This is a genomic window from Pseudomonas sp. GW821-FHT09A09, from assembly GCF_059418405.1.
Genome location: NZ_JBWKPU010000012.1, coordinates 14,650 through 129,992 on the forward strand (window position 1 = coordinate 14,650; position 115,343 = coordinate 129,992).

102 protein-coding genes and 1 pseudogene (1 of these 103 running past the window's edge) are annotated in these 115,343 nt (G+C 60.9%); 51 read left to right on the forward strand and 52 right to left on the reverse strand.

Annotated features, from left to right (window positions below):
• Positions 1–136 precede the first annotated feature (136 nt).
• Positions 137–1,069 carry a LysR family transcriptional regulator gene (locus tag AC07OV_RS12630; protein WP_176996450.1) on the reverse strand — a complete coding sequence of 311 codons (933 nt, stop codon included), beginning with the start codon at positions 1,067–1,069 and terminating at the stop codon, positions 137–139.
• A gap of 89 nt (positions 1,070–1,158) precedes the next feature.
• Between AC07OV_RS12630 and AC07OV_RS12635 the strand changes: the two genes are divergently transcribed.
• Positions 1,159–1,800, forward strand: coding sequence for an alanyl-tRNA editing protein (locus AC07OV_RS12635; protein WP_495092332.1), 642 nt, complete (start codon positions 1,159–1,161; stop codon positions 1,798–1,800).
• 58 nt (positions 1,801–1,858) lie between these two features.
• On the opposite strand, the gene AC07OV_RS12640 is transcribed toward AC07OV_RS12635, so the two are convergent.
• The 5 genes from AC07OV_RS12640 to AC07OV_RS12660 all read right to left on the reverse strand — a co-directional run bounded on the left by AC07OV_RS12640 (position 1,859) and on the right by AC07OV_RS12660 (position 8,002).
• Positions 1,859–4,495: a TonB-dependent receptor domain-containing protein gene (locus AC07OV_RS12640; protein WP_495092333.1), complete on the reverse strand. Its 2,637-nt coding sequence runs from the start codon at positions 4,493–4,495 to the stop codon at positions 1,859–1,861.
• 223 nt (positions 4,496–4,718) lie between these two features.
• On the reverse strand, positions 4,719–5,657 hold the full coding sequence (locus tag AC07OV_RS12645; RefSeq protein ID WP_495092334.1) for a FecR domain-containing protein: 939 nt from the start codon (positions 5,655–5,657) through the stop codon (positions 4,719–4,721).
• The gene (locus AC07OV_RS12650) at positions 5,654–6,163 is read right to left on the reverse strand and encodes a sigma-70 family RNA polymerase sigma factor (protein ID WP_495092335.1); all 510 of its coding nucleotides are present in this window, start codon (positions 6,161–6,163) and stop codon (positions 5,654–5,656) included. The genes AC07OV_RS12645 and AC07OV_RS12650 overlap by 4 nt, the downstream gene beginning before the upstream one ends.
• A gap of 108 nt (positions 6,164–6,271) precedes the next feature.
• Positions 6,272–7,063, reverse strand: coding sequence for a phosphate/phosphite/phosphonate ABC transporter substrate-binding protein (locus AC07OV_RS12655; protein ID WP_495092336.1), 792 nt, complete (start codon positions 7,061–7,063; stop codon positions 6,272–6,274).
• A 9-nt stretch (positions 7,064–7,072) separates the two neighbouring features.
• A complete protein-coding gene (locus AC07OV_RS12660; protein WP_495092337.1) occupies positions 7,073–8,002 on the reverse strand; it encodes a fatty acid desaturase in 930 nt (309 codons plus the stop codon).
• Positions 8,003–8,304: 302 nt separating this feature from the next.
• Between AC07OV_RS12660 and AC07OV_RS12665 the strand changes: the two genes are divergently transcribed.
• Positions 8,305–8,742: a GNAT family N-acetyltransferase gene (locus AC07OV_RS12665; RefSeq protein ID WP_495092338.1), complete on the forward strand. Its 438-nt coding sequence runs from the start codon at positions 8,305–8,307 to the stop codon at positions 8,740–8,742.
• A 59-nt stretch (positions 8,743–8,801) separates the two neighbouring features.
• Complete coding sequence (locus AC07OV_RS12670) at positions 8,802–9,620, forward strand: class I SAM-dependent methyltransferase (protein WP_495092339.1); 819 nt, start codon at positions 8,802–8,804, stop codon at positions 9,618–9,620.
• A 75-nt stretch (positions 9,621–9,695) separates the two neighbouring features.
• Here the strand turns inward: AC07OV_RS12670 and def are convergent, their stop codons facing one another.
• The 3 genes from def to AC07OV_RS12685 all read right to left on the reverse strand — a co-directional run bounded on the left by def (position 9,696) and on the right by AC07OV_RS12685 (position 11,546).
• Positions 9,696–10,235 (reverse strand): peptide deformylase, encoded by a 540-nt coding sequence (gene def, locus AC07OV_RS12675; protein ID WP_226456213.1) that lies wholly within the window; start codon positions 10,233–10,235, stop codon positions 9,696–9,698.
• A gap of 3 nt (positions 10,236–10,238) precedes the next feature.
• Positions 10,239–11,189, reverse strand: a complete 951-nt coding sequence (locus AC07OV_RS12680) for a YihY/virulence factor BrkB family protein (RefSeq protein ID WP_495092340.1) — start codon at positions 11,187–11,189, stop codon at positions 10,239–10,241.
• A 171-nt stretch (positions 11,190–11,360) separates the two neighbouring features.
• Positions 11,361–11,546, reverse strand: coding sequence for a CsbD family protein (locus AC07OV_RS12685; RefSeq protein WP_176994235.1), 186 nt, complete (start codon positions 11,544–11,546; stop codon positions 11,361–11,363).
• A 199-nt stretch (positions 11,547–11,745) separates the two neighbouring features.
• On the opposite strand from AC07OV_RS12685, the gene AC07OV_RS12690 reads away from it, so the two are divergent.
• A complete protein-coding gene (locus AC07OV_RS12690; protein WP_176994236.1) occupies positions 11,746–12,123 on the forward strand; it encodes a hypothetical protein in 378 nt (125 codons plus the stop codon).
• 176 nt (positions 12,124–12,299) lie between these two features.
• Here the strand turns inward: AC07OV_RS12690 and fadD1 are convergent, their stop codons facing one another.
• Entirely contained in the window at positions 12,300–13,991 is a 1,692-nt protein-coding gene (gene fadD1, locus AC07OV_RS12695; RefSeq protein ID WP_494997179.1) for a long-chain-fatty-acid--CoA ligase FadD1, read from the reverse strand.
• Between the two features lie 383 nt (positions 13,992–14,374).
• Positions 14,375–16,063, reverse strand: a complete 1,689-nt coding sequence (gene fadD2, locus AC07OV_RS12700) for a long-chain-fatty-acid--CoA ligase FadD2 (RefSeq protein ID WP_176994238.1) — start codon at positions 16,061–16,063, stop codon at positions 14,375–14,377.
• Between the two features lie 221 nt (positions 16,064–16,284).
• On the opposite strand from fadD2, the gene AC07OV_RS12705 reads away from it, so the two are divergent.
• Positions 16,285–17,229, forward strand: coding sequence for an alpha/beta hydrolase (locus tag AC07OV_RS12705; protein ID WP_176994239.1), 945 nt, complete (start codon positions 16,285–16,287; stop codon positions 17,227–17,229).
• Positions 17,230–17,283: 54 nt separating this feature from the next.
• Positions 17,284–17,754, forward strand: a complete 471-nt coding sequence (locus tag AC07OV_RS12710) for a MaoC family dehydratase (RefSeq protein WP_176994240.1) — start codon at positions 17,284–17,286, stop codon at positions 17,752–17,754.
• A 146-nt stretch (positions 17,755–17,900) separates the two neighbouring features.
• On the opposite strand, the gene AC07OV_RS12715 is transcribed toward AC07OV_RS12710, so the two are convergent.
• Both AC07OV_RS12715 and AC07OV_RS12720 read right to left on the reverse strand, forming a co-directional pair.
• Entirely contained in the window at positions 17,901–18,368 is a 468-nt protein-coding gene (locus tag AC07OV_RS12715; protein ID WP_025858443.1) for a ferritin-like domain-containing protein, read from the reverse strand.
• Positions 18,365–18,547 carry a hypothetical protein gene (locus AC07OV_RS12720; protein WP_495092341.1) on the reverse strand — a complete coding sequence of 61 codons (183 nt, stop codon included), beginning with the start codon at positions 18,545–18,547 and terminating at the stop codon, positions 18,365–18,367. Before AC07OV_RS12720 ends, AC07OV_RS12715 begins: the two co-directional genes overlap by 4 nt.
• 27 nt (positions 18,548–18,574) lie before the next feature.
• Here AC07OV_RS12720 and AC07OV_RS12725 point away from each other — a divergent pair, with 27 nt between their 5' ends.
• On the forward strand, positions 18,575–18,811 hold the full coding sequence (locus tag AC07OV_RS12725; RefSeq protein ID WP_176994242.1) for a DUF3820 family protein: 237 nt from the start codon (positions 18,575–18,577) through the stop codon (positions 18,809–18,811).
• A 10-nt stretch (positions 18,812–18,821) separates the two neighbouring features.
• Entirely contained in the window at positions 18,822–19,997 is a 1,176-nt protein-coding gene (locus AC07OV_RS12730; protein WP_495092342.1) for an aminotransferase class V-fold PLP-dependent enzyme, read from the forward strand.
• 202 nt (positions 19,998–20,199) lie between these two features.
• On the opposite strand, the gene AC07OV_RS12735 is transcribed toward AC07OV_RS12730, so the two are convergent.
• The 3 genes from AC07OV_RS12735 to zwf are packed head-to-tail and all read right to left on the reverse strand — an operon-like array spanning position 20,200 to position 23,049.
• Entirely contained in the window at positions 20,200–20,865 is a 666-nt protein-coding gene (locus tag AC07OV_RS12735) for a bifunctional 4-hydroxy-2-oxoglutarate aldolase/2-dehydro-3-deoxy-phosphogluconate aldolase (protein ID WP_176994244.1), read from the reverse strand.
• A gap of 17 nt (positions 20,866–20,882) precedes the next feature.
• Positions 20,883–21,596: a 6-phosphogluconolactonase gene (pgl, locus tag AC07OV_RS12740; protein ID WP_495092343.1), complete on the reverse strand. Its 714-nt coding sequence runs from the start codon at positions 21,594–21,596 to the stop codon at positions 20,883–20,885.
• Positions 21,583–23,049 carry a glucose-6-phosphate dehydrogenase gene (gene zwf / locus AC07OV_RS12745; protein WP_176994246.1) on the reverse strand — a complete coding sequence of 489 codons (1,467 nt, stop codon included), beginning with the start codon at positions 23,047–23,049 and terminating at the stop codon, positions 21,583–21,585. The genes pgl and zwf overlap by 14 nt, the downstream gene beginning before the upstream one ends.
• A 219-nt stretch (positions 23,050–23,268) precedes the next feature.
• Here zwf and AC07OV_RS12750 point away from each other — a divergent pair, with 219 nt between their 5' ends.
• Positions 23,269–24,129: a MurR/RpiR family transcriptional regulator gene (locus AC07OV_RS12750; RefSeq protein ID WP_174554056.1), complete on the forward strand. Its 861-nt coding sequence runs from the start codon at positions 23,269–23,271 to the stop codon at positions 24,127–24,129.
• A gap of 113 nt (positions 24,130–24,242) precedes the next feature.
• On the opposite strand, the gene AC07OV_RS12755 is transcribed toward AC07OV_RS12750, so the two are convergent.
• From AC07OV_RS12755 to AC07OV_RS12800, 10 genes are all read right to left on the reverse strand, one after another.
• Entirely contained in the window at positions 24,243–25,088 is an 846-nt protein-coding gene (locus AC07OV_RS12755) for a D-hexose-6-phosphate mutarotase (RefSeq protein ID WP_176994247.1), read from the reverse strand.
• A gap of 214 nt (positions 25,089–25,302) precedes the next feature.
• On the reverse strand, positions 25,303–26,649 hold the full coding sequence (locus AC07OV_RS12760) for a carbohydrate porin (protein WP_178925096.1): 1,347 nt from the start codon (positions 26,647–26,649) through the stop codon (positions 25,303–25,305).
• A gap of 85 nt (positions 26,650–26,734) precedes the next feature.
• Positions 26,735–27,895, reverse strand: a complete 1,161-nt coding sequence (locus tag AC07OV_RS12765; RefSeq protein ID WP_176994249.1) for an ABC transporter ATP-binding protein — start codon at positions 27,893–27,895, stop codon at positions 26,735–26,737.
• Positions 27,896–27,897: 2 nt separating this feature from the next.
• Positions 27,898–28,743 (reverse strand): carbohydrate ABC transporter permease, encoded by an 846-nt coding sequence (locus AC07OV_RS12770; RefSeq protein WP_495092344.1) that lies wholly within the window; start codon positions 28,741–28,743, stop codon positions 27,898–27,900.
• On the reverse strand, positions 28,736–29,644 hold the full coding sequence (locus tag AC07OV_RS12775; protein WP_017253695.1) for a carbohydrate ABC transporter permease: 909 nt from the start codon (positions 29,642–29,644) through the stop codon (positions 28,736–28,738). Before AC07OV_RS12775 ends, AC07OV_RS12770 begins: the two co-directional genes overlap by 8 nt.
• A gap of 153 nt (positions 29,645–29,797) precedes the next feature.
• The gene (locus AC07OV_RS12780; RefSeq protein WP_495092345.1) at positions 29,798–31,084 is read right to left on the reverse strand and encodes an ABC transporter substrate-binding protein; all 1,287 of its coding nucleotides are present in this window, start codon (positions 31,082–31,084) and stop codon (positions 29,798–29,800) included.
• Positions 31,085–31,188: 104 nt separating this feature from the next.
• Positions 31,189–32,448 (reverse strand): D-mannose isomerase, encoded by a 1,260-nt coding sequence (locus AC07OV_RS12785; RefSeq protein WP_494997173.1) that lies wholly within the window; start codon positions 32,446–32,448, stop codon positions 31,189–31,191.
• Positions 32,449–32,692: 244 nt separating this feature from the next.
• Complete coding sequence (locus AC07OV_RS12790; protein ID WP_495092346.1) at positions 32,693–33,538, reverse strand: ATPase; 846 nt, start codon at positions 33,536–33,538, stop codon at positions 32,693–32,695.
• Positions 33,539–33,665: 127 nt separating this feature from the next.
• On the reverse strand, positions 33,666–34,664 hold the full coding sequence (locus AC07OV_RS12795) for an NAD-dependent epimerase/dehydratase family protein (protein WP_176994254.1): 999 nt from the start codon (positions 34,662–34,664) through the stop codon (positions 33,666–33,668).
• A 52-nt stretch (positions 34,665–34,716) separates the two neighbouring features.
• Positions 34,717–35,610 carry a LysR family transcriptional regulator ArgP gene (locus AC07OV_RS12800; protein ID WP_176994255.1) on the reverse strand — a complete coding sequence of 298 codons (894 nt, stop codon included), beginning with the start codon at positions 35,608–35,610 and terminating at the stop codon, positions 34,717–34,719.
• A 99-nt stretch (positions 35,611–35,709) separates the two neighbouring features.
• On the opposite strand from AC07OV_RS12800, the gene AC07OV_RS12805 reads away from it, so the two are divergent.
• The 7 genes from AC07OV_RS12805 to AC07OV_RS12835 all read left to right on the forward strand — a co-directional run bounded on the left by AC07OV_RS12805 (position 35,710) and on the right by AC07OV_RS12835 (position 43,299).
• Positions 35,710–36,111, forward strand: a complete 402-nt coding sequence (locus tag AC07OV_RS12805) for an ACT domain-containing protein (protein WP_176994256.1) — start codon at positions 35,710–35,712, stop codon at positions 36,109–36,111.
• Between the two features lie 6 nt (positions 36,112–36,117).
• Positions 36,118–36,717: a LysE/ArgO family amino acid transporter gene (locus AC07OV_RS12810; protein ID WP_495092347.1), complete on the forward strand. Its 600-nt coding sequence runs from the start codon at positions 36,118–36,120 to the stop codon at positions 36,715–36,717.
• 178 nt (positions 36,718–36,895) lie between these two features.
• Complete coding sequence (locus tag AC07OV_RS12815; protein WP_003212997.1) at positions 36,896–37,492, forward strand: superoxide dismutase; 597 nt, start codon at positions 36,896–36,898, stop codon at positions 37,490–37,492.
• Positions 37,493–37,620: 128 nt separating this feature from the next.
• Positions 37,621–37,866 carry a hypothetical protein gene (locus AC07OV_RS12820; RefSeq protein ID WP_176994258.1) on the forward strand — a complete coding sequence of 82 codons (246 nt, stop codon included), beginning with the start codon at positions 37,621–37,623 and terminating at the stop codon, positions 37,864–37,866.
• A gap of 205 nt (positions 37,867–38,071) precedes the next feature.
• On the forward strand, positions 38,072–40,123 hold the full coding sequence (locus tag AC07OV_RS12825) for a putative bifunctional diguanylate cyclase/phosphodiesterase (protein WP_176994259.1): 2,052 nt from the start codon (positions 38,072–38,074) through the stop codon (positions 40,121–40,123).
• A gap of 127 nt (positions 40,124–40,250) precedes the next feature.
• A complete protein-coding gene (locus tag AC07OV_RS12830) occupies positions 40,251–41,594 on the forward strand; it encodes an imelysin family protein (protein ID WP_494997171.1) in 1,344 nt (447 codons plus the stop codon).
• Between the two features lie 250 nt (positions 41,595–41,844).
• Positions 41,845–43,299 (forward strand): TrkH family potassium uptake protein, encoded by a 1,455-nt coding sequence (locus tag AC07OV_RS12835; protein ID WP_176994261.1) that lies wholly within the window; start codon positions 41,845–41,847, stop codon positions 43,297–43,299.
• Here the strand turns inward: AC07OV_RS12835 and AC07OV_RS12840 are convergent.
• Positions 43,256–44,314, reverse strand: coding sequence for an AraC family transcriptional regulator (locus tag AC07OV_RS12840; RefSeq protein WP_494997170.1), 1,059 nt, complete (start codon positions 44,312–44,314; stop codon positions 43,256–43,258). The genes AC07OV_RS12835 and AC07OV_RS12840 overlap by 44 nt on opposite strands.
• A gap of 160 nt (positions 44,315–44,474) precedes the next feature.
• Here AC07OV_RS12840 and AC07OV_RS12845 point away from each other — a divergent pair, with 160 nt between their 5' ends.
• From AC07OV_RS12845 to AC07OV_RS12855, 3 genes are all read left to right on the forward strand, one after another.
• Positions 44,475–44,786 carry an Mpo1-like protein gene (locus AC07OV_RS12845; RefSeq protein ID WP_176994263.1) on the forward strand — a complete coding sequence of 104 codons (312 nt, stop codon included), beginning with the start codon at positions 44,475–44,477 and terminating at the stop codon, positions 44,784–44,786.
• Between the two features lie 348 nt (positions 44,787–45,134).
• Entirely contained in the window at positions 45,135–45,317 is a 183-nt protein-coding gene (locus AC07OV_RS12850) for a hypothetical protein (RefSeq protein WP_495092348.1), read from the forward strand.
• A 104-nt stretch (positions 45,318–45,421) separates the two neighbouring features.
• A complete protein-coding gene (locus AC07OV_RS12855; RefSeq protein WP_495092349.1) occupies positions 45,422–46,618 on the forward strand; it encodes an MFS transporter in 1,197 nt (398 codons plus the stop codon).
• On the opposite strand, the gene arfB is transcribed toward AC07OV_RS12855, so the two are convergent.
• Together arfB and AC07OV_RS12865 are read right to left on the reverse strand one after the other, a co-directional pair.
• Complete coding sequence (gene arfB, locus AC07OV_RS12860) at positions 46,615–47,028, reverse strand: alternative ribosome rescue aminoacyl-tRNA hydrolase ArfB (RefSeq protein ID WP_176994266.1); 414 nt, start codon at positions 47,026–47,028, stop codon at positions 46,615–46,617. The genes AC07OV_RS12855 and arfB overlap by 4 nt on opposite strands.
• A 12-nt stretch (positions 47,029–47,040) precedes the next feature.
• Positions 47,041–47,724 carry a pentapeptide repeat-containing protein gene (locus tag AC07OV_RS12865; RefSeq protein WP_495092350.1) on the reverse strand — a complete coding sequence of 228 codons (684 nt, stop codon included), beginning with the start codon at positions 47,722–47,724 and terminating at the stop codon, positions 47,041–47,043.
• Positions 47,725–47,856: 132 nt separating this feature from the next.
• Here AC07OV_RS12865 and AC07OV_RS12870 point away from each other — a divergent pair, with 132 nt between their 5' ends.
• Both AC07OV_RS12870 and AC07OV_RS12875 read left to right on the forward strand, forming a co-directional pair.
• On the forward strand, positions 47,857–49,113 hold the full coding sequence (locus AC07OV_RS12870; RefSeq protein WP_495092351.1) for an AAA family ATPase: 1,257 nt from the start codon (positions 47,857–47,859) through the stop codon (positions 49,111–49,113).
• A 2-nt stretch (positions 49,114–49,115) separates the two neighbouring features.
• Positions 49,116–49,742, forward strand: a complete 627-nt coding sequence (locus AC07OV_RS12875; protein ID WP_495092352.1) for an RloB family protein — start codon at positions 49,116–49,118, stop codon at positions 49,740–49,742.
• 59 nt (positions 49,743–49,801) lie between these two features.
• On the opposite strand, the gene AC07OV_RS12880 is transcribed toward AC07OV_RS12875, so the two are convergent.
• Entirely contained in the window at positions 49,802–51,223 is a 1,422-nt protein-coding gene (locus tag AC07OV_RS12880; RefSeq protein WP_495092353.1) for an amino acid permease, read from the reverse strand.
• 639 nt (positions 51,224–51,862) lie between these two features.
• Here AC07OV_RS12880 and AC07OV_RS12885 point away from each other — a divergent pair.
• Both AC07OV_RS12885 and AC07OV_RS12890 read left to right on the forward strand, forming a co-directional pair.
• Positions 51,863–52,000 carry a hypothetical protein gene (locus tag AC07OV_RS12885; protein WP_003175756.1) on the forward strand — a complete coding sequence of 46 codons (138 nt, stop codon included), beginning with the start codon at positions 51,863–51,865 and terminating at the stop codon, positions 51,998–52,000.
• 72 nt (positions 52,001–52,072) lie between these two features.
• Positions 52,073–53,032 (forward strand): CgnE/CgnB domain-containing protein, encoded by a 960-nt coding sequence (locus AC07OV_RS12890; RefSeq protein WP_495092354.1) that lies wholly within the window; start codon positions 52,073–52,075, stop codon positions 53,030–53,032.
• A gap of 181 nt (positions 53,033–53,213) precedes the next feature.
• Here AC07OV_RS12890 and rluB read toward each other — a convergent pair whose 3' ends face one another.
• From rluB to AC07OV_RS12915, 5 genes are all read right to left on the reverse strand, one after another.
• Positions 53,214–54,425: a 23S rRNA pseudouridine(2605) synthase RluB gene (gene rluB, locus AC07OV_RS12895; protein WP_495092355.1), complete on the reverse strand. Its 1,212-nt coding sequence runs from the start codon at positions 54,423–54,425 to the stop codon at positions 53,214–53,216.
• A 283-nt stretch (positions 54,426–54,708) separates the two neighbouring features.
• A complete protein-coding gene (gene scpB, locus AC07OV_RS12900; RefSeq protein WP_495092356.1) occupies positions 54,709–55,635 on the reverse strand; it encodes an SMC-Scp complex subunit ScpB in 927 nt (308 codons plus the stop codon).
• A 12-nt stretch (positions 55,636–55,647) separates the two neighbouring features.
• Entirely contained in the window at positions 55,648–56,466 is an 819-nt protein-coding gene (locus AC07OV_RS12905; RefSeq protein WP_065887637.1) for a segregation and condensation protein A, read from the reverse strand.
• Positions 56,467–57,096, reverse strand: a complete 630-nt coding sequence (locus AC07OV_RS12910; RefSeq protein WP_176994410.1) for an L-threonylcarbamoyladenylate synthase — start codon at positions 57,094–57,096, stop codon at positions 56,467–56,469.
• A gap of 13 nt (positions 57,097–57,109) precedes the next feature.
• Positions 57,110–57,973 (reverse strand): PHP domain-containing protein, encoded by an 864-nt coding sequence (locus AC07OV_RS12915; protein WP_495092357.1) that lies wholly within the window; start codon positions 57,971–57,973, stop codon positions 57,110–57,112.
• A gap of 87 nt (positions 57,974–58,060) precedes the next feature.
• On the opposite strand from AC07OV_RS12915, the gene AC07OV_RS12920 reads away from it, so the two are divergent.
• From AC07OV_RS12920 to AC07OV_RS12950, 7 genes are all read left to right on the forward strand, one after another.
• The gene (locus AC07OV_RS12920; protein ID WP_495092358.1) at positions 58,061–58,657 is read left to right on the forward strand and encodes a septation protein A; all 597 of its coding nucleotides are present in this window, start codon (positions 58,061–58,063) and stop codon (positions 58,655–58,657) included.
• Between the two features lies 1 nt (position 58,658).
• Positions 58,659–58,958, forward strand: a complete 300-nt coding sequence (locus tag AC07OV_RS12925; protein WP_495092359.1) for a YciI family protein — start codon at positions 58,659–58,661, stop codon at positions 58,956–58,958.
• Between the two features lie 106 nt (positions 58,959–59,064).
• Entirely contained in the window at positions 59,065–59,472 is a 408-nt protein-coding gene (locus AC07OV_RS12930; protein WP_176994277.1) for an SH3 domain-containing protein, read from the forward strand.
• A 7-nt stretch (positions 59,473–59,479) separates the two neighbouring features.
• Positions 59,480–60,157 (forward strand): response regulator transcription factor, encoded by a 678-nt coding sequence (locus tag AC07OV_RS12935; protein ID WP_176994278.1) that lies wholly within the window; start codon positions 59,480–59,482, stop codon positions 60,155–60,157.
• A 252-nt stretch (positions 60,158–60,409) separates the two neighbouring features.
• A complete protein-coding gene (locus AC07OV_RS12940) occupies positions 60,410–60,874 on the forward strand; it encodes an LTXXQ domain protein (RefSeq protein WP_176994279.1) in 465 nt (154 codons plus the stop codon).
• Positions 60,875–60,940: 66 nt separating this feature from the next.
• The gene (locus AC07OV_RS12945; protein ID WP_494997159.1) at positions 60,941–62,284 is read left to right on the forward strand and encodes a sensor histidine kinase; all 1,344 of its coding nucleotides are present in this window, start codon (positions 60,941–60,943) and stop codon (positions 62,282–62,284) included.
• A gap of 40 nt (positions 62,285–62,324) precedes the next feature.
• On the forward strand, positions 62,325–63,674 hold the full coding sequence (locus AC07OV_RS12950; protein WP_494997158.1) for a CoA transferase: 1,350 nt from the start codon (positions 62,325–62,327) through the stop codon (positions 63,672–63,674).
• 97 nt (positions 63,675–63,771) lie between these two features.
• On the opposite strand, the gene AC07OV_RS12955 is transcribed toward AC07OV_RS12950, so the two are convergent.
• Entirely contained in the window at positions 63,772–64,635 is an 864-nt protein-coding gene (locus AC07OV_RS12955) for a DNA-3-methyladenine glycosylase family protein (protein ID WP_495092360.1), read from the reverse strand.
• Positions 64,632–66,059: an arginine-ornithine antiporter gene (arcD, locus tag AC07OV_RS12960; RefSeq protein WP_494997156.1), complete on the reverse strand. Its 1,428-nt coding sequence runs from the start codon at positions 66,057–66,059 to the stop codon at positions 64,632–64,634. The genes AC07OV_RS12955 and arcD (AC07OV_RS12960) overlap by 4 nt, the downstream gene beginning before the upstream one ends.
• 448 nt (positions 66,060–66,507) lie before the next feature.
• Between arcD (AC07OV_RS12960) and arcD (AC07OV_RS12965) the strand changes: the two genes are divergently transcribed.
• The 12 genes from arcD (AC07OV_RS12965) (at position 66,508) to AC07OV_RS13020 (ending at position 81,124) form a co-directional block, all read left to right on the forward strand.
• Complete coding sequence (arcD, locus tag AC07OV_RS12965) at positions 66,508–67,935, forward strand: arginine-ornithine antiporter (protein WP_494997155.1); 1,428 nt, start codon at positions 66,508–66,510, stop codon at positions 67,933–67,935.
• Positions 67,936–67,959: 24 nt separating this feature from the next.
• Entirely contained in the window at positions 67,960–69,216 is a 1,257-nt protein-coding gene (arcA, locus tag AC07OV_RS12970; protein ID WP_176994285.1) for an arginine deiminase, read from the forward strand.
• A gap of 68 nt (positions 69,217–69,284) precedes the next feature.
• A complete protein-coding gene (locus tag AC07OV_RS12975; RefSeq protein WP_176994286.1) occupies positions 69,285–70,295 on the forward strand; it encodes an ornithine carbamoyltransferase in 1,011 nt (336 codons plus the stop codon).
• Between the two features lie 197 nt (positions 70,296–70,492).
• The gene (arcC, locus tag AC07OV_RS12980) at positions 70,493–71,422 is read left to right on the forward strand and encodes a carbamate kinase (protein ID WP_176994287.1); all 930 of its coding nucleotides are present in this window, start codon (positions 70,493–70,495) and stop codon (positions 71,420–71,422) included.
• Between the two features lie 18 nt (positions 71,423–71,440).
• On the forward strand, positions 71,441–71,803 hold the full coding sequence (locus AC07OV_RS12985) for a DUF5064 family protein (protein ID WP_176994288.1): 363 nt from the start codon (positions 71,441–71,443) through the stop codon (positions 71,801–71,803).
• A gap of 186 nt (positions 71,804–71,989) precedes the next feature.
• Positions 71,990–73,501: a transcriptional regulator GcsR gene (gene gcsR, locus AC07OV_RS12990; RefSeq protein ID WP_176994289.1), complete on the forward strand. Its 1,512-nt coding sequence runs from the start codon at positions 71,990–71,992 to the stop codon at positions 73,499–73,501.
• 457 nt (positions 73,502–73,958) lie between these two features.
• On the forward strand, positions 73,959–74,342 hold the full coding sequence (gene gcvH / locus AC07OV_RS12995) for a glycine cleavage system protein GcvH (RefSeq protein WP_494997153.1): 384 nt from the start codon (positions 73,959–73,961) through the stop codon (positions 74,340–74,342).
• 9 nt (positions 74,343–74,351) lie between these two features.
• Positions 74,352–77,204, forward strand: coding sequence for an aminomethyl-transferring glycine dehydrogenase (gene gcvP / locus AC07OV_RS13000; protein WP_495092361.1), 2,853 nt, complete (start codon positions 74,352–74,354; stop codon positions 77,202–77,204).
• Between the two features lie 188 nt (positions 77,205–77,392).
• Positions 77,393–78,769, forward strand: coding sequence for an L-serine ammonia-lyase (locus tag AC07OV_RS13005; protein WP_457408817.1), 1,377 nt, complete (start codon positions 77,393–77,395; stop codon positions 78,767–78,769).
• A gap of 39 nt (positions 78,770–78,808) precedes the next feature.
• Complete coding sequence (gene gcvT / locus AC07OV_RS13010; protein ID WP_494997151.1) at positions 78,809–79,933, forward strand: glycine cleavage system aminomethyltransferase GcvT; 1,125 nt, start codon at positions 78,809–78,811, stop codon at positions 79,931–79,933.
• A 394-nt stretch (positions 79,934–80,327) separates the two neighbouring features.
• Complete coding sequence (locus AC07OV_RS13015) at positions 80,328–80,540, forward strand: cold-shock protein (protein WP_034109143.1); 213 nt, start codon at positions 80,328–80,330, stop codon at positions 80,538–80,540.
• 95 nt (positions 80,541–80,635) lie between these two features.
• The gene (locus tag AC07OV_RS13020; RefSeq protein WP_176994294.1) at positions 80,636–81,124 is read left to right on the forward strand and encodes an RDD family protein; all 489 of its coding nucleotides are present in this window, start codon (positions 80,636–80,638) and stop codon (positions 81,122–81,124) included.
• A gap of 120 nt (positions 81,125–81,244) precedes the next feature.
• Here AC07OV_RS13020 and nadA read toward each other — a convergent pair whose 3' ends face one another.
• Positions 81,245–82,303 (reverse strand): quinolinate synthase NadA, encoded by a 1,059-nt coding sequence (gene nadA / locus AC07OV_RS13025; protein WP_495092362.1) that lies wholly within the window; start codon positions 82,301–82,303, stop codon positions 81,245–81,247.
• A 414-nt stretch (positions 82,304–82,717) separates the two neighbouring features.
• Here nadA and AC07OV_RS13030 point away from each other — a divergent pair, with 414 nt between their 5' ends.
• Together AC07OV_RS13030 and AC07OV_RS13035 are read left to right on the forward strand one after the other, a co-directional pair.
• The gene (locus tag AC07OV_RS13030; RefSeq protein WP_494997150.1) at positions 82,718–83,362 is read left to right on the forward strand and encodes a response regulator; all 645 of its coding nucleotides are present in this window, start codon (positions 82,718–82,720) and stop codon (positions 83,360–83,362) included.
• A gap of 136 nt (positions 83,363–83,498) precedes the next feature.
• Positions 83,499–83,873: a cell wall hydrolase gene (locus AC07OV_RS13035; RefSeq protein WP_494997149.1), complete on the forward strand. Its 375-nt coding sequence runs from the start codon at positions 83,499–83,501 to the stop codon at positions 83,871–83,873.
• Positions 83,874–83,894: 21 nt separating this feature from the next.
• Here AC07OV_RS13035 and AC07OV_RS13040 read toward each other — a convergent pair whose 3' ends face one another.
• Positions 83,895–84,587 (reverse strand): response regulator, encoded by a 693-nt coding sequence (locus AC07OV_RS13040; protein WP_494997148.1) that lies wholly within the window; start codon positions 84,585–84,587, stop codon positions 83,895–83,897.
• 462 nt (positions 84,588–85,049) lie between these two features.
• Between AC07OV_RS13040 and AC07OV_RS13045 the strand changes: the two genes are divergently transcribed.
• Positions 85,050–88,670 carry a transporter substrate-binding domain-containing protein gene (locus AC07OV_RS13045; protein ID WP_495092363.1) on the forward strand — a complete coding sequence of 1,207 codons (3,621 nt, stop codon included), beginning with the start codon at positions 85,050–85,052 and terminating at the stop codon, positions 88,668–88,670.
• Positions 88,671–88,687: 17 nt separating this feature from the next.
• Here the strand turns inward: AC07OV_RS13045 and AC07OV_RS13050 are convergent, their stop codons facing one another.
• The 8 genes from AC07OV_RS13050 to AC07OV_RS13085 all read right to left on the reverse strand — a co-directional run bounded on the left by AC07OV_RS13050 (position 88,688) and on the right by AC07OV_RS13085 (position 104,094).
• The gene (locus AC07OV_RS13050; protein WP_494997145.1) at positions 88,688–89,947 is read right to left on the reverse strand and encodes a hypothetical protein; all 1,260 of its coding nucleotides are present in this window, start codon (positions 89,945–89,947) and stop codon (positions 88,688–88,690) included.
• Positions 89,944–91,995, reverse strand: a complete 2,052-nt coding sequence (locus AC07OV_RS13055; protein ID WP_495092364.1) for a TolC family protein — start codon at positions 91,993–91,995, stop codon at positions 89,944–89,946. Before AC07OV_RS13055 ends, AC07OV_RS13050 begins: the two co-directional genes overlap by 4 nt.
• 2 nt (positions 91,996–91,997) lie before the next feature.
• Positions 91,998–93,176 (reverse strand): HlyD family type I secretion periplasmic adaptor subunit, encoded by a 1,179-nt coding sequence (locus tag AC07OV_RS13060; RefSeq protein WP_495092365.1) that lies wholly within the window; start codon positions 93,174–93,176, stop codon positions 91,998–92,000.
• 59 nt (positions 93,177–93,235) lie between these two features.
• Entirely contained in the window at positions 93,236–95,644 is a 2,409-nt protein-coding gene (locus AC07OV_RS13065) for a type I secretion system permease/ATPase (RefSeq protein ID WP_494997142.1), read from the reverse strand.
• Positions 95,645–95,811: 167 nt separating this feature from the next.
• Positions 95,812–96,732, reverse strand: a complete 921-nt coding sequence (locus AC07OV_RS13070) for an OmpA family protein (protein WP_494997141.1) — start codon at positions 96,730–96,732, stop codon at positions 95,812–95,814.
• A 135-nt stretch (positions 96,733–96,867) separates the two neighbouring features.
• Positions 96,868–97,791: an OmpA family protein gene (locus AC07OV_RS13075; RefSeq protein ID WP_494997140.1), complete on the reverse strand. Its 924-nt coding sequence runs from the start codon at positions 97,789–97,791 to the stop codon at positions 96,868–96,870.
• 135 nt (positions 97,792–97,926) lie between these two features.
• Positions 97,927–103,143 carry an Ig-like domain-containing protein gene (locus tag AC07OV_RS13080; RefSeq protein WP_495092366.1) on the reverse strand — a complete coding sequence of 1,739 codons (5,217 nt, stop codon included), beginning with the start codon at positions 103,141–103,143 and terminating at the stop codon, positions 97,927–97,929.
• 279 nt (positions 103,144–103,422) lie between these two features.
• Positions 103,423–104,094, reverse strand: coding sequence for a LuxR C-terminal-related transcriptional regulator (locus AC07OV_RS13085; protein WP_495092367.1), 672 nt, complete (start codon positions 104,092–104,094; stop codon positions 103,423–103,425).
• Between the two features lie 486 nt (positions 104,095–104,580).
• Between AC07OV_RS13085 and AC07OV_RS13090 the strand changes: the two are divergent.
• Both AC07OV_RS13090 and AC07OV_RS13095 read left to right on the forward strand, forming a co-directional pair.
• Positions 104,581–106,029: pseudogene (locus AC07OV_RS13090) on the forward strand (catalase); the annotation flags it as partial.
• Positions 106,030–106,114: 85 nt separating this feature from the next.
• Positions 106,115–106,939 carry a mechanosensitive ion channel family protein gene (locus AC07OV_RS13095; RefSeq protein ID WP_494997137.1) on the forward strand — a complete coding sequence of 275 codons (825 nt, stop codon included), beginning with the start codon at positions 106,115–106,117 and terminating at the stop codon, positions 106,937–106,939.
• Between the two features lie 66 nt (positions 106,940–107,005).
• On the opposite strand, the gene AC07OV_RS13100 is transcribed toward AC07OV_RS13095, so the two are convergent.
• From AC07OV_RS13100 to AC07OV_RS13120, 5 genes are all read right to left on the reverse strand, one after another.
• Positions 107,006–107,422, reverse strand: a complete 417-nt coding sequence (locus tag AC07OV_RS13100; RefSeq protein ID WP_259174633.1) for a C40 family peptidase — start codon at positions 107,420–107,422, stop codon at positions 107,006–107,008.
• Positions 107,423–107,664: 242 nt separating this feature from the next.
• Positions 107,665–109,104 (reverse strand): lactate dehydrogenase, encoded by a 1,440-nt coding sequence (locus AC07OV_RS13105; RefSeq protein ID WP_495092381.1) that lies wholly within the window; start codon positions 109,102–109,104, stop codon positions 107,665–107,667.
• Positions 109,105–109,371: 267 nt separating this feature from the next.
• A complete protein-coding gene (locus AC07OV_RS13110; RefSeq protein ID WP_495092368.1) occupies positions 109,372–110,658 on the reverse strand; it encodes an OmpP1/FadL family transporter in 1,287 nt (428 codons plus the stop codon).
• Between the two features lie 247 nt (positions 110,659–110,905).
• Complete coding sequence (locus tag AC07OV_RS13115; RefSeq protein WP_016973255.1) at positions 110,906–111,136, reverse strand: hexameric tyrosine-coordinated heme protein; 231 nt, start codon at positions 111,134–111,136, stop codon at positions 110,906–110,908.
• Between the two features lie 35 nt (positions 111,137–111,171).
• Positions 111,172–112,161, reverse strand: a complete 990-nt coding sequence (locus AC07OV_RS13120) for a catalase family peroxidase (protein WP_495092369.1) — start codon at positions 112,159–112,161, stop codon at positions 111,172–111,174.
• Positions 112,162–112,317: 156 nt separating this feature from the next.
• On the opposite strand from AC07OV_RS13120, the gene AC07OV_RS13125 reads away from it, so the two are divergent.
• The 4 genes from AC07OV_RS13125 to pstA all read left to right on the forward strand — a co-directional run.
• Complete coding sequence (locus tag AC07OV_RS13125; RefSeq protein ID WP_176994299.1) at positions 112,318–112,938, forward strand: helix-turn-helix transcriptional regulator; 621 nt, start codon at positions 112,318–112,320, stop codon at positions 112,936–112,938.
• 148 nt (positions 112,939–113,086) lie between these two features.
• Positions 113,087–114,103 carry a phosphate ABC transporter substrate-binding protein PstS gene (gene pstS, locus AC07OV_RS13130; protein ID WP_495092370.1) on the forward strand — a complete coding sequence of 339 codons (1,017 nt, stop codon included), beginning with the start codon at positions 113,087–113,089 and terminating at the stop codon, positions 114,101–114,103.
• Positions 114,104–114,167: 64 nt separating this feature from the next.
• A complete protein-coding gene (gene pstC / locus AC07OV_RS13135) occupies positions 114,168–115,163 on the forward strand; it encodes a phosphate ABC transporter permease subunit PstC (RefSeq protein ID WP_176994412.1) in 996 nt (331 codons plus the stop codon).
• A protein-coding gene (pstA, locus tag AC07OV_RS13140; protein ID WP_176994301.1) for a phosphate ABC transporter permease PstA crosses the window boundary here: on the forward strand, positions 115,160–115,343 show its start. It continues 689 nt past the right edge of the window; 184 of the gene's 873 nt are visible here — the first part of the coding sequence; it begins with the start codon at positions 115,160–115,162; its stop codon lies beyond the right edge, outside the window. The genes pstC and pstA overlap by 4 nt, the downstream gene beginning before the upstream one ends.

Below are 115,343 nucleotides of genomic sequence, written 5' to 3' on the forward strand. Positions count from 1 at the left end.
CCTCCCCCTCCCCCCCCCCCCCCCCCCCCCCCCCCCCCCCCCCCCCCCCCCCCCCCCCCCCCCCCCCCCCCCCCCCCCCCCCCCCCCCCCCCCCCCCCCCCCCCCCCCCCCCGCTCCTACAGGTTCAATCGCATGCCTACCTTCGGCGCAGTGTGGGTTCGCGCGCCATGCACTCCACCAGATAATCAATAAACACCCGCAGCTTTGGCGGCAGGTACCGCGTGGGCGAATGCAGCAGCCAGGCCTCGCCATGGTACGAGGCGATGAAGTCCCACGCCGGCAGCACCTGCACCAGGCTCCCCTCCTCCAGCGCATGGCGCGCAGTGAAGTACGGCAAGCTGCCAATCCCCACATGCTGCAACACCGCATCCAGCCGCACGCCCGTGTGGTTCGCCGCGTATCGCCCGCGGACACCCACCGTTACCGCCTTACCGCCTTGGCGAAACTTCCAGCGTGAATCCCCCGGTGTCTCTCCCAGGTAGATACAACTGTGTTCAAGCAGATCATGGGGGTGACTCGGTGTGCCGTGCTTGGCCAAGTAATGCGGCGTGGCGCACAGCAAATGCTCGATGGGCAGCAACTGCCGCCCCACCAACCCCGGTGGCGGGCTGTCGGTGATGCGGATGCTCAAGTCGACGTTGTCATCAATCAGGTCCACCTGACGGTCTTCAAGGATCAACTGCACATCCACCTTGGGGTAGCGCCGCAGGAACTCCGGCATATGCGGGTGCACCACGAACCGCCCCACCGCCTTGGGCACGCTGACCCGCACCAGGCCTTCGGCTTCATGGGTAAATTGGCCGCTGATCTCCATCACCGAGCGGGCCGCGTTGACCATCTCCTGGCAGCGCTTGAACACCTCTTCACCGCCTTCGCTCAAGCGTAATTTGCGCGTGGTGCGCTGCAGCAGGCGCGTGGCCAGCGCCTTCTCCAGCCGCGAGATACTACGGCTCACCGCCGATGGAGAAACGCTGAGTTGTCGCGCCGCTTCGGAGAAGCTGCCGGTTTCCACCACCTTGACGAAAATCGCCATCTCGCCCAACAGTGGCAAAGGAAGATTGATGCTCATGACGCACAGGTCCATTGATAATTGAACGGATTATCACCCATCTGCGCACTATTTATACTGCCCGCAGAACCCTGATGCGGATGTAGACGATGACCGAGCGCCTGTTTTTTACCCACGACCACCTGACCGCCGAGCTGGAGGTGCTGAGCTGCACGCCCCACGAGGATCAGTTTGCGGTCACCCTGCAGTCGACGATTTTTCACCCCCAGGGTGGCGGGCAGCCGTTCGACACCGGCTGGCTCGGCGACAGCCAGGTGCTGCGCGTCACTCAGGAAGCCGATCGCGTGGTGCATTACGTGGATCAACCTGTACAGCCCGGCCCGATCACGGCGCGGGTCGATCCACAACGTCGCGCCCTGCACACGCGCCTGCATTCAGCCGGGCATTTGATTGGCAATGCCGGTGAACGCCTGGGCTGGATGCCGATCAAGGCGCACCACTGGCCTGGCGAAGGCAAGATCACCTTCATCCGTGGGGAAGCAGCACAGGCCATGGACGCCGAGGCCCTTCAGCGCCAGGTGGATCAATGGATCGCCGCGGATTACCCACGCCACATGGCCCTGGAAGACGGCACCCGCGAAGTCGGTTTCGGCGAATTGCCCGCCTATGCCTGTGGCGGCACCCATGTGCAGGCGCTGAGCGAACTGGGCCACGTGACCATCCTGGCCCTGTCCGAGAAAAAGGGCGCGCTGTCGGTGCGTTACAGCATCAACGACAACACTGCCGTTTGATCGCCCCAATCCTGTAGGAGCCGGCTTGCCGGCGATGGCCTCGACTCGATCTCAACCCTTAAAAGTCATAACTGAGCCGCGTGTAGTAAAACGCCCCCTCCGGCGCGGTTGGCGACAGGTAGCTGTATTGCTGACCGGGCGTCTGGCGCAGGCGGGTGTTGAAGTCGTCGGGTTTGCTGTCGAACAGGTTGTTCACGCCCACCGAGACGCGCAGTTGCTTGGTGAACGCGTAGTTCACGTCCAGGTCGGTGGTCCATTGCGCACTGAAGGTCTGGTCGTATTGGGCGTTGGCTTCGGCAGCCGCGTATTTGCGGTATTTGCCGTAGCGGGTTTCGTTGAGGGCAATGGTCCACTGGCTGATCTTGTGCACCGCACCGAACACCAGCTTGTCCTCGGGGTAGCCATGCTCGATAAAGCCACGGGCTTCGCGGGTCAGCACTTCGAAGCCGTTGGGGTTTTCGTGGACCTTCTCGATGGTGGTGCGGGCCTTGGTGTAGCCGGCCGACAGGTTCAGGTCACCGAACTGCGCAAGGTCAATGTTGTACTTGCCGACGATGTCGACACCCCGGGTGCGGGTGTCGGCGGCGTTGGTCATGAACTGCGCCCAGGAGTACTGGCCGTAGCCGGCATTGGTGAGGATCTGCTCGGCCAAGGGCCCGGAAATACCGCCGCTGAACAACAGCCGGTCGCGGATCGAGATCTGGTAGGCATCGACGGTCAGGGATGCGTGTTCGGTCGGTCGCAGCACCAGGCCCAACGAGTAGTTGGTGGATTTTTCTGGCTTGAGCGCCTGGGCGCCGAGGGCACGGGCGGCCGGGTTGTCGGCCGGCAGCATGCGAGTCAGCACCGGGTTGCCGTTGACGTCCAGGTTGGTGGTGGTGGTCCACGACGTGCCGATCTGCCCCAGGCTCGGCGCGTGGTACGCGTTGTTGACCGTCGCGCGCACGCCCACTTGCGGGGTGAAGTCATAGCGCGCCGACAGCTTGCCCGTGGTGGCCGAGCCGAAGTCCGAGTAGTGCTCGGTGCGCCCGGCCACGCCCACTTGCAGCTTGTCGGTGACCTGGTTTTCCAGGCCGAAATACACCCCGCCCACGTCGCGCTTGAAGGTGCCGGCGTCATCCGGCGTCAGGCCCGAAGCCTGCACCGCGCCCACTTGCACGTTGTCGATACCGCCATAGGAGTAGGAATCGTAGTCACCCGCCTCCAGGCGATATTGCTCATGCCGGTAGGCCACGCCGGCCGAAACGGTCAGCGGGTGGCTGGACCAGTTCACGTCCAGGTCCTTGGCGTAGTCGAGGGTGATGTTGGTCTGATCGTTGATCAGGGTGGCGACGTTGAATTTGGTCGGGCTGTTGGCGCCATAGCTGGGGTTGACGGTATTGAAGGCCAGTTCATCGTGCTCGTCGCGACCGTAGGTGGCGCTCAGGTCGAAGCGGCCGATGCTGTCGTCTTCGTAGCGGGTGCCCACGGTGATGGCGCCGTCTTCATAGCGATAACGGTATTTGGGGATCGTGCCGTTGGGGTAGATCGCCGCCACGTTATTCGGGCTGCTGGCCAGCAAAGGCGGCGTGTTGTTCACCGACGTGTCCTGGCCAAAAGTGGCGAAGCTGTAGAGGCGCCATTGATCGTTCAGGCCGATCTCGGCGTTGGCCGCCAGGTTGTATTTGTCACGCCCGGCACCGCCCCAGCGCGGGTCTTGCACCTGGCCGTCGGCCACGTACTTGTCGCCGATGTCGTCGGGTTTGTTGTTCAGGGTGTTGAAGCTCAGGGTCAGGAACCCATCGCCCGGCAGGCCGATGCCGTACCAGCCGTCGGTGGTCTTGCTGAAGCCGTCGCCCTGGGCGTACTTGCCCAGTTGCGTGTTGATACCGCCGCCGCTGTCGCGCTCCTTGAGCACGATGTTGACCACGCCGGCCACTGCGTCGGAACCGTACTGCGCCGAGGCGCCATCACGCAGCACTTCGACGTGGTCGATGGCGCTGATGGGGATCATGTCCAGGTCGACCGGCTGGGCACCAATGAACGGCACGCCCCCGGAAATATTCACCACCGCCGAGGTGTGCCGGCGCTTGCCGTTGATCAGCACCAGGGTCTGATCCGGCGACAGGCCGCGCAGTGACGCGCCCTTCGGGTCCTGGCCACGGGTGGCGCTGTTGTTCTGCGGAAAGTTGAACGAGGGCAGCAACTGGAACAGCGCCTGGTTGAGGCTGGTGGCGCCGGTCTGCTTGAGTTCTTCGGCGTTGATCACGTCCACCGGGGCGCTGCTGGTCAGGGCGGTGGCGTCACTGCGACGGGTGCCGATGGCGACCACGCGGTCCAGGGTCGGCGCCTGCGCGGCGCTGGTCTGGGCCTTGACGCTGCTGGTGGCGTTTTTGCTCGCGCCTTCCTTGATGATGAAGGCGCCTTCCGGGCTGACCTGCACTTGCAGGCCGGTGCCCTTGAGCGCGGCGTCGACGGCCTGATGGGCCGACAGTGAACCGTCCACGCTGGCCGAGGAATACTGGCCCAGTTGCGGGGTGAAGGAGATCACCTGGCCGCTCTGGCGGCTGATGTTCAGCAGTACTTCATCCAACGGGCCAGGGGCGATGTGGTAAACCTGGCGCGCCTCTTCGGCACTGGCGGCAAACGACAAAAACAGGCTGGCCAACGGCACCAGGGCAAAGGTTCGAAGCGGCACACGGTTGAACTGACTCACTTTGGCTCCCCCCAAGGAAACTCGAGAACGCTGCTCCCCGCAGCGCTTACGGGAGTGATGTGGGACAGCCGGGGGAAAACTTGCAGATCGTTTGGTTATGTCCTTAGAACCCCCACCAAACAACCGCCCCTCTGTAGGAGCTGGCTTGCCAGCGATGCAGGCGCCTCGGTCTTTGTTTAGGACCGGGTTGATGCCATCGCCGGCAAGCCGGCTCCTACAGAGGTCAGGCCGCACTGACGGTCACCCACAAGCCGGTCCGGCGCGTGATGTGGATCGGCAAGGTGCGCGCCAGGGTGTCGAGGATTTGCTGGGGATTGTCGAGGCGGTACAGGCCGCTGACGCGCAGGCCGGCGACGCCGGGGTCCAGGCGCAGCACGCCGTTGTGATACGGGCGCAACGCCTCGATGACGTCGGCCAGCGGGCGGTCGCGCACCTGCAGGAAGCCATCGACCCACGCGGTCGCGGCGGAAGAACTGGCTTCAACAGGACCAAAACCCGTGGGGTCGTAGTGCACTTCATGGCCGGCCGCCAGTTGCAGGCGCTCGCCGTCCTGGCGGTCGATCTGCACCGCGCCGTTGAGCGCGACGACCTGGCCCTGCCCTTCCCGCTCACGCACCAAAAAGCGATTGCCATAGGCGTGCAGGCGCGCGTGGTCAGTCTGGATCAGAAACGGTCGATTGCGGTCGCTGGCAACCTTGGCGAGTAACTCGCCTTCGCGCAGGCGCACCAGGCGCCGTTGCGAATCAAACTGGATATCCGCCGCGCTTTGCGCGTTCAACAGTAATTCGCTGCCATCGGCCAGGGTGACGGTGCGGCGCTCGCCGGTGCCGGTGCGGACATCGGCGGTCAGCTCCGACAAGCCCATGGGCTTGGCCAGCAGCGCTGCGCCGATAGCCACGCCTGCGCCGGCCAACGCGACCTGCAACACCTGGCGCCGACTGGAAGGCGCGTCCAACGCCTGCTGCAACACTTTGCCGCTCACCCTCTGGGCCTGGGGAATCTGAAACACCCCCAGACGTGTCTCCAGTTGCTGGCACAGCGCTTCGTGGCGCGGGTCACTGGCGCGCCACTGGTGATAACGCTGCCAATCCGCCGCCGTGGCCTGACCCGAACGCAACAGCACGTACCAGTGCGTGGCACTGTCGATCAGTTCGTCGTTCATTCCAGGCACAGCCGCAGGCAACGGTTGAGGGCGCTGGCCATGTAGTCACTCACGGAGCGCTGGGAAATGCCCAGCTCGGCCGCGATTTCCGGGTAGGTCAGGCCATTGAGCTGCGACAACAAAAAGGTCGCCTTGACCTTGGCCGGCAAGCCGTCGAGCAAGTGGTCGATGGCCTGCAGGGCTTCGAGCATTTGCGCCAGGTCTTCCGGCGAGGGTGCGGTGGAGGTTTCGTCGTTGTCGAGGGCGTCGAGGTAGGCGCGCTCCAGGTCCCGACGACGCCACAGCTGGTACATCAGGCGCTGGGCAATGGTGGTGAGCAAGGCGCGGGGTTGCCGGATCGGCATCACACCCGGCGAACTCAAGAGTTGGACAAAGGTGTCGGCGGCGATGTCTTCGGCGTGTGCACGGGAGTCGAGATGACGGTGCAAACGGCTGCACAGCCAGTCGTAATGACTGCGGAACAATCCGCCCACGTAATCGCTGTGAGAAGTGTCGGCGCCGGACATAGTGGCTCCATTTGAGTAGGTTGCGCGTTATGTCCGGTGTTCCGGTGGAGCGATCCTAGCAAGGCGACTTATTCTTTAATAATATTTAAAAGGTATTTTTATATAACCTTATTGAAGTTCCGAGTATCCCGCGCTGGCGGCTTGCTGTTGATAGTCCAGCAGCACCTGATAGTCGTCTTCGCTGGCCGGGAGCACCTCCTGCACGCCCAGGGTTTCAACCACCTGCGGCAAATCCTGCAGCGCCTGGTTCATCGCCTGGCGGATCGTGGCGACCTGTTCATCGCTCAAACCCAGCGGGCCTATGTAAGGCAAGGACGGGCTGGGCGCGCTACGGGTGATGAGGCGCAGCCCCGCCACGTCCTGCGGGGCGAAACGGGCCAGGTAGTCGTAGGTCACGCTGTCGATGGCGGCGAGGTCGGCGCGGTTTTCCCGCAGCCAGCGCAGGCTCTCGCGGTGCGCGCCGCTGATGCCGACGCTGGCGAAGAAGCGGCCATCGCGCTGCAACGGCGCGAGGCGTTCACGCAACAGGTTCATGCCGCTGTTGGAATCATGGCCATTGATCACGCCACGGCTGTCGTAGAACTGCGCCAGGCTGGTACGCGGGTTGTCGTCGCGGGTCAGCAGCAGGCTGCAATGTTCGCCGCCGCTGCTGTGGGGCAACTCGTAGCGCGGGCGGCCGATGACGCGGACCCTGCCGCGCAACCGGGTCATCAGCGGGTAGCCGCAGGTTTGTGTGACGAGCAGTTCGGGGGCGAGCCACAGACCGTGCAGGTCTAGGTGGTCGGCGTTGCGGCGGCTGAGGCCGAGCCGTTCAAGAATACGTGCCAGCCACTGCTGGTTGGCCTGGTGTATGTGATCCGGCGCGACGTACATCAGCAGCTCGGCGTAATGCTCACTCATGGTCTTGTCTCACGCAAAAGGATGCCGGGGGCTGTCGATGGCCTTGAGGCCGTGACGGCTGATCAACTGGCCATAGCCCTGCACCAAGAACCCACCGCTGCGGGCCACCCACTGCTCGCGGCGCGCGCGATACACCGCGGGCAGCAAATACCAGGGCAGTTTCGGCAAGTCGTGGTGCACCAGGTGCAGGTTGTTGTTGAGGAACAACCAGGTCCACGGCCAGGACGCTTCGTTGAGCACGGTGCGTTGTTCCGGTTGCGGGTGCGGGCGGTGCTCATAGTAGGAACGGATCGACGCCAGGGACAAGGCCGGCACGCTGACCAGCAACAGGTAGTGCAGCACCGACAAGGCGCTGTAGTGGGCGATAAAGCCGAGCATTAGTACTGTGACGGCGCCGTGGGCCAGCCACATCGGCCATACCTGCGGCAGGCGTTGCCACTCATGGCGGGCCAGCCGGCCAATCGCCAACGGAGCGGCCAACAGGAAACGGCCAAGCACGGTCTTGGTCAGCCAGTGCACGCCGCGTTCGAACAGCGAACTGCTGTCCCATTGGGCTTGCTTGAGGTAGCGGCTTTCCGGGTCGATGCCCGGCAGCGTGAGGTCTTCGTCGTTGTGGTGCAGCAGGTGGCTGTCGCGGTACAGCGTATAGGGGTACCACACGGCGAACGGCGCGTAGCCGAGCAGTTTGTTCACGAACAGCGAACGGGTGGGATGGCCATGGAGCAGTTCGTGTTGTACCGACAGCCACAGCGTCACCAGCGGGATCAGCAACAAGGTGCTCAGCCACAGGCCCAGCCAATGGCTGGCGAACATCACGCTGAACCAGCCGGCGTACACGCCGATGATCAGCAGCCAGGTCGGCCATTCGGTGCGTACGGTAAAACGTTGCGCCAGGGCTTCGATTTCCCGGCGTTGGGTCAGATCAAGGTAGTTGGCCATCGGCAGCTCAGAGCAGGTGTTTCCTGCTCTGTGCAGCGAGGCCGGAAAATCTTGCAGATCATTTGGTTCTAAGCTTGGAACTCAATGGCCGAACAAGCCGGTTTCGGATTTCTTGGCTTTCTTGTCGGCGCGTTTTTCATCGGCGGTCTTGGCCGGTTTCTTCTTCGCGGCTTTCTTTGAATCCATACCTTTGGCCATGATGCGTACTCCACGTGCAGGGGATGTAGCACTGGGTATACCACCTATTGGGCGGCAGAAGGCGCTTATAATCCCCGCCCCTTCACAACGCCTGTTTGACCACCATGCCTGAATTGACCCTGGAACTGCTGGCAGAGCCTCTGTGGCCGCTGCTGAACAAGTTTTATCGCAGCCACGACTCGTCGATGAAAGCCTTCAAGGGCGGGCGTTTGTGGGTGGCGCGGGACAGCGAGATTGTCGCCGGGCTATGCCTGACCCCGGTGATCGGCGGGCAGTGGCTGACCGGTGTGTTCGTGGCCCCGGCCTATCGCGGCCAGGGCCTGGCGGCGCGCTTGATCCGCCAGGCGGTGGCGTCGAGTGAAGGCACGGTGTGGCTGCTGTGCCACCCGGACCTTGAGGGGCTTTATCAGCGCATGGGGTTCAGCCAGCAAACGCTATTGCCTCAATCCTTGAGCGAGCGGCTGGTGCGCTACAAGCGCAACAAGCCGATGATCGCCATGGGCTTAGAACCGTTGGTGAGGTCGACCTTCGATAATGTGTGATCAGCCGGTGGAGGGCCCATGCTAGCCTCGACGGCACAGTGGCCCCAAACAGGACGATCATGAACAAGACGCTTGCAGCCCTCTCCCTCACCGCCCTCCTCGCCCCGGCCATGAGCCACGCAGCCGACGCACCGATCAGCGCCAAGCAATACGCCAGCGTGCTCGCCGGCACCTGGCGCGACCCGGCCAACAGTGCGCGTGATGTTTATCGCCACCCGCAACAGACCCTGGAATTCTTTGGCCTGGGCGCCAAACAGACGGTGATCGAAATCACCCCGGGGGGCGGCTGGTACAGCGAAGTGCTGGCGCCGCTGCTCAAGGACCACGGGCATTACATCGCCGCCGTGCAGGCAGCCAGCGTCAGTACCTACGCGCGCACGTCCGAAGAGAACCTGAAGAAGAAATTCGCCGCCGCCCCTGCACAGTACGCCAAGGCTCAGGTGGTGGAGTTTGATCCCAAGGCGCCAGTGTTCGGCAAGCCGGCGTCGGCCGATGCCGTGCTGACCTTTCGTAATGTGCATAACTGGGTAGAAGCCGGCACCGCGCCGGCCACGTTCAGCGCGTTTTATCAGGTGCTGAAACCGGGTGGCGTGCTGGGTGTGGAAGATCATCGAGCCAAAGACGGGGCGAACCTGGAGGCCATCAAGGACAGCGGCTACCTGACCACCGCCCAGGTGGTGAAGCTGGCCACCGATGCCGGGTTCAAGCTGGCGGGGCAAAGCGAGGTGAATGCCAACCCGAAGGACACCAAGGACTATGCCGGTGGCGTGTGGACCTTGCCACCGACGTTGCGATTGGGTGAGCAGGACAAGGCCAGGTATGTGGCGATTGGCGAGTCGGACCGGATGACGTTGCGGTTTGTGAAGCCCGCCCAATAACCCGACTGAACACAAAACCAATGTGGGAGCTGGCTTGCCTGCTCCCACAGTTTTGATCGGTGTTGTGTCAGAGGGTCAGTCGTCGGCAGTGGGGTCCATGTCGGGGAACATCACTTCGATAAAGCCGAACTTGCTGAAGTCGGTGATCCGCGACGGGTACAACCGGCCGATCAGGTGGTCGCACTCGTGCTGCACCACCCGCGCATGAAAGCCGTCGGCAACGCGCACAATCGGCTCGCCCTTGGGGTCGAAGCCTTCGTAGCGAATCTGCTGGTAGCGGTTCACGGCGCCACGCAGGCCCGGCACCGACAGGCAACCTTCGTAACCCTCTTCCAACACCGGGCTCAGCGGCGTGATCAACGGGTTGATCAGGATGGTCTGCGGCACCGGAGGCGCGTCCGGGTAGCGTTCGCTGGCTTCGAAACCAAAGATCACCAGCTGCAGATCAACGCCGATCTGCGGCGCGGCCAGGCCAACGCCGCCCACGTGTTCCATGGTCTGGAACATGTCATCGATCAATTGCCACAGCTCGGGGCTGTCGAACATTTCCGGGGGGACCGGTGGCGCAATGCGCAGCAGGCGCTCGTCGCCCATTTTCAGGATTTCACGGATCATCGATCAGACTTCATCGGTAGTGGGCTTGGAGTGGTCACGGCCGAGGCCTGAGACGTGTTGTTTTTCATCCGTGGCGCTGTGCTCATCAAAATCCTTCTCGCCGGGGTCCTTGCCTTCGACCGACATGTGTTCGATCACGGCATTCATCTCCGCGCCGAGCAGCAGCACGGCGGCAGAAATATAGAAGTACAGGAGCAGGACGATGATCGCACCGATACTGCCATACATGGCGTTGTAGTCGGCGAAGGTTTTGACGTAGTAGCCAAAGCCAAGGGAGGCGACGATCCACACCACCACGGCCAGCACCGAGCCCGGAGTGATAAAGCGGAATTTCTGCTTCACGTCGGGCATCACGTAGTACATGAGGGCCACGGCGAACATCAGCAAGATCACAATCAGCGGCCAACGCAGGATGGTCCACAGCGTGACCACGATATCCTGCATGCCGATTTGCCCCGCCAGCCATTCCATTACCTGCGGGCCGAGCACCATCAGCGCGGCGGCGGCCAGCAACATGCCCGCGATTCCAACGGTGTAGAACACCGAGAGCGGAAAACGCTTCCAGATCGGCCGGCCCTCGACCACGTCATACGCGGCATTCATTGCGCTCATCATCAGGCGCACACCCGCCGAGGCGGTCCACAGGGCGATCACGATACCCACCGAAAGCAGGCCGCCCTTGGATTGCTGCAACTGGTCGATCACCGGGTTGACCTGCTCCAGGGCCTGGGGCGGCAGTACCAGCTCCGACTGCATGCGCAGCCAGCTGAAAAAGTCCGGCAGGCGCAGGAAACCGATCAGGGCGATCAAGAACAGCAGGAAGGGAAACAGGGAGAACAGCATCTGGTAGGCCAGTGCCGAGGCATAGGTGGGCATCTCGTCATCGACGAACTCTTTGACGGTGCGCACCAGCACCTGGTGCAGCTTGAGGCCTTGCAGTACCGGAAAGATCATAGCGTCTCCTTTCGCCGCAAAAAGGTTGAGTTCAGTGGGCGACTCAGGGGCCGTTTTCTACATCAAGGTAGCCTATTTGGCGACCTTGAAACAATTTCGAAACTTTAGCGGTAACAGATGACATAAAAACGGCCATCCGTGGATGGCCGTTTGCACTGCTGGAAAGCACACTTATTTGGTGGCTTTTTTCACAGCGTCCTTGGTGTCGCCAATCGCTTTTTCGACTTGGCCTTTCTTTTCCTGCACCACGCCTTCAGCGCGCAGTTTGTCGTTGCCGGTGACTTTGCCGACGCCTTGCTTGATGTTGCCGACGGCTTCGTCTTTCAAACCTTTTGCCTTATCCGCTGTGCTGCCCATGGTATTTCTCCAGAAGAACAATCAAGGGTTTTGGTCATTACCTAGAGATTGACCCGAGGCCGTTCGGCAGAGTTTCAATTATTTTCACGCGGCATTTCATCGCCGGCCGCAGGTTTGGCTTTATGTTTTGCAGCCAACCCACGAGAATGCCCGGCACATTCAGGCTATAACGCTGAATAACAGATCCCGTAGGAAGGTTATGAAACTCAATAAAGCACAGGCCATCGCCCGCAGAAACACCGAACTGGGCGGTGCCGTACTCGGCGTCAACAACTGCCACTTCACCGACCTGGACCGCAAACGCAACATCTGGTGGTTCGACCTGCCGGTGGGCCGTATCGCGATCGGTCAGTACGAGTGGATCCACCTGTTGATGCACAACGCCGAGACCGACCAGTTGCTGCACCTGAAGGTGCCGACGGTGTTCCTGCGCGAGAAGCTCGAAGGCCTGGTGGTGCGCAATGCCGGCAAGCGCAAGCCGGAGATCACCCTGGAGCTGAGCGCGGACAAGGACTCGTTCCTCAAGGACGTGCGCCCGGCTGGTGCCGGTGTCAGCTTCGCGCAGTTTTCCCTGTAAACACTCGGTCAAAAAACTGTGGGAGCTGGCTTGCCTGCGATAGCGATATTTCAGTCACCTGATGTATCGACTGGCAAACCGCTATCGCAGGCAAGCCAGCTCCCACAGGGTATGCATTCCAAATCGGAAAATCAGCAGGCCACAAAAAACCCCGCATCAGCGGGGTTTTTTATGGGTTACTTTTTAAGGCCCAGCTTCTTCAGCTCTTCATCACGCAACTCACGCCGCAAGATCTTGCCCACGTTGGTGGTCGGCAACGCATCGCGGAATTCCACGGCCTTCGGCACTTTGTAACCGGTGAGGTTGGCGCGCATGTGCTCCATCACCTGGTCCTTGGTGAGCGTCGCGCCCGGCTTGACCACGATGAAGATCTTGATGTGTTCCCCGGACTTCTCGTCCGGCACACCGATGGCCGCGCATTGCAGCACGCCCGGCAGGCCGGCCAGCACGTCTTCCAGTTCGTTGGGGTACACGTTGAAACCGGAGACGAGGATCATGTCCTTCTTGCGGTCGACGATGCGCATGTAGCCGTCTTGCTGGATGAGCGCGATATCACCGGTCTTCAACCAGCCTTCGCTGTCGAGGATTTCGGCGGTGGCGTCTTCACGCTGCCAGTAACCCTTCATCACCTGCGGGCCCTTGATGCACAGCTCGCCGATTTCGCCCAAAGGCAACTCGCTGCCGTCATCGGCAATGACCTTGCACAGGGTCGACGGCACAGGAATGCCGATGGTGCCGATCTGGGTGTACTGGATCGGGTTGACGGTGGCCACCGGGCTGGTTTCGGTCATGCCGTAACCTTCGCAGATGCCACAGCCAGTCACGTCTTTCCAGCGCTCGGCGGCTGCCAGTTGCAGGGCCATGCCGCCGGACAGGGTGACTTTGAGCGCCGAGAAATCCAGCTTGCGGAACGCTTCATTGTTGCACAGCGCAACGAACAGGGTGTTCAGGCCGACAAAGCCGCTGAACTTCCACTTGGACAATTCCTTGACCATCGCCGGCAGGTCGCGCGGGTTGCTGATCAGGATGTTGTGGTTGCCGATCAGCATCATCGCCATGCAATGAAAGGTGAACGCATAGATGTGGTACAGCGGCAGCGGCGTGATCAGGATCTCGCAGCCCTCGTTGAGGTTGGAGCCCATCAGCGCCTTGCACTGCAACATGTTGGCGACGAGGTTGCGGTGGGTGAGCATCGCGCCCTTGGCCACGCCGGTGGTGCCACCGGTGTATTGCAGCACGGCCACATCGCTGCTGGCCGGGTTGGCGTCGCTGACCGGTTGGCCATGCCCCTTGGCCAGCACGTCGTTGAACTTGATCGCCTTCGGCAGGTGGTAGGCCGGGACCATCTTCTTCACGTACTTGATGACGCTGTTGATCAGCAGGCGCTTGAGCGGCGGCAACAGGTCGGCGACTTCAGTGACGATCACGTGCTTGACGGAGGTCTTGGGCACGACCTTTTCCGCCAGGTGGGCCATGTTGGCCAGGCACACAAGGGCTTTGGCACCGGAGTCGTTGAATTGGTGTTCCATTTCCCGCGCGGTGTACAGCGGGTTGGTGTTGACCACGATCAGGCCGGCGCGGATGGCACCGAACACGGCGACCGGGTATTGCAGGACGTTGGGCAGTTGCACGGCGATGCGATCACCGGGCTTCAAATCGGTGTGCTGTTGCAGGTACGCGGCGAACGCGCCGGACAATTCGTACAACTCACCGTAGGTGATGGTCTTGCCCAGGTTGCTGAAAGCCGGTTTGTTGGCGAAGCGCTGGCAGGACTGCTTCAGTACCGCCTGAATATTCGGATACTCGTCTGGATTGATGTCTGCAGCAATCCCGGCGGGGTACTTATCCTTCCAAAAGTCTTCGTTCATGGAAGCCCACTCCTCAGCGACGCGAATTCATCATCGCATTTGATGCGATTATTATTGGTGTATGTTTTTTTAGGTGAATCTGGCGCTTTCAAGCAGGCCTAGACGTCACAAAGCGCGCCGAGAGTAGCAGCTTTGCCAAGGGCCGCCTAGAGCCAAAGGAGGGCCCCACAGTCATAATCACGACTGTCCTACAATATTTGGTCACACTTTAAACCAGGGCAAATTCCCCCAGTAAAAGGCTCTGGAATGGGCCTTTCAGATCAACAAATAGCAATGTGGGAGCTGGCTTGCCTGCGATGGCGGTGTATCAGTCAATACATCCTGTGACTGATACACCGCCATCGCAGGCAAGCCAGCTCCCACAATTTTTACCCTATTTCAAATCAAGCGATGTCGCGAAGCTCACGTCGCAGAATTTTCCCCACCGGCGTCATCGGCAACGACTCGCGCAACACAATGTGTTTAGGCACTTTGTACCCCGTGAAGTTGGCCTTGCAGTACGCCTTCAACTCTTCAAGGCTCACCCCTTGGGTGCGCGCCACCACAAACAGTTTGACCGCCTCGCCGGTGCGCTCATCCGGCACGCCGATCACGGCGCAGTTGGCCACGGCCGGGTGCGCCATCACCACGTCTTCGATCTCGTTGGGGTACACGTTGAAGCCCGAGACGATGATCAGGTCTTTCTTGCGGTCGACAATGCTCACAAAGCCATCGGTGTCGATCACCGCGATGTCGCCGGTCTTGAGCCAACCCTCGGCGTCCAGGGTCTCGGCGGTGGCGACCGGCTGCTGCCAGTAGCCCTTCATCACCTGCGGGCCCTTGATGCACAGCTCGCCCCGCTCGCCCAACGGTAATTCGCGGCCTTCATCATCGATGACCTTCATCGCCGTGCCCGGCACCGGAATGCCCACGGTGCCCAGCCGCGACTGGCTGCCATACGGGTTGGTGCTCGCCACCGGCGACGTCTCCGTGAGGCCGTAGCCTTCGCCGATGGAGCAACCGGTGAGTGCCTTCCAACGCTCGGCCGTGGCCTTGACCAGCGCGGTGCCGCCGGAGTTGGTGATCTTGAGGTGGGAGAAATCCAGAGTCTTGAAATCCGGGTGGTCCATCAGCGCCACAAACAAAGTGTTCAACCCGAGCAGGCAGGAGAACCGCCACTTCTTCAGTTCCTTGATAAAGCCGCCGATGTCGCGTGGGTTGGTGATCAGCACGTTGTGGTTGCCGGTCACCATCATGCACATGCAGTTCGCTGTGAATGCATAGATGTGGTACAGCGGCAGCGGCGCGATCATCACCTCCTGCCCTTCCCGCACCAGCGGCTGGCCGTCATCGGCGACCTGGGACATGCACGCCCGCGCCTGCTGCATGTTGGCGACGAGGTTGCCATGGGTGAGCATCGCGCCCTTGGCCAGGCCGGTGGTGCCCCCGGTGTATTGCAGCACGGCGATGTCATCCAGTGTCACCGGATGGCGAGTCACGCCCAGGCCCGCGCCCATGCGCAGCGCACGCTTGAACGACACCGCCCGTGGCAGGCTGTAGGCCGGCACCATCTTCTTCACTTTGTCGACCACGGTGTTGATCAGCCAGCCTTTGGCGGCGGGCATGAAGTCGCCCATTTTGGCTTCGATCAGGTAGTCGATCTCGGTGTCGGCGCAGACTTCCTGCACCCGCGAACCGAACAGGTTGAGGTAAACCAGCGCACGCACGCCGGCGTCCTTGAACTGGTGGCGCATCTCCCGTGGGGTGTACAGCGGGTTGGTGTTGACCACGATCAGCCCGGCGCGCAGGGCGCCGAACACGGCAATCGGGTAATGCAGCACGTTGGGCATCTGCACCGCGATGCGCTCGCCGGGTTTGAGGTCGGTGTGCTGCTGCAGGTAACCGGCGAACGCCGCACTTTGGCGCTCAAGCTCGGCGTAGGTCAGGGTGATGCCCATGTTGCTGAATGCCGGACGGTCGGCAAAGGCCTTGCAGGAACGCTCGAACACCTCGATCACGGACTTGTAGGTGGTCAGGTCGATGGTGTTGGGAACGCCCGCCGCGCGTTTGTCATTCCAGAAATCAGGTTGCATTATTCTTGTCCTCTTACCTGAGTGTGTCCGACCGCTGCCGCTATAAAAGCAGGCGGCTATAAAAAGCGGAGCTTTGGGGACGTTAGCAGCTATGGCCAAACAGGCAAATACGCCAAACCGTGTCATTGATTGTATGAATCTTGCCCCTGAGGCGTAGGCTGATACCCAAGTCCCTGGCAGATGAGCTATACACTGCATCGAACCTGAGCAAAGGAAGCGCCATGAACCACAGCACCTTCTGGCTGACCGCGAATGACCGCAGCCGCCTGTACGTCAATCAATGGCTGCCGGAGGGCCCGGCCAAGGCGATGGTCATGCTGTCCCACGGCATGGCCGAGCACAGCGGCCGCTATGGGCGCCTGGCCGAGGCACTGTGTGGCGCGGGCTACGGGTTGTACGCACTGGACCAGCGCGGCCATGGCCGCACGGCGGACGAAGGCACGCTGGGGCTGTTCGCCGAGCACGACGGCTGGAACAAGGTGGTGAGTGACCTGGCCAGCCTGAACCAGCACATTGCGCACCAGCAAACGGGGCTGCCGATCATCCTGCTGGGCCACAGCATGGGCAGCTATATCGCCCAGGCCTACCTGCTGCACCACAGCGCCAGCTTGAGTGGCGCGATTCTCAGTGGTTCGAATTTCCAGCCAGTGGCGCTGTACCGTGCGGCGCGGGTGATCGCGCGCATCGAGCGCGCACGCCAGGGCTTGCGCGGGCGCAGTGCGCTGATCGACTTCCTGTCGTTCGGCTCCTTCAACAAGGCGTTCAAGCCCAACCGCACAGCCTTCGATTGGCTCAGCCGCGACCCGGCCGAAGTCGACAAGTACATCAATGACCCGCTGTGTGGTTTTCGTTGCACCAACCAGCTGTGGATCGACCTGCTGGGCGGCTTGCAACAGATCAGCAAGGCGTCCAACCTCGCCCAGATCGACCCGGGCCTGCCGATCCTGGTCACGGGCGGCGAATGTGATCCGGTGAGCGAGGGCAAGCGTCTCAACAGCCTGGCCCACGCCCTGCGTGAGGCCGGCTGCCAAAACCTGCAATTGACGATCTACCCGCAGGCGCGACATGAAGTGTTCAATGAAACCAACCGTGATGAAGTCACAGCGGATGTGCTGACGTGGCTCGACCAGGCCCTGACGCTGCACAGGCCGGCCCGCTACGAATAACTTTCCTTTAAAATCAGCCGATAATCTCCGATTAGCCACAGGATGTACCTTTAGATGACTCAGGTTACCAACACCCCGTACGAAGCCCTCGAAGTCGGCCAGACTGCCAGCTTCAGCAAGACCGTCGAGGAGCGCGATATCCAGCTGTTCGCCGCCATGTCCGGCGACCACAACCCAGTGCACCTGGATGCCGAGTACGCCAAAGCCACCATGTTCAAGGAGCGGATCGCCCACGGCATGTTCAGTGGCGCCCTGATCAGCGCCGCCGTGGCCTGCGAGTTGCCTGGGCCGGGCACCATCTACATCGGCCAGCAGATGAGCTTCCAGAAGCCGGTGAAGATCGGCGACACCTTGACCGTGCGCCTGGAAATCCTCGAGAAGCTGCCCAAGTTCCGCGTGCGCATTGCCACCCGCGTGTTCAACCAGCGCGATGAGCTGGTGGTGGATGGCGAGGCCGAGATCCTGGCGCCGCGCAAGCAGCAAGTGGTTGAGCTGACTGAGCTGCCACCGATCAGCATTGGCTGATATTTATCTAACGAACAATGCAAAACAAATGTGAGAGCGGGCTTGCCCGCGAAAGCGGTGGGTCAGTCACTTATCAGTCGACTGACACTCCGTCTTCGCGAGCAAGCCCGCTCCCACATGGTTTACAACATAGGGCTTAACAGGGCTTACGACTGAGCGCGAGCCTGATTACGCAGGGCTTTCACCTGGTCGTGGTTGCGCTGTGCGCCGTGGAACTGACGCTCCACCAGGTCACGAATACCCAGCAGGTTGTGCTTGTTGATTTTCTCGATCGCTTCCTTATAAGCCTTCAGTGCGTGGTCTTCACCGCGCTCGGCTTCATTCAGCACCGCCTCTTCATCTTTACCGGTGACCAGCGACTTCACGTCGACCCAGCCACGGTGCAGGGCGCCGGCCACACTGCCGGACTCTTCCGGATCACCACCCAAGGCACGCACTGCAGTTTGCAGCTCGGCGGCGGCGGTTGCGCAGTCGGCAGAGCGCTTGACGAACAACGCCTTGAGCTCTGGGTGCTTGATGTCTTCAGCGCAGGTCGCGAAACCTTTCTGGCCATCTTTGCTGGTCTCGATCAGGTCGTTGAGTACGGAGATCGATTCTTTGTTGATGTCAGTCATTTTTCAATTCCTTGTGCGGGTTGAGAAGGTTGTCTTAATGATTGCAGCGCCCGTGCCAGGTTTTTGAAAACAATTTTTCCTTTATTTTTCAATGAGTTAATATTTATTGAACCATCTGTATGTACGTTATTTGCATGATCTGTCAATTGGCCTTCATGCAGAATGCCTGTATTTTCCAAGGCCTCGACTCACGCGCCTGAAGCCTTATGAACCCCGAAAAACTTGAACTGCTGATCACCCGCGAAATGCCCTTCGGCAAGTACAAGGGACGGATCATCGCCGACCTGCCCGGGCCGTACTTGAACTGGTTTGCCCGTGAAGGTTTCCCCCACGGCGAGCTGGGGGGCTTGCTGGCACTCATGCAGGAAATCGACAGCAACGGCCTGTCCGAACTGCTGGAGCCGCTGCGCGTAAAACACGGTAAGCCCGCCCCTCGCCATTAAGAGCCCCGCCATGCCAAGGAATGCTGATAACGAACACCACTGGCAGACCATCGCCGGGAACTACGAACGGGAGCCGGGCCCGATCAACCTGGAAAACGGTTATTTCGGACGCATGAGCCGCGTAGTCCGGGCGCAGTACCTGGAGCACGTCGCGTTCATCAACCGCAGCAACTCGCTGCACGTGCGCCAGCGCTTCGAACAGGGCGAAAACGTCGAGATCCGGCGCCAACTGGCCGAGCTGATCAGCGTAGACCCCGAGTCCGTTGCCTTTACCCGTAACGCCACCGAAGCCTTGCAGTCGCTGATCCGCAACTACAACCGCCTGCAACCGGGCGACCAGGTGTTGATCAGCGATCTGGAGTACGACACGGTCAAAGGCGCGATGCGCTGGTTGGCGGGTGTTCGTGGTGTGGAAGTGATCGAACTGTCCCACACGCACCCGTCCAGTTTCGACAGCCTGGTGCAGACCTATCGCCAAGCGTTTGCTGAGTACCCACGCCTAAAGCTGATGGCCCTGACCCACGTCACCCACCGCACCGGTTTGGTAATGCCGGTTGAAGCCATTGCCAAGGCCGCCCGTGAGCACAGTATCGATGTGATCCTCGACGGCGCCCATGCCCTGGGCCAGATCGAGTTCAACCTGGCAGAGTTGGGTATCCAGTTCGCCGGCTTCAACCTGCACAAGTGGATCGGCGCGCCGCTGACCCTGGGCTTTCTGTACATCGCCCCGGAGCGCCTGGCCGACATCGACCCGGACATGGGCGAGTTTCACTACCCGATCACGGATGTGCGCGCGCGAACGTCCTACAGCACACCCAACTTTCCCGCGCTGATGACCTTGCCGTTGGTGTTTGAAGAACATCGCGCCTTGGGTGGCTCGGCAGCCAAGGGTGCACGGGTGAATTACCTGAGGGACCTGTGGGTGAGCCAGGTGCGGCCGTTGGCGGGAATTGAAGTGCTGACGTCGGACGATCCTCGGCTGTACTGCGGGATCACGGCCTTCAAGTTTGTCGGCCGGGACCAGCAGGCCATGGCCGACCACTTGCTCAAGGACTACAACCTGTTTACCACCACCCGCGTGGGCGCGGCATTTGGGACCTGTATTCGGGTGACGCCAGGGTTGGTCACCTCGGCGGCGGACATCAGTGTCCTGGTCAATGCCATCACCGAGCTAACCCCCCACTAAACCTGTGGGAGCTGGCTTGCCTGCGATAACGGTACATCAGTCACACTTGTACTTTCTGACCCAACGCTATCGCAGGCAAGCCAGCTCCCACATTTGAACATCGGAGTGCTTGGTTTTTCTGCGGGCAAAAAAAAGCGGTACACCGACCAAGTGCACCGCAAAAATGCCGTCAAGCACAGCAACAACGATTCGATAAATCAGATCAGTCCAGCAGCGCCAGCGCCTGAGCAGTGACTTCCTGGATACGAGCCCAGTCGCCGTTCTTGACCCACTCCGGGTCCAGCATCCAGCTACCGCCCACGCACATCACGTTTTTCAACGCCATGTAGCTCTTGATATTGGCCGGGCCGACGCCGCCGGTTGGGCAGAATTTGACTTCGCCAAACGGGCCGCCGAGGGCCTTGATCGCAGCCACGCCGCCGCTGACTTCAGCCGGGAACAACTTGAAGCGGCGATAACCCAGGCCATAGCCTTCCATGATGCCCGAGGCATTGCTGATGCCCGGCAGCAGCGGGATCGGGCTGTGCACCGAGGCTTCCAGCAGGTCGCGGGTGATGCCGGGGGTGACGATAAACTGCGAACCCGCCACTTCAGCGGCTTCGAGCATGTGGCGATCCAGCACGGTGCCAGCACCGGTGCACAGTTCAGGGCGTTGCTCGCGCAATACCTGAATGGCCTTGAGGCCGAACTCGGAACGCAGGGTCACTTCCAATGCGGTCAAACCACCGGCTGCCAGGGCATCGGCCAGCGGCAGGATGTCCTGTTCGCGGGCGATGGTGATCACCGGCAGGATCCGCGCCTTGGCGCAGAGGCTGTCGATCAGGGCAACTTTGTCCGCCATGGACACGGTCGGTTGAGGGCTGTTCATAGCGGCTGATCCTTGGCTCATGGGCACCAGTAAATCTCTAATGTAGGTTGCAAAAACGCGCGAATCGGCATGGCAGCGACGTCGTCACTCGCCAGCGCGGCGCTCAAGGTGGTCAATTTCGAACTGCCGGAGATCGACAGCACGGTGTAGTTCGCCGTGGCCAGCAGCGCGCGACTCATGGTCAGGCGCTGGTGCGGCACGGTCGGCGCCAGCATCGGCCAGCAACGGCGGGTACCGTTGGGCTGCAGGGCTTCGCTCAGGTTCGGGCTGTTGGGAAACAGCGATGCGGTGTGGCCGTCATCGCCCATGCCCAGTACCAGCACATCAATGGCTGGCAACTCGCCCAGCAGGCGATCGGCCTGCAAGGCGGCGTCTTCAAGGTTGGCGGCGGCGCTGTAGAGGCTCAAGAACTTGGCCTTGGCTGCCGGGCCTTTCAACAGGTGCTGCTTCAACAAACCGGCATTGCTGTCGGCGTGCTCCACCGGCACCCAGCGCTCGTCGGCCAGGGTGATGGTGACCTTGGACCAGTCCAGGTCTTGCTTGGCCAGGTGCTGGAAAAACGCCACCGGGCTGCGGCCACCGGACACCACCAGGGTCGCTTCGCTACGGGCACTGAGGGCCGTGCGCAATTGCGCGGCCACATCATTGGCCAGGCCTTCCGCCAGCAGTACCGGCGTGCGGTATTCGTTAGGGGTGACGCCCTGGGGCAGTTTCAATTCAGATATCGCCATACCACGACCTCCCATCCCGCGTGATCAGTGCAATCGAGCTCATCGGCCCCCAGGAACCCGCCGCGTACGGCTTGGGCGCATCACCGGATTTCTTCCACCCGGCGATCAACTGGTCACACCACTTCCACGCGGCTTCGATTTCATCTTTGCGCACAAACAGGTTCTGGTTGCCGCGCATCACTTCCAACAGCAACCGCTCGTAGGCATCGGGGATGCGTGCGCTGCGGTAGGTGTCGGAAAAATTCAGTTGCAGCGGGCCGCTGCGCAGTTGCATGCCCTTGTCCAGGCCCTGCTCCTTGGTCATCACGCGCAAGGAAATACCTTCGTCCGGCTGCAGGCGGATGATCAACTTGTTGCTGATCTGCAAGCGCTGCTCAGGGGCGAAGATGTAGTGGGACGGTTCCTTGAAGTGGATGACGATCTGCGACAGCTTTTGCGACATGCGCTTGCCGGTCCGCAGGTAGAACGGCACCCCGGCCCAACGCCAGTTACGGATATCGGCACGCAGGGCGACGAAGGTTTCGGTGTCGCTCTGGGTATTGGAATTCTCTTCTTCCAGGTAGCCCGGCACGGCTTTGCCGGCGCTGTAGCCCGCGATGTACTGACCGCGCACCACTTGGGTGGTCAGGCCTTCGGGGCTGATCGGCGCCAGGGCCTTGAGCACCTTGACCTTCTCATCACGGATGCTGTCGGCAGACAGGTCAGCCGGCGGGTCCATGGCGATCAGGCAGAGCAGTTGCAGCAGGTGGTTCTGGATCATGTCGCGCAGCTGGCCGGCCTTGTCGAAGTAACCCCAACGGCCTTCGATCCCGACCTGCTCGGCCACGGTGATTTCCACATGGGAAATGTAATGCTGGTTCCACTGGGTTTCGAACAGGCTGTTGGCGAAACGCAGGGCGATCAGGTTCTGGACGGTCTCTTTGCCCAGGTAGTGGTCGATGCGGTAGGTGCGGTTCTCCGGGAAGAACTGCGCCACGGCGTCGTTGACCTTGCGCGAGGATTCCAGGTCCGAGCCGATCGGCTTTTCCAGGACCACGCGGGTGTTTTCCGCCAGGCCAGCCTTGGCCAGGTTTTCGCAGATGCCGCCGTACACCGCAGCCGGCGTAGCAAAATAGGCGATCAGGCGTTGTTCGCTGCCGACTTTTTCGGCAAGGGCAACGTAGTCGTCGGCCTTCATGAAGTCGACGTGCACATACGCCAGCCGCGCGAGGAAGCGCTTGGCGACGGCTTCGTCCAGCTCCTTGCCGACGTATTTGCGCAGTTCTTTTTCGATGCGGGCCAGGTGCTGTTGCTCGGTACCGGCTTCACGGGCCAGGGCCAGGATGCGGGTGTCGTCGTGCAAGAGCCCGGCGCCATCGAGTTGATAGAGGGCAGGAAATAACTTGCGCAGCGCCAGATCACCCAAGGCGCCAAACAGGGCAAAGGTGCAGGGTTCTACGGTTATCGAAGGCATGATGTTTGTTCTTTTATCAAGTTAAGCTACAAATACCTTTTTTCAAGGCATCACTCAAGGAAAAATGTAGTAATAACCACAACATTTTCCCGAAATACGCATTCCGAGTGGTGGTGTTCAGCTACGCTCAGTAGGATAGGCCACCTCCAAGGGCCGCTCGTCGATTGGTTGCCGCCCTTAATTTGCATCGTCGCCCGAAGGAAAGACTGAATGGACCGCGTGCGAAATCTTCTGGAACAGATCCAGAACCGCCTCGAAGAATTGAACAAGGCCGAGCGCAAAGTCGCAGAAGTCATCCTGCTCAACCCGCAGCAGGCCACCCGCTTCTCGATCGCCGCCCTCGCCCAGGCCGCCTCGGTCAGTGAACCGACGGTCAACCGTTTCTGCCGTTCGTTCGGCGTGAGCGGTTACCCTGAACTGAAATTGCAGCTGGCGCAAAGCCTGGCCAGTGGCGCCGCGTACGTCAGCCGCGCCGTGGAAGCCGATGATAACCCTGAGGCGTACACGCAGAAGATCTTTGGCAGCGCCATTGCGTCCCTGGACAGCGCCTGCCAGGCCCTGGACCCGGCCCTGATCAGCAAAGCCGTGGATCTGTTGATCCAGGCGCGGCAGATCCACTTCTTCGGCCTGGGCGCTTCGGCACCGGTGGCCATGGATGCGCTGCACAAGTTCTTCCGCTTCAACCTCGCCGTGACCGCCCATGCCGACGTGCTGATGCAGCGCATGATCGCCTCGGTGGCGCATACCGGCGAGTTGTTCGTGATCATCTCCTACACCGGGCGTACCCGTGAGTTGGTGGAAGTGGCGCGGATTGCCCGCAGCAACGGCGCCTCGGTACTCGGCGTGACCGCCGAGAACTCGCCGCTGGCCAAGGCCAGTACGGTGAGCCTGAATATTCCGTTGCCGGAGGACACCGACATCTACATGCCGATGACCTCGCGGATCATCCAGCTGACGGTGCTGGACGTGCTGGCGACCGGCATGACGTTGCGTCGCGGGGTGGATTTCCAGCCGCATCTGCGCAAGATCAAAGAGAGCTTGAATGACAGCCGGTATCCGGTGGGGGATGAGTTCAACTAGCAGGAATCTCCGCCAGCCGTACCGACCCTATCGCAGGCAAGCCAGCTCCCACAGGGGAATGCATTCCAAATGTGGGAGCTGGCTTGCCTGCGATGGCGCCATCAGCCTCACCGCTAAACCCCAGCCCTAGCCTGCAAACTGAGGTGCGCCCTCTCCCCCGGCGCCAGACTCGCCCCGGCCATCGCCGACTCTACGCACACAAACCCCGACGCCTCGTTGAAGCTCACCCCCAACAAGGGCCGGCTGCCGGGATGCCACACCACGGTGTCTGCGCTGTCGCCGGTGTCGATGCACAGCTCACGCTGCCAGGCGTGGTCCTTGAGCTGCAGTTCGCCCTCGTGTTGGAACACCCGTTGGCACCCGCCCTCCACCCGCAGCTCGCCTTCCTGCTGACAGACCTGGCGGTTGAGCTGGTCGTAACCTTGCGCACCATCGAGCCCAGACAGCGCTATCTCGTCAACGTGACCAATACGCCAATACGCGTGCAATGCATGGCTCAACTGGCACGGCAACTCGTCCTGATGCTCGGTGCTCAGGCGCAGCTCCAGGGTTTCGCCCAGGTGCGCGTGCAGGTCGACCTGCCAGTCGCACAGCTGCAATTGCCAGTGCAGGTGTACGCCGTCCTCGTCGGTGCTGCTGTCGAGCAGTTTCCAGTCGATGAGCCGCGCCCAGCCATGGGACGGCCAGGCGTTCTCGCTCGGATGGCGGCCATACCAGGGCCAGCACACCGGCACACCACCACGGATGGCGCCGACCTGGGGCCACTTGGCCGCACACCAGAGCCAGGGCTTCTGGCCCCGCGGCTGAAAATGCAGCAGTTGCGCGCCCTGGCGGCTGAACACCGCCTGGCACAACGGGTGGTCGATCACCAACACGTCGCGCATCTGAAAGCGTTCCCAGGCGAACACCGGTCGCTCGCGCAGGGATTTGAAAAAGCGTTGCAGCGGATGCTCATGCATGTGCCACGGTCCTGAATGTCTTTGTGGGAGCTGGCTTGCCTGCGATGGCATCAACGCAGCTTGCCTGCTGTACCGAGCCGCCTGGATCGCAGCGGTGCGGCGATCCGACAAGCCAGCTCCCACAGGGAGATGTGCTCCCCTTCCTCAAAAAAAAGCGGGTAGCCATGGCTACCCGCAAAATGCGCACAGAGAGAAGGAGCTTATCGCAACAACGTTAGAACGTAGACTGAATTTTCAGGCCCGCTACCAACGCGTTGTCGACTTCTTTCACACCGCCTGGGTTGGCGACGTATTGCAGGTTGGGACGCACGGTCAGCCAGTTGGTGACGTGGAAGCCGTAGTTGATTTCGACGTTGTACTCGGTGTTACGCAGCGGTGCGAAACCCGATTGGTCGTAGTCGGTGAAGCCACCAGCAGCATTGAGCAGCTCGGCGTTTTTCTTCACGTCACTGTTGGCGTGGATACGGGAAACACCGATACCGACGTCATCCTTGGTGCGCGCGTCGAATGGACCTTTGTAGACCAGCATCAACGACTGGTAGTTGTCGACCAGGTTGGTGTCCTTGTCGTGGAAGGTCACGTTGGCCGCGATGTTCAGGCCGCGGGAAGCGTCGCCATTGTGCGTGGTGAGTTGTTGTTGCAGCACACCCCAGTAGCCGGTCTTGCTGCTACGGACACGGAAGGCCGCGCCGGTGGTGCCAGCGTCGTTACCGTTGACGTCTTCACGTACGTCGTTGGCATCGGCGGTGCTCTTGTAGTAACCCACACGGTATTCGCCCGGCAGGCCATTGACCTTCGGCGACCAGACCAATTCCACCGGGATCACGGTGCCCTTGGTGCCACTGCCGCTGAGCTTGAAGCCGTTGCCGTGCTCCAGCTGCGACGGGTTCTGGTTGTACGCACCGATTTGCGCATACAGCTCTGGCGTGATGTTGTACTTCACGCGGATAGCCGCCTGGCTCACCGGCCAGTTGTACCAGGTGTTCACGTAGTTACCCACTTGCGAGCCGCAGAACGACAGGTTCTGGAAGTCGCATGGGAAGGTGTTGAAGTCTTCGCCTTCACCGAAGTAACCGAGTTTCACATCCAGCTTGTTGTCGAACATCTGGTGCTGAATCCAGAACTGGGTCAGACGCACCATGTGGCCACGGCCATCAACCTCTTGAGACGAACTCAAGGTGCCGGCACGCGGGTCGCCAATACGGTCATTGGAGATGTTTGCGCCATTACGGTTGGTCAGTTGGATCTTGGCCTGGGTGTTGTCCCAGCCCCACAGCTTTTGCAGATCCAGTGCTACGCCCAGACCGAACTGGTCAGCGTAACGGGCAGTTTTGTCGTTGTTGTAGCCACCGTGCAGGTTGCCACCGACTTCCCCAACGTAGTCAGCCTTGATGTCGATACCTTGCTCGATCAGCTTGGTACGCTCACCACCCCAATCGCCGGTCATCCACTTGGAATCGGAGCTGAATGCATCGGCCGCCATCGCATTGGCGGACAATACCAGGGCTGCTGCTGCTGACAGTTGGCAGATCAGCCGAGTGTTGTTGTGTTGCTTTTTCATCCCTACATCCTCGTCTTTATTGTTATTAAACTGTTTTTATCTAACGCGGTTTACTTTTTTTAGCTAAAACAACAAGTTATCTACTTCAGCGGCCTTTGAATTGAGCCACATTGTCGGCATGCCCTTGTGTAGGCGATGAAGAAGCAGTGCCCAGGCGCTCACCGGTCTTGGCGTCAAACAGCAACACTTTGGCCGGGTCAAACTGTAGGGTCAGGGTCTCGCCAACCTGCGGCGCCACATCCGGCGCCAGACGGCAGCAGACCTTGGTGTCATTGAGTTGCACGAACACCAGGGTGTCCGGGCCGGTCGGCTCGGTGACCTGGACTTCGGCGCGAATGCTCGACGAACCATTGCCCTCGCCCGCTGCCAGCAAGATCTGCTCAGGGCGCAGGCCGAGGATCACGTCACGGTCTTCGAGGCCCGCATCGTTCATGTTCAACGCCAGCTCGCAACGGGCCTGGCCGCTGTCGAGCAGGGCCACCAGGCGGCCGTCCTTGCGTTGCAGGCGCACGGGCACGAAGTTCATCGGCGGCGAACCGATGAAGCTCGCCACGAACTGGTTGGCCGGGTTGTTGTAGATCTCTTTGGGCGTGCCAAACTGCTGGATGATGCCGTCCTTCATGACCGCCACCTTGTCGCCCAGGGTCATCGCTTCGATCTGGTCGTGGGTCACGTAGACCGTGGTGGTCTTGAGGCGCTGGTGCATCAGTTTCATTTCGGTACGCATCTCGACACGCAGCTTGGCGTCGAGGTTGGACAGCGGTTCGTCGAACAGGTAGATCTTCGGGCGACGTGCGAGGGCGCGGCCCATGGCCACACGCTGTTGCTGGCCACCGGACAGCTGGCCCGGCTTGCGATTGAGCAGGTGCTCGATCTGCAGCAGCTTGGCTACGCGCGCCACTTCGGCGTCGATATCGGCCTGGGGCATTTTGCGGATCTTGAGGCCGAACTCGATGTTCTCGCGCACGCTCATGGTCGGGTACAACGCGTAGGACTGGAACACCATGGCGATGTCGCGATCCTTGGGGCTCATGCCGCTCACGTCCTGGTCGCCGATCATGATCGCGCCGCCCGTGATGGTTTCAAGGCCAGCGATGCAGTTCATCAGCGTGGATTTACCGCAACCCGAAGGGCCGACCAGGATCAGGAATTCGCCTTCCTTGATCGACAGTTCGATGTTCTTCAAGGTGTCGGGCAGGCCGGCGCCATAGGTCTTGTTTACATTGCGAAGTTCAAGCGTAGCCATGATTACCCCTTGACCGCGCCGGCCGTGAGGCCGCGCACGAAATACTTGCCTGCGATCACATAGACCAGCAGGGTCGGCAACCCGGCGATCATCGCCGCTGCCATATCAACGTTATATTCCTTGGCCCCGGTGCTGGTGTTGACCAGGTTGTTCAGCGCCACCGTGATGGGCTGCGAGTCACCGCTGGAGAACACCACACCGAACAGGAAGTCGTTCCAGATCTGGGTGAACTGCCAGATCAGGCAGACCATGATGATCGGCGTGGACATCGGCAGAATGATCTGGCGGAAGATCGTGAAGAAACCCGCACCGTCCAGGCGCGCGGCCTTGATCAGCGCGTCCGGGATGCTCACGTAGTAGTTACGGAAGAACAGCGTGGTGAACGCCAGGCCGTAGACCACGTGCACAAACACCAGGCCGGTGGTGGTGCTGGCCAGGCCCATCTTGCCAAGGGTGAACGACGCTGGCAGCAGCACGGTCTGAAACGGCAGAAAGCAGCCGAACAACAGCAGGCCGAAGAACAGTTGCGAGCCCTTGAAGCGCCAGAACGACAGCACATAGCCGTTCAACGCACCGATGGCAGTGGAGATCAGCACAGCCGGAACGGTGATCTTGATCGAGTTCCAGAAGTAGCCGTCCACGGTGGCCCAGGCCTTGACCCAGCCGATGCCGGTGACCACGGTCGGCCAGCTCAGCAGGTTGCCGGTGCTGATGTCTTCCGGGGTCTTGAAGCTGGTGAGCAACATCACCACCAGCGGTACCAGGTACAGCAGCACCGCGATGATCAGCACCGCGTAGATCGCGATGCGGCTCAGGCTGATGGAAGGTTTGGAAGCGAGACTAGTCATTACGCTTGGTCCTCAGCTCGGAGTAGAGGTAAGGCACGATGATCGCGAGGATCGCACCGAGCATCAGGATTGCACTGGCCGAACCCATACCCATCTGGCCACGGCTGAAGGTGAACGAGTACATGAACATCGCAGGCAGGTCGGACGAGTAGCCCGGGCCGCCGGCGGTCATGGCCGCCACCAGGTCGAAGCTCTTGATCGCAATGTGCGCCAGGATCATCACCGCACTGAAGAACACCGGACGCAGGCTTGGCAGCACCACGCTCCAGTAGATGCGCGGCAGGCTGGCGCCGTCGATCTGGGCGGCGCGGATGATCGATTGGTCCACACCGCGCAGGCCGGCGAGGAACATCGCCATGATGAAGCCGGAGGCTTGCCACACGGCCGCGATCACCAGGCAGTAGACCACGCGGTCCGGGTCGATCAGCCAGTCGAGACGGAAGCCTTCCCAGCCCCAGTCCCGCAGGAGTTTGTCCAGGCCCATGCCCGGGTTGAGCAGCCATTTCCAGGCGGTACCGGTGACGATCATGGAGAGCGCCATCGGGTACAGGTAAATGGTGCGGATAAAGCCTTCGCGGCGGATTTTCTGGTCGAGGAAGATCGCCAGTGTCACGCCGATGACCAGGGTGATGCCGATGAACATCCCACCGAAAACCGCCAGGTTCTTGCTCGCTACCCACCAGCGGTCGTTGTCGAACAACCGGGCGTATTGCGCAAGGCCGGCCCATTTGTAGCTGGGCAGGAAGGTGGAGTTGGTGAACGACAGCACGAACGTCCACAGGATGTAGCCGTAAAAGCCCACCAGCACGATGAACATGCTCGGCGCCAGCACCAGTTTGGGAAGCCAGCGCTGCAGTGCATCGAACGGCGAGGCCTTGCTGAACACAGCAACAGAACTCATGGGAAAATCCAGTACAGGGAAAAAGGGCTACAGGGTGACTCTCTGCCGGAGCGCGGTTTGTGTGGGAGCTGGCTTGCCTGCGATGCAGCCAACTCGGTGTAACCGACACACCGCGTTGTTTGCATCGCCGGCAAGCCGGCTCCTACAAAAGCATCACTTGGCTGACTTGATCGCAGCGCCGAGTTTCTTGGCGGTGTCGGCCGGGTCGGCTTTCGGGTCGTTGATGTAGTTAGTCACGACATCAAAGAACGCACCTTGCACAGCCAGGGTGGTGGCCATGTTGTGGGCCATGCTTGGCTGCAGGCCGCCGGTCTTGGCGTCTGCCAGGAAGTCTTTGGCAGCGGTCTGGGCGCAGGAGTCGAAGCCGAGCTTGTCCATTTCATTGAGCATGTCGGTACGAACAGGGATCGAACCCTTGTTGATGCTGAAGACTTTCTGGAAGTTTTCACCCAGCACGACTTTGGCGATGTCCTGCTGACCGGCAGCAGTGCCTTTGTCTTTTTGCTTGAACACCGCCAGGGAGTCGATGTTGTAGGTGAAGGCTTTGTCGGTGCCCGGGAAGGCTACGCACTCGTAGTCCTTGCCGGCGACTTTCTTGGCAGCGGTCCATTCAGACTTGGCCCAGTCACCCATGATCTGCATGCCGGCCTTGCCATTGATGACTTTGCCCGCTTCCAGGTTCCAGTCCTGGCCTTTGCCGTCGACGTCCATGTAGGTCGCGACTTTCTTCAGCTCAGTCAGGGCCTTGACCATTTCCGGGCCGGTCAGCGCGGCGTTGTCCAGGTCAACCAGGGCTTTCTTGTAGCCATCTGCACCCATCACCGACAAAACCACGGCTTCGAATACAGTGCTGTCCTGCCAAGGCTGGCCACCGTGGGCGAGCGGAATGAAGCCCGCCGCTTTGAGCTTGTCGCCGGCTGCGTAGAATTCTTCAAGGGTGGTTGGGTTCTTGGTGATCCCGGCTTTCTTGAAGACTTCCGGGTTGATCCACAGCCAGTTCACGCGGTGAATGTTCACCGGTACGGCAACGTAGTTGCCTTCGTACTTCACGGTGTCGGAGACTTTTTTGTCGAGCAGCGAGTCCCACTTCTCTTCTTTGGCGACGTCCTTGAGCACGTCGGTGTCGAGCAGGCCAGTCGACGCCCATTCCTGGATGTCCGGGCCTTTGATCTGGGCAACGCCTGGCGGGTTGCCAGCGACTGCGCGGCTTTTCAGCACGGTCATGGCGGTAGCACCACCACCGCCGGCGACAGCGCCGTCTTTCCAGGTGAAGCCGTCTTTCTCAACTTGGGCCTTCAGGACATCTACAGCCGCTTTTTCACCACCCGAGGTCCACCAATGCACAACTTCAACCGTCCCTTTCGAGTCGGCGGCAAATGCACTGAGGGGAAACAACGAGGCAATGGAAATAGCTACGGCGAGGCGATTAATCGCGTTCATCTGAGTACCTTTTCTTGTTGTTATGCATGCAAGTCTAGAGCTTGCGCTGCACGGAGTTTAAACAGGGATTTTCCAGGCGCAGGTAACAAAGGGACGCACAAATGTCACCAGCTCGTGACATAAGCGCCGCGCCCCAGAGCGCTGGCCATGCTGGGTGCCAAGGGTAACGCAGGCAGTAACACCGCTTGCCAGGCATGGTACAGGTCGGGTTTGCCGCCCCAGATCTTGCTGCTGGGTTGGTTTTGCGGGCTCAGTTCGTGATGCCAACTGCCGTGCAGACGGTCGATGAAATGGGTTTCGCAGAACTCCCAGAAGCGTCGGTACCAGGTCTCGTAATGCAGCTCGCCGGTACGCTTGAGCAGCGCTTGCGCGGCGGCGCTGGCCTCGGCGTGGGTCCAGTGCAGGCGCTCACGCACCACGGGGCGCTGGCTCCAGTCCAGGGTGTAGACGATGCCGGGCGCACCGTCCACGGCCCAGGCGTACTCGCAGGCGCTGGCGAACAAGCCCTTGGCGTCGGTCACCAGCCAGTCGGGCGTGGCGAGCCCGGCCTGCAGGCGGGCGGCTTCCAGGTGCAGCACCAACCGCGCCCATTCAAAACCGTGGCCGGGGGTGATGCCATAGGGGCGAAAGCCGTCGGCGGGGTTGTCTTCGTTGTAACCGAGCAGGGGTTGCCAGTGGGCGTCAAAGTGCTCGATGACCATGTGCTGGTTGCCCGCCGCATGGGTGTGGATAACACGCTCGACGATGCGCAACGCACGGTCCAGCCAGCGCGTGTCGCCGGTGACATCGGCCAGGGCCAGAAAGGCCTCGGTGGCGTGCATGTTGCTGTTGGCGCCACGGTAGGCTTCGATGCCGCTCCAGTCCTGGGCAAAGGACTCGAGCATCACGCCCTCCTCCTCGCTCCAGAAGAACTGGTCGATGATATGGATAGCGTCGTTCAACAGATTCTGTGCGCCGGGCGCGCCGGCCACCACCGCCGAGCTGGCGGCGAGCGCGACGAACGCATGCAGGTAGGCTGCTTTGCCACGGTTGCCATCCCGCGCGTGAGGCGTGGCGAACCAACCACCGTGCTCGCTATCACGCAGGGGACCACTCAGGGCGGCCACACCGTGCGCTACCAGATCGGCATAACCGGGCAACCCCATGGCGTGGGCCATGGCAAAGCTGTGGGTCATGCGGGCGGTGTTCATGGTCTCGGCGTGGGCATCGGCGGGCAGTTGGCCGTTGTCGTCCAAGTTGCCGAAGCCCTCGGGCAGTCGAGAGGCCTTGGCGAACGACAGCAGGCGCTGGCCTTCATTGGCGAGCCAGGCGTGATGGGCAGGTGCGTTCAGCCAACTGCTGGCAGGCAGTGGGTGTGTGGTCATGGGTGGCCCTTATTATTTTTTGTGGGATGACCGGAGTCTAAACAAGGGCGAGGTGGGGGCAAGTAACGAAGGGCAAGGGAAATGTCACAGGCCAGTGACAATAGTCAGGCGTAGGAGCTGGCTTGCCAGCGATAGCACTCTAATAGTCAGCCACCCTGTGACTGACCCACCGCCATCGCTGGCAAGCCAGCTCCTACAGTTTGGGCCAGGACCTACCTGATGAGCCTGGTCGCACCATCGATTCTCACTGGCCGAGCGGAGTGACCCGTGCCGGCGCGCTGAGCTGCTGTTGCAGGTTCTGCACCTGGCTTTGCAAGGTGGTGATGTTGCGCGTGGTCTGGATGCGGAACACGTCGAACTCCTTGTTGGTCGGCGCGTCGCTGTTGCCCGGCTGGTTGTCCTGGGCACTCTTCAACACCACCAGGTCCTGCTCGAGACGGGCGATGGCCGCGCTCGGGTTGCCCTGCTTCTTCAGGGCGGCCACGTCGGCGGACAAGTCCTTGATCTCGGTATCACGCTTGCCTGCATCACCTTGCGCGGCTTTCAAAGTCGCTACGGCGTCGGTCAGGGCCTGGACCTGCCCTTGCAGCTTGGCGTTGGCGTTCGACAGGTCGGTGGTGCTGGCGGTCATCTGCGCCAGGCGCTGGTCCAGCACGGTGGCCTGGCCGGCGACGCCGACCTGCTGTTTGCCCTGTTCCAGCAACTGGCTTTCCAACTGCTTGATCTGCAACTTGAGGGCTTCACTGCCATTGTTCACGCTGGCTTCGCTGGCCACTACCTTGCCGGAAATATCCTGCAGGCGCCCTGCCGCTTCTTCGCTGATGCGCGCGAAACTTTCCTGGGTGGCGACCAGTTGCTGGCCCATCAGGGAGATCTGCTGGAAGCTCCACCAGGCGAGGCCGGCGAAGGCGATCAGCAGCGCGCCGACCAGCGCCCACAGCGGGCCGGTGCTGGCACTCTTGACCTTGACCACCGGCGTCGTGCGCGAACGCACGGAGGTGGCGGGAGTCGGCTCGAAATCATCATCGTCCCCGTGGTCTGCCCGCAGGCTGGGAACATTGTCGAAATCGTCGTTAGCATCGTTACGCATGTATCAACCCTGAATCGGTGAGATGGCTGCCTGGAAAGCCGAGCGACCGGAGTATAAACCGCGCCCGCGCCGCACTGGTCGACCTGAAACCTCGAATTCGGTTCCCGATGTGTTGCCTGATGTGAGCTTACTTGAGCCCCGGATCCTGGGCTTTCCACCAACTGCAGAACTCGTCGAGGGCGGTCCACAGGCTGACCTTGGGCTCGTAGTCCAGATAATGCCTCGCCCGGCTGATGTCGAGGGTGAAATCTTTGTTCATCACTTGCATGCCCAAGCGTGATAACGCCGGCTCCGGACGCCCCGGCCACATCGCGCAGAACGCTTCGTTCAACGCCGCCACGCTGTAGGCCAGGCCGTAGGACCGATACCGGGTGACCTGCGGCATGTCCATCTGGCGCATCACGTAGTTCACTACATCCCACACCGGCACCGGCGTGCCATTGCTGATGTTGTAGGCCTTGCCCAAGGCCGAGCCCGTGGCCAGCAGGCTGCTGAGCAGCGCCTCGTTCAGGTTGTGCACGCTGGTGAAGTCGACCTTGTTCAAGCCGTCGCCGACGATGGCCAGGCGGTTCTTGCGCTGCATCTTCAGCAGACGCGGGAAAATGCTCATGTCCCCGGCGCCGGTGACAAAGCGCGGGCGCAGGGCAATCACCTCCAGGCCGAACTCCTGGGCGCCAAACACCTTTTGCTCGGCCAGGTACTTGGTGGCGGCGTAAGGATGCTTGAAGCGCTTGGGTACTTGCTCTTCGGTCAGACCCAGGTGGTCGCGCCCATCAAAGTAGATCGACGGCGACGACAAGTGCACCAGGCGCCCCACCCGTTGTTTCAGACAGGCTTCGACGACGTTTTCCGTCACCAGCACGTTGCCTTGGTGGAAGTCCTGGTATTTGCCCCACAACCCGACGGCACCGGCGCAATGCACCACGGCTTCGACATCGCGGCACAGGTCGCGCACCAGGTCGGCGTCATTCAGATCACCCTGGATAAACTCGGCGCCACGCCGTATCAGGTGCTCCACACCTTCGGCGCGTCGCCCGTTGACCCGTACGTCCAGGCCCTGCTCCAAGGCGAAACGCGCAAAGCGCCCGCCAATGAAGCCGCTTGCGCCGGTGACCAGAATTTTCATGTATTACCCCGTGCTCTTTCGTTTTTCATCGCTGTTGCCTTGACGCCCGCTGTCACGCCAACGGCACCAGCCATTGGCCACACGCCTGGGCCAGATGGTCGGTCAACAAGCCCAACAATTGCCCGCCACTGCGCCAATGATGCCAGTACAGCGGCACATCGATGGGCTTATCTGGCAATAACTCCAGTAAAACGCCCTTTTCCAGTTGGTCACGTACCTGCAATTCGGGCACCAGGCCCCAGCCGAGACCAGCCTCCGTCAGGCGGATAAACCCTTCGGACGAGGGGCACAAATGGTGTTCAAAACCACCGTCCACGCCCAAGGAAGCCAGGTAGCGGTGTTGCAGGAAATCATCCGGGCCGAACACCAGCGCCGGAGTCCGGGCCAACTGATCCGCGCGCACACCGTTTGGGAAATGCCGCGCAATAAAGGCCGGACTGGCCAGCGCCCGATAGCGCATGGCACCGAGCAACAGGCTGCGGGCACCGGCCACCGGGCGCTCGCTGGCGCAGATACAGGCCGCCACTTCACCGGCACGCATGCGCTTGAGGCCCACGGTCTGGTCCTCCACCACCAGGTCCAGCAACAAGTGCTGCTCGGCGCAAAAGCCACTGACCGCTTCGGCCCACCAGGTGGCGAGGCTGTCGGCATTCAGGGCGATGCGCAGGCGCTCGGGCATACCCTCTTCGTCCAGCGCCGGCACCTGGCTTTGCAGGTCACGCTCCAACAGCCGCACCTGTTGCACATGGTTGAGCAGGCGGCGGCCGATATCGGTGGGCGTCGGCGGCGTAGCGCGCACCAGCACAGGTTGACCGATACGGGCTTCCAGCAACTTGATGCGCTGGGAGATCGCCGATTGCGACAGCCCCAACACCTGGGCGCCACGCTCGAAACCGGCCTGTTCCACGATCGCCGCCAGGGCGGAAAGCAATTTATAGTCGAACATCAGTTTCTCTAATGAGCGATCAGCAATATTGGTTTTTCTTATACAGCGTAGCCCGTGAGAATGACCAGCATTGCTTCTCTCTACTTCAAGGAACTTCACATGGCTGGCGAAACCGCCCTGGCAACCCTGCTGCGCAGCATGAGCCCGCAACTCAATGACGGTGACTACGTGTTCTGCACCCTGCCCGACAACCGTATCCCGCCAGGGTGCGAGGCGATCGGCAGCTTTCGAGAACAGGAAGGCCTGACGCTGATTGTCGAGCGCCAACAAGCAGAAGACGCCGGGCTGAGCTTCGACTACGTCGCTGCCTGGATAACCCTGAATGTGCATTCGGCCCTTGAAGCCGTTGGCCTGACGGCCGCGTTTGCCAGCGCCTTGGGCAAGGCTGGCATCAGTTGCAACGTGATCGCCGGTTTCTACCACGACCACCTGTTTGTCGGCCGCGCCGATGCCGAGCGCGCCATGGGCGTGCTGCGGCAACTGGCAGCAGACGCGGAGTAACTCACTATGTGGCAAAGCTACCTGAACGGGCTGTTGGTGGCCCTGGGCCTGATCATGGCCATCGGCACACAGAACGCATTTGTGCTGGCGCAAAGCCTGCGCCGTGAGCACCACTTGCCCGTGGCGGCGCTGTGCGTGGTATGCGATGCGTTGCTGGTGGCTGCGGGCGTGTTCGGCCTGGCCACGGTGCTGGCACAGAACCCACTGTTGCTGGCAGTTGCGCGCTGGGGCGGCGCGGCGTTCCTGCTGTGGTACGGCACCCTGGCATTGCGCCGGGCGTTTTCCAAACAAAGCCTTGAACAAGGCGATAACCTAAAGGTGCGCTCATTGCGTGCCGTGTTGCTCAGCGCCCTGGCCGTGACGTTGCTCAATCCTCACGTGTACCTGGACACCGTGCTGCTGATCGGCTCGCTGGGCGCGCAACAAACCGAACCCGGCGCTTATGTCGCGGGGGCGGCCAGCGCGTCGTTGCTGTGGTTCGCCACCCTGGCGCTCGGCGCTGCGTGGCTGGCGCCCTGGTTGGCACGCCCCGCAACGTGGCGTCTGCTGGACCTGCTGGTGGCGGCGATGATGTTCAGCGTGGCTTATCAATTGATTGCCGCGTAGCGAATATTCCAAAACGCTCTGGAACCTCTATCCCACACAGTTGTTGCGTGGTTTTGCCGCACCCCCGGTGCTATGATCCGGACCCTGCGCCGCAAAGAGTACAAACTCCCCGGCGCTTGTTTGGCCGCCCGTGATCGGCCTTGCGCTCACCGCAACTGACCTGATTAGGAGAATCATCATGGCTTTCGAATTGCCGCCGCTGCCCTACGCACACGATGCCCTGCAGCCGCACATTTCCAAGGAAACCTTGGAATACCACCACGACAAGCACCACAACACCTATGTCGTGAACCTGAACAACCTGGTGCCTGGCACCGAGTTCGAAGGCAAGACCCTGGAAGAGATCGTCAAATCCTCCTCGGGCGGCATCTTCAACAACGCCGCTCAGGTCTGGAACCACACCTTCTACTGGAACTGCCTGGCGCCAAACGCCGGTGGCCAACCTACCGGCGCGCTGGCTGAAGCCATCAACGCTGCGTTCGGTTCGTTCGACAAGTTCAAGGAAGAGTTCACCAAGACGTCCGTCGGTACCTTCGGTTCCGGTTGGGGCTGGCTGGTGAAAAAGGCTGACGGTTCCCTGGCCCTGGCCAGCACCATCGGCGCCGGCAACCCGCTGACCAGCGGCGACACCCCGCTGCTGACCTGCGACGTCTGGGAACACGCCTACTACATCGACTACCGCAACGTGCGTCCAAAGTATGTGGAAGCGTTCTGGAACCTGGTCAACTGGAAGTTCGTGGCTGAGCAGTTCGAAGGCAAAACCTTCACTGCCTAAGCAACCCTTGCAGTAAAAAAAGCCCGGTGATTGCCGGGCTTTTTTGTGGGCGATGGAACCAGAGCCACGACACGAACCACGCAGGGAGGGAGAGGAATTGACCTCTACTACCTGTCGGAGAATTCAATATGTCCATTGCAGCAGCCGCCGCAGCAACAGCCGCTATTCCACTGGTTGGCGATCTCGTGAAAGCGGCACTTCCCGTCGCGGGCGAAGTTGTCAAAGCGGCCTCAGCGCTCCTTCAACCCTTCGCCGATGGGGCGGCAAAAAAGATTTTCGGCGAAGACACTTCAGACGCTAACCAGTCTGGAACCATCAACTTTGCGACCACTGTCGATAAAAAGATCACTTTCGACCTTCCCAAGTCGGCGTAACCGTCCACTTGATTGAGGCGCCGCCCATCAGCGGTCAGGTCTCTTCAGGCAGGCGGGTGTCAATCCGCCTTGCCCTTCCCTCATTGCCTCCCCCGCCAGATCATCTTTAACCCGCCTTTGCCCCAATGTTCCTTTGACTGCCATCACGAGATTGCCAATACTCATGGCATATTGAGGCTACCCGCATGGAACAAGGAATGACCCTTTGAAGCTGGAACTCAAAAACAGCTTGTCGGTGAAGTTGCTACGGGTTGTGCTGCTGTCGGCATTGATCGTGGGCGTGGCACTGAGTGCGGCGCAGATCGTTTTCGATGCCTACAAGACGCGCCAGGCCGTGGCCGGTGATGCCCAGCGTATCCTCGACATGTTTCGCGACCCCTCGACCCAGGCTGTCTACAGCCTGGACCGCGAGATGGGCATGCAAGTGATCGAAGGCCTGTTCCAGGACGATGCCGTGCGCATGGCCTCTATCGGTCATCCCAACGAAACCATGCTCGCCGAAAAAAGCCGCGCACTTCAGCAATCGCCCTCTCGCTGGCTGACCGACCTGATTCTTGGCCAGGAACGCACCTTCACCACCTCACTGGTCGGCAAAGGCCCCTACAGCGAGTATTACGGCGACCTGAGCATCACCCTGGACACCGCCACTTACGGCAAGGGCTTTCTGGTCAGTTCGGTGATCATCTTCATTTCTGGCGTGCTGCGCGCCTTGGCCATGGGCCTGGTGCTGTACCTGGTCTATCACTGGCTGCTGACCAAGCCGTTGTCGCGGATTATCGAACACCTGACCTCGATCAACCCGGACCGGCCCAGCGAACACAAGATCCCGCTGCTCAAAGGCCATGAACGCAACGAGCTGGGGCTGTGGATAAACACCGCCAACCAGTTGCTCGAATCCATCGAACGCAACACTCATTTGCGCCATGAGGCCGAAACCAGCCTGCTGCGCATGGCCCAGTACGACTTTCTCACCGGTTTGCCGAACCGCCAGAAATTGCAGGAGCAACTGGACAAGATCCTGATCGACGCCGGCCGCCGTCAGCGTCGCGTGGCGGTGTTGTGCGTGGGCCTGGATGACTTCAAAAGCGTCAACGAACAGTTCACCTACCAGGCCGGTGACAAACTGCTGCTGGCCCTGGCTGACCGTCTGCGCGCCCACAGTGGCCGCCTGGGTGCCCTCGCCCGCTTGGGCGGTGACCAATTCGCGCTGGTACAGGCCGATATCGACCAGCCCTACGAAGCCGCCGAACTGGCGCAAAGCATCCTCGATGACCTGGAAGCCGAGTTCGCCCTGGAGCACGAGCAGATTCGCCTGCGCGCCACCATCGGCATCACCTTGTTCCCGGAAGACGGCGACAGCACCGAGAAGCTGCTGCAAAAAGCCGAACAGACCATGACGTTGGCCAAGAGCCGCTCGCGCAACCGCTATCAGTTCTATATCGCTAGCGTCGACAGCGAAATGCGCCGGCGCCGGGAGCTGGAAAAAGACCTGCGCGAGGCCCTGAACCGCGAGCAATTCCACCTGGTGTACCAACCTCAGATCAGCTACCGCGACCATCGCGTGGTGGGCGTGGAAGCGCTGATTCGCTGGCAGCACCCGGAACACGGCCTGGTGCCGCCGGACCTGTTCATCCCGCTGGCGGAACAGAACGGCACCATTATTCCGATCGGCGAGTGGGTGTTGGACCAGGCTTGCCGGCAGTTGCGCGAATGGCATGACCTGGGCTTCACCGACCTGCGCATGGCGGTCAACCTGTCCACAGTGCAACTGCACCACACCGAGCTGCCGCGGGTGGTCAACAACCTGATGCAGATCTACCGCCTGCCGCCGCGCAGCCTGGAACTGGAAGTCACCGAGACCGGCCTGATGGAAGACATCAGCACCGCCGCCCAACACTTGCTGAGTCTGCGTCGCTCCGGGGCGCTGATCGCCATCGATGACTTCGGCACCGGCTATTCGTCGCTGAGTTACCTCAAGAGCCTGCCGCTGGACAAGATCAAGATCGACAAGAGCTTCGTGCAAGATCTGCTCGATGACGACGACGATGCGACCATCGTGCGCGCCATCATCCAACTGGGCAAAAGCCTGGGGATGCAGGTGATCGCCGAAGGGGTGGAAACCGCCGAACAAGAGGCCTACATCATCTCCGAAGGCTGCCACGAAGGTCAGGGCTACCACTACAGCAAACCGCTGCAGGCCCGGGAGCTGGCGGCCTTTCTGAAGCAGTCCGAGCGCAACAACGCGGCGATTCTCTGAAACAGCAAAACGATACTAAATATTTCCCTCGCATAAACCTTTACACAAAATGCAAATCTTTCGCATTATGTCGCAGTTTTTGCGCTCCCCCGCGCGCCCTATCAACAACCGAAGCAGGATGTTCGCCATGATTCGTATGCCCCTGGCCACCGCCAGTCTGCTGGCCATTGCCATTTCTCTCGCCGGTTGCGGCGAAGGTAAAGACAAGGCCGCCGCAAACCAGGCGCCGACCCCGGCTGCCAGCACTACCGCTCCAGCGGCTGCCACCCCAGCAGGCCAGGTCGACGAAACGGCCGCCAAAGCCGTGGTCGCGCATTACGCTGACATGGTATTCGCGGTGTACAGCGACGCCGAGTCCACTGCAAAAACCCTGCAAACCGCCATCGACACGTTCCTGGCCAACCCGAACGACGAAACCCTGAAAGCAGCCCGTACTGCTTGGATCGCCGCGCGCGTGCCGTACCTGCAGAGCGAAGTGTTCCGCTTCGGCAACACCATCATCGACGACTGGGAAGGCCAAGTGAACGCCTGGCCCCTGGACGAAGGCCTGATCGACTACGTCGACAAATCCTACGAGCACGCCCTGGGCAACCCGGGCGCCAACGCCAACATCATCGCCAATACCGAGATCCAGGTCGGCGAAGACAAGGTCGACGTCAAGGACATCACCCCGGAAAAACTCGCCAGCCTCAATGAGCTGGGCGGTTCCGAAGCCAACGTTGCCACCGGCTACCACGCCATCGAATTCCTGCTCTGGGGCCAGGACCTCAACGGCACCGGCCCTGGCGCGGGCAACCGCCCTGCCTCCGACTACCTGACCGGCGACGGCGCCACGGGCGGCAACAACGAGCGTCGCCGTACTTACCTGCGCGCCGTGACCCAACTGCTGGTGAGCGACCTGGAAGAAATGGTCGGCAACTGGAAACCCAACGTCGAAGACAACTACCGCGCCACCCTGGAGGCAGAACCTGCCACCGACGGCCTGCGCAAAATGCTGTTCGGCATGGGCAGCCTGTCCCTGGGCGAACTGGCCGGTGAGCGCATGAAGGTTTCCCTGGAAGCCAACTCGCCAGAAGACGAGCAAGACTGCTTCAGCGACAACACCCACAACTCGCACTTCTACGACGCCAAGGGCATCCGCAACGTCTACCTGGGCGAGTACACCCGTGTCGACGGCACCAAGATGACCGGCGCCAGCCTGTCGTCCCTGGTGGCCAAGGCCGACCCGGCTGCCGACAGCGCGCTCAAGGCCGACCTGGCGTCGACCGAAGCGAAGATCCAGGTCATGGTTGACCACGCCAACAAAGGCGAGCACTACGATCAGTTGATCGCTGCCGGTAACGACCAGGGCAACCAGATCGTGCGCGACGCCATCGCGGCACTGGTCAAGCAGACCGGTTCGATCGAAGCCGCTGCCGGCAAGCTGGGCATCAGCGACCTGAACCCGGACAACGCTGATCACGAGTTCTGATTCGTGCGGTGTTGAGAGAGGCGACCTTCGGGTCGCCTTTTTTATGCGCGCACTCTCAGCCACCCCATACTCCTGTGGGAGCTGGCTTGCCTGCGATAGCGGCGTATCAGTTAATGAAGATGTTGCTGACCCACTGCTATCGCAGGCAAGCCAGCTCCCACAGTTGATCTACGTTGCTCCCAAGCCCCGGTTTACATGCTCTGCACCGCAGGTAGAATGGCGCCTCTGCCCAATCACCCGAGCACATTTCATGGCGTTGCCGACCCTACGCATCATCGGTTTCATCATCGGCATCTTCCTGATCACCCTTGCGATCGCCATGGTCGTCCCGATGGCCACCCTGGTGATCTTCGAACGCACACAAGACCTGCCCTCGTTCCTGTGGGCCAGCATGATCACCTTTATCGCCGGCCTAGCCCTGGTCATTCCCGGCCGCCCCGAGCATGTGCACCTGCGTCCCCGGGACATGTACCTGCTCACCGTCACCAGCTGGGTGGTGGTGTGCGTGTTCGCCGCCCTGCCCTTTCTGCTGACCCAGCACATCAGCTACACCGACTCGTTTTTTGAAAGCATGTCCGGCATCACCGCCACCGGTTCCACGGTGCTGAGCGGGCTGGACAGCATGTCCCCGGGCATCTTGATGTGGCGCTCGCTGCTGCACTGGCTCGGCGGCATCGGCTTTATCGGCATGGCGGTGGCGATCCTGCCGCTGCTGCGCATCGGTGGCATGCGCCTGTTCCAGACCGAGTCCTCGGACCGCTCGGAAAAGGTCATGCCCCGCTCACACATGGTGGCGCGGCTGATCGTGGCGACGTATGTGGGCATCACGATCCTCGGCAGCCTGGCGTTCTGGTGGGCCGGCATGGGCCTGTTCGACGCGATCAACCACGCGATGTCAGCCATTTCCACCGGGGGTTTCTCCACCTCCGATGAGTCCCTTGCCCACTGGAAACAGCCTGCCGTGCACTGGGTGGCGGTGGTGGTGATGATCCTCGGCAGCCTGCCGTTCACCCTGTATGTGGCCACGCTGCGCGGCAACCGTCGGGCACTGATCAAGGATCAGCAGGTACAAGGCTTGCTCGGCCTGTTGATCGTGACCTGGCTGGTGCTGGGCACCTGGTACTGGTGGACCACCGACCTGCACTGGCTGGACGCGCTGCGGCATGTGGCGGTGAACGTCACGTCCGTGGTCACCACGACCGGTTTTGCGCTGGGGGACTACAGCATCTGGGGCAACTTCTCACTGATGCTGTTCTTCTACCTGGGCTTTGTCGGCGGCTGTTCCGGCTCTACGGCGGGCGGCATCAAGATCTTCCGGTTCCAGGTCGCCTATATCCTGCTCAAGGCCAACTTGAACCAGCTGATTCACCCGCGCGCGGTGATCAAGCAGAAGTACAACGGCCACCGCCTCGATGAAGAAATCGTCCGCTCGATCCTGACCTTTTCGTTCTTCTTCGCCATCACCATCTGCGCCATTGCCCTGGCCTTGTCGCTGCTTGGGCTGGATTGGATGACCGCGTTGACCGGCGCCGCCAGCACCGTTTCAGGCGTGGGCCCGGGCCTGGGCGAGACCATTGGCCCGGCCGGCAACTTCGCCAGCCTGCCGGATGCGGCCAAGTGGATCCTGTCGTTCGGCATGCTGCTGGGACGGCTGGAGATCATTACAGTCTTTGTTCTGTGCATTCCGGCGTTCTGGCGTCACTGACCGTCGAGGCTTCCAGCAAACGCGCCCGGTATTCGCCGGGCGTGGCGTCGAACCAGCGGCGAAACGCGCGGAAGAAATTGCTCGGGTCGGCAAACCCCAGCAGGTAGGCGATTTCCAGCAGGGTCATGCTCGGCTGTGCCAGGTACTGCTCGGCCAATTCGCGGCGGGTGTCGTCGAGCAGCGATTGGAAACTGGTGCCTTCCTCCTGCAAACGCCGCTGCAGCGTGCGCTGGGACAGGTGCAGGGTCTGGGCGACCACCTCACGCTTGGGCTCGCCCTGGGGCAACAGGCGACACAGCACCTGCCGCGCCTTGTGGGTCACGCGGCTTTCCGAAAAACGCGCCAGGTATTCACCGGCAAACCGATCATGCAACAGCGCCATGGCCTCGTTGGCCGTGGGCAGCGGCGCGTCCATGTCGGCCCGCTCGAAAATCAACGCGTCATAGGGTGCGTTGAATTCCAGGGGGGCGTGGAAGGCTTGTTTATAGGGCGCCAGGTCCACCGGCTGATCGCCTTGCAACAGCACCTTGCGCGGCTGCAGGGTACGTCCGGTCAACCAGCCGCAGAGCGCCAGGGCGCTGGCCAGCGAGGCCTCGGCGCTTTGTCGGGTGGGCGGCAAGTGGTCACCATGCACCGTCAGAATCAGCGCATAGCCTTCGGGCAACAGTCGGAAACTCAGGTCGGCACTTTCAGCGATGATCCGCTGGTAGCGCACCAGGCGCATAAAGCCTTCGGCCAGCGTGTTGCTGGACATCAGCGCATAACCGGCCACATGAAAGGATGCAGGGCGCACCACCTTGCCCATGTTCAAGCCTATCGCCGGGTTGCCCGACAGCTCGACCGCCCGCTGCCAGAGCCGGGTCATGGAGTCTTGTGGAAAACGCGCATCAGGGTCACTGAGGGCGGCATAGTCCAGGCCCAGCTGCTTGAACAAGGCACGGCAGTCCAGGCCGTCCATTTCCAACGCCTTGACTATCCCCATCGCCCAGCTTGCAGAAGTTGTTCGTTCGCTCATGGCGTCTTCTTAAAAAAGCAGGCTTAAACGGCAGCCAGGAAGCCAAGGATACTAAAGTGGCATCTATTGTCACTGGCTGTTACCACTGATCACTCTAGACTCAAATAAGCTCCCCGCCGAACATCTGTTGGGCACCACAATAACGAGAGGGCCGGCTACAGTGGAAAATGTCAGACAATTCAATAGCTTCGCTGAGTTCTACCCGTATTACCTGAGCGAACACAGCAACAGCACCTGCCGGCGCCTGCACTTTATCGGCACCACGCTGGTGATCGGCATCCTGGCCTATGCCATCGGCAGAGGTTCATTGGGCCTGCTGATCGCCTTGCCGATAGCCGGTTACAGCTTTGCCTGGGTCGGCCATTTCTTCTTCGAAAAAAACCGCCCGGCGACCTTCCAGCACCCGTTCTACAGCCTGTTGGGGGATTTTGTGATGTACCGTGACATGATCCTGGGCAAGGTGCCGTTCTAGCCCCACGACCGTTTTAAGCGTGAAAGTTCGTACATCCGTCGAGATAAAAATCTTTTTGTCATTTTAGGTGCTGTATCCTGCCAAGGCTTTTTGAGAGCGCGGAATCACCTGCGATTGATAAAACAGACCTTGCGAGGAGCGACGACGATGCACGAGATACCTAATCTCCCCTTCCCAAGCCTGCACCCAACCGAGCAGCCAACACCGCAGCAGGCCAGCACCAAGCAGCCTGAGGCCAAAGAAGCAAAACCAGTCGACAGCAAACGCCAAGACTGACGCCGTAACAGACCGTGTGGAAAGCGCAACTTTGAGCGCTTTCCACACTGCCTGAAGACTTTGGATACCGCGATGACCGACACCCTCCCCGACTCTCCCGACGCCGCCGTTCTCGACGCTGCCCTGCAGATGGTCGACGTGTGGAACCGTCTGAGCCCCGACAAACAAGCCCTGCTGCTCAAGCGCTTCGGCACCCAGGAAAACGCCCTGGCCGCCCTGGTGACCACCCAACTGTTGGCCCCTGCCCAGCCCTGACGTCTTTTTGAGCTGACGTTTTTTGCTTTTGCCGCCCTGCGCAGGCCAAAGCACCGGTATCATTAGCAGCCTATCTTTACCTGCTGCGACAGTGGACCTTTCCCATGCCAGATACCCAGCGCCCCATGGCGGTCACGCTGCAAGTCGTTTCCATCGTGTTGTTTACCTTTATCGGCTACCTGAACATCGGCATTCCCCTCGCCGTATTGCCGGGCTATGTGCACAGTGAACTGGGCTATGGCGCGGTGATCGCCGGCCTGGTGATCAGCGTGCAATACCTGGCCACCCTGCTGAGCCGCCCGTATGCGGGCAAAATCATCGACAACCTGGGCAGCAAGCGCGCGGTGCTGATCGGTTTGGCCGGTTGCGGCCTGAGCGGCGTGTTCATGTTATTCGCGGCATTCTTTTCCAGCTTGCCGGCCTTGAGCCTGGGCAGCCTGTTGATCGGCCGACTGGTGCTGGGCAGCGCCGAAAGCCTGGTAGGTTCCGGCGCCATCGGTTGGGGCATTGGCCGCGTCGGTGCGGCGAATACCGCCAAGGTCATCTCCTGGAACGGCATCGCCAGCTACGGCGCGCTGGCCGTCGGCGCACCGCTGGGCGTGTTGCTGGTCAGGAACTTCGGGCTGTGGAGCATGGGCGTCAGCATTATTCTGCTGGCGGTCGTCGGCCTGATGCTGGCCTGGAATAAAGTCGCCGCGCCTATCGTTGCCGGCGTGCGCCTGCCGTTCATGAACGTGCTGGGCCGGGTATTGCCCCACGGCTGCGCCCTGGCCTTGGGTTCGATCGGCTTTGGCACCATCGCCACCTTCATCACGCTGTACTACACCACCCAGCATTGGGATAACGCGGTGTGGGCCTTGAGCCTGTTCGGCGCCAGTTTTATCGGCGCACGCCTGCTGTTTGGCAATTTGATCAACCGGATCGGCGGCTTTCGCGTGGCAATCGCCTGCTTGTCGGTAGAGGTGCTCGGCCTGCTGTTGTTGTGGCTGGCACCGGATGCCAACCTGGCCCTGGCCGGTGCGGCGTTGAGCGGGTTCGGCTTTTCCCTGGTGTTTCCGTCCCTGGGCGTGGAGGCGGTCAACCTGGTGCCTGCGTCCAGCCGGGGTTCGGCCGTGGGGGCTTATTCGTTGTTTATCGATTTGTCCCTGGGCATCACCGGCCCGCTTGCAGGGGCCGTGGCGGCAGGCTTTGGCTTTGCGTCGATCTTCCTGTTCGCCGCCCTGGCCGCCTGCGGTGGGTTGCTGCTCAGCGTCTACCTGTACCGCCAGGCCCCCAAAGCCCGCGAAGCGCGCGACGCCTAGAAGTCGACCTTGCCGCGCCCGGCCTTGATCGTGCCGCGCTTGGTCTTGGATTCCAGGCGGCGCTTTTTCGAACCCAGGGTCGGTTTGGTCGGGCGGCGCTTCTTTTCCACCTTGGTGGCGCTGAGGATCAGTTCCACCAAACGCTCCAATGCATCCGCGCGATTCTGCTCCTGGGTCCGGTATTGCTGGGCCTTGAGCACCAGCACGCCTTCACTGGTAATGCGGCTGTCCCGCAGCGCGAGCAAGCGCTCCTTGTAGAACGCCGGCAGCGACGAGGCTGGAATATCAAAGCGCAGATGCACCGCGCTCGACACCTTGTTGACGTTCTGCCCACCGGCGCCCTGGGCGCGGATGGCGGTCAGCTCGATCTCGGCATCGGGCAAGTGCACATTATTGGAAATGACCAGCATCACTGAAAAACCTTAGGCAACGGACAAGCCCAACTCGGACAACAACATCGACGCCTGGGCTTTGGAAATCACGGCGCCTTTGAACAGTTTGGCATCATTGAGGCGAAACCCGCTCAAATCCGCGCCACGCAAATCCGCGCCAGCGAAGTTGGCACCGTTGATGCGCGCATGGGCCAGGCTGCAGTCGATCAGTTCAGCCTTGCGAAAGTCCGCGTCCGACAAGTCGCTGTCAGAAAAGTCCAGGTTATTGAGCACGGTACGCGCAAACGACAAACCGGATAAAAACGCGCTGTTGAGCAAGCTCTCACTGAAGCTCAGGCCCAATGAAGCGCAATGGGTAAAGTTGGCGCCGGTCAACTTGCACTGCTCAAAATGGGCCTGGGACAGTTTGCTGCGTTGCCAGCGAGTGTTGTTCAGGTCGCAACTGTGGAACTGCGCTTCCAACAGATTCGCCGCTTCGAAGATCGCCTGGCCGGCGCGACAGCTTTTCCACTGCGTGCCTTCCAGCCGTGAGCCGAGGAACGAGGCCTGGACCAGGATACAGCGTTCGAATATCCACTGGTCCAATGCCATGCGCGACAGGTCGGCCCCACTCAGGTCGACACCCACCAGCCGCAAAGGCCCGCCATGTTTGTCGATCAGGTCTTCCAGCTCGTCGCGCTGCAGGGTGCCGCCGTCGATGTCGGTGTGGTGCATGGAGGTCTCATGAAGAGCAGGAACGAGGTGAGAGTCTAACTCGCAACATCATGAAGTGCAGAAAAAATGCAGCTAGCTTCGTATTTGGCTATATTGGGATCCTCTGAGCATCATCAATTGCGGGTTTTCTGCATGTTAATCGAATTTTCTGTCAGTAATTTTCGCTCCTTTCGGGAGAAACAGACCTTGTCGATGGTGGCATCGCCTCGTCTAGGAAAGAAGCAAAACGTTTTTGATCCAGAAGTGATCGGTGAAAACCTGCCAAAGTTGTTAAAGGTTGCCGCCATTTACGGACCTAACGCTTCAGGCAAGTCGAGCCTTATCAAAGCACTTCAAGTCATCTCTTCTCTATTACACCAATCGCCAAGTAACCAATACTTGATACCCGTGGCCCCGTTTCGATTCGATGCTGCGCTCGCAGATAAACCGAGCTGCTTTGAGTTCAACTTCATTGAGAACGGTCTTCGTTTCCAATATTTTCTATCCACAACCTCAACACGCGTCTTTGAAGAGTCTTTGATCTCGTACCCGAGAGGACGGGAAACACTGCTTTACTCAAGAACATTCCATCCGGAAACGGGGGAGAAATATATTCTAGGAGACTCACTGGAAGGCGACACTATTGTTCACGAGGCGTGGAAGAACCTTACTTCCCCCAAAAGCCTTTTTTTGGCTCAAGCCGTACTTAATAGCAGCGAAAAACTCCAGCAATTGAGGACTCCTTATAACTGGCTTAAGTCTTCGTCAATCTGCGTGGAGCAGGACGATATAAATTCAATTTCGCTTTCCTCTCGAACTATCATTATGCGGGATTCAAAAGCGAAAGAATTACTCCAAGACCTCCTTCAACGACTAGACGTACCCATCACCAACATACGCTTTGAGGAGAGCCCAAAGTTAAAAGAAATAGACATAAATTCCTCTGGCTTCAGGGAGTACACAAAATTAATTGAGAAAGAATCAAAAACCAAGCTAACACATACAACCGCGTTAGGAGAGGCTGAGTTTGACTTCAGTGAGGAGTCTGGCGGAACTCAAAATCTTGTAGCATTCTGGCTACCACTACTTAACTTAAGCCACGCAATTAGAGACATGCTTGTAGTTATCGACGAATTCGATAGTAGCTTGCATCCTAAAATCGTCGAAAGCCTTGTTCAAGAACATTTGAATAGCGTTGGAAAATCCCAACTAATATTCACAACACATGACACCCATCTCATGAATACCAAACTTCTGAGACGAGACCAGTTCTGGCTTACCGAACGTGATGCTAATGGTGCAACCCAAATGTTTTCCGTACACGACTTTCAAGGAAGGGACAGTGAAGATATCGAGAAACGTTATTATGAAGGCCGCTACCGCGGATTGCCGATTCTAAGCAGGAGCTGAATATGGCGCGCACAGCGGACTCATTCAATAGACCGGATTCCCGATTTCATCAACAAGCAACGATTCTAATCATCTGTGAAGACCTGCAGTCGAGCAAGGTCTACCTACAAGATGCCGCTAGTCATTTTCGCTCCAACGCGAAATTTGAAATCATTCACTGTGGTGTTACTCATCCAATGGGGATCGTCGAGCATGCCGTGCAGCGGCAGAAAAAGTTTGACAAGGTGTTTTGCGCTATCGATAGGGATACACATGAATCCTTCGATGACGCACTTCGGCTTGCAGAAAAACACGATAAAATAACAGTCATCGCGTCATATCCCTGCTTCGAATACTGGTTACTGTTGCACTTCGGCTACACCCGAAAACCGTATTCTCGTTCAGGTAAACATTCAGCAGGCGATCTAGTCGGGGCAGATCTACGAGCCAAGCGAGGAATGGAGAACTACGCCAAGTCAGGCCTGAAGGGCTACTTTAAGATGCTGGTAGGCGAGCCGCTCAATAACGCGCGCAAGTATGCGTCACGAAGCCTGCAAGATGCGATAGAGAGCAACGATAGAAACCCAAGCACCGAAATTCATCTGTTGATCGATGAGTTTGAAGCGATTTCGAAACCTAAAAAACTGTAACTCCCTTACAAAAAACAAACCCGACGCAAGGTCGGGTTTGTCGTTCAAGGCAAGCTGAATCACTCGGTTACCGAAGCAGCAACGCCCGACAACTCCTGCGCCTTACGCTTGTTCTTGACCCAGTAGCATACCGCCATGAACGCCACCCACACCGGGATCGCGTACACCGACACCTGGATCCCCGGGATCATCAGCATGATCACCAGGATAAACGCCACGAACGCCAGGCAAATGATGTTGCCGTACGGGTACCACAGCGCCTTGAACAACGGCACCTGGCCGGTGCGGTTCATGTGCTGGCGGAACTTGAAGTGGGAGAAGCTGATCATCGCCCAGTTGATCACCAACGTCGCCACCACCAGGGACATCAGCAGTTCCAGGGCATGTTGCGGGATCAGGTAGTTCATCAGCACCGCCACCAGGGTAACGGCCGCCGAGGCAAGGATCGAACGTACCGGCACGCCGCGCTTGTCGATCTTGGCCAACGCCCGTGGCGCATCGCCCTGCTCGGCCATGCCCAGCAGCATGCGGCTGTTGCAGTAGGTGCCGCTGTTGTACACCGACAACGCCGCAGTCAGTACCACGAAGTTGAGGATGTGCGCGGCAGTGTTGCTGCCCAGCATCGAGAACACCTGCACGAACGGGCTGCCGCTGTAGGCATCGCCGGAGGCGTTGAGGGTTTGCAGCAGGCTGTCCCAAGGGGTCAGCGACAGCAGCACCACCAGTGCGCCGATGTAGAAGATCAGGATGCGGTAGATCACCTGGTTGATCGCCTTTGGGATCACGGTGCGCGGTTTGTCTGCTTCGGCAGCGGTGAAGCCGAGCATTTCCAGGCCACCGAAGGAGAACATGATGATCGCCATAGCCATCACCAACCCACCGACGCCGTGGGGGAAGAAGCCGCCGTGGTCCCACAGGTTGCTCACCGAGGCTTGCGGGCCGCCGCTGCCACTGACCAGCAGGTAGCTGCCCAGGGCGATCATGCCGACGATGGCGACCACCTTGATGATCGCAAACCAGAATTCGGCTTCACCGAAGACTTTGACGTTGGCCAGGTTGATCAGGTTGATCAGTACGAAGAACGCCGCGGCCGAGACCCAGGTCGGGATCTCGGGCCACCAGTAGTGCACGTACTTGCCGACGGCGGTCAGCTCCGACATGCCCACCAGGATGTACAGAATCCAGCAGTTCCAGCCCGACAAGAAGCCGGCGAAACCGCCCCAGTACTTGTGGGCAAAGTGGCTGAAGGAACCGGCGACCGGCTCTTCGACGATCATTTCGCCGAGCTGGCGCATAATCATGAAGGCGATGAAGCCGCAGATGGCATAGCCCAGGATCATCGACGGGCCGGCGGATTTGAGCACCCCGGCCGAGCCCAGGAACAGGCCGGTGCCGATGGCGCCACCGAGGGCGATCAACTGGATATGCCGATTTTTCAGGCCGCGTTTCAGCTCGCCTGAAGAGGAATGGGGTCCACTCATGAAAAGGGTCTCACGCAAGGTTTGATGATGTTGAATGCACGTTGCTGTCTTGAATCTCGACTCAAGCAGCGCCGCTCAAACCCCAGCGCAGGCACCAGGAATACAGCGTCTTTCTAAGGGTCATGCGTCACCTGTTTGTTTTTATCTGTGACGAAATCGAACCCGTCTGGCTCGTGGCCAGGCGGAGTGATCAGGGTAGGTAAACCCTGGGTCTTAGCCTTTTGCGTGGGTACGCAAGGGGGGGTCACAGTAAAACGCGGCGCATTGTACACCGCTCGACAGCTTCGGGCGGCCCTCGGGAGGGGCACGCGACAATCTGTCAGGCATTCCTTACAGCGGCGCCGACCTCAAGAATGTGGCAATTTTTTCGTAAATTAATCGTTACAGCACGGAAAATAAGCGTTACAGCCGGCAACAACCAGAAAAATGTCGGTAGGAAATTTCCGCCAAATTACCTTCGCCAGTCCGTTGTTTTTTCTAAATAAATATTTCTGGCGCAAAAACAGAACAAAAAATCCAAATGAGACCGTGTCAATAAATATTTTGCATTCCGAAACACTCTCTCCTAGGTTCTTCCCACTTGCCCAGTGAAGCCCGCTGGCAAGCCGTTCTCAAACAACGTCCTCTAGGAGAAACACCATGCAAGCACTGGAAAACGACCTGGAAACCGAACTGCAACTCGACGATTGGTTTGAAGCGCCGACCCATGAGGCCGCCGTTGAAATGATGCAAGCCGACGCCGTCGTGCCGTTCGGCACCGCGATGTGGCCGTTCTAATACCCGGCAGGCACTGGCAGGTGCTGTGCACGGCATCTGCCTCCTTACCCAAGGCACAGAAGGACACCCGTCATGGACAAGGCCCGCGCCGTCGAACACTTCCTCTACTACCTGGCCCACCACCCGGCCCTCAGCGGCCTGAACCGGCCGACCGTGCTGCTGGGCCATACCGAGCGCTATGACGCCATCGCCCAGGCGATCACCCACGGCAGCGCCGCCCGTTTCAACTTCCAGGTGCAGCGCCTGGACCTGGTCGCCAGCGACAGCCTGGCCCAGGCCATCGAAGCCTGTGACCTGTACCTGTTTCTCTACGACTCTTCCACCCTGCCCAACCCACGCGCCGAAGGCCCGGACTTTATCCGCGCCCTGCAAGGCGTGATGGCCGAGTACTGGAAGAAATCCCTGCTGTTCAAGGACTACGGCGACTATTTCTACGACACCTTCAGCGTCGAACCGCAGCGTATCGCCGACCTCAACGCCACGCTGATCCGGCGCATGTCCCAGGCCAACGTGCTGAGCTTTACCGACAAGCACGGCTCGCGCCTGGAAGCGCCGATGAGCAGCATCAAGAAGTGGACCAATATCAACGGCGTCGGCAACCACGACTTGGCCCCCGGCGAGATCGCCACCCACAGCGAGGCCATCAATGGCCAGGTGCGGTTTGTCGGCACGTTTCTGAGCACCATCCCCTTTGCGCGCAAATACGGCGTGTTGCAGTCACCGTTGGAACTGTGGATCGAGAACTCGACCATCTGCAGCGTGGCCAGCGACGTGCCGGGGCTGGCGGATGACTTCAACAAGTACCTGAACGCCAACCCCTCGAACCGGCGTGTGGAGGAATTGGGGATTGGCACCAATGAAGGCGTGAAGGATTTGTACGCACGCAATGCCGGGTTCGAGGAGCGCCATTGCGGGTTGCACTTGGGCCTGGGCGGCGGGCAGAAAGGCAGCCATCATCTGGACTTGATCTTTGCCAGCGGGGTGTTGGCGTTGGATGACAAGCCCGTCTTCGACGGCACCTTTGCCTTCTAGAACACACCGCTGACCCACGTAGGAGCCGGCTTGCCGGCGATGGCGCCAGCAAGTCTTGCACCCGGCTTCAGGACGCCATCGCCGGCAAGCCGGGCTCCTACAAGGATTGGCGTTGGTCATGAATTCGATCCAAAAAAAACGCCAACCCTAGGGTTGGCGTTTTTGTGCAGCGCTTAAAACATCACTGCGGTTTCTTGCGACCGAAACCAGGACGCTGGCCCGAACCGGCCGGGGCGCCGCGGCGTTTGCCCGACGGCTCGTCCGCCACCAGTTTCGGGCCAGGGCGCTTGTTCGCCGCTGGCTTGGCTGGACGCTTGGTGCTGGCGTTGTCAGCCGGGCGATCGCTTTCACCGCGGTTGCTGCGACCACCGGCCGGCGCTGGGCGCGGTGCACGTGGCGCACGCTCACCTTCCTGGCGGGACGGCGCAGTTGGGCGACGCTCGCCTTCGATCTGCGGCTCACGGGAAATGCGACCGCCAGTGGCCGGTGCATTCAACGCTGGGCGCAGGGTACGGGCCACGCGCTCGGTACGGGCCACAGGGCGCGACGATTTACGCTGCATACGCTCAAGCTTGTCTTTGCTCTTGGCGTTCATCTGCGGCATCGCCACCGGTGTCAGGCCCATTTCGGCGCTGAGGATGTCAACTTCGTACTGGCTCATTTCGCGCCAGCGGCCCATCGGCAGGTCGGAGTTCAGGAACACCGGGCCGAAACGCACGCGCTTCAGGCGGCTGACCACCAAGCCCTGGGATTCCCACAGGCGACGTACTTCGCGGTTACGGCCTTCCATCACCACGCAGTGGTACCAGTGGTTGAAGCCTTCACCACCTGGCGCCTGCTTGATGTCGGTGAACTTGGCCGGGCCGTCTTCGAGGACAACACCCGCTTTCAAGCGCTCGATCATCTCGTCGTCAACTTCGCCACGTACGCGCACGGCGTATTCGCGGTCCATCTCGTACGACGGGTGCATCAGGCGGTTGGCCAACTCACCGTCGGTGGTGAACATCAGCAAGCCGGTGGTGTTGATGTCCAGGCGACCGATGTTGATCCAGCGGCCTTCTTTGGGCTTGGGCATCTTGTCGAACACGGTCGGACGGCCTTCCGGGTCGTCACGGGTGCAGATCTCGCCGTCCGGCTTGTTGTACATGATCACGCGGCGCACCGATTCGGCGGCCTCTTCACGCTTGATGACCTTGCCATCAATGGTGATTGCATCGTGCAGGTCGACGCGCTGGCCGAGGGTAGCCTCGACGCCGTTGACCTTGATGCGCTTCTGGGTGATCCAGGCTTCGACGTCGCGGCGCGAGCCCACGCCGATACGCGCCAGCACCTTTTGCAGTTTTTCGCCTGCTGGGCCGATTTCCTGGCTGTCGTTCTGGTCTTTGTCGTTCATCTTAAGCACCTCCCGGTGGGTCGATTCAGGCGTGGCCTGAAGAGTGTTGAAAGCGGGGCTTTGGCCGACGGTGTCGGCAAAGGGTCGCGAATCATACGCGTATGGCGCGCGTTGCGCATCAGAGACTAGTCGATAAAGGTTAAGTCACCTGCTGTGCGCCGACAGATGGCCCTGTAGGAGCCGGCTTGCCGGCGATGGCTGCCTTGAGGCAGGCAGTGTCTATTCGGGCGCTATCGCCGGCAAGCCGGCTCCTACAGGGGACGGTGGTGTTTGGCAGAGGGTGTCAGTCTTCGAACTGCCGACGCTCGGCTTCGATGGCTTCGGCCAGGGCGCGGGCTTCGTCTTCTTCGTCGCTCAGGGGCGGCTGTTCGAGGGCGGCGACGGCGGCCAGGAGCTTTTCGCGGGCTTCGGCGACGCCGAGGATGTCCTCCTCGGGTTCGGGCTCAGGCTCGGCCTCGGGCTCACTGTGTTCCTGGGTTTGCGGCTCGGCAGCCCCGTCACGCAGCAAATCGTCGAAGTCGGTCTTGATGCCCTGCTCCATGTCGTCCAGTTCCAGCAGCAAGGTGTGGAAACTGGTTTCATCCTTCGGCTCTTCCGGCTCGGCGCTGGCATCGGCCAGTTCCTGCAGGCCCTGGGGCACCGGCGCATCGTCGAAGTCGAGTACCGGCTCGGCTTCCATCTCGCGCAGTTCGGCGAGCGGCGGCAAATCGTCGAGGTTCTTCAGGTTGAAGTGGTCGAGAAACACCTTGGTGGTGGCGAACATCGCCGGTTTGCCGGGCACGTCGCGGTAGCCGACGATGCGGATCCACTCGCGCTCCAGCAGCGTCTTGACGATATGGCTGTTGACCGCCACGCCCCGCACGTCCTCGATCTCACCCCGAGTGATCGGCTGGCGATAGGCGATCAGTGCCATGGTCTCCAGCATCGCCCGCGAATAACGCTGCGGGCGTTCTTCCCACAAGCGGCCGACCCACGGCGAAAACTTCTCACGGATCTGCAGGCGATAACCCGACGCCACTTCGCGCAGCTCAAAGGCACGGCCCTCGCAGGACTTGCGCAGGATCTCCAGCGCCTTCTTGAACACCGGCGGCTCAGGGCGCTCGGCTTCTTCAAAGAGTTCGAACAGGCGCTCCAACGATTGCGGTTTGCCCGAGGCCAGTAGAAAGGCCTCCAGCAACGGGGCCAGTTCGCGGGGTTCAGTCAGATTCATCGATTCAGCTCTTTATTCGGCTCGCGCCCGCACGTGGATAGCCGCAAAAGGCTCATTCTGGACCAGCTCGACCAAGGATTCCTTGACCAGTTCGAGGATCGCCATAAAGGTCACCACCACCCCCAGGCGCCCCTCTTCCGCAGTAAACAGCTCGACAAACGGCACAAACCCGCCGCCCTTGAGGCGTTCCAGCACGTCGCTCATGCGCTCACGGGTCGACAGCGCCTCGCGGCTCACCTGGTGGCTTTCAAACATGTCGCCACGGCGCAGCACCTCGGCCATGGACATCAGCAGTTCTTCCAGGCTCACGTCCGGCAGCAGCTTGCGCGCGCGGGCCTCGGGGGCGTCGAGTTTGGGCACCACCACGTCACGGCCCACGCGGCTCAAGCCGTCGATGCCTTCGGCGGCGGCCTTGAAGCGTTCGTACTCCTGCAGGCGGCGGATCAGTTCGGCACGCGGGTCGTCTTCTTCGGCTTCCACCGTCTCCGAACGCGGCAGCAACATGCGCGACTTGATCTCGGCAAGCATGGCGGCCATCACCAGGTACTCGGCGGCCAGTTCCAGGCGCACCGACTGCATCAACTCGACATAGCCCATGTACTGGCGGGTGATTTCCGCCACCGGGATGTCGAGGATGTTGATGTTCTGTTTGCGGATCAGGTACAGCAGCAAGTCCAGCGGGCCTTCGAAGGCTTCAAGGAAGACTTCCAGGGCATCCGGCGGGATGTACAGGTCCAGCGGCATTTCCATGACCGCCTGGCCATAGACCATGGCAAATGGCAGTTCCTGCTGGGCGCCGGCCTGGGGGTCAACCGTTTCCACCACCGACATTCAGGCCTCGACCATGAACGGAGCCGGGTCGCCGCAACCCACGCGGATCACTTCGGGTTCGCCGTCGGCCAGGTTGATCACGGTGGACGCCTTGTTGCCGCCGTAGCCGCCGTCGATGATCAGGTCCACCTGTTTTTCCAGCAGTGAACGCATTTCGTACGGGTCGTAAAGCGGCTCGGTCTCGCCGGGCATGATCAGCGACACGCTCATCAGCGGCTCACCCAGCTCCGCCAGCAGCGCCAGGGCAATCGGGTGCTCGGGCACGCGCAGGCCGATGGTGCGCTTCTTGGGGTGCAGCAACAGGCGCGGCACTTCACGGGTGGCGTTGAGAATAAAGGTGTAGGGCCCCGGCGTGTGGGCCTTGAGCAGGCGGAAGGTGCCGGTGTCGACCTTGGCGAACAGGCCGAGCTGGGACAGGTCGCTGCAGATCAGCGCGAAGTTGTGCTTGTCGTCCAGCTGACGCAGGCGTCTGACACGCTCGACCGCGCCCTTGTCGCCGATCTGGCAACCAATGGCGTAGGACGAGTCCGTGGGGTAGATCACCACGCCACCGGCACGGATGATCTCCACGGCTTGTTTGATCAGGCGCGCCTGAGGGTTTTCCGGATGAATCTGGAAGAATTGACTCACGTGTTCTACCTGTTCAGACGGTGGCAATAATGGGGTCATGCTTGAATCGCCCCCACAAGAGCGGCAGGTCTTCCGGGACGGGGCGGTATTCGCCGATCTCGGACCAGCCGCCTGGGCCATGAAAATCACTGCCGGCGCTGACCAGCAGACCAAATTCGCGGGCAAGAATCGCCAGGCTGCCCACCTGTTCGGCGGGCTGGTGCCCGTTGACCACCTCGATCGCGTGGCCGCCCGCTCCAATATAGTCGGCAATCAGCTTGCGGCGCTTGCTGCGGGTGAAATCGTAATGCCAGGGATGTGCCAGGCTGACCCAGGCCCCGGAGGCCCGCAGGGTCTCGACGGTGTCTTCCAGGGTCGGCCAGTGTTGCTTCACATCCCCCAACTTGCCGGCGCCCAGCCATTTGCGGAAGGCTTCGGCACGGTCTTTAACAAAACCTTCACGCACCATCCAGTCGGCAAAGTGCGGCCGGGCCGGTGCGTTGCCGCTGTCCCCCAGCTCCTGCTGGATGGCGCGAGCGCCGTCGAGGGCATTGGGCATGCCTTTGAGGCTGAGTTTTCGGCTTATTTCTTCGGACCGCAGCCAGCGGCCATCGTGCAAATTGGCGATGGCCTGCACCAACGGCGGGGCCTTTTGGTCGAAGCCGTAGCCCAGCACATGAATGGTGGCGCCGCCCCAGGTGCAGGACAACTCCACGCCGTTGACCAGTCGCATGCCCAATGAATGGGCGGCTTCACGGGCTTCGTCCAAGCCTTCGAGGGTGTCGTGGTCGGTCAACGCCAGGACTCGCACGCCTTTTTCAAACGCACGCGCAACCAGTACCGCGGGCGCCAGGGCGCCGTCGGAGGCCGTGCTGTGGCAGTGCAAATCAACATTCACGGGGATATGTAACCTCAAGTCAGCTGGCGCTTTCGCTACCAAGGATGTTTGTTATTATGCCGCCACATCCAGCTTCTGGCTCCTACTGTGAAACAATTCATCGACTTCATCCCGCTGTTGTTGTTTTTCATCGTTTATAAACTCGCCCCCCGGGTCATCGATCTCGCCGGCCATGAGCTGACCGTCGGAGGCATCTACAGCGCCACCGCCGTACTCATCATCAGCTCTGTCGTGGTCTACGGCGCCCTCTTCATCTCCCAGCGCAAGCTGGAAAAAAGCCAATGGCTGACCCTGGTCGCCTGCCTGGTCTTCGGCAGCCTGACCCTGGCCTTCCACAGCGAAACCTTCCTCAAGTGGAAAGCCCCGGTGGTGAACTGGCTGTTCGCCCTGGCCTTCATCGGCAGCCACTTCATCGGTGACCGCCTGCTGATCAAGCGGATCATGGGCCACGCACTGACCCTGCCGGAGCCGGTCTGGACACGCCTGAACGTGGCCTGGATCGTGTTTTTCCTGTTCTGCGGCGCTGCCAACCTGTTCGTGGCGTTCACTTTCCAGAGCTACTGGGTCGACTTCAAGGTCTTCGGCAGCCTGGGCATGACCGTATTGTTCCTGATCGGCCAGGGTATCTACCTGTCGCGCCACCTGCATGACACCGACCCTACCACGCCAAAAACCGAGGACTGACATGCTCTACGCCATCATTGCCACCGACGTCGCCAACTCGCTGGAAAAACGCCTGGGCGTTCGCCCGGCCCACCTGGAGCGCCTGAACGTATTGCAGGCCGAAGGCCGCCTCGTACTGGCGGGCCCACACCCGGCTGTCGACAGCAATGACCCGGGTGCAGCAGGTTTTACCGGCAGCCTGGTGGTTGCCGAGTTCGCTTCCCTGGCTGACGCCCAGGCCTGGGCCAAGGCTGACCCCTACGTCGCGGCAGGCGTTTACGCCGACGTCGTGATCAAGCCGTTCAAGCAAGTCCTGCCTTGATAACAGCGGCGCCGAACCTATTCGGTTCGGCAAACGCCTGATGGCTCATCATTCTCGGTAACCTGCCGACAACGTTCTGAATATTCGTGTGGAATCAGGAGTTCCGATGCGCTTAAGTCAGTTGTGTCTGTTGGCAGTGTTAATGATCGGGGCCACGGCCCACGCTGAAGAAACCTCGAACACCGGCAGTTCCACGCCCCTGTCCTTGAGTGCCGGCAGCCAGATCACCGATTTGCAGCAACGTTTGAAAGAAAGCGAGCGGCTGCGCGAAGAACTGAGCAAACAATTGCAAAACGCAGACGCTGCTCGCGAAAGCGCCCAACTGAGTCGCTTGCGCCAGGAGAACCAACGCCTGGTCCAGCAACTCAAAGAAGCACAGGGCGGCGCCTTGACCCGCTGGCTGACCGAGCAACAACAGTGGTTTGTCACCGGTGGGGCCGTCGCACTGATCGCCTTGCTGTGCGGGATCTTCGCCAGCGGTGGGCACCGTCGCCGTCGACAATGGCTAAATTGAGTGAGTCATGAGCGAGCTGTTACTGATAGATGATGACCAGGAGCTCTGTGAGCTACTGACCAGTTGGTTGAGCCAGGAAGGTTTCCAGGTGCGTGCCTGCCACGACGGCTTGAGCGCGCGCAAAGCCCTGGCCGACAGCGCGCCGGCCGCGGTGGTGCTCGACGTGATGCTGCCCGACGGCAGCGGCCTTGAGCTGCTCAAGCAATTGCGCAACGACCACCCGGAATTGCCGGTGCTGATGCTCTCGGCCCGGGGCGAACCGCTGGACCGCATCCTCGGCCTGGAGCTGGGCGCCGATGATTACCTGGCCAAGCCCTGCGACCCGCGCGAACTCACGGCCCGCCTGCGCGCCGTGTTGCGCCGCAGCCACCCGGCCGCCGTGTCCACCCAGCTGGAACTGGGCGACCTGTGCTTCAGCCCGGTGCGTGGCGTGGTCACGATCGATGAACAGGAATTCCCCCTCACCGTTTCCGAAAGCCGCCTGCTGGAAGCCTTGTTGCGCCAGCCGGGTGAGCCGCTGGACAAGCAGGAACTGGCGCAGATCGCCTTGGGCCGCAAGCTGACCCTTTACGATCGCAGCCTGGACATGCACGTGAGCAACCTGCGCAAGAAGATCGGCCCGCACCCGGACGGCCGCCCACGTATCGTGGCGTTGCGTAGTCGGGGCTACTACTACAGCCTATAAGCGCTGCACTAATCCTCTGTGGGAGCTGGCTTGCCTGCGATGGGATCAACTCGGTCCGTCTGTGAGACCGAGTCGTCTGCATCGCAGGCAAGCCAGCTCCCACAAGGAATATACCCAGCGCTCTTAATAGTTTTGTCAGTTCGCACCAAAACCCTCTTTACCCAAGCTTTACCCACACCTGACCGCCGCTGACCTCTATCTCCTTAATCTACTCACATCCGGACTCACCGGAATAGAGACAGGAGAATCACCATGCGCAAGACCCTTATCGCTTTGATGTTCGCCGCTGCCCTGCCCACCGTTGCCATGGCGGCACTGCCTGACGGCCCAGGCCCGATGGGCGGCCCCGAAGGCCACATGATGGGTGGCCCGGGCCACGGCGGTGAACACGGTCCGCGTGGCAAAGGCGGCCCCTTCAGCCAGCTGGACCTGACCAAGGAACAGCGCCAGCAGATCGGCAAGCTGATGGGCGACCAATGGCACGCTCGCAAAGACCTGGTCAAAAAGTACCTGGACAAACTCCCGGCCGCTGACCAGAAAGCCATGCAGGACGAGATCGCAGCCGGCAAGCAGAAAACCCAGGCCGACATCCGCGCCGTGCTCAAGCCTGATCAGCAGAAGAAGTTCGACGAGATCGTCAAGAAGCAAGCCGAGCGCCGTGCCGAGTGGAAGGAATTCCAGGCCTGGAAAGCGCAACAACCGCAAAAAGCGCAATAATGGCTTAGCGTCACGCTCCAGCCCAGTGGTCACCGCCACTGGGCTTTTCCTGTTTGAGGGTTTCCTGTGCGTTCATTGTTCTGGCGTATCCTGGCCAGCTTCTGGCTGGCCATCGCCCTGGTTGCCGGGTTGTCGATTCTGCTTGGGCACATGCTCAACCAGGACGCCTGGATTCTCAGCCGTCACCCTGGCCTTAACAACCTGGCGCAGGAGTGGACGCAGCTCTATGAAACCCAGGGCGAAGATGCCGCCCAGGAATTGCTGCAACAGCGCAAACGCCAGTACCACATCGACGTACAAGTGCTGAATGAAAGCGGCGACCCGGTGGTGCGTGGCACCTTCCCGCGCCGTGCCGCCGCCTTCGAAGCCCGGCAAAACGACAGCCAGGACGGCCACCTGCCCTGGCGCCGCCTGACCGCCGAATACACCAGTGAAAAAACCGGCGACACCTACCTGCTGATCTACCGCATTCCCCACCCGGAACTGGATGCCTGGCACCGCAGCAGCCTGGCGTGGCCCTTGAGCGCGCTGGCGATCGCCCTGGTGGTGCTGACCCTGTTCAGCCTGCTGGTGACGCTGTCCATTACCCGCCCGCTCAGCCGCTTGCGTGGCGCGGTGCATGACCTCGGCCAGACCACCTACCAGCAAAACAGCCTGGCGCGACTGGCCAACCGGCGCGATGAGTTCGGCGTATTGGCCACCGATTTCAACCGCATGGGCGCGCGCCTGCAAAGCCTGATCGGCAGCCAGCGCCAACTATTGCGGGACGTGTCCCACGAGCTGCGCTCGCCGCTGGCACGCCTGCGCATCGCCCTGGCCCTGGCCGAACGCGCCAGCCCCGAAGAACGGGAAAAACTCTGGCCCCGCCTGACCCGTGAATGCGACCGCCTGGAAGCACTGATCAGCGAGATCCTGGTACTGGCCCGCGTCGATGCCGACAACGCCGGCGCCGAAGAAGTCGACCTCACCCCACTGCTCAAGGCCTTGCAAAAGGACGCGCAATTGGGCGCGCCCGACCAGGTGGTGCAACTGAGCGCCGAACCCGACCTGCACCTCAAAGGCTGGCCGACCATGATCGAACGTGCCGTGGACAACCTGCTGCGCAATGCCCAGCGCTTCAACCCGCAAGGCCAGCCCATCGAATTGAGCGCCCAGCACCTGGGCGAACGCATTCTGATCAGCGTGCGCGACCACGGCCCCGGCGTTGAGGATGAACACCTGAGCCAATTGGGCGAGCCGTTTTTCCGTGCCCCCGGCCAGGCCTCCCAAGGCCACGGGCTGGGCCTGGCGATTGCGCGCCGCGCAGCGGAACGCCATGGCGGCAGCCTGATCCTGGCCAACCATCCGCAGGGCGGTTTCATTGCCAGCATCGACCTGCCGTTGGAACCGGGGGTTGCCACACCGCCCTGAGGATCTTCTATAGTGGCCCTTCTCTTACGGAGGGCCTTTGATGACTGACCTGCTGACCCCCATCCAAGCCGCACTCGCTCTACCCCCTACACCGCTGACCTTTACCGAAGCGGGCGCCCTGCCCTCGACCTTCGCCGTGACCGACCTGGCCAGCGCCAGTATCGGCGCCGCCGGCCAGGCCGTTGCCCGGTTGATCGAGCAACAGACCGGGCGCTTGCCCAGTGTCACCGTGGACCGCCGCCTGGCGTCGTTCTGGTTTTCTTCCTCGATTCGCCCGGTCGGCTGGCAAGTGCCGCCCCTGTGGGACCCGGTGGCCGGTGATTACGCCTGCGCCGACGGTTGGATCCGTTTACACACCAACGCGCCCCACCACCGCGCCGCGGCCGAACGCGTACTGGGCAACGTCGCCGACCGTACCGAGATGGCGAGCAAAGTGGCTCACTGGAACGCGGCCGAACTGGAACAGGCGATCGTCGATGCAGGCGGTTGCGCCGCGCAGATGCGCAGCTGGCAAGCCTGGCAGGCCCACCCGCAAGGGCTGGCGGTAAATGCCGAAGCGCTGGTGCAGCGCCACACCTATGAAACCACCACCGACAAACCCTGGCTCGGCAGCGTGGCGCGCCCCTTGGCCGGCCTCAAGGTGCTGGACCTGACTCGCGTATTGGCCGGCCCGGTGGCCAGTCGTTTCCTCGCAGGCTTGGGCGCCGATGTGCTGCGCATCGATTCGCCCTCCTGGAACGAACCCGGCGTCGTGCCGGAAATGACCCTGGGCAAACGCTGCGCCCGCCTGGACCTCAAGAGCGCCGAAGGCCGGCAGGTCTTTGAAAACTTGCTTAAAGAGACCGACATCCTGTTCCACGGTTACCGCGCCGATGCCCTGGAGCAACTGGGCTACACCGCCAACGCGTTGCAACAGATTGCGCCCGGCCTGATCGACGTGAGCCTCAACGCCTACGGTTGGAGCGGCCCATGGCGCAACCGTCGTGGCTTCGACAGCCTGGTGCAGATGAGCAGCGGGATCGCCGACGCGGGCATGGCCTGGAAACAGGCGGACAAACCGGTGCCTTTGCCGCTGCAGGCGCTGGATCACGCCACCGGCTATCTGATGGCGGCCGCTGCGATTCAGGCGTTGAGCGAGCGGTTGAAGTCGGGGCGTGGTGGTTCGGCGCGGTTGTCGTTGGCGCGCACGGCGACCTTGTTGGTGGAGGCTGGGCAGGTGCCGGAGCAGCCGGCGTTGCGGGCCGAGGAGCCGAGTGATCAGGGGTTGGTCGTAGAGCAAACCAGTTGGGGCCCTGCCCATCGTTTATTGGCGCCGTTGACCATCAGCGGCACGCCGTTGCAGTGGGATTTGCCGGCAGGGGAATTGGGGTCGCATCGGGCGCAGTGGTGACCTGAAAGCCGCTATCGCCGGCAAGCCGGCTCCTACAGGTGATCGCATTCCAATTGTAGGAGCCGGCTTGCCGGCGATGAGGCCCTCACGGCCACCCTCAATCCCCCCGGCTCAACGACGTCCACAAATGCTGCGCGGCATACGCCCGACGCGGCCGCCACGCCTCGGCACGCGCCAATAACTGCCGCGCCGACACCGGCCCGCCTTCCAGCGCCGCCAGCGCATTGATCAAGCCAATATCCCCCGACGCAAACGCATCGGCTTCACGCATCTGGCGCATGGCGATGTACTGCGCCGTCCAATCGCCAATCCCGGGCAACGCGACCAAGCGCGCCACGCCTTCCTTGAGGCTGGCCTTGGGTTCAAACAGTTCAGGGTCATCCAACAGCGCCTGGGCCACACCGGACAAGGTGCGACCACGGGCCTTGGGCATGCCCAATGTGGCCAGGTCCGCCGCCGCCAACACCTCGGCTGACGGGAACACATGGGTGATGCCAGCGCAGGGCGTCTCCAGCGGCGTACCGTATTGCGCCACCAACTTGCCCGCCAGGCGGATCGCCGCGACCACCGTGATCTGCTGGCCCAGCACGGCACGAATGGCCAGCTCCAGGCCATCCCAGGTGCCAGGCACCCGCAAACCGGGGCGCGCGGCAACCAATTGCGCCATCAGCGGGTCCTTCGCCAATTGCGGGTTGATCAGTCGCGGCTGGGCGTCCAGGTCGAACATCGTGCGCAATCGCCGCTCGATCTCGGGCAAGGCCGACCGGGTTGGAAAATCAACGTCGACGTCCAACCAATCCCCCGCCCCCGGCGCCACGCTGATCAGGCCAGGTTGCCCGTTCACACTGATACTGCGCCGGTACACGCCGGCCTCGACGGTCTCCAACCCGCTGATCGCCCGCACCGACAAAAAACCCACCATCGCCGCCCAATCGTAGGGCGATTGATACGCCAGTCTCACAACGACAGCACCCCGCTGTACAACCCATACGCCGCCAGCCCCGCGCCAGCGATCACGCAGCTGAAAATGCCTTTTTCCATGGCCGTGAACAAGGGCTGGCCCTGCTCACGCTTGGCCAGTGCAAACAGGATCACCCCCGGCGCGTACAGCAGCGCCGACAGCAGCAGGTATTTCAAGCCGCCGGCATACAACAGCCACACGGCGTAGCCGAGGGCGATCAGACCGACGAGCAAGTCCTTCATGCGCCGCCGCTGGGCACCTTCATAGGTTTCACCGCGCCCGCTCAACAGTACCGCATAGGCCGCCGACCACAGGTACGGCACCAGAATCATCGAGGACGCCAGGTAGATCAGCGTGGTGTAGGTGCTTTGGGAAAACAGCGTAATCACCAGGAACAGCTGGATCATCACATTGGTCAGCCACAAGGCATTGACCGGCACCTGGTTGGCATTTTCCTTCTTCAAGAACGCCGGCATGGTCTTGTCATGGGCGGTGGCGTAGAGGATTTCCGCACAGAGCAGCGCCCAGGACAGCAAGGCACCGAGCAACGAAACCGCCAGGCCGACGCTGATCGCCATCGCGCCCCAAGGGCCGACGATATGCTCCAGCACACCGGCCAACGACGGGTTTTGCAATTGCGCCAGTTCCGGCTGGCTCATAATCCCCAGGGACAGCACATTCACCAGCACCAATAGCGCAAGCACGCCTAGAAACCCGATCACCGTGGCGCGCCCCACGTCCGAACGCTTTTCGGCGCGGGCCGAATACACGCTGGCGCCCTCAATGCCAATAAACACAAACACGGTGACCAGCATCATGTGACGCACCTGGTCCACCACGCTGCCCATGCTCGGGTTGCCCAGGCCCCAGATATCGCGGGTGAAGATATCGGCTTTGAACGCCACGGCAGCAATCACGATAAACATCAGCAACGGCACGATCTTCGCCACGGTGGTCACTTGGTTGATGAACGCCGCCTCCTTGATCCCGCGCATCACCAGAAAATGCACGGCCCACAGCAACAACGACGCACACGCGATGGCGATGGGCGTGTTGCCCTGGCCGAACACCGGGAAAAAGTAGCCGAGGGTACTAAATAGCAACACGAAGTAACCGACGTTGCCCATCCACGCACTGATCCAATACCCCCAGGCCGATGAAAACCCCATGTAGTCGCCAAAACCGGCCTTGGCGTAGGCATACACACCCGAGTCCAACTCGGGTTTGCGATTGGCCAGGGTCTGGAACACAAACGCCAGGGTCAGCATGCCGACGGCGGTGATCGCCCAGCCGATCAACACGGCCCCCACCTCAGCACGGGCCGCCATGTTCTGCGGCAACGAGAAAATCCCGCCGCCAATCATCGAGCCCACCACCAGGGCAATCAGGGCGCCAAGTCGAAGTTTCTGGGCCGGTTGGGACATGAAAACTCCTGAATAAAATAATTGTTTGAGCTGACAACTGTGCACTCAACTAATTAACTCAGCGAGTGTAGCGTTTATTAGAGACCGCGATAAAACAGGCAGGCTCATAACGTAATGGCATGTCAATTATTCAAGTTTAGGCTTATTTAGAATTTAAATACCGCTTGAACTTCGGCGTTCGCGAGCTGCGCCACACTGTCAATGAGAAAAGTTTGCACATTCAGGAAAACAGACTAGCTTCAAACGTCCACACCCCTGACTAAATGATTAACCACAACGGGCGCAAGGCTCTGGAACAAGCCTTCCCGAGGACTTCTATCGCCCCCGAACTTTCAGCCTAAGTCATTAATTCACAATGGAATGTGCCAATGAAGTGATCTGAGTCAGCTGTTTGAATAGCGCACAGAATTATTCTGTGTTCTCTCTTCTCCTGCATTGGAGTCACGCAATGTCTGAAACTCCCGGAAAACTAAGGCTTGGTGCGCTCGTTGCACTTGTCGTGGGCTCGATGATCGGCGGGGGGATCTTCTCACTGCCGCAGAACATGGCCGCCAGCGCCGACGTCGGCGCCGTTTTGATCGGTTGGGTCATCACCGCCATCGGCATGCTGACCCTCGCATTTGTGTTCCAGACCCTCGCCAACCGCAAACCCGACCTCGACGGCGGCGTCTACGCCTACGCCAAGGCCGGCTTCGGCGACTACATGGGTTTCTCGTCCGCCTGGGGTTACTGGATCAGCGCCTGGCTGGGCAACGTCGGTTACTTCGTGTTGCTGTTCAGCACCCTCGGTTACTTCTTCCCTATCTTCGGCGAAGGCAACACGCCAGCGGCCGTGATCGGCGCCTCGGTGTTGCTGTGGGCCGTGCACTTTTTGGTATTACGCGGGATCAAGGAAGCGGCGTTCATCAACCTGGTGACCACCGTCGCCAAGGTGGTGCCGCTGGTGCTGTTCGTGTTGATCGCCCTGTTCGCGTTCAAGCTGGACATCTTCACCGCTGACATCTGGGGCGTGAAAAACCCGGACCTGGGCAGCGTGATGAACCAGGTGCGCAACATGATGCTGGTCACCGTGTGGGTGTTCATCGGCATCGAAGGCGCGAGCATCTTCTCGTCCCGTGCGGAAAAACGCTCCGACGTGGGCAAGGCCACCGTGATCGGCTTTATCACCGTGCTGCTGTTCCTGATGCTGGTGAACGTGCTGTCCCTGGGGATCATGACCCAACCGGAACTGGCCAAGCTGCAGAACCCATCGATGGCCGCCGTGCTGGAGCATGTGGTGGGCCACTGGGGCGCGGTGCTGATCAGCGTTGGCTTGATCATCTCGCTGCTGGGGGCGCTGCTGTCGTGGGTGCTGCTGTGTGCGGAGATCATGTTCGCCGCCGCCAAGGACCACACCATGCCGGAGTTCTTGCGCAAGGAAAACGCCAACCACGTACCGGTCAATGCCCTGTGGCTGACCAACGCGATGGTGCAGCTGTTCCTGGTGATCACGCTGTTTTCGGCCAGCACCTACCTGTCGCTGATCTACCTCGCCACCTCAATGATCCTGGTGCCTTACCTGTGGTCGGCGGCCTACGCGCTGCTGCTGGCGGTGCGCGGCGAGACCTACGAAACCGCGTTGGCCGAGCGCAAGAAAGACCTGTTCATCGGCGCCATCGCGCTGGTGTACGCGATCTGGCTGCTCTACGCCGGCGGCACCAAATACCTGCTGCTCTCTGCCCTGCTCTACGCCCCCGGCGCGATCCTGTTCGCCAAGGCCAAGCGGGAACTGGGCAAACCGATTTTCACCAACGTCGAGAAGCTGATTTTCGCCGCAGTGGTCATTGGCGCCCTGGTGGCGGCCTATGGGCTCTACGACGGCTTCCTGACGCTGTAATTGTTGATAACTGGAGGATCTGTAATGACCACGGAAAAAGTGAAGTACGGCGTACATTCCGAAGCCGGCAAACTGCGCAAAGTCATGGTGTGCTCCCCAGGTTTGGCCCACCAGCGGCTGACCCCCAACAACTGCGATGAACTGCTGTTCGATGACGTGCTGTGGGTGGCCCAGGCCAAGCGCGACCACTTCGACTTCGTGACCAAGATGCGCGAGCGGGATATTGATGTGCTGGAAATGCACAACCTGCTCACCGACATCGTCGCCATCCCCGAAGCGCTGGACTGGATCCTGGAGCGCAAGATCACCGCCAATACGGTTGGCCTGGGCCTGGTCAATGAGGTCGGCTCCTGGCTGCGCAGCCTGGAACCGCGCAAGACCGCCGAGTATTTGATCGGTGGCGTGTCGGCCGATGACCTGCCGAGCACCTTCGGTGGCAAGGCCATCGAGATGTTCCGCGATTTCCTCGGCCACTCGAGCTTCATCCTGCCACCGCTGCCCAACACCCAGTTCACCCGTGACACCACCTGCTGGATCTACGGCGGCGTGACGCTCAACCCGATGTACTGGCCGGCGCGACGCCAAGAGACCTTGCTGACCACCGCCATCTACAAGTTCCACCCCGAGTTCACCAACGCCGACTTCCAGATCTGGTACGGCGACCCCGACCAGGAACACGGCGCCTCCACCCTCGAAGGCGGCGACGTGATGCCCATCGGCAACGGCGTGGTCCTGATCGGCATGGGCGAGCGCTCGTCCCACCAGGCGATCGGCCAGCTGGCGCGCAACCTGTTCAAGAACAAGGCGGTGGAAAAAGTCATCGTGGCCGGCCTGCCGAAATCCCGCGCGGCGATGCACCTGGACACCGTGTTCAGCTTCTGCGACCGCGACCTGGTCACCGTCTTCCCCGAAGTGGTCAGCCAGATCGTCCCGTTCACCCTGCGCCCTGACGAGAGCAAGCCCCACGGCATCGATATCCAACGGGAGAAAACCAACTTCCTCGACACCGTGGCCGCCGCCCTCGGCCTCAAGGCCCTGCGCGTGGTGGAAACCGGTGGCAACAGCTTCGCCGCCGAACGCGAGCAGTGGGACGACGGCAACAACGTGGTGGCCGTGGAGCCAGGCGTGGTCATCGGCTACGACCGCAACACCTACACCAACACCCTGCTGCGCAAGGCCGGGGTGGAAGTCATCACCATCAGCGCCGGTGAACTGGGCCGTGGCCGTGGCGGCGGCCACTGCATGACCTGCCCGATCATCCGCGACCCTATCGACTACTAAGCAAGCATCCCTGGCCGGCGCCCATAAGGCACCGGCCAGGCAGATCACCGAATCCTGGGAGAATCATCATGGCGTTCAACATTCACAACCGTAACCTGCTCAGCCTGGAACACCACACCCCACGCGAGCTGCGCTACCTGCTGGACCTGTCCCGCGACCTCAAGCGCGCCAAGTACACCGGCACCGAACAGCAACACCTCAAGGGCAATAACATCGCGCTGATCTTCGAAAAAACCTCCACTCGCACCCGGTGTGCCTTCGAGGTGGCGGCCTATGACCAGGGCGCCAATGTCACCTACATCGACCCGAATTCCTCGCAGATCGGCCACAAGGAAAGCATGAAGGACACCGCCCGCGTGCTCGGGCGCATGTACGACGCCATCGAGTACCGTGGCTTCAAGCAGGAGATCGTCGAGGAGTTGGCCAAGTTCGCCGGCGTGCCGGTGTTCAACGGCCTGACCGATGAGTACCACCCCACCCAGATGATCGCCGACGTGCTGACCATGCGCGAACACGCCGACAAGCCGATCCACGAGATCAGCTACGCGTACCTCGGCGACGCGCGCAACAACATGGGCAACTCGCTGCTGCTGGTGGGCGCCAAGCTCGGCATGGACGTGCGCATCTGCGCGCCAAAAGCCCTGTGGCCCCACGATGACCTGGTGGGTCGCTGCAAGAAATACGCAGAAGAAAGCGGCGCACGCATCACCCTCACCGAAGACCCGAAAGCGGCGGTGAAGGGTGTGGACTTCATCCACACCGACGTGTGGGTATCGATGGGCGAGCCGGTGGAAGCCTGGGCCGAGCGTATCGAGCAGCTGCTGCCGTACCAGGTGAACGCCGAGCTGATGAAAGCCACTGGCAACCCACGCACCAAGTTCATGCACTGCCTACCGGCGTTCCACAACAGCGACACCAAGGTGGGCAAGCAGATTGCCGAGCAGTACCCGCACCTGGCCAATGGCATTGAAGTGACGGACGACGTGTTCGAATCGCCAGCCTGCATCGCCTTCGAGCAAGCGGAAAACCGCATGCACACCATCAAGGCGATTTTGGTGTCGACCCTGGCTGACCTTTAAGGCACGACACCGTCAATGTGGGAGCCGGCTGGTGTGAGATCTGGCTTTTGTGGGAGCTGGCTTGCCTGCGATGCAGGCAACTCGGTCGTTCAGGTAGACCGAGGTGATGCCATCGCGGGCAAGCCCGGCTCCCACAAAAAGCCCGGCTCCCACATTGACCGTGCTCCTTCATCAGAATTTTTAGAAGGACATTCGCTATGCGTATCGTCGTAGCACTGGGCGGTAACGCCCTGCTCCGCCGTGGTGAACCCATGACGGCGGACAACCAACGCGCCAACATCCGGATCGCCACCGAACAGATCGCCAAGATCCACCCCGGCAACGAACTGGTGATCGCCCACGGCAATGGCCCGCAAGTCGGCCTGCTGTCGTTGCAGGCGGCGGCCTACACCCAGGTCTCGCCGTACCCGCTGGACGTGCTCGGTGCCGAAACCGAAGGCATGATCGGCTACATCATCGAACAGGAACTGGGCAACCTGCTGGACTTCGAGGTGCCGTTCGCCACCCTGCTCACCCAGGTGGAAGTGGACGCCAAGGACCCGGCCTTCAAGAACCCGACCAAGCCCATCGGCCCGGTGTATTCCAAGGCCGAAGCAGAAAAACTCGCCGCTGAAAAAGGCTGGGCGATTGCGCCGGACGGCGACAAGTACCGTCGCGTGGTCGCCAGCCCACGGCCCAAACGCATCTTTGAAATCCGCCCGATCACCTGGTTGCTGGAAAAAGGCAGCATCGTGATCTGCGCCGGCGGCGGGGGTATCCCGACGATGTACGGCGAGGACGGCAAGCTCAAAGGCATTGAAGCGGTGATCGACAAAGACCTCTGCTCCTCGTTGCTGGCCGGGCAGTTGAAGGCCGATTTGCTGGTGATCGCCACCGACGTCAACGCGGCCTTTATCGACTACGGCAAGCCCACTCAAAAAGCCATCGGCCAGGCCCACCCGGACGAAATGGAAAAACTCGGCTTCGCCGCCGGCTCCATGGGGCCCAAGGTGCAAGCCGCCTGCGAGTTCGCCCGCCAGACTGGAAAAACCGCCGTCATCGGTTCACTCTCGGACATCGAAGCGATTGTCCAGGGCAGCGCCGGCACGCGCATCAGCACGGCAAAACCTGGCATCACCTACCTGTGAAGTAGAGGAGAAACGCCTATGGCCACCTTTGAACCGGGTCACTTGCACGTCGAACGTCATGCGCTCAACGCCCAGGACTATAGCTACAACCTGTGCATCGACTATGAAGTCAGCCAGGATCCCAAGGAAGGCAAGGGGATGCTGTTCAAACTGCATGGCTCGGTCCAGGGCAAAGACCTCAAGGAAGAGTTTTTCCTACCCAAGGACCAGGCGTTCGACTTTGCCCGGCATGCGATGAACATCGCGCAGAAGTACGGCATGCCGAAGATCGCCGTGCTCAATGGGGCGATGCACAAGCAGTACGACCTGATGTTCGAGGATGTGCGGCATCAGCTGGATGTAAAACCCGGCGATCCGATCAAACCCGAACACCTGGAGTAACCCGATTTCACTGACACCGGCGATCCCCTGTGGGAGCTGGCTTGCCTGCGATGGCGGTGGATCAGTCACTGAAAATAGTGACTGTCAGTCCGCTATCGCAGGCAAGCCAGCTCCCACATTTTTTGATCTGCATCGCCTGTCAGGCATACTGGCCACCTCCCGCTTCCCAGAACCAAACGCCACCCCATGCGTATCCACGTCAGCTTCATCGACCGCGTCGGCATTACCCAGGAAGTCCTGGCCCTGCTCGGTGGGCGCAATCTCAACCTGGATGCGGTGGAGATGGTGCCGCCCAACGTCTACATCGATGCGCCAACCCTGAGCGCCGACGTACTCGAAGAACTGCGTGACGCGCTGTTCAGCGTGCACGGTGTGCAGGCCGTGACCGTGGTGGACATCCTTCCCGGCCAGCGCCGTCACCTGCAACTCGACGCCCTGCTGGCCGCCATGACCGACCCGGTACTGGCCCTGGACAGCGCGGGCAAGATCCTGCTGGCCAACCCGGCCCTGATCGCGCTGTACGGGCGTGAACCGGCCGGCGAAAGTATCAGCGACCTGTTCAACGACCCGGCGCTGCTCGACACCTTGCTCGAACACGGTTTTCGCCTGCCCCTGCGCGAGATCAGCGTCAACGGCCAGACCCTGCTGCTGGATGCCACGCCGATCACCGACGCCGGCGCACTGCTGACCCTGTATCAACCCAACCGCATCGGCGAACAGCTGTCAGCGTTGCACCACGACCATGCCGAAGGGTTTGACGCGCTGCTGGGCGAGTCCCCGGTGATCCGCACCCTCAAGGCGCGGGCGCAGCGGGTGGCCGCGCTGGATGCGCCGCTGTTGATCCAGGGTGAAACCGGCACCGGCAAGGAGCTGGTGGCCCGCGCCTGCCACGCCATCAGTGCGCGGCACAGTGCGCCGTTCCTGGCGCTGAACTGCGCGGCGTTGCCGGAAAACCTCGCCGAAAGCGAACTGTTCGGTTATGCGCCCGGTGCCTTTACCGGCGCGCAACGGGGCGGCAAGCCGGGGCTGATGGAGCTGGCCAACCAGGGCACGGTGTTCCTTGATGAGATCGGCGAAATGTCGCCGTACCTGCAGGCCAAGCTGCTGCGCTTTCTCAATGACGGCAGCTTCCGTCGTGTGGGGGGCGACCGTGAAGTGAAGGTCAATGTGCGCATCCTCAGCGCCACCCACCGCGACCTGGAAAAGATGGTCAGCGAAGGCACCTTTCGCGAAGACCTGTTCTACCGCCTCAACGTGCTCAACGTCGAAGTGCCGCCCCTGCGCGCACGCGGCCAGGACATTCTGCTGCTGGCGCGCTACTTCATGCAGCAGGCCTGCGCGCAGATCCAGCGCCCGGTGTGCCGCCTCGCGCCCGGCACGTACCCGGCACTGCTGGGCAACCGTTGGCCGGGCAACGTGCGTCAGTTGCAGAACGTGATCTTCCGCGCCGCCGCCATTTGCGAAAGCAGCCTGGTGGACATCGGCGACCTGGACATTGCCGGCACCTCGGTGGCACGCCAGAGCGACGGCGAAATCGACAGCCTGGAACAAGCCGTGGAAGACTTCGAGCGCAACCTACTGGAAACCCTCTACACCAGCTACCCCTCCACCCGCCAACTGGCCAGCCGCTTGCAGACCTCCCACACGGCGATTGCCCATCGCCTGCGCAAGTACGGCATTCCCGCCAGCAAACCCTGAATACGCACGATCAAAATGCACGCGATCACATTGTAGGAGCCCGGCTTGCCGGCGATGGCGATCTCACGGGCGCCATCGCCGGCAAGCCGGGCTCCTACAAAGGGTGCATTCCAAATTTCAGTCATGCATTCCAAATTTCAGGCATGCCTTCCAAATGCCAGGCGTGCCTTCCAGATTTTGGTCTGAGAACGACATCGGCTGTACTGAAAGCGCTACAGCGTAACGATATCGCTACAACCCTGTTTTTTGCGCGCCATGCAAGGCTTTGATCCACATAGGCTTTTTTTCTTGCGCCTGAGTGTAGCGAAATCGCTACAGCCAAACCGCATAACGCTATAACCAATTTCTCTAAGTTATTGTTTTGTAACGATTTAATAACCTTGGCCGCGATTTTGCTAAGCAACTCCCCATTATTCCAATCCCGTCCACCAGACGAATCTGGCCCCGAGGAGTTTCCATGAGCGAGTTGCGTTTCACTGAAGATCACGAATGGCTGCGCGCCGAAGCTGACGGCAGCGTCACCGTGGGTATCACCGCTTTCGCGCAGAACGCGCTGGGTGATGTGGTTTTCGTGCAACTGCCGGAGTTGCAGGCCTACGAGAAAGGCGCCGAAGCCTCCACCGTGGAATCGGTCAAGGCCGCCAGCGGCGTGTACATGCCCCTGGCCGGTGAAGTGCTGCAAGTGAACGACGCACTCAGCGACAGCCCGGAACTGGTCAACGAAGACCCGATGGGCGAAGGCTGGTTCTTCCGCTTTAAACCGGCCGATGCCGGGGCGGTAGCTAAACTGTTGGATCAGGACGCGTACGACCGCCTGATCAAAGCCAACGCTGAAGCCTAGGAGCGCGCCATGACCGCACACTCTTTTTTACAAGACGTGACCACCGCCAACGAATTCATCGCCCGCCACATCGGCCCGCGCGCGGAAGACGAGCAGCAAATGCTCGCCAGCCTGGGCTTTGACTCCCTGGAAGCCCTGAGCGCCAGCGTGATCCCGGAAAGCATCAAGGGCACCAGCGTGCTCGGCCTGGAAGACGGCCTGAGCGAAGCCGAGGCCCTGGCCAAGATCAAGGCCATCGCCGGCAAGAACCAACTGTTCAAGACCTACATCGGCCAGGGCTACTACAACTGCCACACGCCGTCGCCGATCCTGCGCAACCTGCTGGAAAACCCGGCCTGGTACACCGCCTACACCCCCTACCAGCCAGAGATTTCCCAAGGCCGCCTGGAAGCGCTGCTGAACTTCCAGACCCTGATCAGCGACCTCACCGGCCTGCCGATCGCCAACGCCTCCTTGCTCGACGAAGCCACCGCCGCCGCCGAAGCCATGACCTTCTGCAAGCGCCTGAGCAAGAACAAGGGCAGCAACGCTTTCTTCGCCTCGATCCACAGCCACCCGCAAACCCTCGACGTGCTGCGCACCCGTGCCGAGCCGCTGGGTATCGACGTGGTGGTGGGCGATGAGCGCGAACTGACTGACGTCAGCCCGTTCTTCGGCGCCCTGCTGCAATACCCGGCGAGCAACGGCGACGTATTCGACTACCGCGCACTGACCGAGCGTTTCCACGCCGCCAACGCCCTAGTGGCCGTGGCCGCCGACCTGCTGGCCCTGACCCTGCTGACCCCGCCGGGTGAGTTCGGCGCCGACGTGGCCATCGGCAGCGCACAACGCTTCGGCGTGCCGCTGGGCTTCGGTGGCCCGCACGCGGCGTACTTCTCCACCAAGGATGCGTTCAAGCGCGACATGCCGGGCCGTCTGGTCGGCGTGTCTGTTGACCGTTTCGGCCAGCCGGCCCTGCGCCTGGCCATGCAGACCCGCGAGCAACATATCCGCCGCGAGAAAGCCACGTCGAACATCTGCACCGCCCAAGTGCTGCTGGCCAACATCGCCAGCATGTACGCCGTGTACCACGGCCCCAAAGGCCTGACCCAGATCGCCCAGCGTGTACATCAGCTGACCGCGATCCTGGCCAAGGGCCTGACCGCACTGGGCCAGAAGGTCGAGCAGGAACACTTCTTCGACACCCTGACCCTCAACACCGGCGCCAACACCGCCGCCCTGCACGACAAGGCCCGCGCCCAGCGCATCAACCTGCGTGTGGTGGATGGCGAGCGTCTGGGTGTATCGGTGGACGAAACCACCACCCAGGCCGATATCGAAACCCTGTGGTCGATCTTCGCCGACGGCAAGGCCCTGCCCGCTTTCGCCCGGACTGAAAGCACGCTGCCAGCCGCCCTGCTGCGCCAGTCGCCCGTGCTCAGCCACCCGGTGTTCAACCGTTATCACTCCGAAACCGAGCTGATGCGCTACCTGCGCAAGCTGGCCGACAAGGACCTGGCGCTGGACCGCACCATGATCCCGCTGGGCTCGTGCACCATGAAGCTCAACGCTGCCAGCGAAATGATCCCGGTGACCTGGGCCGAGTTCGGCGCCCTGCACCCGTTCGCCCCGGCTGAGCAAAGCGCCGGCTACCTGGAGCTGACCTCCGACCTGGAAGCCATGCTCTGCGCGGCCACCGGTTACGACGCGATCTCCCTGCAACCGAACGCCGGTTCCCAGGGTGAGTACGCAGGCCTGTTGGCCATCCGTGCCTACCACCAGAGCCGTGGCGATGAGCGCCGCGACATCTGCCTGATCCCGTCGTCGGCCCACGGCACCAACCCGGCCACCGCCAACATGGCCGGCATGCGCGTAGTCGTCACTGCCTGCGATGCGCGTGGCAACGTCGACATCGAAGACCTGCGCGCCAAGGCCATCGAGCACCGCGATCACCTGGCAGCGCTGATGATCACCTACCCGTCCACCCACGGCGTGTTCGAGGAAGGCATCCGCGAAATCTGCGGGATCATCCACGACAACGGCGGCCAGGTGTACATTGACGGCGCCAACATGAACGCCATGGTTGGCCTGTGCGCACCGGGCAAGTTCGGCGGCGACGTGTCCCACCTGAACCTGCACAAAACCTTCTGCATCCCTCACGGCGGTGGCGGCCCGGGCGTTGGCCCGATTGGCGTCAAGTCGCACCTCACGCCGTTCCTGCCAGGCCACGCGGCCATGGAACGCAAGGAAGGCGCTGTGTGCGCGGCGCCGTTCGGCAGCGCGAGCATTTTGCCGATCACCTGGATGTACATCAGCATGATGGGCGGCGCGGGCCTCAAGCGCGCTTCACAGCTGGCGATCCTGAATGCCAACTACATTTCCCGTCGCCTCGAAGAGCACTACCCCGTGCTCTACACCGGCAGCAACGGCCTGGTGGCGCATGAGTGCATCCTCGACCTGCGCCCGTTGAAAGACAGCAGCGGCATCAGCGTGGACGACGTGGCCAAGCGCCTGATCGACTTCGGCTTCCATGCGCCGACCATGTCGTTCCCGGTGGCCGGCACCTTGATGATCGAGCCGACCGAAAGTGAATCCAAGGAAGAGCTGGACCGCTTCTGCAACGCCATGATCGCCATCCGCGAAGAAATCCGCGCGGTGGAAAACGGCACCTTGGACAAGGACGACAACCCCCTGAAAAACGCGCCGCACACCGCTGCAGAACTGGTGAGCGAGTGGACCCACCCCTACACCCGCGAGCAGGCGGTGTACCCAGTGCCATCGTTGATCGAAGGCAAGTACTGGCCGCCGGTTGGGCGTGTGGACAACGTGTTTGGTGATCGCAACCTGGTGTGCGCGTGCCCGTCGATCGAGAGCTACGCGTAACCGACTGACGGAACACAGTCCAATGTGGGAGCTGGCTTTTGTGGGAGCTGGCTTGCCTGCGATGCAGGCACCTCGGTCTATCAAGTAGACAGGGGTGATGCTATCGCAGGCAAGCCAGCTCCCACATAGCCCGCCTCCACAGTTGGACCGAGCACCTTCAGAAAATAATAAGAAACCGGAGAACAACCATGTCCCTCAGCGTGTTCGACCTGTTCAAGATTGGCATCGGCCCCTCCAGCTCCCACACCGTCGGCCCGATGCGCGCCGCCGCTCGATTCGTCGAGGGCCTCAAGCGTGACAACCTGTTGAGCGCCACCGCCTGCGTCAAGGTGGAACTCTATGGCTCGCTGGGCGCCACCGGCAAAGGCCACGGCAGCGACAAGGCCGTGTTGCTGGGCCTGGAAGGCGAACACCCGGACACCGTGAATACCGAAACCGTCGCCGCTCGCCTGGCGCAGATGCGCAAGGACGGCCGCCTGAATTTGCTCGGCGAACACAGCATTGCGTTCAACGAGAAAGAACACTTGGCGATGATTCGCAAACCCCTCGCCTACCATCCCAACGGCATGATTTTTCGCGCCTTCGACGCCGCCAATATCCAGATCCGCAGCCGCGAGTATTACTCGGTGGGTGGTGGTTTTGTGGTGGACGAAGACGCCGCCGGCGCCGACCGCATTGTCGAAGACGCCACGCCCCTGACCTTTCCGTTCAAACACGGCAAAGACTTGCTCAACCATTGCACCACTTACGGGCTGTCCATCAGCCAGGTCATGTTGACCAACGAAAGTGCGTGGCGCCCAGAGGCGGAAACCCGCGCCGGGTTGCTGAAGATCTGGCAGGTGATGCAGGACTGTGTGGACGCAGGTTGTCGCAATGAAGGGATCTTGCCGGGCGGCTTGAAGGTCAAGCGTCGTGCTGCCGCCCTGCACCGTCAGTTGTGCAAGAACCCGGAATCCTCACTGCGCGATCCGTTGTCGGTGCTGGACTGGGTCAACCTCTACGCCCTGGCCGTCAACGAAGAAAACGCCAACGGCGGGCGCGTGGTCACCGCGCCCACCAATGGTGCGGCCGGGATCGTGCCAGCGGTGCTGCATTACTACATGCGCTTTATCCCGGGCGCGAACGAAGACGGTGTGGTGCGTTTTCTGCTCACCGCTGCCGCCATCGGCATTTTGTACAAGGAAAACGCCTCGATCTCCGGCGCCGAAGTCGGCTGCCAGGGTGAAGTGGGCGTGGCCTGTTCCATGGCGGCCGGTGCGCTATGTGAAGTCTTGGGCGGCACGGTTTCCCAGGTGGAAAACGCCGCCGAGATCGGCATGGAACATAACCTCGGCCTCACTTGCGACCCGATTGGCGGGCTGGTGCAGGTGCCCTGCATCGAGCGCAATGCCATGGGCTCAGTGAAAGCCATCAATGCGGTGCGCATGGCGTTGCGCGGGGACGGGCAGCATTTTGTGTCCCTCGACAAAGTCATCCGCACCATGCGCCAGACCGGCGCCGACATGAAAAGCAAATACAAGGAAACCGCCCGTGGCGGTTTGGCGGTCAACATTATCGAGTGCTGACGCCCCAAGGCGCGCCAGCACGTTTTTCAGGAGCTGAATATGTCCACCGAAACCCTGTTGAAAACCCCGTTGCACGCACTCCACATCGAGCTGGGCGCACGTATGGTGCCCTTCGCCGGCTACGACATGCCGGTGCAATACCCGTTGGGCGTGATGAAAGAACACCTGCACACCCGTGATCAGGCCGGACTGTTCGACGTGTCCCACATGGGCCAGATCCGCCTCACCGGCGCGAACGCCGCCAAGGCCCTGGAAACCCTGGTGCCGGTCGACATCATCGACCTGCCGGTGGGCATGCAGCGCTACGCCATGTTCACCAACGAACAGGGCGGCATCCTCGACGACCTGATGGTGGCCAACCTGGGTAACGACGAGTTGTTCCTGGTGGTCAACGCTGCCTGCAAAGACCAGGACCTGGCCCACCTGCGCAAGCACATCGGCGACCAGTGCAGCATCGAACCGCTGTTCGAAGAGCGCGCCCTGCTGGCCCTGCAAGGCCCGGCAGCGGTGAAGGTGCTGGCGCGCCTGGCACCGGAAGTCACCAAGATGACCTTCATGCAGTTCGCCACCCTGCGCCTGCTGGGCGTGGACTGCTACGTCAGCCGTTCGGGCTACACCGGTGAAGACGGTTTCGAAATCTCGGTGCCCGCCGCCAACGCCGAGAGCCTGGCCCGCAGCCTGCTGGCCGAGACCGAAGTACAGGCCATCGGCCTGGGCGCCCGCGACTCCCTGCGCCTGGAAGCCGGCCTGTGCCTCTACGGCCACGACATGAACACCGACACCACGCCAATCGAAGCCAGCCTGTTGTGGGCGATCTCCAAGGCCCGCCGTGCCGATGGCGCGCGCGCCGGTGGGTTCCCGGGCGCCGACCGGATCTTCACCCAGCAACAAGCCGGTGTGAGCCGCAAGCGCGTGGGCCTATTGCCTCAAGAGCGCACCCCGGTGCGTGAAGGCGCAGAAATCGTCGATGAACACGGCACCGTCATCGGCAGCGTGTGCAGCGGCGGTTTTGGCCCGACGCTGGGCGGCCCGCTGGCCATGGGTTACCTGGACAGCGCGTTCATCGCACTGGACACCGAAGTGTCTGCGTTGGTACGTGGGAAAAAGGTGCCACTACGTGTAAGTAAAATGCCATTTGTGCCGCAACGTTACTACCGTGGCTGAGTGACTGTTTCTATAAGTAACGCGGCTGCGTTAATGTGCACTAAACTGTAACGCAACCGCCATAAAACAGTGCATTGACGATAGTCAATGCACTAGGGAATAACCTATAACAAGTGATCAACTCTATCGAATAAGTGGGATCCACATTGTTGACCAAAGTGTCACAAAGCCGAGCAAAACCTGGGCTTTTGGCAGGGCTTGTTTTTTCTCCTTTAGTTGGCGTAGAGTTTGTTCACTGTGTTTGCATGGGTCGCTTTGAACCTGGACCTGGGCAGTAGCTGAAGTAGTTGTGCTACAACCCGTTCGACGTCTCTTACTTTCCTGCAACTCAGCCCAGTACTCTTTCATGCGAAAGGGGCTGTCATTAATTTTTAGCGTCAAAGGAAAGAAGAAAATGTCAGATCGTCAGAGCGGCACCGTCAAGTGGTTTAACGACGAGAAAGGGTTTGGTTTTATCACTCCAGAAAGCGGTCCGGATCTGTTCGTGCATTTCCGCGCTATCCAGGGCAACGGCTTCAAGAGCCTGAAAGAAGGCCAGAAGGTCACGTTCAAAGCCGTGCAAGGCCAGAAAGGCATGCAGGCTGACGAAGTACAAGCAGAAGGCTGATCCTTCCTGCGACAAAAAGCCCCTGATGGTGACATCAGGGGCTTTTTTATGCGCGTTTGTTCGTAGAATGACTTTTTTATTCTGAGAGCCCTGCCATGTCCAAACCCTTGCTGACCCCCCAGGGCGATTTCCCCGCCGTTGGCCTTGGCCGGCGTCTGGCAGCCATGTTCTATGACTTCCTGCTGTGCACCGCGCTGCTGATCGTCACCGCATTCCTCTACAAGCTGGTGTGGATGGCGTTTATCGGCGAGGCCAGGATGCGCACGCTCACCGAGTCCGGCGCACTGGACGGCGACCCGTTGCTGTCGACGATCCTGTTTTTCGTGCTGTTTGGTTTCTTCGCCAAATTCTGGACCCATTCGGGGCAGACCCTGGGCATGCAGGTGTGGGGTGTGCGTGTACAGAACGCCGATGGCTCACGCATCAGCCTGTGGCAGGCGCTGCTGCGCTTTGTGGTGTCGATTGCGTCGTGGCTATGCGTGGGGCTGGGGTTTATCTGGTCGCTGTTTGATAAGCGCAAACGCAGCTGGCATGACATCTACTCGGACACGCAGCTGGTACATATCCCCAAGCAAAAGAAGTAATTCCAGGCTAGCGAAGATGCAAATGTGGGAGCTGGCTTGCCTGCGATAACGTCAGTCCAGTCACTGCAATATTGACTGATAGACCGCTATCGCAGGCAAGCCAGCTCCCACACAACGAAGTCAGGCGTTACCGGCCAGCTTCAGTCGCGCAGCCTGGGTGAAGTCAAGCATGCGCTTGAGCGGGCGCACTGCATGCGGGATCACCGAAGGCTCCACGAAGATCTCGTTGCTGCCCTCACGCAGGCACTGCAACGTGCGCTCCAGGGTGTTCATCGCCATCCACGGGCAGTGTGCGCAACTGCGGCACGCAGCGCCGTTGCCGGCGGTAGGCGCTTCGACAAAAACCTTGTCCGGGCACAGCTGCTGCATCTTGTAGAAGATGCCGCGGTCAGTGGCCACGATGAAGGTTTTGTTCGGCAAGCGCTGCGCGGCGGCAATCAGCTGGCTGGTAGAGCCGACGGCATCTGCCAGTTCGATCACCGAGGTCGGCGACTCCGGGTGAACCAGGATCGCGGCGTCCGGGTACAGCGCCTTCATGTCCTCCAACTGCTTGGACTTGAACTCCTCGTGCACGATGCACGCACCGTCCCACAGCAGCATATCGGCACCCGTCTGGCGCTGGATGTAGGTGCCCAGGTGTTTGTCCGGGCCCCAGATGATGGTTTCGCCGTTGTCCATCAGGCTTTCGACGATTTCCAGCGCGCAGCTGGACGTCACCACCCAATCGGCGCGGGCTTTGACCGCCGCCGAGGTGTTGGCGTACACCACCACCGTGCGCTCGGGATGCTGGTCGCAGAACGCCGAAAACTCATCCACCGGGCAGCCAAGGTCCAGGGAGCACGTGGCTTCCAGGGTGGGCATGAGGATGCGTTTTTCGGGGGTGAGGATCTTGGCGGTCTCGCCCATGAAACGCACGCCGGCCACCAACACGCTCTTGGCCGGGTGGGCAGCGCCAAAGCGTGCCATTTCGAGGGAGTCGGAGACACAGCCGCCGGTTTCTTCGGCCAGGGCCTGAATCACCGGGTCGCAATAGAAGTGGGCGACCAGCACCGCGTCTTGAGCCTTGAGCTCGGCAGCGATGGCGGCGCGCAGGCTCGCCTCTTCTTCGATGCTCAGGGCCTTGGGCTGCTTGGCATCGAGGTGGGCTTGAACCAGAAGGCGTTCGGAAATGTGCGTCATGTTCGCAAGACCTGCAGGCGCAGTTGCGCGAAAGTCGAGTGTACCACCGGCTCTGGGCCCCTTCGGGCACCGCCGGACGAAGTGATTGTGTTCATCAAGCACGGGTGAAGCTGCGCAAGGCTACAGAATATCGAGGGGTTTCAAAAGCCTAAAAGATGCGCCCCAGACACCGCAGCCGCAAACCGCATCGCCTTTGCCCGTGGAGAGGTCGGGCGCCATAACGTTCTTTTGTAGAACTGCGCGAATCGGTGACGCAGCAGAAATCACTCAACGTTTATAAATATTTAAACCCCGCGCGCCTCAGCCTATACAAAAAACAAACTTAAGACTTGTCTCAAAAGCACTCTGAAAAATTGCCAATCTCGTAAGTAACGGTAAGAATTGCCTCAACTCAATTCATACCCGAGCCACACCGTGAACAACAGAACCGTAATCGCCGACAATCATCCGATCGTCCGCCTGAGTCTTCGTAAAATACTGAATGACCACGGGCACAAAGTTGTCGGTGAAGCCAACACTGCGAAAGACGCATTAGAGCTATGCGCCTCACTTCGCCCTGGCTTTTTACTACTGGATGTCGCACAACCCGAACTGGATGGCCTGCACTTGATCAGGCAATTAAATCTGCAAAGGATCCCCACGAAGATAGTGGTATTTACGAGTTTAGTCTCGAACACCATTACCGAACGCTGTATGTCAGAGGGTGCACACGGCCTGGTCTACAAGCATGAAGAACCGTCCAGATTAATCGATTCCATCCGAATAATCGCAACGGGGTACAACTACTTCCCGAACAGAGGGCCCGCCGCTGTTGGTGTGGAACATGACACCCGAAAGGATGAAAAACTGTTGAGTTCACTGTCCCTGAGAGAACTGTGCATTCTGCAAAGGCTGTCTTGCGGGCAAACTCAAAAGTCCATTGCCGAAAGCATGCACCTGAGCAACAAAACCGTGAGCACCTATAAAGCCAGGCTGTCATTGAAGTTGAACGCCAACACGACCATTGAGTTGTATGAAATAGCCAGGCGCAATGGGTTGTCCTTGACACATTCGGTGTAACACCCGCGCCGTGCTCACCCTAATTCACACGATTAATTAAAACACCCGCAAACTCCACCCGTAAAAGATAGGCGTGCACTTCTGCACCTTATTTATCTCAAGATCAAGGAGGTTGGATTGCACTAGAGGTCTATCAATGAACACCGCCAATACACTCTTGTGTTTAGCATTAAATATTTATCACGAGTCCCGTGGAGAGCCCGAAAACGGCCAAATCGCGGTGGCAAGCGTCACCATGAACCGCGCCGGCTGGCAGACGGAAAACATTTGCAGGGAGGTATACCGGGAACGGCAGTTTTCCTGGACGCACTCCAATGCCCAGCGCCAACCGAAGGAAGAAAAGGCGTGGCGCAAGGCCAAGACCATCGCGACGCAAGTGCTCAACGGAGAGCACAAGGATCCCACCGGCGGCGCCACGCACTTTCATGCCTCAAACATCCAACCCTACTGGAGTCGATCCTTTCAGAAAAAAATGCGCATAGGCCGGCATATTTTCTATACCGAGAACTGACCATCGGGCCAGGTGATCGCTTCAGATGTCCTTGAGGTGCAGGTGTAACTTGAACAGTTCCGTATCGGTGCGCACATTCAGTTTGCGTAATGCGGCCTGTTTCTGACCGCTGATCGTCTTGCGACTGCGCAGGAACTTGACGGCAATTTGCGAGACGGACATCCCCTCAAGGCAGCAACGCAGCACTTCACGCTCCTTGGGCGACAACGCAGGGTAGTTGACCAGTTGTTCAGAGCCCGAATCGCCTTCCTCAACCGACGCAGAAGTGGGTGTTTCGGGGGTTGAATCCAACTCTGAGGCCATGGCCGGCGAAAGGTACAAGCGGTCCAGCGCCACCGTGCGAATCGCGCGTACCAAGTGCTCAGGGTTCTGTGACTTGCCGAAGAAACCGTTGGCACCCGCGCGTATGGCCATATTGACCGTCGCGGGCCGTTCCATGGACGAAAGCACCAGGATGCGCAAGTCAGGATGATGGCCGCGCAACAGCTGAATCAGCCGCAAGCCGTCGAGTTCACCATCGCTCAATTGGTAATCGAGGAGCACCAGGTCGATTGCCTCTTCACGTAGCGCCTGCAGAAGCTGGTTACCTTGGGAATACACGCCGACGACTTTGATGTCGGACTCGGAGGACAAACGAACCGTCAGTGCGTCACGTATCAACGCGTGGTCATCCAGGAGCGCCACCTTGAGCGGTGAAACGACCGACCATCTCATCGTAAAGCCCTCCGGATACACACGAAATTGCGCGAATTACCTGACAGGTCATTCGCCATTATAAATACACACTATCCTAAGTCTGAGAGAAAAAAAACCTGGGAATAGCGATTCTGAGGATTCGACCTACAACCGCGAACTACAACATATAACATATTGATTTTATTGAAATAAAATAAATACCAGCACACTAATGCGGCATAAAACCGGTCAGTCTGGCGTGACTGCAAAGCCCATCGTTTTTTCCAGAAAAAAAGCGCTCAAACAGAGCCGCGGCACAGGCCAGAGACCGACAAAAGGATGCCAGAGGGAGATATTGCACAAGCGTGAATGCAGGCAGGGAGCTATGTTGACTGGTATTAAATCTTACAGAATAAAATGACGGAAACTACGGACGCTGATTTTTCAGGGCGCCCGTCCTACCGGGCTTGAACGTCAATGCTTCCTACTGGACCTGACACCTTGAAGACCTTTCAACGTTTGTTCGCCTGGTTAACGGGCACCTTGATCCTGTTGATTGCGACCTGCGCCCTGGCGCAACCCCGTGAGCCGGTGCAGCTGCTAGTCAACGCTCCCACCAACATTCCTCACGTCGAATTCGATACCCAGACCCGCGCCTGGCTCGCCACCGGCCCCGAAATCAATGTGGCGATCTGGAACGGCGCGCTACCGCCCTTGCACATGGGCTTCGACCAAAGTCAGTTCGAAGGCGTGGCGGCGGACTACCTGGGCGCCATACGTGCAGCCACCGGGCTGCGTTTGAAGATCTGGCGCTACCCCACCCCCAAGGAGGCCCGAGAGGCGCTGGCCCGAGGCGAAGTGGACCTGCTGGCGCTGCACGACATCACCCAGGGCCAGGAAGGTGCGCTGACACAATCGCGTCCCTACCTGCTCAATCGCAAGGTCATCGCCCGGCGTATCGGCGAAACCTTGCCGCCGACCGCCGACCTGGACGGCCAGCGCCTGGCCTACGTGGGTGACGACAGCGTCGGCGCCGCCCTGCAAACGCAGTACCCCAAAGCCCGGTTGATCCAATACACCAACCATCTGATCGGCCTGACGTCACTGGTGTACAACCAGGCAGACGCCATGTGGATGGATGCGATTACCGCCGAGTTCATGATTCGCCTGCTCTACAACAACGACGTATATATCTCGGGCGACGCCCTCCCCCGCGCCTCGGCCGACATCAATTTCGCGGTCAGCGACCGCCAGCCGCACTTGTTGAAGGCGATCAACACCACCCTCGACGCCATCCCGCCCCTGGACATGATGCGCATCACCACCCGCTGGGGCTTGAGCAACAACTTTGTCGTGGACCAACCCCCGCTCGATCTGGATGCCGCCGAGACGGCCTGGCTGGCCAGCCATAAGTCCATCCGGATTCTCGTGGCCGGCGCCTATGCGCCCCTGACGTTTTTTGATGACCATGATGAGTTCCAGGGCCTCAGTGCGGACTTGCTGAAAATCGTCAGCCAACGTACCGGCCTGAAACTGGAGATCGTGCGCAGCAACAGCATTTCCACCATGCTCAAACAGCTTCAGGACAATCAGGCCGACCTGATCGCCGCCCTCAGCATTGGCGAAGCGCGGCTCAAGCCCGAACAATTCACCCGGCCTTACCTCATCAACCCGTTCGTGCTGGTGACCCGACGCTCGGGCACCACGCTGGACAACCTCGACGCACTCAACGGCAAACGCCTGAGCATTCCCACCGGCAACCCGCTGGCCAACTGGCTGACGCAGCACTACCCGCAAATCATCCAGGTACCGGTTCCCAATGCCGTGCGCGGTATCGAAATGCTCTCCAAGGGCGACGTCGACGCGGCGGTGCATATCCAGATCGGCGCCGATTACTTCATCAAGCAGCATTTCCAGGATGCCTTGCAGATCAGTGCCGTGATCGGTGAATACCCCGCCCGCATCGCCATGGCGGTCGGTGATGACGACCCGCAGCTCAAAAGCATCATCAACAAGGTGCTGCTGGGCATTCCCCCCGAAGAGCTCAAGACCTTGAGTGACCGCTGGCGCAACCATGCCGCGCCGGCCGTTTCCAGTTCGTGGAACGCCTACAAGGATGACCTCTACCCCATCATTGGCGCGGCCGTGGCGTTTGTCCTGGCGTTTCTGGTGTGGAACTACTACCTGCAGATCCAGATCCGCAAACGGCGCAGTGCCGAACGCGCCCTCAGCGACCAACTGGCGTTCAGCAAAACCTTGATCGACGGTTCCCCTATCGCGCTGTATGTGCGGGACAAGTCAGGGCGCCTGGCCCAGTGCAACCTGGCTTACCTGGAGTTTCTGCACACGACCCAGGATGAAGTCATCGGCAAGACCCTGAGTGAAACCGGCGTGATCTCGCCAGCGCTCAGCGTCCAGTACCAGCAGATCTATGCACAGAGCGAGAAGAGCCAGGAACCGACCTTCGCCGACCTGGACATCGAGATCGACGGCCAGCAGCGCCAGATCTACCACTGGACGCTGCCCTTCCAGAACGCTGCCGGTGAGTTCTCCGGGGTGATCGGTGGCTGGTTGGACATCAGCGAGCGCGAGCAATTGATGGAGCAATTGCTGCTGGCCAAGGAAGCGGCCGATGATGCCAACGAATCCAAGTCGACCTTTTTGGCGAGCATGAGCCATGAAATCCGCACGCCCATCAGTGCGCTGATCGGGCTGATCGAGATGCTGCGGGTGCGCGGTGGCACCCCGGAACAGCTGGACGAAAACCTGCGGGTGGCGCACCTCTCCGCGCAATCGTTGCTGTCATTGATCGGCGATATCCTGGACCTGTCGAAAATCGAAGCCGGCGCGATGCACCCGTTGCATCGTCCCACCCACTTGATCGAACTGCTGGAGTCGGTGCACACCCTGTTCGAGGTCAATGCACAGAACAAACACCTGGGCTTCGACCTGCGGGTCGACGCCCATGACCCGCTGGTGATCATCGATTCGTTGATGCTCAACCAGATCATCGCCAACCTGATCAGCAACGCGATCAAGTTCACCGAACACGGGTCGGTGACGTTGTCGCTCAAGCAATTGCCGGATGACGCCACCACAGGGTTTTGCCGCTATTTGATCGAGGTACGCGACTCGGGCGTGGGCTTGAGCGAAGCCGCGAAAAAGGCCATTTTCGAACCGTTCGTGCAGGTGGCGTCCGGCACCCGTAGCGCGCGCGGCACCGGCTTGGGCCTGAGCATTTGCACACGCCTGGCGGCGTTGCTGGACGCCCGCCTTAGCGTCACCAGCACGCTCGGCCAAGGCTCCTGCTTCCAGCTGGAGTTCGCCGCCGAGCGCACCCAACTTGCGCCCGCCTCACAACCGGCGCAAGCGCCCGGCACACCGAACCACCGCCTGAACATCCTGGTGGTCGAGGACCACGCACCCAATCGCTTGCTGCTGTGCCAGCAACTCGAGTTCCTGGGGCACCGCGTGGTGCCTTGTGACGATGGCGAAACCGCCCTGGCCGAATGGAAGCAGGCCGACCCGCCCTTCGACCTGACCATCACCGACTGCAATATGCCGCTGATGGACGGCTATGAGCTGACCCGCCAGATGCGCAACCTGGAACAGGACCGGGCCATGAGCCCGCACCCCATCTTTGGCCTGACGGCCCATGCCCAGTCGCAAGTTATCCAGGACTGCCTGGATGCGGGCATGACCCAGTGCCTGTTCAAGCCGACCGGCATTGAGGCCCTGGCCCAACACATCGGTGCCGTCTCTGCCGAAGCGGCCCGGCGCGCCGGTGCGGCCAACGCGAGTGGCGGGGAATTGCAGAAGCTTAAATTCCTCGCGCCCGACGCGTACAAGCCCCTGGTCGAGCAATTCATCAATGCCAGCTACGAAGACCGTGCCAGCTTCAAGGCGCTGCTGAGTACCAACGACACCCGGAAAATCGGCACGCTGACCCACAAAGTCAAAGGCGGCGCCTTCATGGCCGGCGCCCAGCAACTGGTCGAGGCCTGCACGCAGTTGGAAGACCTGCTCGAACAAGATCCGCCCGGGGCGTATCACCCGCAAGTGGAACGCGTCATGGCGGTGATGCAAACCCTGGAACAACAGTTGTTGGCCGAGATTGCCTAACGCCGGGGCACTGGCGGCTAGTCCGTCAGTTCCACCCGCCACTGCCCGGCGCTGAGGGGCGCCGCGACAAAAAACGGCAGGTCCGCCGACCAGCACTGCGCGTGTACCTTCGAATGGTAGCGGCACACTTCCTGGCCCGCCTGATCGAGTACACGCCAGCCCTGGTATTCACCACAGGCCTTGGTGCTGGGGCCACGGATCGCCTTGAAACTCGCATTGCTGCCCACATGAAAGCGCTCGGTCTGCCAGCGAATCGGGGCATGCGCCGGAAACGGCTGGGCGTCATGAAAATCGAACCACTCATCATGGTTCAACACGCTCTGGCGCAGCATCGGCCACACCTGCTCACGCAGGAACAACTGGTCGGCAAAGCGCGTCACGTCGGACTGCTGCGCCAGCCAGGCTTGCATCAGCGGTTTCAACGCAGGCAAACCGCCACGGCAACCGCCCCACAGCCCCGCCAGGATCAATTCGGTGTGGGTGAAATAATCGCGCATATGGTGAAACCAGCAGGGGCTCGCCAGCCACTGCTCGACGGCCACTTGCTCACGCTCAGACAGCAGCGAGTCCGCATCGCGGATCAGGTAGCGGTCTACCTCCGGGTCATCCACCACCAGGAAACGCCACATCAACGGGTGCACACCGTCACGCGCCGAACCGCTCATGTCGATCACCTGGGCGCCGGCCGCCAGCAGGCGTTGCCGGATCAGCGCCGGCACGCTGTCATCCAGGTAGACACGGCAACGCCACGCGGGAAACAGCTCCCGGGCCACCTGCACATTGGCGACAGCCGACTCGCAATAGCGCGGGCTGTCACCGAACAAGGTGTAGGCGATGATGTTGCGTTCAGGCGCGCCCGGCTCAAAGGCCGCCGGTGCAGCCGCTCGCGGCCCCGGCTCGACGGCATGGCCGTGGCGTGCGTCGGCACGTTCCAGTGAAAGCTTGCCATAGGTGCGTATGTCGTCGTACAAGCCCAGGCGGCCGCAGACCTCAGCCAACCCATCCAGCCACGTAGCGCTGGCCTGGGCTTGCAAGGCGGGCGGTGCGTTGAAGATCCGCAGGTACACCGCGTGCGCCTGGCTGAAATGATTGAGCCGCATCAGGCACAACGCGTAATCCGACAACACGCCCATATGCTGCGGCACAAGCTTCAATGCGCCTTCGGCCGCGCCCAGCCCCGTGGCAAAGTCATTGCGTGCCATGGCCGCCTGGAACGCCTGGGCGCAGTGCTGAAACTGCTGGGCCGGGCTGGAACGCTTGTGTTTAGCCAGGCTCATCGTGCTTCCCCACGCAACCAGGCGCCCAGCGCACCAGCGCCGGCGTACTGGCGCAAAATCGCCTGGTAACCGTCGAAGCGGTTACTGATCTCGCTGACGCGGTTGCCGTAGTGATCGGACTCGGCCGACAACACGTCGAGCAAGGTACGTTTACCCAAGTGGTACCACTGCTCGTAAAACGCCACGCGAATGCCGTCCGACTCGTTCGTCAGGCTGCGGTACAACTCGGCACGCTCCAGGAAGGTCTTGGCCTCATGGTTGGCGGTGCGAATGCCGTATTCCAGGTCCAGGCGCTGTTGCTCGGCCGTTTGGCGACCGGCTTCAGCGCGCTGCAATGCCGCGCGTTCCGAGGCGCGGGTGGAGCCGCCCCGGAAGGCGCCCCAGGACAACGACAAATGGGTTTCCCACGGCTGCTCACGGCCCAAGGCATCATCAGCCGTGGACTTGTTGATCACCCAGTTCAACTGCGGCAAGGACGATGCACGCACCACCTTGGCCTGCAATTCGGCAGACTCGGTCTGCTCCCGCGCCTGATTGAGCGAGGGATGGTTGTCCACCTTGCCCAGCAACGCATCGAGGTTGGCCAGGCGGATGTTCCATTGCGGGGTGCGCGGGATCGGGATTGGCCGGTCACCCACCAGTTTGCGCAGGTTGATCTCGGCATCCTTGGCTTTGGTATCGGCCGCATCGCGTGCCGCCTGGGCCTGCAACTGGCGTGACTTGGCCTGGGTCAATTCACTGGCGCGGCCTTTGTCCACGGCGACGATACCGGCCAACATTTTCACCAGCTCGTTCATGCGATCAACGTACTGCTGGCTGAGGTCGACGATCAGGCGTTGCTTGCCCAGCTCGACGATACGGTGGGTCACATCGAAGGCCGATTTTTCCAACTCGGCCTCAATGGCCGAAGCGGCTGCCGCCGACAGGTGCCGACGACTCTCGATGGTGCTCTGGATACGCCCCCAGTCATACACGGGGGTGACGAGGCTCAAATTGATCCCGGTACTGCCCGAGCTTTCGTTATCCGACGAGCCGCCGAACTTCTTGGAACCGGCGGTGGTGCTCAGGTCGACCTGGGGCCAACGCTGGCCCTTGGCTTCATCGATGTCGGCGTCGGCGGCATACTGCTCGGCCACAGCGGCCTGCACCTTGGGGCTGCGCTCGGCAGCGGCGCGCACGGCCCGCTGCAGGATCTCGCGCAGCTCGAATTCCGACGGACCTACGGCAGTGACCTGCCGCATCGCCACAGACTCAGAAACGCCCAAGGTGGCCAAGGCCGAAACCCCCGGCAGCTCGCCGCTGCGCGAAGGTGCCACGTTCACCGTCGAAGGCGCACGGGGGGCCGGCTTCGCCACGCTGTTGGCGTCCACCTTGGAAAACGACAGTGCTTCGCTGCGCGACGACACGGGCCGCGCCGGTGGTGTATAGGCCGTTGGCGCTGCCGGCTGGAACGTCACCACCTCGGCGCGACGCGGTTCGGCTTCGCGCACCACCGCAGGACGTGGCGGTGGCGTATAAGCCTTTGCCACTGCGGGCTGGAACGTCACCACTTCTGTGCGACGTGGTTCAGCTTCACGCACCACCGCAGGACGCGGCGCTGGCGTATAAGCCGTTGGCGCTGCCGGCTGGAATGTCACGACTTCTGCGCGACGCGGTTCGGCTTCACGTACCACCGCAGGACGCGGCGGTGGCGTATAAGCCGTTGGCGCTGCCGGCTGGAACGTCACCACTTCTGCGCGACGCGGTTCAGCTTCACGCACCACCGCAGCACGCGGCGGTGGCGTATAGGCCGTTGCCACTGCCGGCTGGAAAGCCAACACTTCTGTGCGACGCGGTTCGGCTTCGCGCACCACCGTACGCACGGCAGGACGCAGATCCCTCCCAGGTGCAGCCGCTAAAAACGCGAGGAATTCATCGGCCTGGACCGACACGCTATGCAACCCAACCGACAGGCTCCAGACCAGTGTGGCCAGCAGGCTCAGGCGAAACGCCGGCGCAGCCGTGCCCTGTGCCGACGGCATCGGCCGTCGGTCATGTGTGTAAGTCATGATCATCTCTCCCGGAAGGCTTCGCGCGCCTTGAGCACGGGCTTGAGCAGGTAATTAAGAATGGTCTTTTCACCGGTACGGATTTCCACCGATGCCACCATCCCCGGAATGATGGGCAGCGACTTGCCGCCCGCCGTCAGCTCACTGCTGTCGGTCAACACCAGGACGCGGTAGTAGGTGTCATCCGGGCGACCCGACGCCGCCTTCTGGTCGTCCTTGAGGGTGTCCGGGCTGATGTGTTCCACCCGGCCCTTGAGGCCGCCATAAATCGCGTAGTCATACGCCGTGATCTTCACGGTCGCCGCCAGGCCCGGGCGCAAGAAGGCCACATCCGAAGGGCGGATCTTGCCTTCCACCAGCAGTTGTTCTTCCAGGGGCACGATCTCAAGGATGTGCTCACCCGGCTGGATGACCCCGCCAATGGTGCTGACCCGCACGTTCTTCACGGTGCCACGCACGGGTGCGGTGATGGTGGTGCGGTCACGGATATCCGCGCGGCCAATCAGGTTTTCGCTGATCTGCGACAGCTCCAGCTCCAGCTTGGAAAGCTCGGAGTTGGCGTCTGCCTGGAACTTGTTGGTGCGCTCGACGATTTGCGACTTGATGTCGTTGGCCGAACGGCGAATACGCAACAGCTCCACTTCCGACATCAGGCCCTTGGCCGCCAACGGCTCGGCCAGGCGCACTTCACGGGTCGACAACTGGTAGCTGCGCTCCAACGCACTGATGCTGTCGTTGAGGGCACGTTTGCGCGACTCGTAGGCACGGGTTTCCTGGGCCACCACGTCCTTGTCTTGCTTGACCTGGTCGTCGAATTGCAACGGCTGGGAATACGCCTCGGAACGCAATCGCGTGATCGACGCTTTCAGGCCAATGACCTTGGACAGCACTTCGCGGTAGCTGGACTCGGCGCGGGTCGGGTCGATGCGCAACAGCACGTCGCCCTTTTCGACGATGGCGCCTTCACGCACATTCATGTCCAGCAGAATCCCGCCCTCCAGGCTCTGGATCACCTGCTCGCGGCTCATGGAAATAATCTTCGCTTCGCCCAGGGTGATTTCCTCGACCCGTGCGAAGTACGCCCACACCACACCGATCACCAGCACAGCGGCGATGAGGTACAACACCAGCTTGGAGCCGGGGGTGGTCTGGGACAGCAACGACTCTTTGACATCGTTCATGAACGCGGCATCGCCGGGTTCGAGGTTGGCCTTGGGTTAACGGCCGAAAAGTGTGCGGATCACGGGGCTACCTCGCCTGTCGCGGGGCCTGAAACAGGAGAGACCGCGGGTCGTGTTGCGTTGTTCGTTGGCACCTGAGTGCGTGGGGTGATCTGAAACGCCGGCGCTTCTGTTGCTGGCGCCCGCACCGGCGCCGGGGCTGGGCGCGCCCTCGCCGGCGCCGCCTTGGCCGTTGCCTCTGTGGGCGTTGGCGTCGGCGCAGCTTTTGCGGCGGGCTTGCCCGACAGCGCCTCAAGAATCTGTGCCTTGGGGCCATCGGCCACGATCTTGCCGTCGTCGACCACCACGATGCGGTCCACCAGCGCCAGCAATGAAGGGCGATGCGTCACCACCACCATGGCCTGGCCTTCGGTGGCACGCTTGAGGTGGTCCAGGAACGCCATCTCGGTCTGTGTATCCATGGCACTGGTCGGCTCATCGAGCAGCAGCATTTTTGGCCGCGCCAACAGGCTGCGCGCCAGGGACACCAACTGCCGTTGACCGCCCGACAAGCCCTCGCCCATTTCGCCAATCGGCAGGTTGATGCCTTTGGGGTGCTTGGCGGCAATGTGGTCCAGGCCGGTGAGGCGCAGCACTCGCAAGAACTCCTCGGCGGTGGCGTCGGGGCGGCCGAGCATCACGTTTTCACGCAGCGAGCCGTAGAACAGGCGTGCATCCTGGCCCACATAACCGACGGCTTTGCGCCAGTCGGCCGGGTCGATCTGGTTGACGTCCAGGCCATCGGTGAACATCTGCCCTTCGACCGGCGCGTACAGGCGGCCCATCACCCGCAACAGCGTGGACTTGCCACTGCCGATGCGGCCCAGGATCGCCACGCGCTCACCGGGCGCAACGGTCATATTGATGCCTTGCAGCACCGGCGGGTTGGGCTGCATCGGCGGTGCCGGGTACGAAAAGCCGACGTTCTTGAGGGTCAACTGGCCCGACAGCGGCGGCTTGGACAGGTACTGGCCTTTAGGGTCGCGGTCCACCGGCATGGCCATCAGGCCATTGAGCGAACCGAGCGCCGCCTTGGCTTGCTGGAAACGCACCGCCAAACCGATCACCTGGCCCAATGGCCCGGTGGCGCGGCCGGCGAGCATCACGGTGGCGATCAGGCCGCCCATGCTCAGGTCACCGGCATCGATCAGGTACACACCGATGATGATCAGCACCACGGTCTGGATCTGTTGCAGGAACGCCACCACGCCGGTTGCCAGGCTCGACAGCGAACGCGACTTCATGGACGTGGCCGCCGACAGCGCGCTGAAGTTTTCCCAGCGACGCTGCATGTAGGCTTCGCCGCCCACGGCCTTGAGGGTTTCCAGGCCTTCGACCGACTCCACCAGCACGCCTTGCTTGAGCGCGCCTTCGCGCATGTTCTCTTTCATGGTGCGCGCCAGTGGCCACTGGATGATGATGCTGATGATCAAGATCAGCGGGATCAGCAACAACGGCACCCAGCCGAGCGGGCCGCCCACCACAAAGATCACGCCGACGAACATCAGCACAAACGGCAGGTCGGTGAGCGCCGCCAGCGTGGCCGAGGTGGCGAAGTCGCGCACCGATTCGAACTCGCGCAACTGGTTGGCAAACGAGCCGGACGAGGCCGGTTTGTTTTCCATGCGGATCGACAGCGCCTGGCGGAACAGCATCGTGCCCAGCACCAGGTCGGCTTTTTTACCGGCCACGTCGAGCAAGTGCGCCCGCACATAACGTGCAATCGCTTCGAAGATCATGGCGATGGAGACGCCGATGCCCAGCGACCACAGCGTGACGAACGCCTGGTTCGGTACCACGCGGTCGTACACGTTCATGGTGAAGAAAATGGTGGCCAGGCCCAGCACGTTGATCAGCACCGCGCCGATGGCCGCGCTGCGGTAGTAGCTGCGATAGCGCCACAGGGTGCTGAGCAACCAGTGGCCGGCCGGGCGCGGGGTTTCATCGCCGGCGCGCAGGTCGACCTTGGCACGAGGCTTGATCAGAATCGCGTGGCCGGCGTACAGCGCGTCCATGCCGGCCTGGTCCAGTTCCACCGGCTCATCACGGCTGACTTCCGGCAGGATCACCTGGTAGAAGCAGGCGCGCTTGCCTTCGGCGTCGTTGCGCACTGTGCGGCCGAGCAAGACGCAGCCGCCCTGCTCCTTGCGCAGCAGTAAGATCGGCACCAATTGCTGGGGCAACGCCTGCGGGCGTCGCTCCACCAGGCCAGCGGTGAGGTCGGCTGCCGCCAAGGCGGCCAGCGCCAGCGACGGTGCCAGCATGCCACCCTTGGGCAGGCCGGCGGTCAGCGCTTCGGGGCTTTTGCCCACGCCGTAGTGATCACAGATCCACGACACGCTGTCGAGCAGCGTGTCCTGGACCGTCGTTTGAGTGGCGGGCAACACGGGAGGCTGCTCGCTTGGGCCAACAGGCGCGTCAGTAGTCATCACAAGAGTCCTGGGCCGCCGGTGGCGACCGCGTTGAAAATGGATGTCTCAAGGCATGCCCTGCTGATTCGGCGAGCCTTGGAAACCGTTAGGAGAATTCTGACGAGACGGCCTGTTTGTAAGAATAAGACCTGTCCCAAAACACCCGGTTTGCTGTCAGGCAGGCGTCAAGGGCGGCCGAGCTCCACCTTGACCACCACACGCCGGTTCGGCGCATAGCAGGCAATTTGCTGCGCACGGTTGCCGTAGCAGCTGTACACCACCGGTTCACGGTTGCCGGCGCTGGAAGCGCTGACGATGGATTCCGGAATGCCTTTGTTGATCAACAGCTGGCGCAGCGTGTCGGCGCGCTGCTGGCCCAACTGCTGGTTTTTGGCTTCATCACCGATGGGGTCTGTATGCCCGATCACCTGAACATTTTTGACCTGTGCATCGTCCTCATGCAGGTCGTTGATCAGGCGTGCAATGGCCTGGTGCCCGGCTTTGGAGATATCCCCCGAGCCGGCTTTGCCAAACGCAAACAGCACGTCGCTGGACAGCGCGTAATGCTTGAAGCGCGACGTGTCCACCAGGTAGTCGTAATGCCGGCACGCTTCGACGGACGCGGCGCGGGACACCGCGTGCACTTGGGTGCGCGAGGTGGTGAGTTCGGCCTCGGCCGCATCGCGAGCCACAGGCAGCGGGAAGGTGTTGCCGTCTTCGCGCACGCGCAGGTAGTAGGTCTTGCCGCCTTGCAAGGTGGCTTGGTACAGGTCGCTGTGCTTGCCTTTGTAGGTCGGCATGTCGTCCAGGTAAGCGCCCAGGGTATGGGTGCCCGGCGCCACGCAGAACGTGGTGTGGCCGCCCGGCAGCAGGCCGGTGTGGAACTCACGGTCAACGTAGATATGGGCCGCGCCCTTGCGCTGCACCCCGCCCAGCGCGCGGTAATACACCACCTGGGCCTGGTCGTCGCCGATGGCCGCGACCGGCTCGTAGGTGGCATCGAACACTTTGCCCGCCACGGGTGCCGGCACATTGGCCAAGGCCGGTAAATTGAACAAGGCTGCGCCGATCAGTACGGCGGCTCGGGTCCTGTTAAGTAAAAACATGGGCGTCACTCCGCCGTGGCCACCAGCGAACCGGTGACGGATTATTGAGTCGAGAAAAAGGCCGCAAACGCACAGCGCTTGCGGCAAAGAACGGGAAGCCCGAAGGCCTCCCGGAGCGGGCTTTGCGTGAGGGCCTTACTGGCCGCTCACGTCCACGCGGACCACCACACGACGGTTTGGCGCGTTGCACGCCACTTGCTCGGCCTTGCTGCCGTAGCATTCGTCGGTGACCGGCTCGCTGCTGCCGGCGCTGCGGGCAACCACGGCGGTTGACGGAATGCCACCGTCGATCAGCAGGCGACGTACGGTTTGCGCACGCTTGAGGCCCAGGGCCTGGTTAGCCTGGTAGGCACCGATCGGGTCGGTATGGCCCACCACGACTACGCGGTCGAGCTTGGTGTGTTCGCGGTTGAGCTGGGTGACCAACTCCAGGATCGCCACACGACCACGGCTGCTGATGTCCTGGTAGCCGGACTTGCCGAAGGCAAACAGCACGTCGCCGGACAAGGCGTAGTCCTTGAAGGCCTCGGCCGGTTTGTCGACGAAGTTGCACTGCTGCACCTTGGAGGCACGGGACAGCGCCTGCACCTGGGCACGGCTGCCGGCCAGCTCGCGCTCGGCGTCGGCACGGGTCACGGCCAGTGGCGCGCCGTTGCCGTTTTCACGGACCTTGAGGAAGTAGGTCTTGCCGCCTTCCAGCTTGGCCGAGTACAGGTCGGTGGTCTTGCCACGGTAGCTCGGGGCATCACCAATGTAGGCACCGAGGGTACGGCTGCCTGGCTCCACGCAGAACGCGGTGTAGCCGCCTGGCAGCAGGCTGGTGTGGAACTCGCGGTCAACGTAGACGTTGGCCGAACCGCGCTGCTGAGCATCGGTACCACGGTAGTAAACCACTTGGGCCTGGCCGTCGGAGACCGGGGCCACCGGCTGGTAACCATTGCCAAACGACTGGATGGCCGCCGACTGGTAGGTGTATTGCTGTTCTGCGTGGGCCAATGGCATCGCGCAGACGGCCGCCGCGAACAGCGCAGCGGTAAGGGTGTTGTGACGTGCAAACATGATCAAAACTCCGCGCAGGTGCCGCTGGGCACCCGGGCTAAAAAAGTAAAAGACAATTGAGAGAGGCAGTCACCTGCCTGGGTAAACCCTGGCACCCAGGCCCCGGGGGAAACCCCAGGGCCGGGTGCGGCCGGCTTACACCAGGTTGGTGGTGACGCCGTCCTGAACCAGCAGTTGTGCGTCCTGGGACGAGTGTTGGTAGACGTTGTAAACCACGCCTGCCACCGTCGCGGTGCCCGCACTGGCCCAATCACCCGGATCGGTGCCGTCTGGCAGCAGATCCGCGAGGTTGACCACATCGCCGGCATTGCCCTTGATCATCATCTGCGTGCTGTCATCCCCGGTGAACAGGCTGTTGCCACCCTGTGCCAGTACATCGCTCAGCGACAGGTTCAACACGTTGTCGCCGGTGCCGGTGATGTCGATGACCTCCATCGAAGTCACTTGGCCTTCCGCCAGGGCGGTCAGGTCGAGGACCTGGTTCGCGCCGGTGAGGGTCAGCGTGTCGATGGCGTCGGTGCCTTCGGCTTCGACGGTGAGCTCTTCGCCTTCGGCCACTTCGATGAGTTGGTCGGCGGCGGAGAGGTCGTCTTGCTGCTCTTGAAGGGCAGCGATTGCCTCAGGAACGGTGGAGTCATCGCCGAGGATGATGTTGTCAATAGAAATTAAGCTAAACGCTGTCGATGGCGGGCTATATTGGAAAACCGTAAAGCTGGAAAATGCCAGCCCGTTCGGCATGGTTATGCTCGTAAAGGAGCCCTCTTGAGTATTTTCAATTACGTGGGTATGGATAAGTTCCCCATTCTCATCGTAAAACTCGATCTTTCCGACCTCGGTTCCGTCTGGGACGGACGATCCCGGCCTAGCGATAACAACAGCGTACATCTTCAAAGCAATAGACGTAGCACTCTCGCCCTTAAGATCAAACTCCATATTTTGCGCGCCGTAAGTTCCGGTAAGAGTATCGAAACCACTTTGCATACGGAGCGTGTCGCCTCCAGTAACTCCGGTGGGATTACCCTCTACGACCTCACGCTTGGCAGTAACCAAACCAAAATCTCGGACTTCATTGATCCCTAATTGGGAATTGGCACCATAATTATCGACAACTGAAAACGGGATATTGCTTATGGAGATATCATCCAAATTGACGATTCGAGTTTCATTATACGGAGCTGGAGATATAACCACTTCGAACGACGCAAACTCTTTCCCTTCCGGCATCACATAAGTTTTATAACCCCCACTTACAAGCGACCCATTAGATACAATATTTTGCGTATCAATCAAGTCCCCATTCGCATCGTAAAAATTGATCCTAGCCACGATGGTATTAGGTGGGGATGGATAACCGCCCGAGACATTACCTGATTGAACCTTCACATCAATACCAAGTAACTTAGCGGTCTCACCTTTCAAATCAACTATTGCTTTAGAACTACCATATTTGTCAGGTGTGCCCCCCCCTCCTGAGCCACTGCGCAAAGATATAATGTTTCCGATAGCTGGCGTATACGAGTCACCACTGACACGCTGACCTACAACTGTGAATAACCCAGCGTCAACTTCTTCGTTAAATCCAACTCCACCGGGCCCGAAAGTAGATGTAATCACCGGCCGATGGAAAACACTCACCAAATCAAACTCAAACAACGCACTTTCCGGCCCGGTATTCCCGGCCTTATCTGTCGCAGTGGCCGTCAAGCTATAAGCACCCAACTCCAAAGGCTCCGCAGGCTCGAAGGTCCAAACACCAGACGCGTCGGCCTGGGCCGAACCCAGCTCCACACCGTTGGCGTAGATGGTCACGATGGAACCCGCCTCGGCCGTACCGTTGATCACCGGCGAACGGTCATCGGTTTCGCCGCCATTGGCAATGGTTTCAGGCAGGGTTGGCGTACCGGTGCCGAAATCGTCAGTCAACGAAGTGATAACGGCAACGGGACCGGTGGTATCGACAATCACTGTCCAGGGTGCAGACGGCGCACTGGCGTTGCCGGCCGGGTCACGGGTGACCACGGTCAGCGAGTGGCTGCCGTCGTTGAGTGGCGTGGTGGGCGTGTAGCTCCAACGGCCATCCGTTCCCACCGTGGTAGAACCGATCAACAGGCCGTCGTCGTAGATCTCGACCGTGTCACCCGGCACCAGGCCCTCACCGTTCAGGGTCGGGGTGGTATCGTCGGTGGTCGCGCCATCGGCAATCGAGCCCTGGATGCTGCCCACGTCGTCACTGGCACCGCCAATCGCCGGAGCGGTCGGAGCGGTGGTGTCGATGATGGTTTCGAACACCGGGGTCGGGTCGCTTTCGCCGCCGGCCGGGGTGGTGGCGGTCGCGGTCAAGCTGTGCGCGCCTTCACTCAGCACGGGCGTGGTGAAACTCCACTGGCCGGTGCCGTTGGCGGTCACGGTACCCAACAAGGTGGCGCCGTCATAGATGCTGACGGTGGAACCCGGGGTGGCCTGGCCGTTCAGGGTCGGGGTGGTGTCGTCAGTGGCCTGGCCGCTGGTCAGGTTACCGGTGACGCTGCCTGCGTTGTCTTCCACGGAGGTGATGGAGATCACAACGGACGCGGTGTCCACGGTAAAGTCCATTGCCGGGCCCATCGGGCCGACGTTACCGGCTGCGTCGACAGCCTGGGCGGCCAGCGAGTGCGGGCCGTTGGCCAGCGGGGTAGCCGGGGTGAAGCTCCAGGCGCCAGTAGCGCTGGCGGTGGTGCTGCCAATGAGCACGCCGTTGTCGTAGATGTTCACGATGGAACCGGCTTCGGCCATGCCTTCGAACGTCGGGTTGGCGTCGTCGGTGGTGCTGCCAGCCGAAATCGGGCCGGTCACGGCGCCCACGTCGTCGATCAGCGCTTGGCCGGTCGGTGTGGTCGGTGCGGTGGTGTCCACGGTGATCGGGTAAGCACCGGTTGCCGGGCTCAGGTTGCCGGCGGCGTTTTGCGCCTGGGCGGTCAGGCTGTGGTTACCTTCTGCCAATGGGGTGGACGGAGTGAAGCTCCACTGGCCGCCCACCACGGTGGTGGTGCCCAGCAGGGTTTCGCCGTCGTACACGTAGATGATGTTGCCGTCTTCACCGGTACCGTTGAGGGTCGGGGTGGTGTCGTCGGTGGTCGCGCCCTGGGCCAGTGGACCCTGCACGGTGCCCGCATCGTCGATCACGCTGATGATGGCAGGTGCCGCAGGAGCGCCGCCGGCGATGACTTCCAGGTCGAAGCCCGGGGTCGGTGCGCTGACGTTGCCGGCCGCATCGGTGGTAGTCACGGTCAGGGTGTGGTTACCGTTGCTCAGTGGCAACTCAGGGGTAAAGCTCCAGCTACCGTATTCACCGGCAATAACGCTGCCGATGGCCGTGCCGTTGTCGTAGATGGTCACCAGGGAACCGGGTTCGGCGGTACCGGAGAGGTCCGGACGTGCGTCATCGGTGATGTCGCCCGAGGTCAGTTCGCCTTGCACGGCGCCCTGGTCATCGATCACCGAACCGAGGGTCGGTGCAGCCGGTGCCTGGGTATCGACGATGATGGTGATCGGGTCGGACGGCTCGCTTTCGTTGCCCGATGGGTCTTTGATCACGACCACGATTTCGTGGCTGCCTTCAGCCAGCTCATCGCCAGTACCCGGGGTGAATTCCCACTTGCCGTCTTCGCCCACGACCACGCTGCCGATTGGCGTGCCGTTGTCGATGATGGTCACGATGTCGCCAGGCACGGCGCCGCTGCCGCCAAAGGTCGGTGCGGTGTCGTCGGTGCTGTCGCCATCGGCAATGATGCCGGTGACCGGGCCGACGTCGTCGGTGATGATTTCAATGCCGCCCGCGCCAGGGGTTGGCTTGGCCGGTGGGGTGGTGTCTTCCACGATGATCACGGTGATCGGGTCGGACGGCTCGCTTTCGTTACCGGCCGGGTCTTTGATCACCACCACGATTTCGTGCGGACCTTCGTCCAGCTCGGGCTCAGGGGTGAATTCCCAGTTGCCATCGTCGCCCACGACGACGCTGCCGATGGGTTGGCCGTTGTCGATGATGACCACGGTGTCGCCCGGCGTTGCGCCGCCACCGGTGAAGGTTGGGGTTTTGTCGTCGGTGCTGTCGCCGTCGCCGATGCTGCCTTGGTCTGGGCCGACGTTGTCGAAGATGTCGTCAATGCCGCCAGTGCCCGGGCCTGGTTTTTCAGGTGCGGTGATGTCGATGACGATAGGGAATGGCAGCGAAGGGATGCTGATGTTGCCAGCGGCGTCTTCAGCGGCGATGGTGAATTCGTGGTCGCCCTCTTCCAGTTCGGTTTCCGGGGTGAATTCCCACTTGCCGTCTTTGTCGGCGATGGCGGTGCCGATTTCCACGCCGTTGTCGTAGATGTGCACGGTAGCGCCCGCTTCAGCGGTGCCTTTGAGCGTCGGGGTGGTGTCGTTGGTGCTGTCGCCGGCGGCCAGCAGGCCTTCGCTCGGCGCGGTGTCGTCGTACACGCCGTCAATCAGCGGGGCAGCCGGGGCCACGGTGTCGACGATGATGATGTGGCCAGGCGAACCTTCGCCCTTGTTGCCTTCGGCATCGACCGGAATGATCACGATGTTGTGGGAGCCGTCATCCAGGCCTGGCTCCGCAGGGGTGAATTCCCACTTGCCGTCTTCGCCCACCGGCGCGGTGCCGATGACTTTGCCGTTGTCGACGATTTCTACAGTGGTGCCGGGCTTGCCGATACCGGTGAAGGTTGGGGTTTTGTCGTCGGTGGATTCGCCTGGGCCGATCAGGCCTTGTTTGTCGCCCACGTCATCGGTGACGCCGCCCAGCGAGCCTTTGTCGCTGTTACCGCCGCCAACCGGGGTGTCTCGGTCGTTGTCGTTGTCTTTGTTGCGAACGGCGGCATAAACGCCACCGAGCAGGCCCAGTGCGCCCAGGCCCAGCAATGCAGGCCAGAACCAGCCGATACCGGCGCCAGCGACCAGGCCATTGCCAAAACCGGCCAATGGTTGGGCACCCAGCACTTGGGCAGACTCAGCGCCTTCGTACAGGAACGCCGCGGCGCCATCCTGATCAGCGTCGGAGGAGATGTATTCGTAGTAGGAACCGTCTTCGGCGAGGCCGACCAGTTGACCGCCGCTGCCTTCGAAGTTTTCGATGATCAGTTGAGCCTGGTCCGGGTCAGTGCCTTCCAGGGCGATGTGCAGGTTTTTGCCCACACGCTTGACGGTGAGGTTTTCGGGCGCGAAGCCTTTTTCGCCTTCGCCAATAAGGTATTGGCCACCCTGTACCGCTTTGATGCGTACAGGAAGACCGGTTTTGGCGGCACCGAGGTCCACCGTTTGGGTAATCGTCTTGCCGTCTACTACGGCGATATTCACAGAGTTAGCGTTCACGTTTTCTGCCTTTGAGTTAGTCAGGATTGCGTACACCGGTTCATCCGGCATTCCTATCAACCAAGCCACTCCGTTAAGAGGAATCCTTGGGATGTCGGAATTCTCCTCAAACGACGTAATAGGCAATATAAGAACTGTCTCAAAACCCCCAAGGCTTCATTATTTTTGTGTGCAATTGCTTGGTTAATCGCGCCTAAACAAAAACCCGCACGAGGCGGGTCTTTACGATAAAAATGACTGACTAACACCGCCCTAGGCGGGTTGTCTTTGAGACTTGTCTCAAAGCCCTTTCATGGTTTTGTATTGAGACAAACGTTTAAACAAATCCATGTCACTGGTCACGCCCAACTTGCGGTACGCCGCCAACTTTTGCGTGCTGACGGTTTTAAGGCTGCGGTTGAACATTTCGGCGATTCGCGTCACGGTCAGGCCGCTGATGCACAGCCTTAACACTTCACGCTCGCGCAACGACAGCGAAGCGTGGGACGCCAAGGCTTCTTCTGCACCGGTGGCCTCCCACCAGGTCGATACGGTGTCATTCTCCTGGGCCACGACGATGCTGGAGCAGAGGTAGCGCTGGCCGCACGCCAGCATTTCGATTGCGCGGATAAACACGCCCAGGGGCTGGCGCTTGCAGACCACGCCCTGCACACCGGCGGCCAGCAGGAGCATGGCGACCCTGGGGTCAGCCTCGGGCACCACGACCAAGACCCAAACCTGCGGGAACTGCGCCCTCAAGGCCTTGATAAAGTCCTGCGCAGCACCGTGTTCCAGTTCATTGTCCATCACCAACAGGTCCAACCGACCCTGCTCGATAGCCTGCCAGGCACTGTCTGTCGTCTCGAACAGGCCCGTTACTTCAATACCGGTTTGATCAGCCAGGTGGTAACGCAACCCCTGACGGACCACTTCATGTTCATCCAGCACCCCCACTCTGATTAACCCAGACATCACACACCTCGTCTTCCCAGGAATTTAACCTGCATCCTTTATCGCGCGGCCTAAACCGTTTAACGCCGAATTAAATAATGGCTTCGCTGCTATTAGCGAATACCCCGTATTAGAACTGTCGGGCACAACACCCGTTAAAAGTCCACTTCAAACCCCGGCGGCGAGCCGGAATGTTCGACCGATAGAACCACAGTAAGGGTCGAGACAAAGAAAGGCTCTAAGAACTGTCTCAATAACCGGGACGTGCACCCTCCCTGCCCAAACTCAGGTAATTGAGACATTTCTTAAATCACTGACGGGTGTGCGGCGAACACACTAAAAAAGTACTCACGCCTGCCATTCAAATGCCCACTCGGGTGATGTTGGCTTATTAATCTTATTGGGAGCCTTACCATGTTTGCCTGCACGCCTGTGCGTTTCGTTCGTCCCTTGCAGTTGTTATGTGTACTGACCCTGGGTTCTGTTTCAGTGGCCGCGCACAGCAGCTCACTCACCCGAGACAATGGCGCGGCGGTGGGCGATAACCAGAACTCGCAAACCGCCGGTCCCCACGGCCCGGTGTTACTGCAAGACGTGCACCTGATCCAGAAACTGCAGCGTTTTGATCGCGAGCGCATTCCGGAGCGTGTCGTGCATGCGCGTGGCACAGGTGCCTACGGCGTGTTTACCGCCAGCGAAAACCTGGTGGACCTCACCAAGGCCGCGCTCTTTACCTCCGGCACCGTCACACCGGTGTTCGTGCGGTTCTCCTCGGTGGTGCACGGCACCCATTCACCTGAAACCCTGCGCGACCCACGGGGTTTCGCCACCAAGTTCTACACGGCAGAAGGCAACTGGGACCTGGTCGGCAATAACTTCCCGACGTTTTTCATCCGCGATGCGATCAAGTTCCCCGACATGGTCCACGCGTTCAAGCCGGACCCCCGCACCAATTTGGGCAACGATGCACGGCGCTTCGATTTCTTCTCTCATGTACCGGAAGCCACCCGCACCCTGACCGAGCTGTACTCCAACAACGGTACGCCGGCCAGCTACCGGGAAATGGATGGCAATGGTGTGCACGCCTATAAATTCGTGAATGCCAAGGACGAGGTGAGCTACGTCAAGTTCCACTGGAAGAGCCTGCAAGGCGTGCGCAACTTCACCCCGGAAGAAGCCACCCGCGTGCAGGGCGCCGACTTCAGCCACATGACCCTCGACCTGATCAAGCACATTGAAAAGGGCGAGCTCCCGAAGTGGGATTTGTACATCCAGGTGCTCAAGCCTGAAGAACTGGCCACGTTCGATTTCGACCCGCTGGACGCCACCAAAGTCTGGCCGGAAACCCCCATGCGCAAAATCGGCCAGTTGGTGCTCAACCGCAACCCGGCCAACGTGTTCCAGGAAACCGAGCAGGTGGCCATGGCCCCTTCCAACCTGATCCCCGGCATCGAGCCTTCTGAAGACCGCTTGCTGCAAGGGCGCTTGTTTTCTTACGCCGACACGCAGATGCATCGCCTGGGCGCCAACGCCCTGCAATTGCCGATCAATGCCAGCAAGGCACCTGTGGATAACGGCAACCAGGACGGCGCGATGAACACGGCCTCGACCCTCACCGGTATCAATTACCAACCAAGCCGCTTGTTCCCACGTGAGGAATCTTCCGCTGCGCGTTACAGCATGCTCCTACTGACCGGCAGCACCCAGCAGGCCAAGATCCAGCGCGAACAGAACTTCAAGCAGGCCGGTGACTTGTACCGTTCCTTCAACAGCAAGGCGCGCAAGGACCTGATCCACAGCTTTGGCACCTCCCTGGCGCAGGCCGACACCGTGAGCAAACACCACATCCTGTCGTTCCTCTACAAGGCCGACCCGGAATACGGCACCGGCGTGACGGATGTGGCCAAAGGCGACCTGGATCAGGTGAAAAAAATGGCGGCGCTGTTAAGCGACTGAGCCTTCCCTCGACGGCCGCTTTGGCCATCACCCCACAAGGCCTGCGCTCACTGCGCGGGCCGTTTTTTTAGCAACAAGGTGCAACATGGATTTCAAATTCGATCAACTGATTCAACACAGCGAGGCCTGGTTACCCGTCATTCTGGAACACAGCCTGAACATTGCCTTGGCCGGCCTCACCCTGGTGCTGGGCTGGTGGTTCATCAGCACGGTGACGCGGCGTATTGGTGAAGTGCTGGGCAAGCGCAGCGTGGACAAAACCTTGCAAGGTTTCGTCGGCAGCCTGGTCAAGATTGCCCTGAAGATCATGCTGGTGATCAGCGTGGCCTCGATGGTCGGCGTGCAGACCACCAGTTTTGTCGCCGCCCTCGGCGCCGCGGGCCTGGCGATTGGCCTGGCGTTGCAGGGCAGCCTGGCCAACTTCGCCGGTGGCGTGCTGATCCTGCTGTTTCGCCCGTTCAAGGTGGGCGACAAAATCGAAGTCCAGGGCGTGTACGGCACCGTCGATGCGATCCTGATTTTCCACACGGTGATTCTCAGCACCGACAACAAACGGATCGTCGTGCCCAATGGCGGCTTGTCCAATGGGGTGGTGGTGAACTTCTCCAGCGAGGCCACGCGCAAAGTGGTGTTCGACGTAGGCGTGGACTACACCGCCAACCTCGACACCGTGCGGCACGTGCTGTTGAGCCTGTGCGACGACCCGCGCATTCATCGCGACCCCGAGCCGGTGGTGGTGGTGACTACGTTGGGCGACAGCGCGATCACCGTATCGCTGCGCGTATGGACCGACAATGACGACTATTGGGACGTGCTGTACCGGCTCAACGAGAAAACTCGCTGTGCCTTGGCCAAACAGGGTATCGGCATTCCCTTCCCGCAACGGGTGGTGACCCTGGTCCAGGGTTGATCCAGCCGGCACAAAAAAGCCCCGCGCTCTGTACAGAGGCGGGGCTTTTGGTTTGGCGCGCGTTCGTCAATGAAAGCGCTTGGCGGTGAGGTAACTCTTGTTCCAATAGGTGTTGCTCAACGAGTCGATGCGGATGGTCTTGCCCGTCCTGGGCGAGTGAATAAAGCGATCGTTGCCGATGTAGATCCCCACATGTTTAAGTTGCGCGGCACCGTTATGTTTAAAGAACACGGCGTCGCCGACTTTCAATTGGTTGCGCGCCACGGTCTTGGCGTTCGACGCCAGCATCGTGGTGGTGGTACGCGGCAGCTTGATACCGGCCTCGGTGCGGAACAGGTACACCAGCAGCCCGCTGCAATCGAAGCCGTCCTTGACCGTTTGGCCGCCCCAGCGATAGGGCGTGCCGATCAGCTCGTGGGCCCGCTCCACCACGCCGTTGATCCTGGGGTTCGCCTGGGCGGCGAGGCTTGAGTCGTGGCGCATAAAGCTCACGTTCATCGCGTCGGCGCGGGAAATAGGTGCGAATAAATACTCGAACAAACAAAAAACAGAACCTGCCACTAACGATAACTTGAACACGATAAACACCCTTGAATGTTTCTAAACCAGAAGAAACACAAGGGTATTTATCGGAACCCTCCCAAAATATGAGACTTGTCTCAGTAATCTTGGGAGCGCTCTTAGGCCGACAAACGGAAATTCCTACGCTTATCGGTAAGACAACGTCAGTGCATCAGCACAGCCGGATAGTCATGCAGCAACACCGAACCCTGCATGGCCGCCAGGGCGTCCTTCAAGGTGGATTGCTCCAGCGCCTCTTTGGACTTTTTAACTTCCTTGGCCGCGTGCTCCAGCAACGCCAGGTAGTCGCGTTTGGACGAGCCATCTTTGGGCTCCACCGTGTCTGACACCAACTGGGCCATCTCGTACTTCTGGGTCCGGGTGTTCTGCACCGCCGACTGCGACACAGAAGCACTCGCCAGTTGGCCATCCTTATAGGAGAAGCTCGCGGTGCTGCTGGCCTTGTCCTGCACGTGCACATACAGGTAGTTCTGCGATTTGCGGGTATCATCCAACACCGGTGGCTCGCCACCGCCGAGGCTTCTGTGGAAGTTTGCCGACAGCACCGACTGCTGGTTCTGGGTCACGCTGCGGTCCGCGCTGCTGCGGCCATTGACCTCGGTCTTCTGCGACACGGTGTAGGAGAAGCTGTCGACTTCCTTAGGACGCATCGGGTTGGACGCACCGACGGCCTGCTTGATCGAGGCCTTGAAGTCCGCCAGCCCCGTCAGCAAACCTTTGTCGGTCGGGTTGTTGCTCAAGGCATTCGGTGCGCGAACCGTTTGGGGATGGTTGCTGTTCATGGCACTGAACGCGTCCTTGAACATCGCCATCAAGTCAGCGTTGGCGCTACCGCGCTCCTGCACCCGGTCGAACTGGGCGAGGTAGGTTTTCAGCGCGTTGGCTTGCTGTTTGGCGTCCCCCTGTATTGCGCTGTTTTTCAGGTCGACGGCCAGGTCGATGTCACCGGCCGGGCCACTCATGCGTGTGGTGCGGGTTTGGCTGTCGGCGTGGAACGCCAGGCTCAGGTCCTCGTCCGCCTGGTTTTTGAGCTTGGCGATGAGGTCCACCGACTTCAGCACGTGGGTGTCGAACTGGGTCAGCTTGCTCAGGTCGAGTTTCGGCGGTACAGCGGTCAACCCGTCGACCGACGCCTGGAACGCCGCCCCCAATTGGCCGACGGCCTTGAGCTCATCCGCGCTCAAATCGCCGCCCTCGACCGTGGCCTGCACGCCCAAGCCGTGTTTCTGACTGAACAGGCTGAACGTCACCGTCTTGCCGCTGGCGGTCTTGATGCTGAGGCTGACCTGGTTGTCGGCCTTGCTGTGCAGCACCGCCTGGTCGGCCTTGATCCCGCCCGCATCACCGGCACGCTCTGCCGTGGTGTTGAGCACCGATTGTGAAATCCCCGCCCCACCGCCCCCGGTGAACTGATCCATCAACGCAGCACCGAGGCCGCTGTAACGGCTGGCCGTGGAGATTGAACCGAAGCGTTGGCTGATCAACTGGGTGACGGCGTCCTGATTATCGTTTTCCCAGGCCCAGACGGTTTCGCGGCCGGGGAGCTGCCCGTTTTTGGAATAGAGATCGATAACGTCGGCCACGGGATTTCCGAGGCTGACCACGGAGGACGGCCTGACGGGCGAGACGTCGAGAGTGTTGGCCAGTGCTGCCGGCGGTGAGGTCGTGGCGGCGCGAAGAATGAGGGGATTGGTCGCGATGATCGGCGTTAGCGTAGTCATGACAGTCCGTGTCTTAAAAGCTGATTAGCCTTCAATCTAACCAAGACACGCCGCGATTGACAGCATTTAGGTCAAAATTTATGGCAAAGGGCCACGTCAAAAAACCGGCCCTTTGCCTTTATCTTCAGGTCAGAAGCGGTAAGTCACCGAACCACCAAACCCATTGGCGCTGTTTTCGTACTTGGCGTCGTAGGTCAGGGCCAACTGAGGGTTGTTGTCGCGCACTTTGATCGGCTCTTCCTTCAGGTAGGAATAGGCCACGTCTAAGGTCAGGTTATCCACAGGCGTCCAGCCGGCACCGAGGCTGAACACGGTGCGGTCACCCGTCGGAATCCGCACGGAACGGTCGGTGTTGTTGGTTGGGGTCTGGTCCACCGAGAAGCCGGTCCGCAGCACCAGTTGCTTGTTGAGCTGATACGCCAAGCCGATCGCGTGGGACCAGGTGTCGTGCCAGTGCTGTTCTTCGGTGATGGAGTTCAGGCCGGCCAACGCCGTGGTGATGTCGGACACGCCGGTGTTGTTGACGGTGATTTTCTTCAACTGGCTCCAGCGGGTGTAGGTGCTGCCCACGTAGAGGGTCAGGTCATCGGTCAATTGGTGGGTGACCGAGAAGTCCACGGAGGATGGCGTGGTGACGTCCAGCTTGGCGTCATACTTCTGCGGCCCGCCGTCCAGCAGGTCGGACAGTACACCGGAAGCGTTGGTATGGCCGCTCAGGTGATAGACCACTTGCGAATGGTAGGTGACGCCGATGCGGGTGCTGTCCAGGGCCTGCACCAGGATACCGGCGTTGAAGCCCGTGGCGGTGTCATCCCCTTTGATCTTGGCGGTTTCGGTGCCCAGGCCAAAGGCCGGGACCTTGGAATCCAACTCGCCGCTGATTTTGTTGAAGGTGGGGCCGAAACCCACCGAGACCTTGTCGTTGAACGCGTAGCTGACGGTCGGCTGCACGGTGATGACCTGAACCTTGCTCTTGTTGCCAAAGCCATTGCCCTGGAAGCTGTGTTCATAGTCGGTCACCAGGCCAAACGGTGCGTAGATCCCCAGGCCAAAGGCCCAGTGCTCGTCGATCGGCGTGACCAGGTAGCCCATCGGCACGGCAATGCCGGGGACCATGTCGCCTTTGTTGGTGCCGGGGTTGTCGGCGCCGCCCTGGGAAGAGCTGGCGTCCTTGATGTTGGATTTGGCATCGAGGTAGGTCGCGCCGATGCTCACTTCATTCTGTTTGATGCGGGACATGCCGGCCGGGTTGCCGAACACCGTGCTGGCGTCGTCGGCCGAGGAAGAGCGACCGGCGTAGCCCGTCCCCATTGAACTGATGCTTTGTTCATTGAGCGCGAAACCACCGGCGAGCAGGTGTGTGGAGGCAAGCGAAACGGCGAGCGCCAAAGCGCTTCTCAGAGTTTTTTTATTCATTATTAGGACTCGAATTATTGGGCAGCGATGGGGAAACTACCAACGATCGAGGGGGGCGATTATGAAGAGTTTTTCATGCTCAGGATTGTCGGACAATCCTATTGGTTTCAAAGACTTTGAGCGATTTACGCTGTCTTTTTATGACTTTTTAACCCGATCGTGACTGACCGGTTTCGAGCCCTTTACCCTGTCGATTCCGACATTTTTCAGGGGCAGCCAATGGCTGGCATTGGCTGCCCTCTTCGCCCTACGGGTTCCAGTATTTATTGGCCGCCGCGATGGTTGCGAATTCAGTCGCCACCACCTGGCCGATGCTGATCAGCATCGCCGCGTCATTGGCGTACACATCGCGCAAGCGGCCACGCACCGCCTCGTCGGGTTGGGTGGCCTTGATCACCAGCCGCGCCATCTTGATCGCCAGCTCGCGCCCCTCTTCCGGGGTGGCGGTGATCAGTGAATTGTTCGGTATCAGACTCATCAGGGCGTTCCTCTTATTATCGGTAGGGCGACGACTTACTGCCGACGGCCGAATGAAACAGGATAGGCGGCGGAACGCGCATTGATCATCGGATCCTGCGGTTCAATGCCGGCCGGCACGTTGTTGGGCAGGAACATCAGGCTTTTCTGCGCGGCGACGTTGTCGGCCACGGCCTGGGTGATTTCAAGCGTGCCCAGCTCCACCAACGGGCGGCTGGCGGGCCAGGCGATGGACGGATCGTCCAGCTTGTCGCCCTCGGCAGCTTCCTGCACCACCAGCTTGAAACGCACGGCGCCCTTGGCGATGCGCTGCTGGATCTCGTCGCTCAAATAATCCGGTGTGGCCTTGGCGGTTTGCGCCTCGCTAAGGAAGTGACTGCCGCTGACCGGCAGGAACTGGTAGCGACCGAAGGTGACCTTGCCCGCCGCGTTGATGAAGCGGAACGTGTTCACGCCGTAGTACGGCAGCGTGGCGAAGCTTTGCGGCGCCGGCTTGGGGGCGGTGAGGAAGGCCTTGGCCACCGGGTGCGTGCCGAGGTAGCCGTCCAGCGGTGTGGGCTTGGCGACATCCGGGCCGCTGGTGCCGAGGGCAATCAGCAGGTCGCGGAAATCATCGGCGGTGGGCGACGGAAAGCCGTTGAACGAGTGCGCGACGATATCGGTGCTGCCACCGCCCGGCAGGCTGAAACGCACCGCCAAGCCGCGTGGGCTGGCCAGGGCGTGGTTATCCGGAATGTCCGGGATACCGGCGAAGTTGGAGAACCGCACGGTCACCGGCACTGCGGTGGCCTGGAGGTGCGGCGCCTTGCTGATGGCCGCGGCGGAAGGGCTTGGGGTGAAACGGCCTTCCAACACGATCCCTTTGGCATGCACCGCGCGGGCACCCGCGTGTTTACCGAAGACGCCGTTCAGGGCGTCCACCAGTTGGGTGGGCGTGGACGGTTGCGGTGGGTCTTGCGCCAGGGCGCTGCCTATCAAGGTGAAGGCGAACGGGAGCGCGATCAACAAGCGTTGGGCGTTTTTCATGGGACGGACCTGCGGGTGGGTGGGTGATTTCGGCGAATTCTAATCACCTAACGACAATAATGACAATATGTTTTGTCATTATTGTTTTTCCTCTTCGATCCACCCCTTAAGGCGTTATACTCGGCCTCTCCCAAACGCCAGCGAACCGAGCCACTCGTGAGTACCAAAAGTGACATCCTGCACCTCCTTCAGCGCGAACCACTTACGGTGGTGCAACTGTGCGAATCCCTGGCGGTCACGCGCAATGCGGTGATCGTGCAGCTCAAGCAATTGGAGGCCGAGGGGCTGGTGCGGCGCAGCAAGGTTCGCCCGCGCAACACGGTGGGCAAGCCACCGGTGGTGTTTGAAGCGGCGCCGGGCAGTGAGGACGTGACGTCCACCGCCTACCAAGTGTTGCTGACCCAATTGCTCGCCACGCTCAAGGATCGCTACGACGTCGACGAACTCGGCGATGTGTTGGAACAGACCGGTCGACAGCTGGCGCAACGTGCTGGCCTGGCCAATCCCGTCACATTCGACAGTGGCCTGCGCGCCGCCATGGCCGCCGCCGATGCGTTGGGCGCCAGCACCGAGGCCGTGCCGCAAGAAGGCGGCGTGATGGTGCGCAACTTCACCTGCCCGGTGGGCAGCGTGGTGCGCGAAGAACAGTGCGTGTGCCGGGCGATGGCGGCGTTTTTCTCCGAGGCCACGGGGATGCCGGCGAGTGAACAGTGCCTGCGTGAAGATCGGCTGATTTGCCAGTATTTCATCGAACAGCAGCAGGCAACGGCTGAATAAGGCGCTCGGCACCGTCAATCGCAAACATTTCTAAATGTTTCTTCATAAAGCCAAACCGTCATCAAAAAGACACATATCGGGAATTAAATCGTCACGTCTTAGACAGGTGGACCCTTCCACTTACCCCTTCCCTTGAGGTGTTGTCGTGATGTTGCCGACTAAAAAAAGTCTGTCTGTTTTGTTGACCGCCCTGTGCCTGAGCGGCGTCGCCCACGCCACCGACGTGACCGGTGCCGGCTCCAGCTTCGTGTACCCGGTGCTGTCCAAGTGGTCCCAGGACTACAGCAAGAATTCCAGCAACCGCATCAACTACCAGTCGATCGGTTCGGGCGGCGGCATCGCCCAGATCAAGGCGGCCACCGTCGACTTCGGCGCCTCCGACGCCCCGCTGTCGGCCGATGACCTGAAAGCTGGCGGCCTGGGCCAATTCCCCAGCGTGATCGGCGGCATCGTGCCGGTGATGAACATCGAGGGCGTGGCCGCTGGCCAGCTGAAACTCGACGGCGACACCCTGGCGAAAATCTTCCTCGGTGACATCAAGGCCTGGAACGATCCGGCCATCGCCGCCCTCAACCCCGGCGTGAAACTGCCCAGCGCAAACATCACCGTGGTGCATCGCTCTGACGGTTCTGGCACCTCGTACAACTTCACCAACTACCTGTCCAAGGTCAGTGACAGCTGGAAAACCAAGATCGGTTTCGGCACCACCGTACCCTGGCCAGTGGGTGTGGGCGGCAAAGGCAACGAAGGTGTTTCGGCCTACGTGAAGCAGATCAAGAACTCCATCGGCTTCGTGGAATACGCCTACGCGCTGCAGAACAAAATGACCTTCGCCCAGCTGAAAAACGCTACGGGTAAATTCGTCGAGCCTAACGCCAAGGCCTTCCAGGCGGCTGCAGACACCGCCGACTGGGCCAGCGCCAAGGACTTCAACCTGATCATGACCAACGCCCCGGGCGAAGGCGCATGGCCGATCACCGCCACTACCTGGATCATCATGTACAAGCAGCCCAAGAATGCTGAGCAAAGCCAGGCGGCGTTCAGCTTCTTCAAGTGGTCGCTGGAAAAAGGCCAACAGCAGGCGGCAGCGTTGGACTACGTAGCACTGCCGGACTCCCTGGTGTCGCGAATCGAAGGTTACTGGAAGTCTGACTTCACCCACTGATTCGCCCTACGACCACCGCCCTCAGTCACCTGGGTGATTGAGGGCGACGGTGAGCACATCTGATATGAACGACACCGTCCAACCTCTGGTTATGACCACTCACGCCAGCGACACACACGGCGACCGCCGCGCCGCTCGCGATCAACGCCACGATCTGTGGTTCAAACGCTCGATGTTCGGGGCCGCCATGCTGGTGCTGCTATTGCTGGCCAGTATCGCGGCCTCGACGCTTTGGGGCGGAGGCCTGGCCTTCCGCACCTTCGGTTTCGACTTCATCACCAGCACCGAGTGGGATGCGGTCAATAACCACTTTGGCGCCGTGGTGCCCATCTACGGCACCCTCGTGACCTCTTTCCTGGCCTTGCTGATTGCGGTGCCGGTGAGTTTTGGCATCGCGATCTTCCTGACAGAAGTGGCACCGCCCTGGCTGAAAATGCCGGTGGCGTCGGCCATCGAGTTGCTGGCTGGCATCCCATCGATCATCTACGGCATGTGGGGGCTGTTCGTGTTCGGGCCGTTCATGGCCGAGCACTTGTCTCCGCTGATCAACGATTACCTAGGCGCCCTGCCCTTCGTCGGCTCGCTGTTCCAGGGCCCACCGTTGGGGATTGGCATGCTGACCGCAGGCATTGTGCTGGCGGTGATGATCATGCCGTTCATCACGTCGGTGATGCATGAAGTGTTTCGCAGCGTGCCGACGCAGTTGAAGGAATCGGCCTACGCCCTGGGCAGCACCACGTGGGAAGTGGTGTGGGACATTGTCCTGCCCTACACACGCTCGGCGGTGGTCGGCGGCATCTTCCTCGGCCTGGGCCGCGCACTCGGGGAGACCATGGCGGTCACCTTCGTGCTGGGCAACGCGCAGCAGTTTTCTGCGTCGTTGCTGATGCCGAGCAGTTCCATCGCGTCGGTCATCGCCAACGAGTTCAGCGAGGCCTACACCGACCTGCACCGCTCCGCGCTGATCGCCCTGGGCTTCCTGCTGTTTATCGTGACCTTTGTCGTGCTGGCACTGGCCCGGCTGCTGCTCATGCGTCTGTCCCGCAAGGAGGGGTTATGAGTCCCAACGAACGCCTCTACCGCAAACGTGCACTCAAAAATGGCGTGGCGATGTTCCTCAGTTGTGCCGCCACCGCCTTTGGCCTGTTGTGGCTGGCGTGGATCCTGCTGACAACCATCATCAACGGCTTCCAGGCGCTGAACCTGCGCCTGTTCAGCCAGATGACCCCACCACCCGGCA

Excerpts from the sequence above, each read along its gene's own strand:
- gcvH (WP_494997153.1), top strand. The coding sequence starts at position 73,959 with ATGAGCGAGTTGCGTTTCACTGAAGATCACGAATGGCTGCGCGCCGAA.
- def (WP_226456213.1), bottom strand. The coding sequence starts at position 10,235 with ATGATCCGTGAAATCCTGAAAATGGGCGACGAGCGCCTGCTGCGCATT.
- AC07OV_RS12725 (WP_176994242.1), top strand. The coding sequence starts at position 18,575 with ATGAACCCCGAAAAACTTGAACTGCTGATCACCCGCGAAATGCCCTTC.
- AC07OV_RS12820 (WP_176994258.1), top strand. The coding sequence starts at position 37,621 with ATGTCCATTGCAGCAGCCGCCGCAGCAACAGCCGCTATTCCACTGGTT.
- AC07OV_RS12985 (WP_176994288.1), top strand. The coding sequence starts at position 71,441 with ATGGCCACCTTTGAACCGGGTCACTTGCACGTCGAACGTCATGCGCTC.
- AC07OV_RS12875 (WP_495092352.1), top strand. The coding sequence starts at position 49,116 with ATGGCGCGCACAGCGGACTCATTCAATAGACCGGATTCCCGATTTCAT.
- scpB (WP_495092356.1), bottom strand. The coding sequence starts at position 55,635 with ATGAATCTGACTGAACCCCGCGAACTGGCCCCGTTGCTGGAGGCCTTT.
- fadD2 (WP_176994238.1), bottom strand. The coding sequence starts at position 16,063 with ATGCAACCTGATTTCTGGAATGACAAACGCGCGGCGGGCGTTCCCAAC.
- AC07OV_RS13070 (WP_494997141.1), bottom strand. The coding sequence starts at position 96,732 with ATGTTTTTACTTAACAGGACCCGAGCCGCCGTACTGATCGGCGCAGCC.
- AC07OV_RS12770 (WP_495092344.1), bottom strand. The coding sequence starts at position 28,743 with ATGACTAGTCTCGCTTCCAAACCTTCCATCAGCCTGAGCCGCATCGCG.
- AC07OV_RS13035 (WP_494997149.1), top strand. The coding sequence starts at position 83,499 with ATGAACACCGCCAATACACTCTTGTGTTTAGCATTAAATATTTATCAC.
- AC07OV_RS13075 (WP_494997140.1), bottom strand. The coding sequence starts at position 97,791 with ATGTTTGCACGTCACAACACCCTTACCGCTGCGCTGTTCGCGGCGGCC.
- AC07OV_RS12930 (WP_176994277.1), top strand. The coding sequence starts at position 59,065 with ATGCGCTTAAGTCAGTTGTGTCTGTTGGCAGTGTTAATGATCGGGGCC.
- AC07OV_RS12925 (WP_495092359.1), top strand. The coding sequence starts at position 58,659 with ATGCTCTACGCCATCATTGCCACCGACGTCGCCAACTCGCTGGAAAAA.
- AC07OV_RS12840 (WP_494997170.1), bottom strand. The coding sequence starts at position 44,314 with ATGAGCGAACGAACAACTTCTGCAAGCTGGGCGATGGGGATAGTCAAG.
- AC07OV_RS12880 (WP_495092353.1), bottom strand. The coding sequence starts at position 51,223 with ATGAGTGGACCCCATTCCTCTTCAGGCGAGCTGAAACGCGGCCTGAAA.
- AC07OV_RS12635 (WP_495092332.1), top strand. The coding sequence starts at position 1,159 with ATGACCGAGCGCCTGTTTTTTACCCACGACCACCTGACCGCCGAGCTG.
- AC07OV_RS12800 (WP_176994255.1), bottom strand. The coding sequence starts at position 35,610 with ATGTTCGACTATAAATTGCTTTCCGCCCTGGCGGCGATCGTGGAACAG.
- AC07OV_RS12680 (WP_495092340.1), bottom strand. The coding sequence starts at position 11,189 with ATGATCTTTCCGGTACTGCAAGGCCTCAAGCTGCACCAGGTGCTGGTG.
- AC07OV_RS12650 (WP_495092335.1), bottom strand. The coding sequence starts at position 6,163 with ATGTCCGGCGCCGACACTTCTCACAGCGATTACGTGGGCGGATTGTTC.
- pstC (WP_176994412.1), top strand. The coding sequence starts at position 114,168 with ATGAACGACACCGTCCAACCTCTGGTTATGACCACTCACGCCAGCGAC.
- AC07OV_RS12780 (WP_495092345.1), bottom strand. The coding sequence starts at position 31,084 with ATGAACGCGATTAATCGCCTCGCCGTAGCTATTTCCATTGCCTCGTTG.
- arcD (WP_494997155.1), top strand. The coding sequence starts at position 66,508 with ATGTCTGAAACTCCCGGAAAACTAAGGCTTGGTGCGCTCGTTGCACTT.
- AC07OV_RS13040 (WP_494997148.1), bottom strand. The coding sequence starts at position 84,587 with ATGAGATGGTCGGTCGTTTCACCGCTCAAGGTGGCGCTCCTGGATGAC.
- AC07OV_RS12755 (WP_176994247.1), bottom strand. The coding sequence starts at position 25,088 with ATGCATGAGCATCCGCTGCAACGCTTTTTCAAATCCCTGCGCGAGCGA.
- zwf (WP_176994246.1), bottom strand. The coding sequence starts at position 23,049 with ATGCCTTCGATAACCGTAGAACCCTGCACCTTTGCCCTGTTTGGCGCC.
- AC07OV_RS12975 (WP_176994286.1), top strand. The coding sequence starts at position 69,285 with ATGGCGTTCAACATTCACAACCGTAACCTGCTCAGCCTGGAACACCAC.
- AC07OV_RS12685 (WP_176994235.1), bottom strand. The coding sequence starts at position 11,546 with ATGGGCAGCACAGCGGATAAGGCAAAAGGTTTGAAAGACGAAGCCGTC.
- AC07OV_RS13115 (WP_016973255.1), bottom strand. The coding sequence starts at position 111,136 with ATGAGTCTGATACCGAACAATTCACTGATCACCGCCACCCCGGAAGAG.
- AC07OV_RS12730 (WP_495092342.1), top strand. The coding sequence starts at position 18,822 with ATGCCAAGGAATGCTGATAACGAACACCACTGGCAGACCATCGCCGGG.
- AC07OV_RS12735 (WP_176994244.1), bottom strand. The coding sequence starts at position 20,865 with ATGAACAGCCCTCAACCGACCGTGTCCATGGCGGACAAAGTTGCCCTG.
- AC07OV_RS12870 (WP_495092351.1), top strand. The coding sequence starts at position 47,857 with ATGTTAATCGAATTTTCTGTCAGTAATTTTCGCTCCTTTCGGGAGAAA.
- AC07OV_RS12705 (WP_176994239.1), top strand. The coding sequence starts at position 16,285 with ATGAACCACAGCACCTTCTGGCTGACCGCGAATGACCGCAGCCGCCTG.
- AC07OV_RS12865 (WP_495092350.1), bottom strand. The coding sequence starts at position 47,724 with ATGCACCACACCGACATCGACGGCGGCACCCTGCAGCGCGACGAGCTG.
- AC07OV_RS13120 (WP_495092369.1), bottom strand. The coding sequence starts at position 112,161 with ATGAAAAACGCCCAACGCTTGTTGATCGCGCTCCCGTTCGCCTTCACC.
- nadA (WP_495092362.1), bottom strand. The coding sequence starts at position 82,303 with ATGACGCACATTTCCGAACGCCTTCTGGTTCAAGCCCACCTCGATGCC.
- AC07OV_RS12885 (WP_003175756.1), top strand. The coding sequence starts at position 51,863 with ATGCAAGCACTGGAAAACGACCTGGAAACCGAACTGCAACTCGACGAT.
- AC07OV_RS12935 (WP_176994278.1), top strand. The coding sequence starts at position 59,480 with ATGAGCGAGCTGTTACTGATAGATGATGACCAGGAGCTCTGTGAGCTA.
- arcA (WP_176994285.1), top strand. The coding sequence starts at position 67,960 with ATGACCACGGAAAAAGTGAAGTACGGCGTACATTCCGAAGCCGGCAAA.
- AC07OV_RS13005 (WP_457408817.1), top strand. The coding sequence starts at position 77,393 with ATGTCCCTCAGCGTGTTCGACCTGTTCAAGATTGGCATCGGCCCCTCC.
- gcvP (WP_495092361.1), top strand. The coding sequence starts at position 74,352 with ATGACCGCACACTCTTTTTTACAAGACGTGACCACCGCCAACGAATTC.
- AC07OV_RS12710 (WP_176994240.1), top strand. The coding sequence starts at position 17,284 with ATGACTCAGGTTACCAACACCCCGTACGAAGCCCTCGAAGTCGGCCAG.
- AC07OV_RS12815 (WP_003212997.1), top strand. The coding sequence starts at position 36,896 with ATGGCTTTCGAATTGCCGCCGCTGCCCTACGCACACGATGCCCTGCAG.
- AC07OV_RS13015 (WP_034109143.1), top strand. The coding sequence starts at position 80,328 with ATGTCAGATCGTCAGAGCGGCACCGTCAAGTGGTTTAACGACGAGAAA.
- AC07OV_RS13110 (WP_495092368.1), bottom strand. The coding sequence starts at position 110,658 with ATGAATAAAAAAACTCTGAGAAGCGCTTTGGCGCTCGCCGTTTCGCTT.
- rluB (WP_495092355.1), bottom strand. The coding sequence starts at position 54,425 with ATGAACGACAAAGACCAGAACGACAGCCAGGAAATCGGCCCAGCAGGC.
- AC07OV_RS13065 (WP_494997142.1), bottom strand. The coding sequence starts at position 95,644 with ATGACTACTGACGCGCCTGTTGGCCCAAGCGAGCAGCCTCCCGTGTTG.
- AC07OV_RS12890 (WP_495092354.1), top strand. The coding sequence starts at position 52,073 with ATGGACAAGGCCCGCGCCGTCGAACACTTCCTCTACTACCTGGCCCAC.
- pstS (WP_495092370.1), top strand. The coding sequence starts at position 113,087 with ATGTTGCCGACTAAAAAAAGTCTGTCTGTTTTGTTGACCGCCCTGTGC.
- AC07OV_RS12795 (WP_176994254.1), bottom strand. The coding sequence starts at position 34,664 with ATGAAAATTCTGGTCACCGGCGCAAGCGGCTTCATTGGCGGGCGCTTT.
- AC07OV_RS13095 (WP_494997137.1), top strand. The coding sequence starts at position 106,115 with ATGGATTTCAAATTCGATCAACTGATTCAACACAGCGAGGCCTGGTTA.
- AC07OV_RS12670 (WP_495092339.1), top strand. The coding sequence starts at position 8,802 with ATGAACAAGACGCTTGCAGCCCTCTCCCTCACCGCCCTCCTCGCCCCG.
- AC07OV_RS13100 (WP_259174633.1), bottom strand. The coding sequence starts at position 107,422 with ATGCGCCACGACTCAAGCCTCGCCGCCCAGGCGAACCCCAGGATCAAC.
- AC07OV_RS12850 (WP_495092348.1), top strand. The coding sequence starts at position 45,135 with ATGACCGACACCCTCCCCGACTCTCCCGACGCCGCCGTTCTCGACGCT.
- pgl (WP_495092343.1), bottom strand. The coding sequence starts at position 21,596 with ATGGCGATATCTGAATTGAAACTGCCCCAGGGCGTCACCCCTAACGAA.
- AC07OV_RS12655 (WP_495092336.1), bottom strand. The coding sequence starts at position 7,063 with ATGAGTGAGCATTACGCCGAGCTGCTGATGTACGTCGCGCCGGATCAC.
- arfB (WP_176994266.1), bottom strand. The coding sequence starts at position 47,028 with ATGCTGGTCATTTCCAATAATGTGCACTTGCCCGATGCCGAGATCGAG.
- AC07OV_RS12630 (WP_176996450.1), bottom strand. The coding sequence starts at position 1,069 with ATGAGCATCAATCTTCCTTTGCCACTGTTGGGCGAGATGGCGATTTTC.
- arcD (WP_494997156.1), bottom strand. The coding sequence starts at position 66,059 with ATGTCCCAACCGGCCCAGAAACTTCGACTTGGCGCCCTGATTGCCCTG.
- AC07OV_RS12830 (WP_494997171.1), top strand. The coding sequence starts at position 40,251 with ATGATTCGTATGCCCCTGGCCACCGCCAGTCTGCTGGCCATTGCCATT.
- AC07OV_RS12940 (WP_176994279.1), top strand. The coding sequence starts at position 60,410 with ATGCGCAAGACCCTTATCGCTTTGATGTTCGCCGCTGCCCTGCCCACC.
- gcsR (WP_176994289.1), top strand. The coding sequence starts at position 71,990 with ATGCGTATCCACGTCAGCTTCATCGACCGCGTCGGCATTACCCAGGAA.
- fadD1 (WP_494997179.1), bottom strand. The coding sequence starts at position 13,991 with ATGAACGAAGACTTTTGGAAGGATAAGTACCCCGCCGGGATTGCTGCA.
- AC07OV_RS12855 (WP_495092349.1), top strand. The coding sequence starts at position 45,422 with ATGCCAGATACCCAGCGCCCCATGGCGGTCACGCTGCAAGTCGTTTCC.
- AC07OV_RS13055 (WP_495092364.1), bottom strand. The coding sequence starts at position 91,995 with ATGACTTACACACATGACCGACGGCCGATGCCGTCGGCACAGGGCACG.
- AC07OV_RS13085 (WP_495092367.1), bottom strand. The coding sequence starts at position 104,094 with ATGTCTGGGTTAATCAGAGTGGGGGTGCTGGATGAACATGAAGTGGTC.
- AC07OV_RS12790 (WP_495092346.1), bottom strand. The coding sequence starts at position 33,538 with ATGCGTAACGATGCTAACGACGATTTCGACAATGTTCCCAGCCTGCGG.
- AC07OV_RS12785 (WP_494997173.1), bottom strand. The coding sequence starts at position 32,448 with ATGACCACACACCCACTGCCTGCCAGCAGTTGGCTGAACGCACCTGCC.
- arcC (WP_176994287.1), top strand. The coding sequence starts at position 70,493 with ATGCGTATCGTCGTAGCACTGGGCGGTAACGCCCTGCTCCGCCGTGGT.
- gcvT (WP_494997151.1), top strand. The coding sequence starts at position 78,809 with ATGTCCACCGAAACCCTGTTGAAAACCCCGTTGCACGCACTCCACATC.
- AC07OV_RS12805 (WP_176994256.1), top strand. The coding sequence starts at position 35,710 with ATGGCTGGCGAAACCGCCCTGGCAACCCTGCTGCGCAGCATGAGCCCG.
- AC07OV_RS12950 (WP_494997158.1), top strand. The coding sequence starts at position 62,325 with ATGACTGACCTGCTGACCCCCATCCAAGCCGCACTCGCTCTACCCCCT.
- AC07OV_RS12690 (WP_176994236.1), top strand. The coding sequence starts at position 11,746 with ATGAAACTCAATAAAGCACAGGCCATCGCCCGCAGAAACACCGAACTG.
- AC07OV_RS12715 (WP_025858443.1), bottom strand. The coding sequence starts at position 18,368 with ATGACTGACATCAACAAAGAATCGATCTCCGTACTCAACGACCTGATC.
- AC07OV_RS13050 (WP_494997145.1), bottom strand. The coding sequence starts at position 89,947 with ATGAGCCTGGCTAAACACAAGCGTTCCAGCCCGGCCCAGCAGTTTCAG.
- AC07OV_RS12775 (WP_017253695.1), bottom strand. The coding sequence starts at position 29,644 with ATGAGTTCTGTTGCTGTGTTCAGCAAGGCCTCGCCGTTCGATGCACTG.
- AC07OV_RS12905 (WP_065887637.1), bottom strand. The coding sequence starts at position 56,466 with ATGTCGGTGGTGGAAACGGTTGACCCCCAGGCCGGCGCCCAGCAGGAA.
- AC07OV_RS12660 (WP_495092337.1), bottom strand. The coding sequence starts at position 8,002 with ATGGCCAACTACCTTGATCTGACCCAACGCCGGGAAATCGAAGCCCTG.
- AC07OV_RS12765 (WP_176994249.1), bottom strand. The coding sequence starts at position 27,895 with ATGGCTACGCTTGAACTTCGCAATGTAAACAAGACCTATGGCGCCGGC.
- AC07OV_RS12645 (WP_495092334.1), bottom strand. The coding sequence starts at position 5,657 with ATGAACGACGAACTGATCGACAGTGCCACGCACTGGTACGTGCTGTTG.
- AC07OV_RS12810 (WP_495092347.1), top strand. The coding sequence starts at position 36,118 with ATGTGGCAAAGCTACCTGAACGGGCTGTTGGTGGCCCTGGGCCTGATC.
- AC07OV_RS13020 (WP_176994294.1), top strand. The coding sequence starts at position 80,636 with ATGTCCAAACCCTTGCTGACCCCCCAGGGCGATTTCCCCGCCGTTGGC.
- AC07OV_RS12760 (WP_178925096.1), bottom strand. The coding sequence starts at position 26,649 with ATGAAAAAGCAACACAACAACACTCGGCTGATCTGCCAACTGTCAGCA.
- AC07OV_RS13060 (WP_495092365.1), bottom strand. The coding sequence starts at position 93,176 with ATGAACGATGTCAAAGAGTCGTTGCTGTCCCAGACCACCCCCGGCTCC.
- AC07OV_RS12665 (WP_495092338.1), top strand. The coding sequence starts at position 8,305 with ATGCCTGAATTGACCCTGGAACTGCTGGCAGAGCCTCTGTGGCCGCTG.
- AC07OV_RS12835 (WP_176994261.1), top strand. The coding sequence starts at position 41,845 with ATGGCGTTGCCGACCCTACGCATCATCGGTTTCATCATCGGCATCTTC.